The sequence below is a fragment of the Flavobacterium tructae genome (genome assembly GCF_001853485.1).
GTDB lineage: Bacteria > Bacteroidota > Bacteroidia > Flavobacteriales > Flavobacteriaceae > Flavobacterium > Flavobacterium tructae.
Genome location: NZ_MIKE01000024.1, coordinates 288,358 through 403,700, shown reverse-complemented (window position 1 = coordinate 403,700; position 115,343 = coordinate 288,358). Strand labels below are relative to the sequence as shown.

The 115,343-nt window shown below is 33.0% G+C and carries 111 protein-coding genes and 2 tRNA genes (2 of these 113 only partly in view); 96 read left to right on the top strand and 17 right to left on the bottom strand.

The genetic code is table 11. From position 1 onward, the window contains the following. From eno to ctlX, 4 genes are all read left to right on the top strand, one after another. Positions 1–477, top strand: partial view of a phosphopyruvate hydratase gene (eno, locus tag BHE19_RS15470; RefSeq protein WP_017495005.1) — the 3' end only. 816 nt of this gene lie to the left of the window's left edge; only the last 477 of its 1,293 coding nucleotides appear in the window; the start codon falls outside the window, past its left edge; the stop codon is at positions 475–477. Positions 478–635: 158 nt separating this feature from the next. Next, positions 636–1,913, top strand: coding sequence for a citrate synthase (locus tag BHE19_RS15465; RefSeq protein WP_017495004.1), 1,278 nt, complete (start codon positions 636–638; stop codon positions 1,911–1,913). Positions 1,914–1,979: 66 nt separating this feature from the next. Further along, positions 1,980–2,894, top strand: coding sequence for a dimethylarginine dimethylaminohydrolase family protein (locus tag BHE19_RS15460; protein ID WP_070907887.1), 915 nt, complete (start codon positions 1,980–1,982; stop codon positions 2,892–2,894). Positions 2,895–2,968: 74 nt separating this feature from the next. Beyond that, on the top strand, positions 2,969–3,904 hold the full coding sequence (gene ctlX, locus BHE19_RS15455) for a citrulline utilization hydrolase CtlX (protein ID WP_070907886.1): 936 nt from the start codon (positions 2,969–2,971) through the stop codon (positions 3,902–3,904). A 77-nt stretch (positions 3,905–3,981) separates the two neighbouring features. Here ctlX and BHE19_RS15450 read toward each other — a convergent pair whose 3' ends face one another. After that, a complete protein-coding gene (locus tag BHE19_RS15450; protein ID WP_017495001.1) occupies positions 3,982–4,611 on the bottom strand; it encodes a MarC family protein in 630 nt (209 codons plus the stop codon). A 154-nt stretch (positions 4,612–4,765) separates the two neighbouring features. Here BHE19_RS15450 and BHE19_RS15445 point away from each other — a divergent pair, with 154 nt between their 5' ends. The 70 genes from BHE19_RS15445 (at position 4,766) to BHE19_RS15100 (ending at position 80,237) form a co-directional block, all read left to right on the top strand. Further along, positions 4,766–5,131: a CoA-binding protein gene (locus BHE19_RS15445; protein ID WP_070907885.1), complete on the top strand. Its 366-nt coding sequence runs from the start codon at positions 4,766–4,768 to the stop codon at positions 5,129–5,131. Between the two features lie 85 nt (positions 5,132–5,216). Beyond that, positions 5,217–5,837 (top strand): recombination mediator RecR, encoded by a 621-nt coding sequence (recR, locus tag BHE19_RS15440; RefSeq protein WP_070907884.1) that lies wholly within the window; start codon positions 5,217–5,219, stop codon positions 5,835–5,837. A gap of 70 nt (positions 5,838–5,907) precedes the next feature. Continuing rightward, on the top strand, positions 5,908–6,702 hold the full coding sequence (locus BHE19_RS15435) for a polysaccharide biosynthesis/export family protein (RefSeq protein ID WP_070907883.1): 795 nt from the start codon (positions 5,908–5,910) through the stop codon (positions 6,700–6,702). Between the two features lie 15 nt (positions 6,703–6,717). After that, the gene (locus BHE19_RS15430; protein WP_070907882.1) at positions 6,718–9,159 is read left to right on the top strand and encodes a polysaccharide biosynthesis tyrosine autokinase; all 2,442 of its coding nucleotides are present in this window, start codon (positions 6,718–6,720) and stop codon (positions 9,157–9,159) included. A 10-nt stretch (positions 9,160–9,169) separates the two neighbouring features. Further along, on the top strand, positions 9,170–10,153 hold the full coding sequence (locus tag BHE19_RS15425) for an SDR family oxidoreductase (RefSeq protein WP_070907881.1): 984 nt from the start codon (positions 9,170–9,172) through the stop codon (positions 10,151–10,153). 31 nt (positions 10,154–10,184) lie between these two features. Then, a complete protein-coding gene (locus BHE19_RS15420) occupies positions 10,185–11,576 on the top strand; it encodes a UDP-glucose 6-dehydrogenase (RefSeq protein WP_070907880.1) in 1,392 nt (463 codons plus the stop codon). Between the two features lie 83 nt (positions 11,577–11,659). After that, the gene (locus BHE19_RS15415) at positions 11,660–12,124 is read left to right on the top strand and encodes a UpxY family transcription antiterminator (RefSeq protein ID WP_070907964.1); all 465 of its coding nucleotides are present in this window, start codon (positions 11,660–11,662) and stop codon (positions 12,122–12,124) included. 269 nt (positions 12,125–12,393) lie between these two features. Continuing rightward, positions 12,394–13,707 (top strand): nucleotide sugar dehydrogenase, encoded by a 1,314-nt coding sequence (locus tag BHE19_RS15410; RefSeq protein WP_070907879.1) that lies wholly within the window; start codon positions 12,394–12,396, stop codon positions 13,705–13,707. A 27-nt stretch (positions 13,708–13,734) separates the two neighbouring features. Then, a complete protein-coding gene (locus tag BHE19_RS15405) occupies positions 13,735–14,742 on the top strand; it encodes a mannose-1-phosphate guanylyltransferase (RefSeq protein ID WP_070907878.1) in 1,008 nt (335 codons plus the stop codon). 12 nt (positions 14,743–14,754) lie between these two features. Continuing rightward, the gene (rfbB, locus tag BHE19_RS15400; RefSeq protein WP_070907877.1) at positions 14,755–15,801 is read left to right on the top strand and encodes a dTDP-glucose 4,6-dehydratase; all 1,047 of its coding nucleotides are present in this window, start codon (positions 14,755–14,757) and stop codon (positions 15,799–15,801) included. Between the two features lie 48 nt (positions 15,802–15,849). After that, positions 15,850–18,354 carry an SLBB domain-containing protein gene (locus tag BHE19_RS15395; RefSeq protein WP_070907876.1) on the top strand — a complete coding sequence of 835 codons (2,505 nt, stop codon included), beginning with the start codon at positions 15,850–15,852 and terminating at the stop codon, positions 18,352–18,354. 7 nt (positions 18,355–18,361) lie between these two features. Beyond that, positions 18,362–19,432 carry a GumC domain-containing protein gene (locus BHE19_RS15390; RefSeq protein ID WP_070907875.1) on the top strand — a complete coding sequence of 357 codons (1,071 nt, stop codon included), beginning with the start codon at positions 18,362–18,364 and terminating at the stop codon, positions 19,430–19,432. A gap of 71 nt (positions 19,433–19,503) precedes the next feature. Next, positions 19,504–20,484, top strand: coding sequence for a UDP-glucuronic acid decarboxylase family protein (locus tag BHE19_RS15385; RefSeq protein ID WP_070907874.1), 981 nt, complete (start codon positions 19,504–19,506; stop codon positions 20,482–20,484). Between the two features lie 49 nt (positions 20,485–20,533). Further along, positions 20,534–21,784 carry a lipopolysaccharide biosynthesis protein gene (locus BHE19_RS15380; RefSeq protein WP_070907873.1) on the top strand — a complete coding sequence of 417 codons (1,251 nt, stop codon included), beginning with the start codon at positions 20,534–20,536 and terminating at the stop codon, positions 21,782–21,784. Continuing rightward, positions 21,781–22,953 carry a glycosyltransferase gene (locus BHE19_RS15375; RefSeq protein WP_070907872.1) on the top strand — a complete coding sequence of 391 codons (1,173 nt, stop codon included), beginning with the start codon at positions 21,781–21,783 and terminating at the stop codon, positions 22,951–22,953. The genes BHE19_RS15380 and BHE19_RS15375 overlap by 4 nt, the downstream gene beginning before the upstream one ends. Continuing rightward, positions 22,950–24,209 (top strand): glycosyltransferase family 4 protein, encoded by a 1,260-nt coding sequence (locus BHE19_RS15370; RefSeq protein WP_070907871.1) that lies wholly within the window; start codon positions 22,950–22,952, stop codon positions 24,207–24,209. The genes BHE19_RS15375 and BHE19_RS15370 overlap by 4 nt, the downstream gene beginning before the upstream one ends. Before the next feature lie 125 nt (positions 24,210–24,334). Continuing rightward, the gene (locus BHE19_RS15365) at positions 24,335–25,717 is read left to right on the top strand and encodes an O-antigen polymerase (RefSeq protein WP_070907870.1); all 1,383 of its coding nucleotides are present in this window, start codon (positions 24,335–24,337) and stop codon (positions 25,715–25,717) included. Positions 25,718–25,812: 95 nt separating this feature from the next. After that, on the top strand, positions 25,813–27,018 hold the full coding sequence (locus BHE19_RS15360) for a glycosyltransferase (RefSeq protein ID WP_070907869.1): 1,206 nt from the start codon (positions 25,813–25,815) through the stop codon (positions 27,016–27,018). 109 nt (positions 27,019–27,127) lie between these two features. Further along, entirely contained in the window at positions 27,128–28,075 is a 948-nt protein-coding gene (locus BHE19_RS15355; RefSeq protein ID WP_070907868.1) for an AAC(3) family N-acetyltransferase, read from the top strand. After that, entirely contained in the window at positions 28,072–29,172 is a 1,101-nt protein-coding gene (locus BHE19_RS15350) for a hypothetical protein (RefSeq protein ID WP_070907867.1), read from the top strand. Before BHE19_RS15355 ends, BHE19_RS15350 begins: the two co-directional genes overlap by 4 nt. Positions 29,173–29,183: 11 nt before the next feature. Beyond that, entirely contained in the window at positions 29,184–29,411 is a 228-nt protein-coding gene (locus BHE19_RS15345; RefSeq protein WP_070907866.1) for an acyl carrier protein, read from the top strand. 13 nt (positions 29,412–29,424) lie between these two features. Next, on the top strand, positions 29,425–30,429 hold the full coding sequence (locus BHE19_RS15340; protein ID WP_070907865.1) for a 3-oxoacyl-ACP synthase III family protein: 1,005 nt from the start codon (positions 29,425–29,427) through the stop codon (positions 30,427–30,429). 23 nt (positions 30,430–30,452) lie between these two features. Then, on the top strand, positions 30,453–31,484 hold the full coding sequence (locus BHE19_RS15335; protein WP_070907864.1) for a polysaccharide biosynthesis protein: 1,032 nt from the start codon (positions 30,453–30,455) through the stop codon (positions 31,482–31,484). Positions 31,485–31,493: 9 nt separating this feature from the next. Then, positions 31,494–31,910 carry a WxcM-like domain-containing protein gene (locus tag BHE19_RS15330; RefSeq protein WP_070907863.1) on the top strand — a complete coding sequence of 139 codons (417 nt, stop codon included), beginning with the start codon at positions 31,494–31,496 and terminating at the stop codon, positions 31,908–31,910. An 8-nt stretch (positions 31,911–31,918) separates the two neighbouring features. Further along, a complete protein-coding gene (locus tag BHE19_RS15325) occupies positions 31,919–33,040 on the top strand; it encodes a polysaccharide biosynthesis C-terminal domain-containing protein (RefSeq protein ID WP_070907862.1) in 1,122 nt (373 codons plus the stop codon). 33 nt (positions 33,041–33,073) lie between these two features. Next, complete coding sequence (gene wecB / locus BHE19_RS15320) at positions 33,074–34,213, top strand: non-hydrolyzing UDP-N-acetylglucosamine 2-epimerase (protein ID WP_070907861.1); 1,140 nt, start codon at positions 33,074–33,076, stop codon at positions 34,211–34,213. 33 nt (positions 34,214–34,246) lie between these two features. After that, positions 34,247–35,431 (top strand): glycosyltransferase family 4 protein, encoded by a 1,185-nt coding sequence (locus tag BHE19_RS15315; protein ID WP_233431384.1) that lies wholly within the window; start codon positions 34,247–34,249, stop codon positions 35,429–35,431. Beyond that, the gene (locus BHE19_RS15310; protein WP_070907859.1) at positions 35,424–36,029 is read left to right on the top strand and encodes a sugar transferase; all 606 of its coding nucleotides are present in this window, start codon (positions 35,424–35,426) and stop codon (positions 36,027–36,029) included. The genes BHE19_RS15315 and BHE19_RS15310 overlap by 8 nt, the downstream gene beginning before the upstream one ends. After that, positions 36,016–36,636, top strand: coding sequence for an acetyltransferase (locus BHE19_RS15305; RefSeq protein WP_070907858.1), 621 nt, complete (start codon positions 36,016–36,018; stop codon positions 36,634–36,636). The genes BHE19_RS15310 and BHE19_RS15305 overlap by 14 nt, the downstream gene beginning before the upstream one ends. Further along, positions 36,629–37,771: a DegT/DnrJ/EryC1/StrS family aminotransferase gene (locus tag BHE19_RS15300; protein ID WP_070907857.1), complete on the top strand. Its 1,143-nt coding sequence runs from the start codon at positions 36,629–36,631 to the stop codon at positions 37,769–37,771. The genes BHE19_RS15305 and BHE19_RS15300 overlap by 8 nt, the downstream gene beginning before the upstream one ends. A gap of 19 nt (positions 37,772–37,790) precedes the next feature. Then, a complete protein-coding gene (gene rfbC, locus BHE19_RS15295; protein WP_070907856.1) occupies positions 37,791–38,339 on the top strand; it encodes a dTDP-4-dehydrorhamnose 3,5-epimerase in 549 nt (182 codons plus the stop codon). After that, positions 38,339–39,184, top strand: a complete 846-nt coding sequence (rfbD, locus tag BHE19_RS15290; RefSeq protein ID WP_070907855.1) for a dTDP-4-dehydrorhamnose reductase — start codon at positions 38,339–38,341, stop codon at positions 39,182–39,184. The genes rfbC and rfbD overlap by 1 nt, the downstream gene beginning before the upstream one ends. A gap of 10 nt (positions 39,185–39,194) precedes the next feature. Then, positions 39,195–40,079, top strand: a complete 885-nt coding sequence (gene rfbA / locus BHE19_RS15285; protein ID WP_070907854.1) for a glucose-1-phosphate thymidylyltransferase RfbA — start codon at positions 39,195–39,197, stop codon at positions 40,077–40,079. 85 nt (positions 40,080–40,164) lie between these two features. Further along, entirely contained in the window at positions 40,165–42,135 is a 1,971-nt protein-coding gene (locus BHE19_RS15280) for a polysaccharide biosynthesis protein (protein ID WP_070907853.1), read from the top strand. Between the two features lie 203 nt (positions 42,136–42,338). After that, positions 42,339–43,202 (top strand): ABC transporter permease, encoded by an 864-nt coding sequence (locus BHE19_RS15275; protein WP_070907852.1) that lies wholly within the window; start codon positions 42,339–42,341, stop codon positions 43,200–43,202. A gap of 23 nt (positions 43,203–43,225) precedes the next feature. Beyond that, a complete protein-coding gene (locus BHE19_RS22970) occupies positions 43,226–44,509 on the top strand; it encodes an ABC transporter ATP-binding protein (RefSeq protein WP_070907851.1) in 1,284 nt (427 codons plus the stop codon). Between the two features lie 3 nt (positions 44,510–44,512). Continuing rightward, positions 44,513–45,469 carry a glycosyltransferase family 10 domain-containing protein gene (locus tag BHE19_RS15265; RefSeq protein ID WP_070907850.1) on the top strand — a complete coding sequence of 319 codons (957 nt, stop codon included), beginning with the start codon at positions 44,513–44,515 and terminating at the stop codon, positions 45,467–45,469. A 27-nt stretch (positions 45,470–45,496) separates the two neighbouring features. Then, positions 45,497–46,180, top strand: a complete 684-nt coding sequence (locus tag BHE19_RS15260) for an FkbM family methyltransferase (protein WP_070907849.1) — start codon at positions 45,497–45,499, stop codon at positions 46,178–46,180. Beyond that, a complete protein-coding gene (locus tag BHE19_RS15255) occupies positions 46,156–47,103 on the top strand; it encodes a GDP-L-fucose synthase family protein (protein ID WP_083342562.1) in 948 nt (315 codons plus the stop codon). Before BHE19_RS15260 ends, BHE19_RS15255 begins: the two co-directional genes overlap by 25 nt. Beyond that, positions 47,100–48,194: an acyltransferase family protein gene (locus BHE19_RS15250; RefSeq protein WP_070907848.1), complete on the top strand. Its 1,095-nt coding sequence runs from the start codon at positions 47,100–47,102 to the stop codon at positions 48,192–48,194. The genes BHE19_RS15255 and BHE19_RS15250 overlap by 4 nt, the downstream gene beginning before the upstream one ends. Further along, complete coding sequence (locus tag BHE19_RS15245) at positions 48,191–49,366, top strand: DegT/DnrJ/EryC1/StrS family aminotransferase (protein ID WP_233431383.1); 1,176 nt, start codon at positions 48,191–48,193, stop codon at positions 49,364–49,366. The genes BHE19_RS15250 and BHE19_RS15245 overlap by 4 nt, the downstream gene beginning before the upstream one ends. Further along, entirely contained in the window at positions 49,367–50,188 is an 822-nt protein-coding gene (locus BHE19_RS15240; protein WP_070907846.1) for an alpha-1,2-fucosyltransferase, read from the top strand. A 3-nt stretch (positions 50,189–50,191) separates the two neighbouring features. Beyond that, positions 50,192–51,265, top strand: a complete 1,074-nt coding sequence (gene gmd, locus BHE19_RS15235) for a GDP-mannose 4,6-dehydratase (RefSeq protein WP_070907845.1) — start codon at positions 50,192–50,194, stop codon at positions 51,263–51,265. Then, complete coding sequence (locus tag BHE19_RS15230) at positions 51,265–52,290, top strand: glycosyltransferase family 2 protein (protein ID WP_070907844.1); 1,026 nt, start codon at positions 51,265–51,267, stop codon at positions 52,288–52,290. The genes gmd and BHE19_RS15230 overlap by 1 nt, the downstream gene beginning before the upstream one ends. Further along, the gene (locus BHE19_RS15225; RefSeq protein WP_070907843.1) at positions 52,287–53,129 is read left to right on the top strand and encodes a glycosyltransferase family 2 protein; all 843 of its coding nucleotides are present in this window, start codon (positions 52,287–52,289) and stop codon (positions 53,127–53,129) included. The genes BHE19_RS15230 and BHE19_RS15225 overlap by 4 nt, the downstream gene beginning before the upstream one ends. Continuing rightward, positions 53,130–54,029 carry a glycosyltransferase family A protein gene (locus BHE19_RS15220; protein ID WP_070907842.1) on the top strand — a complete coding sequence of 300 codons (900 nt, stop codon included), beginning with the start codon at positions 53,130–53,132 and terminating at the stop codon, positions 54,027–54,029. 35 nt (positions 54,030–54,064) lie between these two features. Further along, the gene (locus BHE19_RS15215) at positions 54,065–55,210 is read left to right on the top strand and encodes a glycosyltransferase family 4 protein (RefSeq protein ID WP_070907841.1); all 1,146 of its coding nucleotides are present in this window, start codon (positions 54,065–54,067) and stop codon (positions 55,208–55,210) included. Further along, positions 55,203–56,147 (top strand): glycosyltransferase family 2 protein, encoded by a 945-nt coding sequence (locus BHE19_RS15210; protein ID WP_070907840.1) that lies wholly within the window; start codon positions 55,203–55,205, stop codon positions 56,145–56,147. Before BHE19_RS15215 ends, BHE19_RS15210 begins: the two co-directional genes overlap by 8 nt. A gap of 1 nt (position 56,148) precedes the next feature. Continuing rightward, entirely contained in the window at positions 56,149–57,153 is a 1,005-nt protein-coding gene (locus BHE19_RS15205; protein ID WP_070907839.1) for a glycosyltransferase family A protein, read from the top strand. Positions 57,154–57,157: 4 nt separating this feature from the next. Further along, positions 57,158–58,063, top strand: a complete 906-nt coding sequence (locus BHE19_RS15200; protein ID WP_070907838.1) for a glycosyltransferase family 2 protein — start codon at positions 57,158–57,160, stop codon at positions 58,061–58,063. A gap of 33 nt (positions 58,064–58,096) precedes the next feature. Then, positions 58,097–58,765: an acylneuraminate cytidylyltransferase family protein gene (locus tag BHE19_RS15195; RefSeq protein WP_017494944.1), complete on the top strand. Its 669-nt coding sequence runs from the start codon at positions 58,097–58,099 to the stop codon at positions 58,763–58,765. A 15-nt stretch (positions 58,766–58,780) separates the two neighbouring features. Beyond that, a complete protein-coding gene (neuB, locus tag BHE19_RS15190; protein WP_070907837.1) occupies positions 58,781–59,821 on the top strand; it encodes an N-acetylneuraminate synthase in 1,041 nt (346 codons plus the stop codon). Positions 59,822–59,865: 44 nt separating this feature from the next. Beyond that, positions 59,866–60,975: an acyltransferase family protein gene (locus tag BHE19_RS15185; protein WP_123923461.1), complete on the top strand. Its 1,110-nt coding sequence runs from the start codon at positions 59,866–59,868 to the stop codon at positions 60,973–60,975. A gap of 10 nt (positions 60,976–60,985) precedes the next feature. Further along, entirely contained in the window at positions 60,986–62,113 is a 1,128-nt protein-coding gene (gene neuC, locus BHE19_RS15180; protein ID WP_070907835.1) for a UDP-N-acetylglucosamine 2-epimerase, read from the top strand. Then, entirely contained in the window at positions 62,113–63,054 is a 942-nt protein-coding gene (locus tag BHE19_RS15175) for a polysaccharide deacetylase family protein (protein ID WP_070907834.1), read from the top strand. The genes neuC and BHE19_RS15175 overlap by 1 nt, the downstream gene beginning before the upstream one ends. Next, the gene (locus BHE19_RS15170) at positions 63,048–63,842 is read left to right on the top strand and encodes a hypothetical protein (protein WP_070907833.1); all 795 of its coding nucleotides are present in this window, start codon (positions 63,048–63,050) and stop codon (positions 63,840–63,842) included. The genes BHE19_RS15175 and BHE19_RS15170 overlap by 7 nt, the downstream gene beginning before the upstream one ends. 67 nt (positions 63,843–63,909) lie before the next feature. Then, positions 63,910–64,818, top strand: a complete 909-nt coding sequence (locus BHE19_RS15165) for a polysaccharide deacetylase family protein (RefSeq protein WP_083342560.1) — start codon at positions 63,910–63,912, stop codon at positions 64,816–64,818. Next, on the top strand, positions 64,815–65,651 hold the full coding sequence (locus BHE19_RS15160) for a GNAT family N-acetyltransferase (RefSeq protein WP_070907831.1): 837 nt from the start codon (positions 64,815–64,817) through the stop codon (positions 65,649–65,651). Before BHE19_RS15165 ends, BHE19_RS15160 begins: the two co-directional genes overlap by 4 nt. Before the next feature lie 6 nt (positions 65,652–65,657). Beyond that, positions 65,658–67,046 (top strand): hypothetical protein, encoded by a 1,389-nt coding sequence (locus BHE19_RS15155; protein WP_070907830.1) that lies wholly within the window; start codon positions 65,658–65,660, stop codon positions 67,044–67,046. Beyond that, a complete protein-coding gene (locus BHE19_RS23085) occupies positions 67,043–68,104 on the top strand; it encodes an acyltransferase family protein (RefSeq protein ID WP_070907829.1) in 1,062 nt (353 codons plus the stop codon). The genes BHE19_RS15155 and BHE19_RS23085 overlap by 4 nt, the downstream gene beginning before the upstream one ends. Next, a complete protein-coding gene (locus BHE19_RS15145; RefSeq protein WP_070907828.1) occupies positions 68,097–69,185 on the top strand; it encodes a glycosyltransferase family 4 protein in 1,089 nt (362 codons plus the stop codon). Before BHE19_RS23085 ends, BHE19_RS15145 begins: the two co-directional genes overlap by 8 nt. 18 nt (positions 69,186–69,203) lie before the next feature. Beyond that, positions 69,204–70,637: an MBOAT family O-acyltransferase gene (locus BHE19_RS15140; protein WP_017494933.1), complete on the top strand. Its 1,434-nt coding sequence runs from the start codon at positions 69,204–69,206 to the stop codon at positions 70,635–70,637. Beyond that, positions 70,637–71,518 carry a hypothetical protein gene (locus BHE19_RS15135; protein WP_070907827.1) on the top strand — a complete coding sequence of 294 codons (882 nt, stop codon included), beginning with the start codon at positions 70,637–70,639 and terminating at the stop codon, positions 71,516–71,518. The genes BHE19_RS15140 and BHE19_RS15135 overlap by 1 nt, the downstream gene beginning before the upstream one ends. Positions 71,519–71,521: 3 nt before the next feature. Further along, positions 71,522–72,673 (top strand): glycosyltransferase family 4 protein, encoded by a 1,152-nt coding sequence (locus BHE19_RS15130; protein WP_070907826.1) that lies wholly within the window; start codon positions 71,522–71,524, stop codon positions 72,671–72,673. Positions 72,674–72,677: 4 nt separating this feature from the next. Then, a complete protein-coding gene (locus BHE19_RS15125) occupies positions 72,678–74,216 on the top strand; it encodes a glycosyltransferase family 2 protein (protein WP_070907825.1) in 1,539 nt (512 codons plus the stop codon). Between the two features lie 4 nt (positions 74,217–74,220). Then, on the top strand, positions 74,221–75,219 hold the full coding sequence (locus tag BHE19_RS15120) for a glycosyltransferase family 2 protein (protein ID WP_070907824.1): 999 nt from the start codon (positions 74,221–74,223) through the stop codon (positions 75,217–75,219). Next, positions 75,219–76,337, top strand: a complete 1,119-nt coding sequence (locus tag BHE19_RS15115; RefSeq protein ID WP_070907823.1) for a glycosyltransferase family 4 protein — start codon at positions 75,219–75,221, stop codon at positions 76,335–76,337. Before BHE19_RS15120 ends, BHE19_RS15115 begins: the two co-directional genes overlap by 1 nt. Continuing rightward, positions 76,334–77,419: a glycosyltransferase gene (locus BHE19_RS15110; protein ID WP_070907822.1), complete on the top strand. Its 1,086-nt coding sequence runs from the start codon at positions 76,334–76,336 to the stop codon at positions 77,417–77,419. The genes BHE19_RS15115 and BHE19_RS15110 overlap by 4 nt, the downstream gene beginning before the upstream one ends. 17 nt (positions 77,420–77,436) lie before the next feature. Next, positions 77,437–78,786 (top strand): O-antigen ligase family protein, encoded by a 1,350-nt coding sequence (locus BHE19_RS15105; protein ID WP_070907821.1) that lies wholly within the window; start codon positions 77,437–77,439, stop codon positions 78,784–78,786. A 56-nt stretch (positions 78,787–78,842) separates the two neighbouring features. After that, positions 78,843–80,237: a sugar transferase gene (locus BHE19_RS15100; RefSeq protein ID WP_070907820.1), complete on the top strand. Its 1,395-nt coding sequence runs from the start codon at positions 78,843–78,845 to the stop codon at positions 80,235–80,237. 1 nt (position 80,238) lies between these two features. Here BHE19_RS15100 and BHE19_RS15095 read toward each other — a convergent pair whose 3' ends face one another. Together BHE19_RS15095 and BHE19_RS15090 are read right to left on the bottom strand one after the other, a co-directional pair. Further along, positions 80,239–81,375: a lipoprotein N-acyltransferase Lnb domain-containing protein gene (locus BHE19_RS15095; protein WP_070907819.1), complete on the bottom strand. Its 1,137-nt coding sequence runs from the start codon at positions 81,373–81,375 to the stop codon at positions 80,239–80,241. Positions 81,376–81,412: 37 nt separating this feature from the next. Continuing rightward, positions 81,413–82,480, bottom strand: a complete 1,068-nt coding sequence (locus BHE19_RS15090; RefSeq protein WP_449404123.1) for a putative type IX sorting system protein PorV2 — start codon at positions 82,478–82,480, stop codon at positions 81,413–81,415. A gap of 212 nt (positions 82,481–82,692) precedes the next feature. Between BHE19_RS15090 and BHE19_RS15085 the strand changes: the two genes are divergently transcribed. Beyond that, complete coding sequence (locus BHE19_RS15085; RefSeq protein ID WP_017494921.1) at positions 82,693–83,409, top strand: CDP-alcohol phosphatidyltransferase family protein; 717 nt, start codon at positions 82,693–82,695, stop codon at positions 83,407–83,409. A gap of 10 nt (positions 83,410–83,419) precedes the next feature. Next, positions 83,420–84,280: a glycoside hydrolase family 25 protein gene (locus BHE19_RS15080; RefSeq protein ID WP_017494920.1), complete on the top strand. Its 861-nt coding sequence runs from the start codon at positions 83,420–83,422 to the stop codon at positions 84,278–84,280. Positions 84,281–84,336: 56 nt separating this feature from the next. Here the strand turns inward: BHE19_RS15080 and lptB are convergent, their stop codons facing one another. The 4 genes from lptB to BHE19_RS15060 form a co-directional block, all read right to left on the bottom strand. Further along, positions 84,337–85,077 (bottom strand): LPS export ABC transporter ATP-binding protein, encoded by a 741-nt coding sequence (lptB, locus tag BHE19_RS15075; RefSeq protein ID WP_017494919.1) that lies wholly within the window; start codon positions 85,075–85,077, stop codon positions 84,337–84,339. Positions 85,078–85,164: 87 nt separating this feature from the next. Then, complete coding sequence (locus BHE19_RS15070; protein ID WP_017494918.1) at positions 85,165–85,518, bottom strand: carboxymuconolactone decarboxylase family protein; 354 nt, start codon at positions 85,516–85,518, stop codon at positions 85,165–85,167. Then, complete coding sequence (tatC, locus tag BHE19_RS15065; RefSeq protein ID WP_017494917.1) at positions 85,511–86,326, bottom strand: twin-arginine translocase subunit TatC; 816 nt, start codon at positions 86,324–86,326, stop codon at positions 85,511–85,513. The genes BHE19_RS15070 and tatC overlap by 8 nt, the downstream gene beginning before the upstream one ends. After that, entirely contained in the window at positions 86,326–87,291 is a 966-nt protein-coding gene (locus tag BHE19_RS15060) for a KpsF/GutQ family sugar-phosphate isomerase (RefSeq protein ID WP_070907817.1), read from the bottom strand. The genes tatC and BHE19_RS15060 overlap by 1 nt, the downstream gene beginning before the upstream one ends. An 87-nt stretch (positions 87,292–87,378) precedes the next feature. Between BHE19_RS15060 and recQ the strand changes: the two genes are divergently transcribed. The 3 genes from recQ to BHE19_RS15045 are packed head-to-tail and all read left to right on the top strand — an operon-like array spanning position 87,379 to position 90,766. Continuing rightward, positions 87,379–89,574: a DNA helicase RecQ gene (recQ, locus tag BHE19_RS15055; protein ID WP_070907816.1), complete on the top strand. Its 2,196-nt coding sequence runs from the start codon at positions 87,379–87,381 to the stop codon at positions 89,572–89,574. Positions 89,575–89,583: 9 nt separating this feature from the next. Continuing rightward, complete coding sequence (locus tag BHE19_RS15050; RefSeq protein WP_070907815.1) at positions 89,584–90,342, top strand: hypothetical protein; 759 nt, start codon at positions 89,584–89,586, stop codon at positions 90,340–90,342. A gap of 4 nt (positions 90,343–90,346) precedes the next feature. Next, positions 90,347–90,766: a hypothetical protein gene (locus BHE19_RS15045; RefSeq protein ID WP_089059944.1), complete on the top strand. Its 420-nt coding sequence runs from the start codon at positions 90,347–90,349 to the stop codon at positions 90,764–90,766. Between the two features lie 112 nt (positions 90,767–90,878). Here the strand turns inward: BHE19_RS15045 and BHE19_RS15040 are convergent, their stop codons facing one another. Next, positions 90,879–91,118: a hypothetical protein gene (locus BHE19_RS15040; protein ID WP_070907813.1), complete on the bottom strand. Its 240-nt coding sequence runs from the start codon at positions 91,116–91,118 to the stop codon at positions 90,879–90,881. Positions 91,119–91,423: 305 nt separating this feature from the next. Here BHE19_RS15040 and BHE19_RS15035 point away from each other — a divergent pair, with 305 nt between their 5' ends. Together BHE19_RS15035 and BHE19_RS15030 are read left to right on the top strand one after the other, a co-directional pair. After that, on the top strand, positions 91,424–92,983 hold the full coding sequence (locus tag BHE19_RS15035) for an NAD(P)/FAD-dependent oxidoreductase (RefSeq protein WP_070907812.1): 1,560 nt from the start codon (positions 91,424–91,426) through the stop codon (positions 92,981–92,983). Positions 92,984–93,051: 68 nt separating this feature from the next. Then, entirely contained in the window at positions 93,052–94,134 is a 1,083-nt protein-coding gene (locus tag BHE19_RS15030; RefSeq protein WP_070907811.1) for a DUF6630 family protein, read from the top strand. 89 nt (positions 94,135–94,223) lie between these two features. On the opposite strand, the gene BHE19_RS15025 is transcribed toward BHE19_RS15030, so the two are convergent. Continuing rightward, entirely contained in the window at positions 94,224–95,183 is a 960-nt protein-coding gene (locus BHE19_RS15025) for a quinone oxidoreductase family protein (protein WP_070907810.1), read from the bottom strand. Between the two features lie 144 nt (positions 95,184–95,327). Further along, positions 95,328–95,705, bottom strand: coding sequence for a cupin domain-containing protein (locus BHE19_RS15020; protein ID WP_070907809.1), 378 nt, complete (start codon positions 95,703–95,705; stop codon positions 95,328–95,330). Positions 95,706–96,303: 598 nt separating this feature from the next. Between BHE19_RS15020 and BHE19_RS15015 the strand changes: the two genes are divergently transcribed. Continuing rightward, positions 96,304–96,741 carry an META domain-containing protein gene (locus BHE19_RS15015; protein WP_070907808.1) on the top strand — a complete coding sequence of 146 codons (438 nt, stop codon included), beginning with the start codon at positions 96,304–96,306 and terminating at the stop codon, positions 96,739–96,741. Between the two features lie 57 nt (positions 96,742–96,798). On the opposite strand, the gene msrA is transcribed toward BHE19_RS15015, so the two are convergent. Together msrA and msrB are read right to left on the bottom strand one after the other, a co-directional pair. Continuing rightward, a complete protein-coding gene (gene msrA, locus BHE19_RS15010; protein ID WP_083342559.1) occupies positions 96,799–97,425 on the bottom strand; it encodes a peptide-methionine (S)-S-oxide reductase MsrA in 627 nt (208 codons plus the stop codon). Positions 97,426–97,433: 8 nt separating this feature from the next. Next, positions 97,434–97,988: a peptide-methionine (R)-S-oxide reductase MsrB gene (msrB, locus tag BHE19_RS15005; protein WP_070907807.1), complete on the bottom strand. Its 555-nt coding sequence runs from the start codon at positions 97,986–97,988 to the stop codon at positions 97,434–97,436. Positions 97,989–98,280: 292 nt separating this feature from the next. Between msrB and idi the strand changes: the two genes are divergently transcribed. The 7 genes from idi to BHE19_RS14970 all read left to right on the top strand — a co-directional run bounded on the left by idi (position 98,281) and on the right by BHE19_RS14970 (position 101,218). Continuing rightward, positions 98,281–98,808, top strand: coding sequence for an isopentenyl-diphosphate Delta-isomerase (gene idi / locus BHE19_RS15000; protein ID WP_070907806.1), 528 nt, complete (start codon positions 98,281–98,283; stop codon positions 98,806–98,808). A gap of 22 nt (positions 98,809–98,830) precedes the next feature. After that, on the top strand, positions 98,831–99,244 hold the full coding sequence (locus BHE19_RS14995; RefSeq protein ID WP_017494907.1) for a 6-pyruvoyl trahydropterin synthase family protein: 414 nt from the start codon (positions 98,831–98,833) through the stop codon (positions 99,242–99,244). Further along, positions 99,245–99,703, top strand: a complete 459-nt coding sequence (locus tag BHE19_RS14990) for a peroxiredoxin (RefSeq protein WP_017494906.1) — start codon at positions 99,245–99,247, stop codon at positions 99,701–99,703. A gap of 143 nt (positions 99,704–99,846) precedes the next feature. Beyond that, the gene (locus BHE19_RS14985; protein WP_017494905.1) at positions 99,847–100,113 is read left to right on the top strand and encodes a hypothetical protein; all 267 of its coding nucleotides are present in this window, start codon (positions 99,847–99,849) and stop codon (positions 100,111–100,113) included. Between the two features lie 76 nt (positions 100,114–100,189). After that, positions 100,190–100,263, top strand: a tRNA-Thr gene (locus BHE19_RS14980). Positions 100,264–100,367: 104 nt separating this feature from the next. Continuing rightward, positions 100,368–100,441, top strand: a tRNA-Thr gene (locus BHE19_RS14975). 318 nt (positions 100,442–100,759) lie between these two features. Beyond that, positions 100,760–101,218, top strand: a complete 459-nt coding sequence (locus BHE19_RS14970) for a hypothetical protein (RefSeq protein WP_070907805.1) — start codon at positions 100,760–100,762, stop codon at positions 101,216–101,218. A gap of 67 nt (positions 101,219–101,285) precedes the next feature. Here the strand turns inward: BHE19_RS14970 and BHE19_RS14965 are convergent, their stop codons facing one another. The 3 genes from BHE19_RS14965 to htpG form a co-directional block, all read right to left on the bottom strand. Further along, the gene (locus BHE19_RS14965) at positions 101,286–102,002 is read right to left on the bottom strand and encodes a DUF4369 domain-containing protein (protein ID WP_070907804.1); all 717 of its coding nucleotides are present in this window, start codon (positions 102,000–102,002) and stop codon (positions 101,286–101,288) included. Positions 102,003–102,133: 131 nt separating this feature from the next. Continuing rightward, on the bottom strand, positions 102,134–102,973 hold the full coding sequence (locus tag BHE19_RS14960) for a hypothetical protein (protein WP_070907961.1): 840 nt from the start codon (positions 102,971–102,973) through the stop codon (positions 102,134–102,136). A 188-nt stretch (positions 102,974–103,161) separates the two neighbouring features. Then, positions 103,162–105,045, bottom strand: a complete 1,884-nt coding sequence (htpG, locus tag BHE19_RS14955; RefSeq protein ID WP_017494901.1) for a molecular chaperone HtpG — start codon at positions 105,043–105,045, stop codon at positions 103,162–103,164. Between the two features lie 204 nt (positions 105,046–105,249). Between htpG and BHE19_RS14950 the strand changes: the two genes are divergently transcribed. The 3 genes from BHE19_RS14950 to BHE19_RS14940 all read left to right on the top strand — a co-directional run bounded on the left by BHE19_RS14950 (position 105,250) and on the right by BHE19_RS14940 (position 107,523). Next, positions 105,250–105,753 (top strand): lipocalin family protein, encoded by a 504-nt coding sequence (locus tag BHE19_RS14950; protein WP_026109809.1) that lies wholly within the window; start codon positions 105,250–105,252, stop codon positions 105,751–105,753. Between the two features lie 18 nt (positions 105,754–105,771). Further along, positions 105,772–106,467, top strand: a complete 696-nt coding sequence (locus BHE19_RS14945; protein ID WP_017494899.1) for an OmpA family protein — start codon at positions 105,772–105,774, stop codon at positions 106,465–106,467. Positions 106,468–106,572: 105 nt separating this feature from the next. After that, positions 106,573–107,523: an ABC transporter ATP-binding protein gene (locus BHE19_RS14940; protein WP_017494898.1), complete on the top strand. Its 951-nt coding sequence runs from the start codon at positions 106,573–106,575 to the stop codon at positions 107,521–107,523. Between the two features lie 99 nt (positions 107,524–107,622). On the opposite strand, the gene BHE19_RS14935 is transcribed toward BHE19_RS14940, so the two are convergent. Then, a complete protein-coding gene (locus tag BHE19_RS14935) occupies positions 107,623–110,034 on the bottom strand; it encodes an alpha/beta hydrolase family protein (protein ID WP_070907803.1) in 2,412 nt (803 codons plus the stop codon). A gap of 264 nt (positions 110,035–110,298) precedes the next feature. Between BHE19_RS14935 and BHE19_RS14930 the strand changes: the two genes are divergently transcribed. The 4 genes from BHE19_RS14930 (at position 110,299) to BHE19_RS14915 (ending at position 113,778) form a co-directional block, all read left to right on the top strand. Continuing rightward, positions 110,299–111,306 carry a 3-oxoacyl-ACP synthase III family protein gene (locus BHE19_RS14930; RefSeq protein ID WP_017494896.1) on the top strand — a complete coding sequence of 336 codons (1,008 nt, stop codon included), beginning with the start codon at positions 110,299–110,301 and terminating at the stop codon, positions 111,304–111,306. Between the two features lie 478 nt (positions 111,307–111,784). Then, positions 111,785–112,108, top strand: a complete 324-nt coding sequence (locus BHE19_RS14925; RefSeq protein ID WP_070907802.1) for a GIY-YIG nuclease family protein — start codon at positions 111,785–111,787, stop codon at positions 112,106–112,108. Between the two features lie 490 nt (positions 112,109–112,598). Further along, a complete protein-coding gene (locus tag BHE19_RS14920; RefSeq protein WP_070907801.1) occupies positions 112,599–113,270 on the top strand; it encodes a copper homeostasis protein CutC in 672 nt (223 codons plus the stop codon). Positions 113,271–113,565: 295 nt separating this feature from the next. Beyond that, positions 113,566–113,778, top strand: coding sequence for a SymE family type I addiction module toxin (locus BHE19_RS14915; RefSeq protein WP_017494894.1), 213 nt, complete (start codon positions 113,566–113,568; stop codon positions 113,776–113,778). Between the two features lie 120 nt (positions 113,779–113,898). Here BHE19_RS14915 and BHE19_RS14910 read toward each other — a convergent pair whose 3' ends face one another. Continuing rightward, positions 113,899–115,343, bottom strand: partial view of a TonB-dependent receptor domain-containing protein gene (locus BHE19_RS14910; RefSeq protein WP_070907960.1) — the 3' portion only. It continues 970 nt past the right edge of the window; the window shows 1,445 of its 2,415 coding nt (coding positions 971–2,415); its start codon lies beyond the right edge, outside the window; its stop codon occupies positions 113,899–113,901.

The window sequence follows — 115,343 nt, the reverse complement described above, 5'->3', positions numbered from 1 at the left end:
GCTGATTATTTAGCTGAATTGGCTGCTAAATATCCAATTATCTCTATCGAAGACGGTATGTATGAAGATGACTGGAATGGATGGAAATACTTAACGGATAAAATTGGAGATAAAGTTCAGTTAGTAGGTGACGATTTGTTCGTAACTAACGTAGCTCGTTTGTCTACAGGAATTGAAAAAGGGATCGCTAATTCAATTTTAGTAAAAGTAAACCAAATCGGTACTTTGACAGAAACTATTGCTGCTGTGAACATGGCTAAAAATGCAGGATATACTTCAGTAATGTCTCACCGTTCAGGAGAAACAGAAGATAATACAATTGCTGACCTAGCAGTTGCTTTAAACTGTGGACAGATTAAAACAGGTTCAGCTTCACGTTCTGATCGTATGGCAAAATACAATCAATTGTTAAGAATCGAGGAAGAATTAGGAAGTACAGCTTATTTTCCTGGCTTAAATGCTTTTAAAATTAAATAATTGTAAGAGTTATATATATTCAATTTAAACCATCTGCTGCGGCAGATGGTTTTTTTTTGGAGTTTTAACAAATTCATAGCAGGATTCTTTTTTTAATTAGTCTTAAATTCATTAGATTTGATAAATTATTATTTTATAAGATTTATTTCCGATATATTATGTCAAAAATAGCTACATTAGAAGTAGATGGTCAAAAAATTGAACTTCCGGTAATCACGGGGAGTGAAAATGAATCAGCTATCGATATTAACAAATTACGTGATTTAACAGGTATTATTACTTTAGACCCGGGATACAAAAACTCTGGTTCTTGTAAGAGTGAAATCACCTTCTTAGATGGAGAATTAGGGATTTTACGTTACAGAGGATATTCAATTGAAGATTTGGCTGAAAAAGCAAGTTTCTTAGAAGTATCTTACCTTTTAATTTTTGGAGAATTGCCGACTGCTAAGGAATTAGAGCAATTTGAAAATGGTATTAAAAAGCATACTTTGGTAAACGAAGAAATGAAAAATATCATTGACGGTTTTCCAAAAACGGCTCACCCAATGGGCGTTTTGTCTGCTTTGACTAGTGCTTTAACGGCATTCAACCCAAAAGCAGTAAATGTTGAAAATGAAAAAGAGATGTACGAGGCCATTTGTAAAACAATGGGTAAATTTCTTGTAATTGCAACATGGACTTATAGAAAATCTATGGGGTACCCGTTGAATTATTACGACAATACAACTGGTTATGTAGAGAATTTTATGCAGTTAATGTTTAAACTGCCTACAGGACCATACTCTGCAAATCCAATTGTGATTGATGCATTAGACAAATTATTTATTCTTCATGCTGATCACGAACAAAATTGTTCTACTTCAACAGTAAGAATGGTAGGTTCTTCTCATGCTGGTTTATTTGCTTCTATTTCTGCAGGTGTTTCTGCGCTTTGGGGACCTTTACATGGTGGTGCAAATCAGGCGGTACTTGAAATGTTGGAGGAAATCAACAAAGATGGTGGAGATACGGATAAATTCTTAGCAAAAGCTAAAGACAAAAATGATCCATTCCGTTTAATGGGATTTGGTCATAGAGTTTACAAAAGCTTCGATCCTAGAGCGAAAATCATCAAAAAAGCGGCTAAAGAAGTATTAGATACATTAGGTGTAGAAGATCCTATTTTAGAAATCGCTAAAAAATTAGAGTCAGCAGCTCTTGAAGACGAATACTTCAAATCAAGAAATTTATATCCTAATGTTGATTTCTACTCTGGAATTATCTACAGAGCATTAGGAATACCAACAGATATGTTTACTGTAATGTTTGCTATTGGAAGACTACCAGGCTGGATTGCGCAATGGAAAGAAATGCGTGAGAACAAAGAGCCAATTGGCCGTCCAAGACAAGTTTATACTGGACATCCATTGAGAGACTTTAAGTCAAACAAATAAAAAAAAATTAAAGCTTCACTTAACCTGTGAAGCTTTTTTTATCTTTGCCCAAAATACAATATAGTTATGTTGCAATTAAATATAAAGAACGAAACGTCAAGACTGCGGGCAGTAGTTTTGGGTTCTGCAGTTCATAATGGGCCAACTCCGTCTTTAGAGGAAGCTTATGATCCTAAATCATTGGAACATATTAAAGCCGGGACTTATCCAATCGAAAAAGATATGATTGTCGAAATGGATGCTTTTAATGCCGTTTTTCAAAAATATGATGTAAAAGTATATCGTCCGGAAATGATTGAGAGTTACAATCAGATTTTTGCCCGTGATATAGGATTTGTGATAGATGATACTTTCGTGAAATCTAATATTCTGCCAGACAGAGAGCGTGAGTTGGATGCAATTCAATACGTAATCGACCAGATGGATCCGTTAAAAGTAATTCGCCCACCGGAGGAAGTTCATATTGAAGGTGGAGATGTGATGTTGTGGAATGATCATGTGTTTATTGGAACTTATAAAGGAAGTGATTACAAAGATTACATTACGGCAAGAACTAATATGCATGGTGTTGAATATTTAAGGAAAATGTTTCCTAATAAAATTGTCAAAGAATTTGATTTGGTGAAATCTAAATTAGAAGCTCGCGATAATGCCTTACACCTTGATTGCTGTTTTCAGCCGGTTGGAAAAGATAAAGGAATTATTTACAAGAGAGGTTTCCGTGAAGAAGCAGATTATTTGTATTTAGTGAACCTTTTTGGAAAAGAAAATTTGTTTCATATCGAAAGAGATGAAATGTATAATATGTTTTCAAACGTATTTTCTATCGACGATAATGTAGTAGTTTCCGAAAAGAATTTTACCCGTCTGAACAATTGGCTGCGTGCTAATGGTTTTATTGTAGAAGAAATTCCATACGCAGAAATTGCAAAGCAGGAGGGATTGTTGAGATGTTCCACTTTACCATTAATAAGAGACTAAAAAAGTTTCAAGTTTCAGGTGTCACGTTCCGCTAACATGAAACCTGAAACTTGAAATGAAAAAAAACATATAAAATGAAACAAACTACAAATGCAATCGTAATGATTCGGCCAGTAGCTTTCAGAATGAATGAGCAAACGGCAGTAAATAATTATTACCAAAAAGTATTAGACGGACTTTTACCAAGTACGGTAAATGCAAAAGCACAACAGGAGTTCGATGCTTTTGTTGAAAAACTCAGAGCGGTTGGAGTTGATGTCACCGTTATTGAAGATACTTTAGAAACCGATACCCCGGATAGTATTTTTCCAAATAACTGGATTTCATTTCATGAAAATGGAGATGTGGCGCTATATCCGATGTTTGCGGAGAATCGTCGTCAGGAGCGCCGCGAAGATATTTTAGATGTGCTTGAAGAGAAAGGCTTTGAAATCTCAAATATAGTTGACTATACATCGGCAGAAGAAGATGGTTACTTTTTAGAAGGAACCGGAAGTTTGCTTTTGGATAGAGCAAATGCAAAAGCGTATTGTGCTTTGTCTCCTCGTGCAGATGAAGAGTTGTTTATTGAATTTTGTGAAGATTTTGATTATGCTCCGGTTATTTTTGAAGCTTTTCAAACAGTAGACGGAGAACGTAAATTGATTTATCATACGAATGTAATGATGTGTTTGGGAGAAACATTCGCTGTTATCTGTGCAGATAGTATCGATGATAAAAAAGAACGTAAAATGGTTCTTGAAAATCTAAAAGCGGATAAAAAGGAAGTTATTCTAATTACCGAAGCACAGGTGAATAATTTTGCCGGAAATATGCTGGAAGTTAGAGGTACAAATGATAAGAGATATATTGTAATGAGTGCATCGGCACATCAGAGTCTGACTCCGAAACAAATTGCACAATTAGAAAATCATGCGGAAATTTTAAGTTCCAGCTTGGATACTATTGAAGCTTGCGGGGGTGGAAGTGCCCGTTGTATGATGGCTGAAGTGTTTTTGCCAAGAAGTTAAATAGAACGTTTAAGTATAAAAAAGGGGATAAAATGTATGTTTTATCCCCTTTTTTATTAGATGTATGTTGATAGTGTTTACATCAAGTTTCCTTTAATAATATTTATGATGGAGCTAACGATATATTGAATTCCAATAGAAATTACAATAAAACCGACAATTCTGGAAATAGCTACAATTCCTGAAGCCCCAAGTATGCGCGCTAAATAATGAGCACTTTTAAGGATTGCAAAAATTGTAAATGCAATTGCCAGGATAGCTGAACATGAAATTATAATTTCGTTTATTCCGTGGTGTTCCTGATAAAAAGCAATTAATAAAGACATTGATCCTGGTCCTGCAAGCATTGGTATTGCAAGAGGTGTTAAAGCGATGTCGTTTCTTTGTTGTGCGTCTGTTTCGATTTTTTTATTGATTCCTCGTTTTTTATTGAATTTTCCCGAAAGTAAAGAAAAACCGGAATTTACAATTACGATTCCGCCCGCAATTCTTAAAGCATCAATGCTTATTCCGAAAAAAGTCAAAACATATTGACCGATAAAATAGGAGACCAATAAAATGATTCCGACATTAATAGCGGTCCAAAGTGAAATTCGGGAACGTTCTTTTTGAGAATCGTGTTGTGTGAGTCCAACAAAAATAGGTACGGTGCCGATAGGGTTTAATACTGAAAACAGTGCAGCAAATAAATAAATGAATAAATCCATAGAGTTTAGGTTAGTGCCGTAAAAATAGACATTTTTTAAAACTTCGGGCTAAGATCATGTAAGGATATTGTTTTTTTTATTGCTTTTAATTCTAAAAAGATAACCTAAAATAAGCTCATTCTTTTTGATTACTTTTGCAGTATATTTAAAAATAATGAGAAATAAGAAAACCCTTGTTCTTGGTGCTACTACAAAACCGGAACGTTACGCTTTTAAAGCTATAAATATGCTGGTTGAAAAAGGACATACTGTATTGGCAATCGGTCAGAACAGAGGCGAAGTTGCCGGCGTGAAGATTCATACAAAAACAATTCCGGTAAAAAATATTGATACTGTTACGTTGTATTTAAATCCTGCCCGTCAGCGCGAATATTACAATTATATTATAGAAGCGCAGCCTAAAAGAGTTGTTTTTAATCCAGGAGCGGAGAATCCGGAATTTTATCAATTGTTAGAATTAAACAATATTAAGGCAGAAGTGGCCTGTACTTTAGTTTTATTGGCTACAAATCAGTATTAAGTTTTTTGTTTTTGACCTCAGAACATTGAGGAATTCATTTTTAATCGGATCAGAAAAGAAACATTAATGTATTACTTTTGTCGTCATGGAATTTTCATCAAAATTAATAGAAAAAGCAGTAAGTGAAATGTCGCAGTTGCCCGGAATTGGTAAACGTACGGCGTTGCGATTAGTGCTGCATTTGTTAAAACAGCCGAAAGAACAAACCAGTTTTTTATCGCAGGCTCTATTGAATATGCGTGAGAATATTAAATTTTGTCAAAATTGTCACAACATCTCAGATACCAAAGTCTGCGAAATTTGTGCTAATTCATCAAGAAACCATCAAACGATTTGTGTTGTCGAGGATATTCGTGACGTTATGGCGATTGAAAATACAGGTCAGTATAAAGGAATTTATCATGTACTGGGAGGAAAAATTTCTCCAATTGAAGGAGTTGGCCCCAGTCAGTTGAATATTTCAACTCTGGTCGAAAAAGTAAAAGCAGGAAAGGTGGTAGAAATTATTTTTGCACTCAGTTCTACAATGGAAGGGGATACCACTAATTTTTACATCTATAAGCAAATTGCCGAATCGGGAATCATAATTTCTACCATTGCAAGAGGAATTTCGGTAGGAGATGAATTGGAATATGCAGATGAAATTACCCTCGGGAGAAGTATTTTGCACAGAGTTCCATTCGAAAAAACTTTCAAAAACAATTAAATAAACCCAAATAACACTTAGATTTTCTGAAGATTAAAGGAAAGTCTATATTTGCGATAAAATTTCACTAATGACAAAAAATGGCTTTTATATACTATTATTAATTAGCATACTATTTACTTCTTGTATTCCCGTAAAAGATCTGGTTTATTTACAAGATAAAAATAATTCGGGAGAACAGAATAATATTACTGCTGTGGAATCTAAGCCTTACAGATTGCAGGTAAATGATGTTTTAAGTATTGACATAAAAGCAATTGACTCAAAGTTGGTTTCCATTTTTAATACTACAGAAACTGCTTCTTCAGGAGCTGGAAAATCAGAGTCAGGATTGTATTTTAATGGATTTACAGTTGACGATCATGGTAATATCAGAATGCCAATCTTAGGAGAAATTAATGTTATCGGATATACTCTTGAAGAAGTGCGTGTTCGAATCGAAAAGAAGTTACTTGAAGAGTATTTTAAAAGTGAGGCTAATATTTTTGTTACTGTGAAATTAGCTGGTTTTAGATATACCATAAATGGAGAAGTGGGAAGTACAGGTACAAAAACGCTGTTTCAGGAACACGTAAATATTATGGAAGCTATCGCAAATGCCGGAGATATCACAGTTACGGGTAATAGGAAATCGGTAACCGTAATTCGTCAGACCCCGACTGGTGTACAAATACAGGATATCGATTTGACGGATATTAATGTGATGAAATCGCCTTATTACTATTTACAGCCTAACGATTATATTTATGTAAAACCAGTTAAACAAAAATCATGGGGAACTGGGAAGACAGGTATAGAATCTATTACAACAATTATTACTGTTTTGTCTTTGGCTACAACGGTATATTTGTTGCTTAAAAACTAAAATTAAATTCAAAAGATGTTAGATATAAAAGATTTTTCCATTTTTGAAAATCATTCAAATTTTGATTTTAAAGGATTTCTACTGAAAATTGCCAGTTACTGGAAACTATTTGCGGTTAGTTTGATAATTGCTTTTGCCATTGCTTATCAGGTAAATGTTCGTAAAGAAAAAATTTACGGAATGCAGACTATGGTTTCGATTAAGGAAGAACGAAACCCGTTTTTTACTTCTAATACAAGTCTGGTTTTTAATTGGGGAGGGGTTTCAGATCAGGTCAATGGAATTTCAACCGTTATACAATCAAGATCACACAACGAGTTAGTTGTGGATAAATTGGAGTTTTATATTGATTATCTTGTTCAGGGAAAATATAATTTGATTGATTCTTATGGAGCAGTTCCATTTTACGTAAAAATCAACAAAACAAAAGGACAGCTTGCCAATACATTAATAGGTATTAAGTTTTTAAGTCCAACTGAATATGAAATTCGAATTCCGTTTGAAGGTAATTCTGCTTCATTAATTACGTATTCCAATAACAGTTATAGCAATACAACCGTTCAGCCTAAAGAGTATGTGAGAAGGTGTAAGGCAGGAGAACAAGTCACGCTTCCTTTTTTAAATTGGAATTTACAGATAAATGATAATCCGGGATTTTACACAGGAAATGAGTATTTTGTTAGGTTTAATGATTTTGACGGAACCGTATCGCGTTATAGAGGTGTGAGTGTTAACGCTGATGAAAAAGGAGGATCAATATTGACTCTAGGGATGCAAGGTACCAATAAAGCCAGGATGGTTGATTATTTGAATGCAACGGTAAAAATGTTAATCAAAATTCAGCTGGACGGGAAAAATCAGTTTGCGACAAATACCATCCGATTTATCGATAGTACTCTTATTGCTATGGAAATGCAATTGAAGCAAACAGGTAATGAGTTGAAAACTTTTAGGAAGGATAAAAATATATATGAAATTGAAGCCGGTGGAGCTAAAGTTTCAGATAAAATAATGGATTTTGATGTTGAAAAAGATCAGGTCACAAGAAAAATTGCCTATTACAATTCTTTAAAATCGTATTTAAATAATAGTACGGATTATTCAAGATTACCGGCTCCTACAGTAGCAGGTATTGAAGATCCAAACGTTATTTTGCATGTTTCAAAACTTATTGCGCTTTCGGCACAAAGATCGGAAATGGCTTATGCAGTAAAAAGCGATAAGATGTTTAAAGATTTTGACAATCAAATGCAAGCTGTAAAAAGTGTTTTGTTAGAAAATATAACTTCTGCAAAAGCTTTATTGTTGACTGATTTGGCTATGGTAAATGCTAAAATTGGTCAGGCGGAAAGTACTGTCAAAAAACTTCCGGAAGAACAGCAGGAGTTGCTGAAAATTCAGAGAAAATATGATTTAAGTGATAATATTTACACTGAATTTTTGAAAAAAAGAAACGAAGCTGAAATTGTAAAAGCATCGAACTTATCAGACATTCATTTTATTGATCCTGCAAAAGATATCGGAGGCGGATTAATTGGTCCGAAAACTTCAGTGAATTATGTGTTGGCCTTATTTATGGGGATATTAATTCCGTTGTTGTTCGTTTTTGGAATTTTCTTTGTCAATAACTCGATTCAGAATACTGAAGATATTAGTAAATTGACACAAATACCGTTAATTGGTATCATTGGAGTAAATAAAGATTCGTTGAGTTTGGCGGTATTTGACAAGCCAAAATCGGCATTATCAGAAGCATTTAGAGCTATTCGTTCCTCTTTGCAGTTTTTATATAAGAAACAGCAGGTGAGCGGTTCGAAAACTCTAATGATTACGTCGTCAATAAGTGGTGAAGGAAAGACATTTTGTTCCATAAATATTGCTACGGTATTCGCTTTAAGCGAAAAGAAAACGGTAATTCTTGGTTTGGATTTAAGAAAACCAAGATTGGCAGATGAGTTCAATTTAAAAAATCAAACAGGTGTTGTTAATTACCTCATAAAGCAAAATAGTTTAGAAGAAATTACACACCGTACAGAAGTTCCAAATCTGGATGTTATACTTTCGGGGCCAATTCCACCAAATCCTTCAGAGCTAATTTTGAGTGATGCGATGAGAGAGATGATCTTAGAGTTGAAGCAAAAATATGATTATATTATTTTGGATACACCTCCGGTTGGGTTAGTTTCGGATGCGTTAGAACTTGCACAATTTGCAGATGTAACTCTTTATATAGTAAGGCAAAATTATACCAAAAAGGATATGATTACATTGCTAAACACCAGAGTTAAAAGAGGGGAGCTGAATAATGCCAGCATTGTATTAAATGGTTATGAGAATAAGGCAAAATATGGAGCCGCTTATGGATACGGTTACGGAGCTTATGCAAACGGTTATCATGATGAAGAGGAAAAACTTAGTGTTTGGAAGGCGATTTTGAGTAAATTCAGTAAAAAATAATTGGTAGCAAATGAGTACATCAACACAACATACAATTTTGATTACAGGTGGAGCTGGATTTATCGGATCAAATTTATCGGAGTATTTTTTAGGACTTGGGTATAAAGTGGTTTGTCTGGATAATTTTTCGACAGGTCATCGTCATAATTTAAAGGGTTTTATTTCAAATCCTAATTTTAGATTAATTGAAGGAGATATTCGAAATTTTGCCGACTGTATTTCAGCTGTTGAAGGTGCTGATTATGTTTTGCATCAGGCGGCTTTAGGTTCTGTTCCAAGATCAATTAATGATCCTATTACGACAAACGATGTGAATGTTTCCGGTTTTTTAAATATGCTGACCGCTTCTCGTGATGCGAAAGTTAAAAGGTTTATTTATGCAGCTAGTTCATCAACTTATGGGGATTCTCAGGGATTACCGAAAGTTGAGGATGTAATAGGAAAGCCTTTGTCTCCATATGCCATTACAAAATATGTAAACGAACTCTATGCTGAGATTTTTAGTAAAACTTATGGATTAGAGACTATTGGATTGCGATATTTTAATGTTTTTGGCAGAAAGCAGGATCCTAATGGAGCTTATGCTGCTGTAATTCCAAAATTTGTTATGCAGTTAATGAAATATGAAAGTCCTGTAATTAATGGGGATGGAAATTATTCTCGAGATTTTACTTACATAGACAATGTAATTCAGATGAATGAATTGGCAATGACGAGTCTGAATCCGGAAGCCATAAACACAGTTTATAATACCGCTTTTGGCGATAGAAATACTTTAAATGATTTAATAGGTTATTTAAAGGAATACTTAGTAGCATTTGATTCTAAAATTTCTGATGTGGAGATAGTTTATGGGGCAAATCGTGCAGGAGATATTCCACATTCATTAGCTAGTATTGATAAAGCAAGAAAAATGCTGGGGTATGATCCTAAATATTCTTTACAGGAAGGATTAAAGGAAGCAGTGAGCTGGTATTGGAAAAATTTGAAATAGAAATAAGATAACAATAAAATAATAGAAGTAAATGAAAATCACAAAAATTTGTTGCATTGGTGCGGGTTATGTTGGAGGTCCAACTATGGCAGTAATTGCTCAAAAATGCCCACATATTCAAGTGACTGTTGTCGATTTAAACGAACAAAGAATTGCAGACTGGAATGATCCAAATACGGATAATATTCCGATTTATGAGCCTGGACTTTCAGAAATAGTAGGGGAGGCCAGAGGAAGGAATTTATTTTTTTCGACAGAAGTTGAAAAAGCAATTGATGAGGCGCAGGTGATTTTTATTTCAGTAAATACACCAACCAAGACTTATGGTAAGGGAAAAGGGATGGCAGCTGATTTAAAATACATTGAACTATGTGCCCGACAAATTGCAAAAGTAGCCAAGGAAGACAAAATTGTTGTGGAGAAGTCAACTTTACCTGTACGTACAGCGGAAGCTATTAAAAGTATTTTGGATAATACAGGAAATGGAGTTCAGTTTCAAATTTTGTCAAATCCTGAATTCCTGGCCGAAGGGACTGCGGTTACTGATTTGTTGAATCCGGATCGAATTTTAATTGGTGGAGATACAACATCGGAAGGTGAGGAAGCAATTAGTGCATTGGTTGATGTTTACGCAAACTGGGTAGACAAAGAAAAGATTTTGACTACGAACGTTTGGTCGTCGGAATTGTCTAAGTTAACGGCAAATGCATTTTTGGCACAACGAATTTCTTCTATAAATGCAATGTCTGAATTGTGTGAAAAAACAGGTGCTGATGTTAATGAAGTTGCCCGTGCCATTGGAATGGATAGCAGAATTGGACCAAAGTTTTTAAAGGCATCAGTTGGTTTTGGAGGTTCTTGCTTTCAAAAGGACATTCTTAATTTAGTGTATATTGCAAAATCTTATGGATTAAATGAAGTAGCAGATTATTGGGAACAAGTAATAATAATGAACGATCATCAGAAGAAAAGATTCTCAAGTAAGATTGTTCAGACTTTATACAATACTGTCGCCGATAAGAAAATTACATTTTTAGGTTGGGCTTTCAAAAAAGATACCAATGATACAAGAGAATCTGCGGCAATATATGTAGCAGATGATTTGATTAATGAGCAGGCAAAAATTTCTGTTTATGACCCGAAAGTTTCAAAGACTAAGATATTAAATGATTTAAATTATTTAGAAACAAGGTCAGCGGAAGAGAACAATGTAGCAGTTTCAACGTTTGCTAATGCTTACGACGCATGTAAAGATGCTCATGCAATTGCTATTTTAACAGAATGGGACGAGTTTACAATGTACGATTGGCAAAAGATATACGATTCTATGCATAAGCCAGCTTTTCTTTTCGATGGCAGAAATATTTTGGATGCAAAAAACCTAGAATCAATTGGTTTTATTTATAATGGGATTGGTTCCTAATTGAAAAAGATATTGAAGTGAAATTCAATATAAAATAAGGAAGAAGAGGGTGTTGGAGATTTTATTCATTGTAAATGAAAATTATGAATTGGTATGTTGTTTATACAAAACCGAAATGGGAGAAGAAAGTTGCGGATAGACTGATTCAAATGGGTATTGAATGTTACTGTCCATTAATTACGCAAGTGAAAGAATGGTCAGATAGAAAGAAGAAAGTTGAAGTCCCTCTTTTTAATTCTTATGTATTCGTTCAATTGAAAGATATTGATCGAAATTCAGTTTTCCAGATAGCCGGGGTAGTTCGTTATTTGTTTTGGTTGGGGAAACCGGCCATAGTTCGCGATGAAGAAATTAATAGTATAAAAGCAAGTCTGAAAGCTCCAAATATAAGCGATATATCAGTAACTTCAATTCAGGCTGGAGATCGAATTAAAATAGAATTCGGCGCTTTTAGTAATCAGGAAGCGATAGTTCAGGAAGTGTCAAATACACATTATATATTGGTTTTGGAATCTTTGGGATGTGTGCTTAAAATAAAATACAAATAAAATAGTTATAGTTTAACTATTTCATTTAAAACAGAGGGTAAAATTCTTTAATTTGAGATTTTATTTCTCTGTTTTTTTTATAATATAATTTTTTGCATGCTGATTGATAGAGGATTGTTGGATTAAGTTTTTTTTAATAGTCCGTTTTTTTTGGTATTACGGGAAAGCGTATTGATTAACTTGAGTTAATATACTATATTTGCCGAAAATAAATGTAGGGTGTCTGGGGCAAAAAGATGTGACTCAGAAGGGCGGAGCCGTGAATTGAAATGACTGAAGTGGATAAAAAAGAATACAAATTGGATGAAAACATAAAGATAGCCGTTATTGGCTTAGGTTATGTTGGTTTGCCTTTGGCCAGATTATTTGCTACAAAATATGCCGTTGTAGGTTTTGATATCAATGAAGGGCGAGTTGCTTCTCTAAAATCTGGTACTGATACTACATTGGAAATAGATGACGAAACTTTACAGAAGGTTTTGGTCGATAATTCTGGTGACAAACAAGGATTGTACTGCACAACTTCTATAGAAGATATCGCAGATTGTAATTATTTTGTGATAACAGTTCCTACTCCGGTAGATAAAAATAATCGTCCTGATTTGACTCCGTTATATAAATCTAGCGAAACAGTTGGTAGAGTATTAAAGAGAGGTGATATTGTAATTTACGAATCGACTGTATATCCTGGTGTAACGGAGGAAGAGTGTGTACCGGTTTTAGAAAAGGTTTCCGGGTTAAAATTTAATATAGACTTTTTTGCAGGATACTCGCCTGAAAGAATAAACCCTGGTGATAAGGAACATACTGTTGAGAAAATTCTAAAGGTAACCTCTGGGTCTACTGCGGAGATAGGTCAAAAAGTAGATGCTCTTTATAAATCTGTAATTACTGCCGGAACCCATTTGGCACCTTCAATAAAAGTTGCGGAAGCAGCTAAAGTGATCGAAAATTCACAACGAGATATTAATATTGCCTTTGTAAATGAGTTAGCCAAGATATTCAATCTTATGGATATTGATACTCAGGAGGTATTGGCAGCAGCTTCTACAAAATGGAACTTTTTACCCTTCAAACCTGGATTGGTTGGAGGACATTGCATTGGTGTAGACCCTTACTATCTGGCACAGAGAGCTCAAGAATTTGGATATCATCCTGAAATAATTTTGGCAGGACGACGTTTAAATGACAGTATGGGGGAATATGTGGCCGCCCAGGTGGTAAAACTGATGATAAAAAAAGGAATTTCTGTTAATGGAGCTAATGTGTTAATGCTTGGAATTACTTTTAAAGAAAACTGTCCGGATGTTAGAAATACAAAGATTGTTGATGTAATCAAAGCGTTAAAAGAATACGGAATAACAGTTACATTATATGATCCTTTAGCCAGTATAGAGGAAGTTAAAAAAGAATACAAATTACAAACTATTAATTCTGTACCAAAAGAAAAATTCGATGCTGTTGTACTTGGAGTAGCGCATGCTGAATTTTTAAAACTGGATTTTTCAGAGCTACAGAAAGAAAATAGTTTATTATATGATGTAAAAGGAGTCTTAGGTACTTTAGCTGATAACAGGCTATAGTAAAAGGCTTTTTTTATTTTAAAGAAAATGGAAGTAAATAATTCAATCATACATGTTATTTTGACCGGAGGTATTGGCAGCAGACTTTGGCCATTATCCAGAAAAAGTCAGCCAAAGCAATATTTGGAAATGTTTGAAGGAAAGTCTTTATTTGAATTGACAGTCGATCGCAATAATCATTTAGCTGATAAAGTGATGGTTGTTGGCAATGTAGACAATCATTCTCTTAGTGCCAAAGTAATGGATAAGTCTAAAAGAGAGTATATTAATATTGTTGAAGCGACTCCTCGAAATACCGCTGCGGCAATTGCATTTGCTGCATTTGCTTGTGATCCTGATGATATTTTAATTGTAACCCCATCTGATCATATTATTGAAAAGATGGAAGATTACAATAAAGCTATAGATGAAGCTATTGTAAAGGCTAAAGAAGGTTTTATAGTAACTTTTGGGATTATTCCAACTAAACCAGAAACAGGATACGGTTACATTGAATCAAAAGGCGATAAAGTAGTTTCATTTCGTGAAAAACCAAACGAAACAACCGCTAAAAATTTCATCGCAAGAGGTAATTTTCTATGGAATAGTGGGATGTTTTGTTTTAAAGCTGGAGTTCTTTTAGAGGAATTGAAACAATTTCAACCGGACGTTTTTGAGAAATCTAAAGCTGTTTGGGAAGCTAATAAAGAGGGTTTTTTAGATTTAGATTTGTCTTTAGAAATCCCATCCATAAGTATCGATTATGCTGTTATGGAACGCAGTAAGAAAATAAAAGTAGTTCCTGCAGCATTCTCATGGTCTGATTTAGGTTCGTTTGAATCGGTTTACGATTATTTAGTTTCTAGAGGTCATTCTATAGATGATAACGGAAACATGGTTATTGGTACTGAAAAATATACTGCATTTTTAGGATTGAGAAACACCATTTTTGTTTATACAGGTACTGCAAATTTGATCCTTCAAAAGGAGAATTCGCAAGATGTAAAAGATTTATATTGTGAATTAGAAAGACAAAATTCAGAATTGTTAAATTAATTGAAACGTAAAATGAAGAAAATTCTTGTAACCGGTGGTGCTGGTTTTATTGGTTCGCACGTAGTAAGACGTTTTGTGAATAAATATCCAGAATATCAGATCTTTAATTTAGACGCTTTGACTTATGCCGGAAATCTGGAGAATATTAAAGATATTGAAGATAAACCTAATTATACATTTGTAAAAGGGGATATCGTAGATGAAACTTTTATAAATGAACTTTTCTCCCTTCATAATTTTGATGGTGTTTTGCATTTAGCTGCAGAGTCGCATGTCGATCGTTCTATTGAAGATCCTTTAGCTTTCGTTAAAACGAATGTGATAGGGACAATGAATTTATTAAATGCGGCAAAGAATCAATGGAAAGGTAATTTCGAAGGGAAGCGTTTTTATCATATCAGTACGGATGAAGTTTATGGTTCACTTGGTGTTGAGGGACTTTTTACAGAAACAACTTCTTACGATCCTAATTCTCCTTATTCTGCTTCTAAGGCAAGTTCAGATCACTTTGTAAGAGCTTATGGAGAGACTTATGGTTTGCCTTACGTTTTGACAAATTGTTCTAATAATTATGGATCGTACCATTTTCCTGAAAAATTAATTCCACTTTTTATAAATAATATTATAAATAACAAAGCTTTACCGGTTTATGGAGATGGTAATTATACACGTGATTGGTTATTTGTGGAAGACCATGCTATTGCTATCGATTTAGTTTTTCACGAAGGTAAAAATCATGAAACTTACAATATTGGAGGCTTTAATGAGTGGAAGAATATAGATCTGGTTAAACTATTATGCCAGATTATGGATCAGAAACTAAGTAGACCAGAAGGAACATCACAGGGATTAATTACTTATGTGAAAGACAGACCTGGACATGATTTGCGTTATGCGATAGATGCCTCCAAAATTAATAGGGAATTGGGATGGAAACCATCAGTAACTTTCGAAGAAGGTTTAGAAAAAACGATTAATTGGTATCTGAACAATGAAGAGTGGTTACAGAATGTGACTTCCGGGTCTTATAAGGATTACTATCAAAAACAATACTCTTAAACAATAAATAACTTCTTTTAAACGAAACGGTTAAATTATAATTTAAATATGAAAAAGATAATATACGTTCTTACTCTGTTTTTTACTTTACTTATATCTTTTAATGCAAGTGCTCAGGATATTCTTAAATCAAAAGATTTGAGTACTGTGAAAGTGGATTATTTGTCAGACGATGATTTGGCTAAAATTAGTGCTCAGTTAAAGAGCAACAATGCAACAATTGATCAGGTGGAATCAATGGCTTTGTCCAAAGGGATGAATCAGACTGAATTTAATAAGTTAAAAATGAAGCTTACTGAATTTGAGAAGAAAAATTCGAAAGATGCCTCGAAAGACAAAAATAAAGACAATAAAATAAAAACAGAAGATAAGGATTCTGAGTTTGGAAGAAAACAGGAAAAAATTAAAAATGATAAAGTGAAAGATTCGCTAAACGCTTTGATTTTTGGATCTGAATTATTTGATAATCCCACTTTAAATTTTGAACCGGATTTAAAAATGGCGACACCAGTAAATTATATTTTGGGGCCAGGGGATAAATTGGAAGTTAGTGTGTACGGAGTTCAGCAATTTGATGATACTGTACCGGTAAATTTTGAAGGTAAAATCACCATTCAGAATGTTGGTCAAATAGCAGTTGCTGGAATGTCAATAGAAGCTGCTTCTCAAAAAATAAGAGCTGCAATTGCGAGAGTTTACAGCACCGTTAGATCAGGGCAGTCTCAGGTTAGTGTTAGTTTAAGTGATATTAGAACAATTAAGGTAACGATTGTAGGAGGAAAACAACCGGGTAATTATTCTATTTCCTCTCTGGCATCTGTCTATAATGCTTTACACTTAGCAGGTGGCCCTGGTAAAAATGGGAGTTACAGAAATATAGAATTAATCCGTAATAACAGAGTTTACAAAAATGTAGATATTTATAAGTTTTTAGTAAAGGGGGATCAATCTGACAACGTAAGTTTGAAGGATAATGATGTTATTAGAATTCCCGCTTATACACAAAGAGTGGTAGTTGAAGGGGAAGTGAAAAGACCAGGGATTTTTGAAATGAAAAAAGGAGAAAAATTTTCTGATCTTTTGAATTTTGCATCTGGTTTTAATGAGTTCGCTTACACTGCCTCGGTGAATGTATTACAGAAAACAGGAAAAGAATTTAAAGTTCATGATATCAACGAAAGCGAGTATGGATCTTATACTCCACAGTCAGGGGACGTTTTTAAAGTTACAAAGATTCTAAACCGATTTGAAAATCGTATTAAAATTGAAGGAGCAGTTTTTAGACCTGATTACTATTCTTATAGTGAAGGAATGCGAATTTCAGATCTTATCACCAGAGCTGAAGGGCTAAAAGAAGATGCCTATACAAAAAGAGCAAGAATTATTCGTTTAAAGACTGATTTAACAACAGAGATTGTAAATGTGGATTTAAGCGCGGCTTTATCTGGGGATTTAAATTCTGATATTGAATTGAAAAGAGAAGACGTCGTTACTGTTTATTCTATTCTTGAATTCAGAGAAGAGTATAAGGTAACAATTGATGGAGAAGTTAAGAATCCAGGCGAATATGAGTACTTTGAAAATCTAACTTTGAATGATTTAGTGGTTCAGGTTGGTGGTTTAACCGGTTCGGCATCCAAAAGGGTTGAAATTGCCAGAATGGTAAAATCTGATGTAATTGATGATGCCGATCCGAAGAGAATTGAACTGGTTGAACTCGAAATTACAGCCAATAATAACGAGCAGATTAAGAATTTTGTATTAAAGCCTTTTGATGTCATTAATATACGAAAAATGGCGGTTTATGAAAAACCAGAAATGGTAAAGGTTAGCGGAGCTGTTACTTATCCAGGTAAGTATGTTTTGGCAAATAAAAAAGAAACTGTTTACAATGTTGTGATGAGAGCTGGGGGATTAACTTCAATTGCTAACTTGGATGGTATGAAAATTAAAAGACCAATTAAAGAAGAGCAAATTGAGCAGTTAGAAAGTGTAAATTTAAATCTTGATAAAAAACTTACTCCGGAAGAGGAAGCTTTAAAAGCGAAACAAGAGGTGGGTAATGTTAAGCAAAAAGATACTCTTAATTCTAAATTATCAAAAAAACTTAGAGACGAATTAAAATTTGCTACTATTCCAGTGAATTGGGAAAAAATAGTTAAAGATAAAAATCATTATTCAAATGTTACTTTGTTTCCAGGTGATGAAATTGAGGTATCAGTTTATAATGAAGGGGTGAAAGTAACTGGTAATGTATTGTTAACTTCGGAAATTCCATACAGAAGTGGGAAAGGATTCAAGTACTACTTAAATTCAGTTGGAGGGGTTGATAATAAAGGCTGGAAAAAGAAGGCCTACATAATCTATCCAAATGGTAAAGCTGCTGTGACAACTTCCTTTTTGTTTTTTAGATCTTACCCTAGAGTAGAACCTGATTCTCAAATTGTTGTTCCTGAAAAACCTCAATCTAAGAAAATGACTGCAGGAGAATGGGTTGGAATTGGAAGCGTTGTTTCTAGTTTAGCTTTATTAATTGTAACAGCCTTTAAATAATTTTTTGATGGAGAAAAATATTGACAACGATGAAGTTTCGTTAAAAGAATTTATACAGCAAATAAAAGAATGGTATTATTATTTACTTTCGAAATGGAAGATCATCTTATTAGTCGTGACATTTGGAGCCATTGTAGGGCTTAGCTATTCATTAATAAAAAAAACTATCTACACTGCTACTTTATCATTTGCATTAGAAGATGAAAAGTCAGGAAGTGGCGGTTTAGGAGGAGCTTTAGGCTTAGCAAGTTCACTTGGCTTAGATTTAGGTGGTGGCGGAGGAAGTATTTTTGCAGGAGCGAATTTAACAGAATTGTTTAAATCACGTTCAATGGTTGAAAAGACATTATTGTCGCCAGTTACAGTAAACGGAAAAGTGATTTCATTAGCAGAAATGTATATTCAAAACAATGAATGGAAAAAGGCTTGGAAAGATAAACCAAAATTGGCGTCCATAAAGTTTTTGCCTAATGCCAATCGTAAAATGTTTACTAGAATTCAAGACAGTATTTTAGGAGTAATGTATGAAAAACTCTCTCAATCAGGTTTGTCAGTTATTCAAAAAGATAAAAAGATATCCATTATTAATATTAATGTTTCTTCTACAAATGAATTCTTTGCTAAGTCTTTTTGTGAATCATTAGCAAGACAAGTGTCCAAGTTTTATGTGGATACAAAAAGTAAAAAAGCCAAGATGAATATGGAGGTTTTACAAAAACAAGTTGATTCAATTAGAGGACAATTAAATGGTTCTATTACAAGAGTAGCAGTGGCTAATGATAATACTTTTAATCTTAACCCGGCTCTTATTGTTCGTAAGACGCCTGTAGCTAGAAGCCAAGTAGACGTTCAGGCTAATACAGCTATTTTAACTGAATTAGTTAAGCAATCTGAATTAGCAAAAGTTACTTTAAGAAAAGAAACGCCATTGATTCAAGTTATCGATCGTCCTATATTGCCTCTTTCTCAGGAAAGATTTGGAAAGGCGAGAGGCATTTTGACTGGTGGTTTTTTAGCCGGTATCTTAATTGTTTTGATCTTGATTGTAAAAAGAATACTAAATAGGATAGGATTGTAAATTGCTATTTAAAAATAGGTTTTTCTGCTTTAAATCAATTTCATCTAAATTGAAAATATAATATAAAAAAAATGAGTAAAAGAGTTTTAATTACCGGTGCAGCTGGCTTCTTGGGATCACACTTATGTGATTTTTTTATTGCTAAGGGTTATGATGTAGTGGGTATGGATAATTTAATTACAGGGGATTTAAAGAATATTGAACATTTATTTCCATTAAAAAATTTTGAATTTTATAATCATGATGTATCTAATTATGTTCATGTTAGTGGCAAACTAGATTATATTTTGCATTTCGCATCCCCAGCAAGTCCAATTGATTATCTTAAAATTCCAATTCAAACTTTAAAAGTTGGCGCATTAGGGACTCATAATTTGTTAGGTCTTGCAAAAGAAAAAAAGTCGAAATTTTTAATTGCCTCAACTTCGGAAGTATATGGTGATCCAACGGTTCATCCACAGCCTGAAGAATATTGGGGAAATGTAAATCCAATTGGCCCAAGAAGTGTATACGATGAAGCTAAAAGATTTCAGGAAGCGATTACAATGGCATATCATACATTCCATGGTATTGAAACAAGGATTGTTAGAATCTTTAATACTTATGGCCCAAGAATGAGATTAAATGATGGTAGAGTTTTACCTGCATTTATAGGTCAAGCTTTGAGAGGAGAAGATCTGACAATATTTGGAGACGGCTCACAGACGAGAGCCTTTTGTTATGTTGATGATTTAATAGAGGGCATTTATAGATTATTAATGTCTGATTACGTATACCCTGTAAATATCGGAAATCCTAATGAGATTACTATTAGGGAGTTTGCAGAAGAAATTATCAAATTGACAGGAACAAGTCAGAAAATCGTTTATCATCCGCTGCCTCAGGATGATCCTAAACAGAGACAGCCAGACATTACAAAAGCAAAAGCTATTTTAGATTGGGAACCTCAAATTAGTAGAGAAGAAGGCCTTAAAATAACATATAATTATTTTAAGCAATTTTCAGAAGAAGAATTACAAAATAACAAGAATAACAAGTGTTTTGCAAAATAAAATTGAGTAAAGGTATCGTTTATATTTTTTTACAAATGTTAAAAGAAATATGAAGATATCATTTGTAAAAAATATTAGTTTTAAGAATCTTTCTTATTATTTAATTTCTTCAGGATTTACAGCATTAATAGGACTGGTTATAAATCCTTTTTTATCTATCGGATTAAGTCATGATGATTTTGCAATTATTGGGTATTTTGCTTCATTTGCATCAGTTTTAGCTCCTATAATGAGTTTTTCATTGAGTAGTTATTATGCAAGAAATTACTTTTTAATAGAAGAGAAAGAGCGCATTAAATTATTAAATACAATTTTGTCTCTTTTTGTTGTTTTTGGCTTATTGGTGTTGTTTTTTTTCTATTGGGGATATTATTATTATCATATTAATTTTGTTCCATCAATACCATTTAAACCTTATGCCTTTCTGAGTTTTTTTCCTATTTACTTCAGCTCATTTTACAATATTTATTTATTGGATTTGAGAATGCAAAACAAGGCTCAAAAATATGCCGTTGTAACCATTTTGAATGCCTTGGGAGGAGCTCTGTTGTCTTTATTATTAGTTTATGTTCTTAGATATGGAGCTGAGGGTCGTTTGATCGCAATGCTTATTGTTGCAATCTTATTTGGAATATATTCTTTAAAAGCTCAAAATTTTTCTTTTCAGATCGACTGGCCCATAGTTCAAAAAACTTTTGTTTTTTGCACGCCTTTGGCTATATCTGCTATTCTTACATTTTTTTTTATGGGAATAGACAGAACATTTTTAGCACATCTAAACGATAATCATAGCTTAGGATTGTATAATATAGGATTGCAAATTTCTGGTTATTTAGGGATTTTTGGAACAGTTGTACTCCAAACATTTGAACCTGATTTATATAAATATGCATCTTTAAAACAAACAAAGAAGGTCATTCGACTTATAATTTTAATTACAGTTGTTACGTTATTACCAAATTTGTTGTTCATGTTGCTATCAAAACCTTTAATAAATGTTTTGACTTATGGAAAATACATGGAGGCAAGAGAATTTGCTAACATCTTGTGTCTTAGAAATGTTACTACCTCACTCTCTTTTGCTTTATCTAGTGTATTAGTTGGATATGGTTTTTCTAAATATGAATTATTTAACAAAATAATAGGTTCTTTCTTTGCTATCCTATTATACAAATATTTAATTAATAATTATGGATTTTATGGCGCTGCATGGGGACAATCACTTTCATGGTTAGTCATGGGAGTAATAAGTATGATGTTTTTATTTCTGAGAAAAAATAAAATTAAAACCCAATTATGAAAGTTACTTTTTTTACAAATTTTATTAATCATTATCAATCTAATTTAGCTGATTGCTTTTATGATAAATTAGGAGATGATTTTACATTTGTTGCGACTGAGCCCATTGATAAATCTTTTAAAGATTATTTGAGTACCGATTTTGCAGATAAAAAATATTTACTTCAATCATATTTAAATGACTCAAATTATCAAAAAGCATTATTATTAGGGCAAGAATCTGATATTGTCATAATAGGTTCAGCACCTGATGTATTTATTAAAAACCGTTTAGAGCTTGATAAAATCGTTTTTAGATATAGTGAACGTTGGTTAAAAAAAAGTGATTATCAAATTTTATCTCCCAGATCTTGGTGGAATATTTATAACAGCCATATAAAATACAGAAATCATAAGTATTATATGCTGGCTTCGAGTGCTTACACTGCTACGGATGTAAGTCGTTTTTTTTCATATCCTGATAAATGTTATAAATGGGGATATTTTCCAAATGTTAAAGAAGTAGACATAAATGCAATTTTAGAATCAAAACAAGGAAAAAAAATCAAATTATTTTGGGTTGCCAGATGGATTGATTGGAAGCATCCTGAATTAGCGGTACAACTTGTCGTTAAATTAAAGAAAAAGGGATATGATTTTGTTTTAGAAATGGCTGGTGATGGACAAATGAAGAATGAGATTGTAAAATTAATTGAGGAAAACAATGTTTCCGATTGCATAAAAGTGCTAGGGAATATTAAAAACGATGATATTTTGCAAAAAATGAAAGAATCAAATGTTTTTATATTTACAAGCGATAGGGGCGAAGGCTGGGGAGTTGTTGCAAATGAAGCTATGAGTAATGGCTGTACTGTTGTAGCATCTCATGAAATTGGATCGATTCCTTTTTTGATTAAAAACGGTATAAACGGATTAGTTTTTGAATCTAAAAAAATTGATTCTTTAGTTGGTCAAGTTGAAAAATTAATTAATGATAGAGCACTTTGTGATGATTTGGCAAGGAATGCCTATCATAGTATGATTAATACATGGAATCCCAAAAATGCAGTTAATAACTTTATTCAACTTGCAAAATCCTTGATTTCAGAAAAGGAAGTTTCGATAGAAAATGGACCTTGCTCAGTAGCTAAACCAATTAGTGAAAACGCATTTTTAAAGCAGGGACTATGAAGATTTTGTGGATTGTAAACACAATTTTTCCTGCTCCTAGTATTGCAATGAAAAAGGAAACTCCTGTTATTGGAGGCTGGATGTATGGTTTAGCAGAACAAATAAGTAAACAAGAGAATGTTCAGTTGGCTGTTGCAACCACATATGGAGGTAACGAGTTTATGAAAATGACAATTGATACAATTGTCTACTATTTATTGCCTTGTAAGAACAATATTAAATACGATAAAAGCCTCGAAAATTTATGGCATGAGGTTTATAATGAATTTACTCCTGATGTACTACATATACATGGTACAGAATTTGCTCACGGACTGGCTTGTATGAGAATTTTACCCAATTTAAAATATGTAATTTCCATTCAAGGTTTGGTTGGTATTTATTCCCGATATTATTATGGTGGTCTTTCTTTTTGGGATATCGCAAAAAATATCTCTTTTAGAGATATTGCCCGATTTGACACCATTTTTCAACAAAAAAATAAGTTTGTCGTAAGAAGTAAAAATGAACTTGAATACTTACAGAGAACAAATCATGTAATTGGCCGCACAAGTTGGGATTATGTACACACGAAAGGAAGACAAAGTAGTATAAATTACCATTTTGGTAATGAATCATTGCGGGATGCTTTTTATTCAGCAAAAAAATGGTCTTTAGATAATTGTCAACAACATAGCTTGTTTTTGAGTCAGGCTGGTTATCCAATTAAAGGTTTACACCAAGTAATAAAAGCTTTAGCTATTTTGAAAGTAGATTTTCCAAATTTGAAAATCAAAGTAGGAGGAGGTAATATTACAAAAAATGAGACTTTTAATGATAAAATTAAATTATCAGGTTATGGTAAGTACGTTCGTAAATTGTTGAAAAAACATAATTTAGATCAGGATGTTGTTTTTTTAGGCTCCTTATCTGAAGAGCAAATGGTAATTGAATATCAAAGAGCTCATCTCTTTATATGTCCTTCCAGTATTGAAAATAGCCCAAATTCTCTGGGAGAGGCTCAGCTTTTAGGTACTCCCGTAATTGCTTCCTATGTAGGCGGAATCATCGATATGGTAGAAGACGGTAAGACGGGATTACTATATCGTTTTGAGGAAGTAGAAATGTTAGCCCAGAATATCCGCCGTATTTTTGAAAATGATGAATTTGCTATACTTTTATCAAAAAATGCCCAAATAGCATCAAGTTTAAGGCATGATCGAATAATAAATGTAAATAATACTCTGGCAATCTATAATCAAATTGTAAATGCCTAATAATAATTTTTATTTAGTGTTTGTTTGTAATTGCAATTATTACTGCTAATTAATGTTGAGTGAAATCTTATAATTACATTTAATTTTGAATATCAAAAGAATCTGTTTTTTAAAATAATTAATAAATGATATTTTTTATTATCGGAGTGGTTTTTATCTCTCTCTTTGCCTTATCAGGTTATGTTTTGAGAGATAAAATGTCTTCTATTTTTTTGAACGTTTATTTAATTTGGTGGCTTTGCTTACTTGGAATCTCTTTATCTAATCCGTTTGGATTATATGAGGTTTCTCTGTGGACTTATTGTTTAATTTTACTTAGCATTTCCTTTTTTAGCTTCGGATTTATTTTCAATCGACTAATTACTAAAATAGAAATTAAAAAAGAGGATACTAATATTGAAGCAGTTTTGCTTGAAAGTTATGATAAAACCAAAGGGAGTAAGCTTTTTGTATCGTTGCTAGTTTTGTTTTCTATAATAATTTTTAATTATTTGATGCAGTATCAAAAGGCCATTTTGCTTTTTGGTACAGAGGAGGCAAGAGTCATGAGATATTTTGTCGGTAATGTTTTTAAGTATCAAATAGAAATATATTTTTACAACTATGTTATTGAAAGTTTTTCGATTTTTGTTTCTGCTTATTTAGCTTTTTCCTTTGTCTGGTTAAGATTTAATAAAGTATTTTTTTTAAGTTTAATTTATGTATACTTATATTCTTCTTTTGGTTCTGGCCGTTTTTACATAATAGAGTTAGGCTTTTTCATTTGTTTTTTATTTTTATTAAAAAACAAAGTATTTTCTAATAAAAATAAAACATTATCGCTAAAAGAAAAGAAGAAAATTAAGACAAGAAAAAGAGTTACTTTACTGGTGATAATTCCTACTCTTTTTTGCTTTTATCTATTTTCGATTTATTTATCAAATTTTAGAAAAGGGCTTTTTGAATTAAATTATGAAAATTTCATTACAGGAAACAGTGATTTTTTTGAACAAATAATTGTTTATTGTGTAGGTTCTTTTAGAGCACTGGAATATGGATTAAATAGCTTATCAAAAGAATTTCCTATAACATTTGGTAGCATGAATTTTGGAGGATTAGATGAATTTTTGGGTTTCCTCCTAAGAATTTTTGGGATAAATTATCAATACAGTAATGTATTATATGGGGAGTTGACTAGCAAAACTATTACAATAGGTTTTGATCAGGAATATAATGCATTGTATACTAATGTGTTTGGGCAATATCTGGATTTTGGAATTTTAGGTATTGTTTTTCTTTCTTTTTTTTGGGGATTTATATTTAATTTATTTGTAGTCGCTTTCCAGAAATTAAAGACATTTTATTTGTTGCTGATGGTTTCTTTTCTATTTGTAACTTCTATATTAACTCCATTATTGTGGAAATTTCAATCTCCAAGCGCCTGGATTTTTATGCTCTTTTTAGTCTATCTAGATAATAAGAAAAACATTAATAGTAAGATGATAAAAGTTTTGGCTTTTAAAAATTAATAATTAATTCACCATCTCGGTTCTAAAATTTCAATATTTAGATTTATATACTGAGATAATTAAAAATTTCGGTGTAAAAAAATAAAAAAGATTTAATGAAAATTATTTTTGTAGGAGGACTTTTCCCTAAAGAATTGCGAAACGAAATAGAAAGTAAAAGTGTCGGAGTAATTCAGTATGCAGCTGATGCACTGCAATGGGCAATAGTTGATGGGCTTGATAATTATGTTGATAATTTAAATATAGTTAACTTAGCTTCTGTGGGTTCGTATCCTTCCCGATATAAGGATTTAAAAATGAAATCACTTTCATTTTCACATAAGTCAGGATCAAAAGATCTTAATGTAGGATATATAAATTTAACTGTTTATAAATTTTATTCAATATATCGTAATACCAAAAAAGCATTCAAAAATATAGAATTTAATGAAAATGAAATATTTGTAATTTACGGAATTCGTACGCTGGTTATTAAAGCAGCGGTCGATTTGAAAAAAGCAAATCCTACACTAAAAATTTGTTTAGTAGTTCCTGATTTACCAGAGTTTATGAGCGATAATGATAGTTTCGCGTACAAGACTTTAAAAAAACTGGAAAAGAAATTATTAGATAGAATTTTGAAAAAAGTAGATTATTTTGTGTTGCTGTCAGATTACATGCATGAACCTTTGAATGTTGGACAAAGACCCTGGATAAGAGTTGAAGGAATTTTTAATTCTAAAGATGATAATATTATTGTTGAAAAAGAACATTTTAAGACAATTCTATACACAGGCACTTTAGCAAAAAGATATGGTATTTTAAATTTATTAAATGCATTTGCTTTAATAAAAGATGAAAATTATCGTCTGTGGATTTGTGGTGATGGTGATGCTAAGGATGAATTAGATGAAATGGCCAGAAATGATAAAAGAATCACTAGTTTTGGCCAAATACCTCGAGAGCAGGTTCTAAATTTACAAAAAAAAGCTACTGTTTTGGTTAATCCTAGACTGTCTGAAGGAGATTTTACAAAGTACTCTTTCCCATCTAAAACAATGGAGTACTTGGCTTCTGGGACACCTTGTATTATGCATAATTTAGCAGGTATTCCAAAAGAGTACTTCGATTATTGTTTTGTTTCTAAAGAAGAGACAGCTAATGGTTTATATCAGACTATAATTTCTGTATGTGAAATGGATCAATTAGAATTGAATAAATTCGGAGAAAGAGCAAAAGACTTTATTTTTGAAAATAAATTACCTGCAAAACAATGCGAAAAAATATTTAATATGTTAGCAACTAAGCATACATCTAATTAAGCATTGTAAAAGGTTTAAAAACATTCGAATTCAGCAAATCAAAAAGCAGTTTTTATAATAGAAAAAATAATATCGATCTGAGATTTGTTTTTTTGTAAATATTTAAATTATGGGAAATCAATCTGTTGTTAATAAAATTCTCTCACTTTCTCCTTATGTAGAGCTTTTTGTTAGAAAGATTTATTGGAACAATATAAAATTAAGTTCAAATTTAAAGAAGCGATCAATCCAGCAATCGGTTGAATTAAAGGATTTTAATAAAGTTAAGAGACAACTAACCGATTTCGGTTTAAATAAGGGAGATATATTAATTCTTCATGGTTCTTATGAAGCAATCGAGAAAACAGGAAAGACACCAAATAATATAATTGATGAACTACTTGAATTAGTTGGTGATGAAGGGACATTAGCCATGAATGCAGCAAGAGTTTTTCCTGAAGAAAAATCAAAAGATAACTATATAGATGCTGATTATGCAAATCAAATAGTGACATATAATGTTCGTAAGTCAAGAGTTTGGACCGGAGTATTGCCATTTTGTATGTTAAGATATAAGGAATCTAAAGTTAGTAGATTTCCTATAAATCCAATGGTTGCAATTGGAAAGTATGCTAGTCAAATGATGGAAGAAAATATTAGCGGTGAACTAAATTCTAGCTGCGGTGTAAATTCTTCATGGAAGTTTTGTGCAGATAGAAATGCAGTTATTGTAGGTTTAGGTACTGACTTAACACACAGCTTAACTATTATGCATGTTGCAGAGGAAATTATGGGAGAAAACTGGCCTGTTGATGATTGGTATAGAGAAAGAACTTTTAACGTTATCGATAATGACTTCGAAGAAATTGTTAAAGTTAAAGAGCGTAAGCCAAAATGGGGTACTTTACATTTTGCTGAAAGAACTTTGTGTAAAGATCTTCTAAAAATAGGTATATTAAAAACTACAATTATCGATGGTGTTTTAGTTGAGTTCTTAAAATCAAAAGAGCTAATCGAATTTTTAAATTCAAAAAACAGAAATGGGTATCCATATTTTAATGTTAAAAAGAAATCATGAAATTAGAATTTAATTCTAAATTAAGAAATTACATTGTTTTATCTGTCCTAAATCAGGAGGAAATTCTTATTTCAAAGAGGAATAGTATATTTATATATAATATTTTAACTGAAGATATAAAGTTTATACTGTCATTACCTTGTTCTTATACCTTGAATTTTTTATCTAAATCAGGCTTAATAACTCGAGTTTTAAGACTAGGTGTTAGATATGCTTTGACTATTTCCGAGAATAAACTACTAGTAGTATTTGATAAAAAATTTTTTGAAGTAAATATATTAGAAGGGACTTATAAGATAACTTTCAATATAACACGCGGTAATAGACCACTAAATATAGCAAATGTTGAAAATATAAATAATTTTGACGACTCATTATATTTTGGAGAGTATTTTGCCAATTTTGAACGAGTACCAGTAAATATCTATCAAAGATTAAAGGACAGTAGTTGGAAAATTGTTTATACTTTTCCTGAAGGTACAATTGAACATATACATGCAATAGTACCTGACAAATTTAGAGATTGCTTATGGATATTAACAGGTGATTTCAACAAAGCATCTGGTATTTGGATGGCGAAGAATAATTTTGAGGAAGTTACTCCAATACTATTAGGGCAACAAATTTTTAGATCATGCGTTGCTTTTCCAGAAGAAAAAGGAATTATATACGCAACAGATAGTCAGTTTGAAAATAATTCAATAAGAATACTGCACGAAAAAAATAATGAATGGGTTTCAGATTTTATTTGTGAAATAAATGGGCCTGCCATTTATGGATGTAAAGTTAAGAATGACTTGTTTTTTTCTACCTCTGTAGAAGGAGATAGTATAGCAAAAGGGAAATTTTTGAAATATTTGGATCGTGAGGCTGGCCCTGGAATCAAAGAAAATTTTTCTCATATAGTTGGAGGTAATTTTGAGAAAGGATTCAATATTTTGACAAAAAATAAAAAAGATTTTTTCCCTTTTATTTTGTTTCAGTTTGGTGCAATTACTTTTCCAACGGGTATCAATGAAACAGATTTTTTGTTTAGTTATAATATTAGCTTAAAAAAGAATAATTTGAATACAGAAATTTTTAAAATTAATAATTAAAAAATAATCACATGAAAGAAGATATTTTTTTATCAGGTCTTAAAGTTCAATTTGAAGAAATTGACTCTGCAAAATTAACTATGGAAACTAGATTTGAAGATTTAGACACGTGGGATTCATTGACTAAATTTTCAATAATTGCTTTTGTTGAAGATGATTATGGCATAAAGTTAAAAATTGAAGATTTAAATAAATTAGAATCTCCAATTGCCTTGTTTGAATTTATTAGCGAGAAATAATAAAAAATAAAAAGTGAAATCATATATTAATTCTATTTCCGTATATCTTCCAGAAAACACTTTGACAAATGAAGATTTGAATAATGAGTTTCCTGAGTGGAGTGTTGAAAAGATTTCTTCTAAAACGGGTATTTTTAAAAGAACAATTGCTTCTGATGGCGAATTTGTAAGCGATTTAGCTATTAAAGCTTGTTTAAAATTATTTGAAGAACATTCAATAGACAAGAACAAAATTGATTTTGTATTGCTATGTACCCAAAGTCCTGACTACTTTTTACCAACGACAGCATGTATAATTCAAGATAAATTAGGACTTTCAAAGAATTGTGGCGCACTAGATTTTAATCTAGGTTGCTCAGGTTTTGTATATGGCTTAGCACTAGCAAATGGATTAATAGCGGGAGAAACGGCAAAAAATGTTTTGTTAATTACTTCTGAAACTTATAGTAAGTACATCAATAAAAAAGATAAATCGAATAGAACAATTTTTGGAGATGCTGCTGCGGCATGCTTGGTTTCTTCAGACCCTTCTTCAGGCGGGATTCGCAAATTCGTTTTTGGAACTGACGGAGAGGGCGCTGAAAATCTAATTGTGAAAAATGGTGGATCAAAATTTGCCTTAGAAATAGGTGAAGACATTTTTTCTGAAGAGGAATTTGTTAGGAATGATAGTAATCTCTATATGAATGGACAAGAGATATTTAAATTTACTACTGCCTCTGTTCCGGTATTGGTTGAAGATTGTTTAGAAAAAAATAATCTTACATTAGAGGATATTGATTTATTTGTTTTTCATCAGGCGAATAAATTCATGCTGGATTATATTCGCAGAAAAATTAATATTCCTCAAGATAAATTTTTCATGTATTTTGAAGATATTGGCAACACAGTCTCTTCAACTATACCTATCGCTATGGCTGAAGCAATAGCAGCACAAAAAATAAAAAAAGGAATGAAAGTACTTATAGCTGGATTTGGTGTAGGTTATTCTTTTGGAGCAACAGTAATTGAGTTTTAATACGTAATATATATATATTTAAAATGTTTAAAAATAAAACACTCCTTATAACAGGCGGTACCGGTTCTTTCGGAAATGCAGTGCTAAACCGCTTTTTGCATACTGATCATTTTAGTGAAATTCGTATTTTTTCTCGTGATGAGAAGAAACAGGATGATATGCGTAATCAATTAAAAAGTGATAAACTAAAATTCTACATAGGTGACGTAAGAGATTACAACAGCATTGAGCGTGCCATGAGAGGAGTAGATTATGTGTTTCATGCAGCAGCTTTAAAACAAGTTCCATCTTGTGAGTTTTTTCCTTTAGAGGCAACGAAAACTAATGTTTTTGGAACTCAGAATGTAATTGATGCAGCTGGAATTAATAAGATTAAAAAAGTGATTTGCTTAAGTACAGATAAAGCTGCTTATCCGATTAACGCTATGGGAATATCAAAAGCTTTAATGGAAAAAGTAGCTGTAGCGGCATCTAGAAATTTAAATGAAACTACAGTTTGTTTGACTAGATACGGTAACGTAATGGCTTCCAGAGGGTCAGTAATTCCATTGTTTTTGAAGCAAATTAAGGAAGGTAAAACAATTACAATCACTGATCCTAATATGACTAGGTTTTTAATGTCACTGGATGAAGCAGTAGAACTTGTTCTGTTTGCATTTGAACATGGCAACCCTGGTGATTTGTTTGTAAACAAAGCTCCAGCTGGAACTATAGGTGATTTAGCTCAGGCTTTGAAGGAACTTTGTAATGCTGATAATGAAGTCAAAATAATAGGTACTCGTCACGGAGAAAAATTATACGAAACTTTGTGTACGCGTGAAGAAATGGTTAAGGCAGAAGATATGGGAGAATTTTATCGTATTCCTGCTGATAATCGTGACCTGAATTATGCACAATATTTCTCTGAAGGAGAGGAAGATGTGTCTTTAATCGAAGACTATCATTCACATAATACAGAGCAGCAAGGTGTAGAAGGCATGAAGAAATTACTGTCTACTTTACCTTTAATTCGTAAAGAGGTTTTTGGAGAGGATGTAGCTCAAATGCCTGGCTAAAATTAATATATGGAACCTAAATTAATTTCAGGTAATTGCCACTCTGATCAAAGAGGATTTTTATTCTACAATAACGATTTTGATTCATCTTTGGTCAAAAGAATTTATATAATTCAAAACAATAGTCTCGACTTTATCAGAGGCTGGCAAGGTCATAAAATAGAGCAAAGATGGTTTTCTGCCTTGAGTGGAAAATTCAAAATTCAATTAATTGAAATAGATAATTGGGAGAATCCATCTAAGGATTTAAAAGTGTATATTTTTCAAATTGATTCGGAAAAATTAGATGTAATTCATGTTCCTAAAGGATATATAAGTAGTATCCAGTCATTGGAATCTGATTCCAGATTACTCGTTATGGCTGATTATATGCTGGGTGAAATTAAAGATGAGTATCGTTTCGATATTGATTATTTTAAAAAATAAAATCAAAAATGTTAAAAATAGGAATTACTGGTCAGGCTGGTTTTGTTGGAACACATTTGTATAATACACTTGGTTTGTTTCCAGAGGAGTTTACAAGAATTGATTTTCAAAAAGAATATTTTGAAGATCAGGATCAATTAACTGATTTTGTGGCGCAATGTGATGTAATCGTACATTTAGCAGCAATGAATCGCCATAATGATCCACAAGTTATTTATGATACAAATCTTGGTTTAGTTCAAAAATTAGTTCAATCTCTCGAACACACAAAAAGTAAAGCTCATGTTCTTTTTTCTTCATCAACTCAGGAAGAGAGAGATAATCTTTATGGAAAATCTAAAAAGGAAGGTAGAGAATTAATGATTAACTGGGCAAATAATTCAGAAGGAGAATTTACCGGAATGATTATCCCAAATGTTTTTGGGCCTTTTGGACATCCGAACTACAATTCAGTAATTGCTACTTTTTGTCATAAATTATCACATAATGAAATACCAACTATTGAAATTGACGGCGATTTAAAACTAATTTATGTTGGAGAACTAGTTGATGCTATTCTTTCTGAAATTAGAAGTAAAAAAGGAAAAGCAGAATTATTAGTAAAGCATACTTCAGAATTTAAGGTTTCTCAAATTTTAAGTTTGCTGGAAAAGTATAAATCAGAATATCAGGAAAAAAGCATTATTCCAGGTATTGACAGCACATTTGAATTGAATTTATTCAATACATTTCGTTGTTATATGGACATTAAAAATCACTTTCCTGTAAAATTTGTTGAACATACAGATCCTAGAGGCTCATTTGTTGAGATTATCCGTTTGGGCGTTGGTGGTCAGGTTTCCTTTTCAACAACCGTTCCAGGAATCACTCGCGGAAATCATTATCATACCAGAAAAGTTGAACGTTTTGCAGTAATTAAAGGAAAAGCCTTAATTCAATTGCGCCGTATTGGAACTAACGAAGTTTTAGATTTTTATCTTGACGGAAGTGAACCATCATATGTTGATATGCCAATTTGGTATACACATAATATCAAGAACATTGGAGATGAAGTGTTATATACCAATTTTTGGATAAATGAGTTTTATGATCCAAATGATCCAGACACTTATTTTGAAAATGTTGAATAAATAAAAAATAATAATTTCATAGATAAACAGATAATGAAAGATAGATTAAAAGTAATGACCGTAGTGGGTACCAGGCCAGAGATTATTCGTCTGTCAAGAGTAATGGCAGCTTTAGATAATTCTGATGCAATAGAACATGTAATTGTTCATACTGGGCAAAATTATGATTATGAACTAAACCAAATATTTTTTGATGATTTAGGGATTCGTAAACCTGATTTTTTCTTAAATGCAGCTGGAGCAACGGCTACCGAAACGGTAGGCCAGATTTTGATTAAAATTGATCCACTATTAGAAACAGAAAAACCAGATGCTTTTTTGGTATTAGGTGATACTAATAGCTGTTTGTGTGCGATTCCGGCAAAGAAAAGGCATATTCCAATTTTTCACATGGAAGCTGGTAATCGTTGTTTTGATCAACGTGTTCCGGAAGAAACAAATAGAAAAATTGTTGATCATGTTTCTGATGTTAACTTAACTTATAGCGATATCGCTAGAGAATATTTATTAAGAGAAGGTTTGCCTGCTGATCGCATTATCAAAACAGGTTCTCCAATGTTTGAAGTTTTAAATCATTATTTGCCATCAATAGAATCTTCTGATGTTCTTGAAAGATTAGGACTGAAAAATGGAGAGTTTTTTGTTGTATCGTCTCATAGGGAAGAAAATATTAATAGTGAGAAAAATTTTCAAGGCTTAATGGATGGCTTGAATCTTATCGCTGAAAAATACAATTTTCCAATCATTGTAAGTACGCATCCTCGTACTAGAAATATGATTGAGAAAAAAAATATTCAAATGCATCAAAACGTGCAATTTTTAAAGCCATTAGGGTTTAATGATTATAATGCTTTGCAAATGAAATCTTTTGCTGTTTTGTCAGATTCAGGAACTATTTCAGAAGAGTCTTCAGTGTTAAATTTTAGAGCTCTTAATATTAGAGACGCTCACGAAAGACCAGAAGCAATGGAAGAAACTTCTGTTATGATGGTTGGGTTAAGTCCGGAAAGAATTATGCAAGGTTTAGTACAATTACAGTATCAGAAAACTGGAAAAGAAAGAAATTTTAGACCAGTTGATGATTATTCAATGCCAAACGTTTCTGAAAAAATGGTTCGTATAATTTTAAGTTATACAGATTATGTGAAGCGAGTTGTTTGGAGTGAAATGTAGCAAACAATTCATATGAGAGTGCTTTTTTTAACGATGGTGAAAATTAATTCCTTTTCTGATAGAGGAATCTATAGCGACCTTCTTCGTAAGTTTTATGAGGAAAATCATGATGTTTTTGCTGTATGTCCTATTGAACGAAGAGAAAGAAGAAAAACATTTGTAAAAAAAGAAGTCGAAGGGACAATTTTAAATGTGCAAACATTTAATCTTCAAAAAACAAATATTGTAGAAAAAGGGATGGGTGTTCTAGCAATTGAATACCAATTTCTTAAAGCAATAAAAAAATATTTTTTCGATATAAAGTTTGATTTAATAATCTATTCGACTCCTCCTATTACTTTTTCAAAAGTTATTAATTTTATAAAGCAACGCGATAAAGCATATTCTTATTTATTGCTGAAGGATATTTTTCCTCAGAATGCAGTTGACATGAAAATGCTTAAGGAGAATGGAGTTTTGCATAATATTTTTCTGAAAAAAGAAAAAAAACTATATAAGCTTTCAGACATGATTGGGTGCATGTCTGAAGCTAATAGAAAATATATTTTGAGTCATAATCCAAGTGTTGGATCAGAAAAAGTAGAAGTTAACCCAAACTCTATAAAGCCTTTTGTCTTACTCCAAAATGAAGATGAAAAAGGAAAAATTAAGGTTAAATATAATTTACCTATTGATAAAAAAATATTCGTTTATGGTGGTAATCTCGGAAAGCCACAGGGAATAGATTTTTTATTGGAGACGATTCAATCAAACAAAAATCAAGATGCTTTTTTTTTAATTGTTGGCACGGGCACGGAATATAACAGAATTAAAGATTGGTTTTTGAAATTAAATCCAGATAATGCAATGTTATTAAGTGGTTTGCCTAAAGCGGATTATGATTTGTTATTGAATGCATGTGATGTTGGAATGATTTTTTTACATAAGGATTTCACTATTCCTAATTTTCCTTCAAGGTTACTTTCGTATTTAGAGATGAAAATGCCTATTATTTCAGCTACTGATGAAAGTACAGACATTGGTACAGTTATAGAAAAAAACAACTGTGGTTTTTCAGTTGTTTCAGGAGATATTTTAGCTATGAACCAAGTTATTGAAAAGATGCTGATAGATGAAAATCATTTCAATAATATGAAAGAAAATGCATGGAATCTGCTAAATAATGAATATACAGTCGACAAATCATATCATTTAATAAAACAAAAAATAGATGTATAGTTTTTTTTTAAAACGTATTATTGATATCGTAATATCATTTTTTGCGCTACTTGTTTTTTTTCCCTTGATTTTGATTATTACCTTATTTCTGACCATTGCAAATGATGGAAAGCCTTTTTTTGTTCAAAAGAGACCAGGTAAAAATGGAAAAATATTTAAAATAATTAAATTCAAAACCATGAATGACAAAAAGGATATTCATGGGGGCCTATTGCCAGATGCTGAAAGATTAACTAACGTAGGTACGTTTGTACGAACAACTTCTTTAGATGAAATTCCGCAATTATTAAATGTTTTAAAAGGTGATATGAGTTTAATAGGGCCACGTCCTTTGCTACCTGAATATTTACCACTATATAATGAATTTCAAAAACAACGGCATAATGCTAGACCAGGAATTACAGGATTGGCACAGGTGAATGGGAGAAATGCAATTTCATGGCCTCAAAAATTTGAATATGATGTATGGTATGTCAACAATATTTCATTGAATTTAGACTTTAAAATACTGGTAAAAACAGTTCAAAAAGTAATTAAAAGCGAAGGGATTAATGCAGCAAATGTTGCCACAATAGAAAAATTTAATGGAGAATGCTAAATATTTATATGGAGCAAGTGGTCATTGTAAGGTGATTATTGAAGCATTAAGGAGTAATAATATAACTGTTAATGCTGTTTTTGATGATCAACCAAAAACTGAAATAATACATAATATTCCAGTCCTTGATTCATTACAATTATTGAAAGCGAAAGCTGGTAAAATAGTTGTGTCAATAGGTAATAATCAGATTCGTAAAGTGATAGTTTCAAAAGTAGAAAAATCTTTTTTTACAGTGCTACATGCAAAAGCTATTATCTCAGAAAGTTCAAAAATTGGAGAGGGAACAGTTATTATGGCAGGTGTGATAGTCAATTCAGATGCGGAAATAGGTAAGCATTGCATAATTAACACAGGAGCTATAATAGAACATGATTGCAAAATTGATGATTTTGTTCATATTTCTCCTAATTCAGCATTAGCAGGTAATGTTTTTGTTGGAGAAGGAGCACATATTGGCATTGGGGCATGTGTAATTCAAGGTGTTAAAATTGGTAAATGGGCAACTGTTGGAGCCGGAGCAGTTATTATAAAAGATATTCCTGATTACGCAGTAGTTGTCGGAAACCCTGGAAAAATTACTAAATACAACAAAATAAATGAATAAATCAAAAATATGGCTGTCATCTCCGCATATGGGAGGTATGGAACAAAACTACGTGCAAGAAGCTTTTGATACAAATTGGGTAGCTCCTTTAGGGCCTAATGTAAATGGTTTTGAAAAAGATTTAGAACAATATTTAAATGAAGAAATATATGTTGGCGCTTTAAGTTCAGGTACAGCAGCTATTCATTTAGGATTAATTTTGTTAGGAGTTAAATCTGGAGATGAGGTACTTTGTCAAAGTATGACCTTTTCCGCATCAGCAAATCCGATTATGTACGTAGGAGCAGCTCCTATATTTATTGATAGTGAGTCTGATACTTGGAATCTTTGTCCGAAAGCACTAGAAAAAGCCATCGTTGAAAGGATTTCTAAAGGAAAAAAACCTAAAGCTATAATAGGGGTTCATCTTTATGGTATGCCGTATAAAGTTGACGAAATTCATAGTATAGCTGAAAGATATAATATCCCTATTCTTGAAGATAGCGCTGAAGCTTTAGGAAGTTATTATAAAAAACAAAAGTGTGGGACATTTGGTCATATTGGTGTACTTTCATTTAATGGAAATAAAATTATCACAACTTCAGGTGGAGGTGCAATTGTGACCAAAAGTAAAGAAACCAAAGACAAAGCTATTTTTCTTTCCACACAAGCACGCGATAATGCACCGCATTATCAACATAGTCATGTTGGATATAATTATAGGATGAGTAACATTTGTGCGGGTATTGGAAGAGGGCAAATGGAAGTTCTTGATGCTCATGTTCAGTTAAGAAGAAAAATGCATAAATTTTATGTTACTTACTTCGCGAAGATTGATGGTATAACTATATTGAAAGAACCAAGCAATGATTATTTTTCAAATCATTGGTTGACAGCAATCGTTATAGATCCTCAAAAAACAAATGGTAAAACAAGAGAGGATTTGCGTTTAGCTTTGGAAAGTGATAATATAGAAAGTAGACCACTCTGGAAACCGATGCATTTACAGCCTATTTTTGAAAAGTTTCCTTACTATGGAAACAATGTAGCTGAAACATTATTTGAAAATGGACTATGTCTGCCTTCAGGTTCTAATACGACAACTGAAGAATTAAATAGAATTAAAAACGTGTTTGATACATTTTTTAATAAGTAAAGTAATTTCGACTATTTATATGAAGATTGAAAAAACGACTATATTAGATTTACTGATTATTGAGCCAATTATTTTTGGTGACGAAAGAGGTTTTTTTTTTGAATCTTATAGCAAAACTAAATTTGAAGAATTAGGGGTTAATATAGATTTTGTGCAGGATAATCAGTCCTTCTCAAAAAAAGGAACATTACGAGGTCTGCATTACCAAAATCCTCCTTTTGCGCAAACTAAATTAGTTCGTGTTTTAGAAGGTAAAATTATTGATGTTGCGGTAGATTTAAGAAAAGACTCTCCTACTTATGGAAAATCATTTAGTGTTTTGTTGTCAGCTGAAAATAAGAAACAATTATTAGTACCGCAAGGTTTTGCGCATGGTTTTTCGGTTATTAGCAAAACAGCTTCGGTGATGTATAAATGTGATCAGTTTTATAATAAAGCTTCTGAAGGAGGAATTAAATATGATGATCCATCCTTAAACATTGACTGGGGAATGGATTTAGATAAAGCAATTGTTTCTGAAAAAGATCAAATTCTTCCTTGTATTGAAAATTGTAATAGCTTATTTTAATGAAGAAGATTCTTGTAACAGGAGCAACCGGACAGTTAGGATCTGAACTTTCAGCTTTATCTACGTCTTATTATCAATATGAATGGATATTTGCTGATCGAACAAAAGCGACTTTAGATAATCTAGATTTATTGCAGTCTCAACTAAATGAAATTAGTCCGGATGTCATATTTAATTGTGGTGCCTATACAGCTGTAGATAAAGCCGAAAATGAAAAAGAGTTGGCATTTATAGTAAATTGTGAAGCAGTAAAGTTAATTGCAAAATATGCTAAGGAGAATAATGTACAGTTAATTCATATCTCTACAGATTATGTTTTTGATGGTACATCTTCTATTGCCTTGACTGAAAATTCAAAAACGTATCCTATTAATGTTTATGGTGAAAGTAAGTTGGCTGGAGAAATTGCCTGCTTAACCAAAAATCCAGAATCAATTATCATTAGGACTTCCTGGGTGTACAGTAAGTTTGGGAATAATTTTGTTAAAACCATGCAGCGTCTAATGCAGGAAAAAGAAGAGATTAATGTTGTTAATGACCAGATTGGATCGCCAACCTATGCAGGCGATTTGGCAAAGGCAATGATTACTATTCTTGAATCTTCAGAATGGGTTCCAGGAATTTATAACTATTCGAATGAAGGAGAAATCAGTTGGTACGAATTTGCTCTAGTTATAAAAGAATTTGGTAATTACAATTGTAAAATTGGCGGAATACCTTCTTCTTCCTATCCGACTCCAGCAAAGCGTCCTAATTTTTCATTATTGGATAAGAAAAAAATTAAAACTTTTTATCATATAGATATACCAAATTACAAAGAGAGTCTAAAAAAAATGTTCATATAAATAATAACTTATGAAAGGAATTATATTAGCTGGAGGTTCTGGTACACGTTTGCATCCGTTGACCCTTGCGATGAGCAAACAAATGATGCCGGTTTATGATAAGCCAATGATTTACTATCCGTTATCAACTTTGATTATGTCGGGAATAAACGAAATCTTAATTATATCTACACCGCATGACTTGCCAAATTTTAAAAAATTACTGGGTGACGGTTCTAATTTAGGTTGCGAATTCAGCTATGCTGAGCAAGCAATTCCAAATGGATTGGCACAAGCTTTTGTCATTGGCGAAGAGTTTATAGGTAATGACGATGTTGCCTTAATATTGGGAGATAATATTTTCTTTGGCTCGAATATGCAAAAACTATTGAAGTCAAATACAAAGCCTGAAGGTGGAGTTGTATTTGCTTACCACGTTTCTGATCCTGAAAGATATGGAGTCGTGGAGTTTGATGAAAATAAAAATGCTGTTTCTATTGAAGAAAAACCTCTTGAACCTAAATCAAATTATGCAGTTCCTGGACTATATTTTTATGATAATTCGGTTGTAGAAATTGCTAAGAATATCAAACCCAGTGCACGTGGAGAATACGAAATTACGGATGTGAACAAAGTTTATCTTGAAAAAGGAAAACTAAAAGTGGGCATACTAAGCAGAGGTACAGCATGGTTGGACACGGGGACTTTCAATAGTTTGATGCAAGCTGGTCAGTTTGTTCAGGTTTTAGAAGAGAGACAAGGTTTAAAAGTTGGCTGTATTGAAGAAACTGCGTGGCGACAAGGATTTATTAGTGATGCCCAATTAGAGGAACTTGCACTCCCCTTAATGAAATCAGGATATGGAACATATTTATTAGAATTCTTAAGACAAAAGAAAAAAGGTGTTAAAATCTAATTTATATAGAGGAATAATTTTTTAAAACCTTTAATTTGTACTTTTGTAATTTATACAAACTTTACAAAATCAAACGGAACCAGAATTGGATACTGATAAATCAACCAAAATAGCTTCTATATTGCATAATTCTTTCTCACCAAGAAACTTGCGAGCTAGTATTAATAACCTAAGTTATTTGCCTAGGTGGATCATTATTGCCATTGATATAATGGTGTTGATCTTCTCGTTTACTTTTACCTATATGCTGTTTGAAGGAACGGCATTAGGCTATATTATTACCACTCATCAGTCTTTTTTCGTCTCGAGTTTAATAGGTATTAATATATTTTTCTTTTGGTTGTTTAGGACATACTCTGGTATTATACGACACTCTTCATATATCGACGCTATAAAATTGTTGTTTTCTCAAATGTCAGTTTTGGTGTTTTTCTTGTTTTTTAATTTAGTTTTTGAACTATATACAGGACATAAAGCATTTTTAAACACTGCTCTTTTTATTAATTTGGTATTGTCATTCTGTGGATTGTTTTTATATCGTGTGATCGTAAAGCAGACATTTGAACTTTACTTTTCTGAAAAAACGACTACAAAGTTAATTCGAACTGTAATTTACGGAACAGATGCCAATGCAATTTCTGTTGCCAATGCATTGAAGTTTGAAACTCCTTCGAGATTTAAAATTGTTGGATTTGTCGACAAAAACAATCAGAATGCATCTAAGCGAATGTTGGATCTGCCTATTCTGATTTTAAGAAAAAAATTACCGGCCTTAATGCGTTCTGTAGCTGCAGAAGGTGTTATTATTGCTGATAAAAGTTTGTCTAAAGATGAACAATTGATTATTGTAGATCAGTGTTTAGAGTTTAATTACAGAGTATATACCGTTCCGTTGATTTCGGATTGGGAAAATCAAAAAGAAATTTCTCAAAAAGTAAAAAATATACAGATTGAAGATTTATTGGAAAGAAAACCGATTGTTCTGGACAGTAAATCAATCTCAAAACAATTAAAAGACAAAACTGTTCTTATTACTGGGGCTGCGGGATCTATTGGGAGTGAAATTGTTAGACAGGTTCTTGGTTTTAATCCTAAAATGGTTGTTATTTTGGATCATGCCGAAACGCCGCTTCATAATTTGTGTTTGGAGACCGCAACATTTGGTTCCGAATCAAAAATTATAGCTGTAGTTGCTGATGTTAGAAGCAAAAAAGCGTTGGAAAAAGTTTTCAAAAATTATAATCCACATGTTGTTTTTCATGCCGCAGCATACAAACATGTTCCTTTAATGGAAGAAAATCCGGCACAGGCTATTCATACCAATATTAAAGGAACTAAGAACCTGGCCGATTTATCCTGTAAGTATCATGTCAAAAAGTTTGTCATGGTTTCAACAGATAAGGCCGTGAATCCTAGTAATGTAATGGGAGCGAGTAAAAGGATTGCCGAAAAGTATGTTCAATCTTTATTCCTGAAAAATCAGAGAGAGAATGGTGGTGAGAGTGTAACCAAATTTATCACAACACGTTTTGGAAATGTACTAGGCTCAAATGGATCAGTTGTTCCTTTGTTTACGAAACAGATTGCAGAAGGTGGTCCGGTAACTATAACTCATCAGGATATTATTCGTTATTTTATGACTATTCCCGAAGCTTGTCAGTTAGTTTTAGAAGCCGGAGCAATGGGGAATGGAGGAGAGATTTATATTTTCGATATGGGTAAACCAGTGAAGATTATTGATTTGGCTAAAAAGATGATTAAGCTTGCTGGTTTTATTCCGGAAAAAGAAATAAAGATTAAAGTTGTTGGATTGAGACCCGGAGAGAAGCTTTATGAAGAGTTGTTAAACGATACTTCTAAAACTTTGCCAACGTATCACAATAAAATTATGATCGCTCAGGAAATTCAGGACGAGTACGAGAATTTGCATATCGAGATTGATGAACTTATTGGAATAGCTGATTTTTATGATAATGAAGATATTGTAGCCAAAATGAAGAAAATTGTTCCTGAATTTAAAAGCATGAATTCGACTTTTGAAGTTCTGGACAAATAAATTGACTTCATTTGAATTAGGATTTAATTTTAAGATATTAAAAGGTGTTTTTTTAAAAACGCCTTTTTTGCTTTTTTGAACGTTTTTAACCGAATAATAATCCTGTTAATTATCTATGATTGACCTCCATTAAAGGAAAAATTGAGTTTTAGAAAATAGTTTTATCAAAAATTTAGCTACAATGTGTTTGTAGCAATTATTAAATGAACAACAATAGCCCCAATGATTGGTTGTTTGAAATAACACCTAAAAATAAGTTCTTCTCGTTAAACTTAAAAGAAGTTTGGCAGTATCGTGACTTATTATTTCTTTTCGTAAAACGTGACGTAATCACAGTTTATAAGCAAACTGTTTTAGGCCCGCTTTGGTATCTGATTCAGCCATTGTTTACATCAGTAACTTTTACAATAATATTCAATAATGTTGCCGGAATTGAGACAGGAACTGTTCCTCCATTTTTATTTAATCTGGCGGGAATAACAGTTTGGAATTATTTTACTGCCTGCCTGACTGGGACATCAGACACTTTTAAGGCTAATGCCGCGATTTTTGGAAAAGTATATTTTCCGAGGATCATTACTCCTCTGTCCGTTGTAATTTCAAATCTTGTAAAGTTTGGAATACAATTTTTAATTTTTATTGGATTCTATATTTTCTACTATTTTCAAGGAGCAGATTTAAGTCTAAATGGTCTTGTTTTATTTTTTCCTGTTTTAATAATCATAATGGGAATTTTAGGATTGGGCCTCGGTATGCTTATCTCAGCGATGGTAACAAAATATCGTGACTTTAGTCATTTAATTGGTTTTGGCATACAATTATTGATGTATTTATCAGCAGTAATGTATCCTATGGAACTTATTAAAGATAAATTACCGTCTTACGGCTGGCTTGTTGTATATAATCCATTAGCTTATATTATTGAGACTGCCCGTTTTATGTTATTGAATGTAGGTGATATTTCGGTTTTGGGATTGACTTATACTTTAATTGTAACTATAACAGTATTTTTTATCGGATTACTGGTTTTTAATAAAACGGAGAAAAGTTTTATAGATACTGTTTAATTACTGATTTACCATTTACAATTTTGGAAAAAGATATAATATTAAAGGCCGAAAACATTTCTAAACAATATCGTTTAGGACAAGTAGGTACCGGAACCTTAAGTCATGACATTAATCGTTGGTGGCATAAGATTAGAGGTAAAGAGAACCCTTATTTAAAAATTGGGGATACAAATGATCGTTCCACAAAAGGAAATTCAGATTATGTCTGGGCACTGCAAGACATTAATTTTGAGGTTGAACGAGGAGAAGTTCTCGGAATTATTGGTAAAAACGGAGCGGGAAAATCAACACTTTTAAAGATACTTTCAAAAGTAACAGCTCCAACTACCGGAAGTATCAAATCCCGTGGACGTATTGCTTCACTTCTTGAAGTGGGAACTGGTTTCAATGGAGAAATGACCGGAAGAGAAAATATTTTTCTAAATGGTGCCATTCTTGGAATGACCAAAAAAGAAATTTCTTCTAAGCTTGATGAAATTATAGAATTTTCAGGTTGTGAACGTTATATAGATACACCCGTAAAAAGATACAGCTCTGGAATGACAGTCCGTTTAGCTTTTGCGGTAGCGGCATTTTTGGAACCCGAAATTTTGGTAGTTGATGAGGTTTTGGCGGTTGGAGATGCCGAATTTCAAAAGAAGGCAATTGGTAAAATGCAGGATATTTCAAAAGGTGAAGGTCGTACCGTTTTATTTGTAAGCCATAATATGGCAGCTGTAAAGAGTTTATGTACAAGAGGAATCGTACTCGAAAATGGCAAAATTAAATTTAATGGAGATATTGATGAGGCATTAGATGTTTATTCAAATAATGGTAATTCTACTGATCATACTGTTGTTTTTGATTCAGATACAAAACGAACTGGCAGCAGAAATATAGAGTTTATCTCTGTAGAGATAAGAGATCAAAACCAAAAGCCAAGTCATGAATTCTCTATTGGAGATGATTTAATTATTAAATTCAGACTACAAAACAATACAAACGAAGCAAAATCTGAGGTCGGAATCCAGATAAGATCTTCAGACGAAATGCCTATTTTTCATATTATGGGTAGAGATTCAAATTTTGAATTAACCCATGTAGAAAAACAAGAAGAGTATGTTGTAAGTATAAAAGACATAAGACTTTTTCCCGGGATGTATACCATTAGCTTTACAAGTAATACTACAACGGGACACCAGATATTTGACTGTATTGAAAATGCATTGTCTTTTCAAATTATAGATGGAGGAAAATATACCATTAGAAGTTTGCCAAGAGCAGCCGGTCTTTTCTTTTTAAATCCGGAATGGAAAAAATTGTAAATAATGAAAATAGTTAAGTTAACATTTAATTACGATTGGCCTCTTTTTAGACAAACTCCAAATTTCTCTCAGATCTGGGGAGACTATAAGTTTGTTATTGATGATAATCTGAAAGAGTGTGATTTTTGGATTGTATATACCGATTATAAAATAAAAACAGAGATTGTAAAGTGTGATCCCGAAAATGTAATTTTTATTCCGGGAGAATGTTACAATACGAGTCCTAAGTTTACTCAAAAATTCTTAGACCAATTTGGTACAATTATTACGGTACAGAAAGAGCTAAAACATAGGAATATTATTTATTCACATAATGCAAATCCATGGTTTATAGGGAAATCATACGATGAATTAAATTTATTAGAGACACCGGATAAAACAAAATTAATTTCAGTTGTCTCTTCTAATAAAGCTTTTACTGAAGGGCATAGAAAAAGAGTTGATTTTGTTAAAAAGCTCAAAGAGTATTTTGGAGATCAGTTAGACGTTTATGGACGTGGGATAGCAGATTTTGAAGATAAATGGGATGTTCTGGCTAATTACAAATATTCAATAGCTATAGAAAATGATTATTGTGACGATTGGGTCACTGAAAAATTCTTTGATTGTTTATACGCTCATACATTACCATTTTATTACGGCTGCCCTAATTTAGGAAGTATAGTTAATAAAGAATCTTTTATCCGGATTAACATAGATGATTTTGAATCCAGTGTAAAAATAATTGAGTCCGCAATTAAAGAAAATGAATTTGAAAAAAGATTAGAAATACTTAAGAAAGAATCAATAGAAAGTCTTCATAGAGACAATTTCTTTCCTTTTTTAGCTGATGTATTAGACAAAATGAATATGGTTAGTAAGAGAGGAATTAATTTTAAATTAAAAAAAAATGAGGAAGATTTACTCAAAATAAATTTTAAGAAAGTAATTAAGAGACTTAAAAATAGATTTATTAAGTAGAAAATTTAAAACAGTAATAAAAACTAGATGGTTTCAAGAGTTAAAAAAGCAATTAAAATACTCATTAATTATAGTGATAAGAAAACGACACCAAGTCCTAATGAATTATTGCAACATAATAGAGTGCAGCCATGGTTCGCTGTAAATGGGGATCAATCTCTTAGATTAGATTATGATTTGAATTCGGATTCTTTAGTTTTTGATGTTGGAGGATACAAAGGAGAATTTGCGGCAGATATATTATGTAAGTATGGTTCAAATATTTATGTTTTTGAACCAATTAAAGATTTTTTCGGAATTATAGAAAGCAAATTTCTTAAAAATAAAAAAGTTAAATCGTTTAATTTTGGTTTGGCTGGTGAAAATGCTAATTTGAAGATAAGTCTCTCCGATAATTCTTCATCTATTTATTTAAATGGTGAAAGAACAGAGACAATCGAATTAAAATCGATTGTTGAATTTTTAAAGGCTCAAGATATTAAGGAAGTTGATTTAATTAAAATTAATGTTGAAGGTGGTGAATATGAACTTCTAGAATCTTTACTATCGAATGATTTTATTAAAGTTTTTAAGAATATTCAGGTTCAGTTTCATGATTTTTTAATTGAAAATGCAAAAGAGCGAATGAATGAAATTCAAATGAATCTTTCTATAACTCATAAATTAACGTATCAATATGAATTTGTATGGGAGAATTGGGAGAGGATATAAATAAAAATGCCAAAATATATATTACCGGACATACAGGAATGCTGGGAAGTATAACTTTAGATCTTTTTAAAGAAAAAGGGTATTCTAATATAATAACGACAACACACAAAACTTTAGATTTAATCAATCAACAAGATGTTGATACTTTCTTTGAAAAAGAAAAACCGGAGTATGTCATTCATATCGCGGCTAAAGTTGGAGGTATTAAAGCTAATATTGATAACCCGGCAGTTTTCTTGTATGACAATTTAATGATACAGTCAAATGTAATTAATTCGGCATATAAGCATCAGGTTAAAAAGTTTGTTTTTATTGCAAGTTCTTGTATCTATCCAGCAGCTTCTCCACAACCTATGAGAGAAGAATATCTTTTAGATGGTAAACCTGAACCCACAAACGAAGGTTATGCAATTGCAAAAATTGCCGGCATTAAGTTATTAGAAAGCTATAATAAACAATATGGTTTTAACGGGATTAGTTTAATTCCGAGTAATTTATATGGACCAAACGATTCTTTTGATTTAAATCATGCACATGTTTTATCATCATTAGTAAAAAGATTTACAGATGCTAAAACCAAAAATGATCCTTCTATTAATTTATGGGGCACCGGAATTGCACGAAGAGAGTTTTTGCATGTAGAAGACTTTTCTAAGGCAATTTTATACTTTTTCGAGAATTATAATTCTCCCAATTTTATTAATATAGGTCCCGGAACTGATATCAGTATAAAAGAATTAGCAGTCTTGATTTCTTCAAAAGTAGAATACTCAGGAGAAATTTTGTGGGATGATACTAAACCAAACGGAATGCTTAAAAAATGCATGGATGTTTCTAATATGGTAAAAGAAGGATTTAAACCTGCTAAATCATTAGAAAAAGGAATAGAAGAGGTAATAGAAAGTTATAAAAAATTAAAATGATTAATAATGCCCTAAAGTTAAACCCTAAAACGAATAAATATTCTTTCATTGAAGGATTACGGGGTTTTGCTATTTTGTTAGTGTTTGGGGTTCATTTTTTCGGAAAATTTCAAAAGGAAGATTACTTTTTAGGCGAAGATTCTGTTTTTGAGCCAATTATTAAATTTTTACATTCTGGTCATATTGGTGTAGATTGCTTTTTTTTAATTAGCTCATTTTTAATCTACAAATCTTTAACGAATCCTAATAATAAGATATCTTTTATCCAATTTATGTACAAAAGATACTCTCGATTATTACCCGTAATTGTTTTTATTTTAATTATCCCTTTTATAATTTATAATGGATTCCATCTAAAGGTTATTTTTGATAATATTTTCTTTTTAAATATTTTTAATTCAAGTTCAAGTATTGTCGTAGTCACGTGGTCGTTGGTTTACGAAATATACTTTTACATTTTAGCAGGAATATTATATATTACCCTACCAAATAAAATTACTACAAGTATTATATTTCTACTATTGATATTTACATCAATTTTATTAATTCATTTTTTTATTGAACAACATATAATAGGAGAGCCAGTTAGATTTTTAGGGTTCTTTTTTGGTGTTTTTTTAGCAAAATATCATCAGAAGATTAATCGATCTAAAGTTTTATTTAAATACAAAGAATTAATTGTTATTGCAGGTTTTTTTATCATATTTTTTCAAATGTATGGTTGGTTAAACTTTAACTGGGTAACATCTGTTATGACAGATAAACTGTATAACGCATTATTTTATATAACAGTTCAAATGGGTTTCTTCTTAATAATTCTTGGTAATCTAATAAAAGGAAACAAACTGGAGTTTTTACTGGTCAATGGTTTTATGCAATTATTAGGAATGGTTAGTTATTCTTTTTATATTATTCATTGTTTTGTAATTACAAAGTTAAATCTCACTTCCAAATTGATGATGTACTTAAATATATCAAGTTTTATATCAATGATAATAGAATATATGGTATCATTTTCTTTCGCTGTTTTATTGTCAATTTATATTTATGAATACTTAGAAAAACCATATTTTAATAAAATTAAAAAATGAGAATACCCTTAATGCGAAAAGCATTTCTTAAAGAAGAACAAACTAAAAAAGCTTTGGCTGATTTCATTCTTAATGCAGACAGATTAAGTATGGATATTGAGTGCAAAAAATTCGAAGATAAATTTGCTCAATATCAAAAATGTAAACACGCAGTATTATTTAATAGTGGCGGTAGTGCAAACTTGGCGATGTTACAGGCCTTAAAAAATTTAGGAAAGCTGAAAGATGGGGACAAAGTAGCTTTTTCGGCATTAACCTGGTCGACCAATACAATGCCAATTATTCAGTTAGGAATGGTTCCGGTTGCACTCGATTGCGAACCTGATACATTGAATACCATGTCTTGTCATCTTTTGGAAAGATTGAAAACAACAGATCTAAAGGCTTTGTTTATCACAAATATCCTTGGTTTTACAGGAGATATAGATACCATAAAAGAAATTTGTGATCAAAGAAATATTATTTTAATAGAAGATAATTGCGAATCATTAGGAACTGAACTGCCACAGGGAACTACTGGTAATTTTGGAATTGGAGGGAGCTTCTCTTTTTTTGTTGCCCATCATATGTCAACTATAGAGGGAGGAATGGTTTGTACAAGTGATGATGATTTTGCTGAAATGCTTAGAATTGTAAGAGCCAATGGCTGGGATAGAAATCTTACTGTTGAACAACAGGAAAAATGGAGGGGGAGATTTGATATTCAGTCAGAATTTCAGGCCAAGTATACTTTTTATGATTTAGGATATAACTTCAGACCTACTGAAATTACCGGCTTTTTGGGGCAATATCAAATGCAGTTTTTAGAAGAAAATATAAGTAAAAGAGAACAAAACTATTTACGAATAGAAAATATTATAAAAGACAATTCCGACTTTGTTTATCTAAAACACGATCATATCAACAGATTGTCTACCTTCGCCTTTCCGTTTGTTTGTAAAACGCCGCAACTAAGAGAATATTATCTGGATAAATTTACAAAAGCTGGAGTCGAAATTAGACCAATGATAGCTGGAAATATGCAGGAGCAACCTTTTTACAAAAAGTATGTAAGTGAATTATATGAAATGCCAGGTGCAGATATGATGCATGCAAATGGATTTTATTGTGGAAATTATCCGGAACTTCTGGAGGAAGATTTGTTAATTATCGAAAATTTATTAAAAAAATAAATGATCGTCATTCAGTTAATTGGAGGTTTAGGAAATCAGTTGTTTCAATATGCAGCTGCTAAAGCTCTGGCGCTACAAACAAAACAAAAGGTCTCTCTTGATATATCGCAATTTGAGAGCTATAAACTGCATAACTATGCATTAAACCATTTTAATATCATTTCTAAAAACTATAAAAAACCCAATCGATATTTAAGAAAAATAAAGAGTTTTTATCAAAAAAATGTATTTTATAAAGAAGTCGATTTTGGATATAATCCTGATCTGATTCATTTAAAAGGAGATATTATATTTCTGGAAGGTTATTTTCAATCAGAGAAATATTTTATAAAGTATGAAAAAGAAATTCGGGAAGATTTTGAATTGCGGACACTCTTAAAAAAAGAGACTAAAGCTGCAATTGCAAAAATTGAGTCTGTAAATTCTGTTTCGATACATATTCGAAGAGGAGATTATATAAATAATCCATTGCATAATACAAGTAAAGAAGAATATTATAACAAAGCTTTGGAAATAGTTGAAAATAAGATAAATAATCCTGTTTATTTTGTCTTTTCGGATGATATGGACTGGGTAAAAGCAAATTTTTCGACAAAACACGAAACAGTATTTATTGATTTTAATGATGCTTTAACAAATTTTGAAGATTTAAAATTAATGGCATCTTGCAAGCACAATATTATAGCAAATAGTAGTTTTAGCTGGTGGGGTGCATGGCTGAATAAAAATCCTGATAAAATTGTAATTGCTCCAAAACGATGGTTCAATGACGATTCCATAAATACTAATGACATAATCCCGACAAATTGGGTTAAAATATAGAAAATGAAAAAAGCATTAATAACCGGAGTTACTGGTCAGGATGGAGCTTATTTAGCCGAATTTTTATTAGAGAAAGGTTACGAAGTTCATGGTGTAAAAAGAAGAGCTTCATCATTTAATACGCAACGAATTGATCATTTGTTCAGGGACCTTCATGAAGAAAATGTTCGATTTATCCTTCATTATGGTGATTTATCTGATGCTACCAATCTAATAAGAATAATTCAGGAAGTTCAACCTGACGAGATCTATAATTTAGGGGCTATGTCTCATGTAAAAGTTAGTTTTGATACTCCTGAATATGTTGCAAATGTTGATGGTTTGGGAGCCATGAGATTATTAGAAGCGGTGAGAATTTTGGGTCTGGCAGAAAAAACCAAGGTCTATCAGGCTTCAACTTCAGAGCTGTATGGTTTAGTGCAAGAAGTACCACAAACCGAAAAAACACCTTTTTATCCTCGTTCACCTTATGGTGTGGCAAAAATTTATGCCTATTGGATAACTGTAAATTATCGTGAGGCGTATAATATGTTTGCCTGCAATGGAATTTTATTTAATCATGAATCGCCTCTGCGAGGAGAAACATTTGTTACCCGAAAAATTACCATGGCTACAGCTAAAATAGTTTTAGGGTTGCAGGATGCATTATATATTGGAAACTTAAATTCGCAACGAGACTGGGGCCACGCGAAAGATTACATAGAAGCAATGTGGTTAATTTTACAACAAGATAAACCAGATGATTTTGTTATTTCAACGGGTAAAACTACTCCGGTAAGAGAATTTGTTCGAATGGCATTTTTGGAATGCGGTATTGAACTGGAATTTGTGGGAGAAAATGAAAATGAAGTTGGAAAAGTCAAATCTTGTACGAATCCTAAATATCAAATTGAGATTGGTAAAGAAGTAGTAAAAGTTGATCCTACTTATTATAGACCAACAGAGGTTGATTTGTTGATCGGAGATTCAACAAAAGCAAGAACAGTTTTAGGATGGAAACCAAAATTTAATTTAGATGATATCGTAAAACAAATGGTTGCTGCCGACATAGAATTATTTGAAAAAGAAGTAAAATAATGTCTTCAACCCCCAAGATATCAGTTCTAATGCCTGTCTATAATTGCGAACTTTATATAGAGGAAGCAATAGATAGTATTTTGAATCAGACTTTTTCAGATTTTGAATTTATAATAATTGATGATGCCTCTACCGATTCAACAGTGTCAATTATAAAAAACTATAATGATCCCAGAATACAATTAATCATAAAACCTCAAAATTCAGGCCTTACGAATAGTCTGAATTACGGATTGAGCATTGCTAAAGGAGAATATATTGCTCGTATGGACGGTGATGATATAAGTCTGCCGGAACGTTTTGTTAAACAAGTTGCTTTTTTAGATAAAAACCCTGATACAGTACTTATTGGCACATACTTTAAGATAATTGGTAAAGATAAAATCGTTGCTGTTCCTGAAGATCATGATGATATAAAATTGGCAATGCTTAAGGATTGTTGTATAGGACATCCAACTGTAATGATGAGGAAAAGTTATCTGGATAGATTTACTTTAATTTACGATACCCAAAAAGAGCCAGCCGAAGATTATGATCTCTGGACAAGATTGTTAGTCGTGGGAAAACTGTACAATTTGCAGGAAGTTTTGCTTAATTATCGTGTTCACAATTCGCAAGTTTCTCATAAAAGAAATGAACAACAAATAAATACTGCACTGGAGATTAAAGTTAATTTACTGACGAATCTTAATTTTGAAAGAGATGATGAGACACAAGATTTTCTAAAGAAGATAATATCACGAAGAGAATTTGTTTCTTTTAGAGAAATAAATCGATTCGAAGATTTAAAAAACAAATTACTTTTGGCAAATCAAACTTCTTTTTTTGAAAAGGCAGGTTTTGAAAGATATTTGTTAGAGATTCAGAACAATTTGTTGAAAGACTATTTTTTAAAAAAAGAAAAGTACACTCCAAAAGTCTATCTGCAATATTTAAAAATTAGAAAAAAATCACCATTTAAATTAAAATCATTGCACGAAATTAAACTGTTTATAAAATCAATAATTTTTTACAGTAAAAAATGAAAGATCCAATAGTTTCCATAGTGGTTCCATGTTATAATCAGGCTCAGTATCTAGATGAAGCTTTACAATCTGTTTCAGACCAGATATTTGAAAACTGGGAATGTATTGTTGTAAATGACGGAGGCTCTGATAATGCAGAACAAATAGCAAGAAAATGGATTGAACAAGATGTAAGATTTAAATACTATTATCAGGAAAATGGAGGGGTTAGCAGCGCTAGAAATCTTGGTATCGCAAACAGTGTTGGTGAATTTATCCTGCCACTTGACGGAGATGATAAAATTGCTAAAGACTACATCAAACTAGCTATAAGAGCATTTGAAAATGATGAGTCATTAAAACTTGTTTATTGTAAAGCAGAAAAATTTGGTGATGAAACAGGAAACTGGAATCTGAGACCATTTTCACTAAAAGAGTTGGCACTAGATAATATGATTTTTTGCTCGGCAATATACCGAAAGAAAGATTGGGAATTGATTGGAGGATATGATAATAACATGCTCGATGGTCTTGAGGATTGGGAGTTTTGGATATCACTTCTAAAGAATGGAGGAAATGTATCATGTTTAAATACTATAGGCTTTTATTACAGAATAAAATTAGTGTCCAGGCAAAAAAAACTGGATGGTACTATAAAAGAGAAACTATTCAATTATTTAAGTATAAAACATGCTGATTTTTTTGTAGAACATCTGGGATCTTTTGGGGCATTAAACTACAACTTACAAAAAGAAAGGGAAGGGTTTTCTGCAAAACTTAAAAGCGAAAAATTTGTACTTGATTTGTTCTGTAAAACTTTTTTCGGGTTTGCAATTTTCGGAAAAATAAATAAGGGATAAATGCTGGCTATAGTTATACCATATTACAAATTGATTTTTTTTGAAGAAACCTTAAAATCACTATCGGAGCAAACAAATAAAAGATTCAGAGTATTTATAGGAAACGATGCCAGTCCGGAAGATCCCTCTTTACTTTTGGAGGAGTATAAAGACAAAATTGATTTCGTTTACCAGATATTTGAGGAAAATTTAGGAGGAATATCACTGGTGAAGCATTGGGAACGCTGTATTGCCCTTGTTGAGGAGGAAGACTGGATAATGATTTTGGGTGATGACGATATTTTGGAGAAAAATGTTGTATCGTCCTGGTATGAGCATTACAATGTTTTTCATACAAAATCAAATCTGGTAAGATTCGCTTCAAAATCATTAAACATGAATTTGAACGGAAGAATAAGTCATTCATTTACAAATCCGGTATGGGAAAAAGCATCCGATTCTTATTTTAGAAGATTTAAAGGGTTGACAAGGAGTTCTTTGTCTGAATATGCATTTTCAAAAACGGCTTTTAAGAAATTTGGTTTTTTTGATTTTCCTTTAGCCTGGCATAGTGATGATGCGGCTTGGTTATTTTTTTCTGATGATAAGCCTATTTACTCTATAAATGAGAGTAATTTATTGATCAGATATTCCAGTTCGTCCATATCAGGAAAACAGAATAATCAAAAATTAAAAGATCTTGCGAGCGAAAATTTTTACAAACAATGTATTGTTGAAAAAATGGAATTTTTTAGTAAGCCGCAACAGTTGGATTTGATATTAGAATATGAAATTTCAATCAAAAAGAACAGGAAACTGAGATGGGCCGAATGGCGTTATTTACTTCTTTTTTATCTTTCAGCAATGCAGATCAATGCCTTTATGAAGTGCTTAAGAAGATGCTGTTTAAGTTTTAGATAAATGGATTTAATGAGTAAGTTAAAACTACAGATCAAGTGAAAATACTTTTTGTATCGATGCCCTCTATTCACGTTCTCCGTTGGATTGAAAACTTAAAAGATAAAGGTCATGAACTTTATTGGTTTGATGTTTTAGATCGGGGACCGCTAGAGAATTTAGATTATGTTCGTCAATTCGTAGATTGGAAAAAAAGAAAATATCCCTACATAAAAGGAGAATATTTTTTGAGAAAAAAGATGCCTTCGGCGTATGATAAAATAATTCCTTATTTAGAAGTTTCTGCCAATGAAGGGTTCGAGAAAGTTATACAGGAAATTAAGCCCGATATAGTTCATAGTTTTGAATTGCATTACTGCTCTTATCCCATACTGAAAGCAATGAATAAAAATCCGGGTATTAAATGGATTTATTCTTGTTGGGGAAGCGATATTTTTAGACATCAGGTTCTTAAAAATGACATTCAGAAAATTGAATCTGTTTTAAACAGAGTTGATTTTTTAATAACAGATTGTGAAAGAGATTATGATTTAGCAAAAAAATACAATTTTAATGGAGTTTTTCTGGGAGCTCTTCCCGGAGGTGGTGGATACAATATAACAGATATTCAAAGAAGTTTTCAGGATATAGAATCCAGAAAATTAATCTTGATAAAAGGGAATCATAATGAAACAGGAAGGGCTCTCTATACTTTGAAAGCTATAAAAAAAATAATTGATAGGTTAGATGATTTTCATATCGCTGTTTTTTCAGCAGGAGAAAGAGTCAAAGAATTTATTAAATCAGATTCGAAACTGGAGGGAAAAATTAAAATAGTAGAAAAGATAGAACAGCCGGAGCTTCATAATTATTTTGGAAAAGCATTTCTTTATATTGGAAATAATTTTTCAGACGGCATGCCAAATTCATTATTAGAAGCTTTATTACTTGGGACAATTCCTTTGCAATCCAATCCGGGTAATGCCACAAAGGAACTTATAGGAAAAAAATATTTTGGAGAAATAATCAATGATCCTGAGAACTCAGATGAAATAGCTGAAAAAATATTAAGTCTTATCCATAATAAAGATAATAATGTTCAATTTGCCAAAAGTAACCATCTCAAAGCTATTGAAGATTATAACTACGAAAGAATAAGAGATTCAATAAATAATTTATACAGTACAGTAGCCATAGATGAATAAGCCTTTAGTTTCTATTATTATCCCCGCTTACAATCGGGCACATTTGATTGGTGAAACACTCGATAGCTTAATTGGACAAACTTATTCTAATTGGGAGTGTATTATAGTTGACGATAATTCGTCCGATAAAACAGAAGAAACGATAAAGCTTTATAAGGAAAAGGATAATAGATTCAAACTGATACTAAAATCAAAAGAAGATAAAAAAGGAGCAAGTGTTTCCAGAAATATTGGATTAAAAATAGCAAAAGGCGATTATATCCAGTTTTTGGATTCAGATGATATACTGGCCGCAAATAAACTCGAAGAACAAATTCAGTTAGTGTCGAATGAAGATGAATTTGTTATTTCAACATGCAAATGGAGAAGATTTGATCATATTAGCGAAGCCCTTAAATTGAATGAAAATAATCCTGATTATAGAAATTTTGATTCAGCAAAAGAATATTTTGATTTGATAGGTCTACATGGAGGCTTTTTTCCTTCACACAGTTTTTTAATGAATAAAAAACTAATAACATTTTCAGGTTACTGGAATGAAAGTTTAACAATGAACGATGATGGGGAGTTTTTTTTTAGAGTATTATCGAATTGCAGTAAAATAATCTTTGCCGGTAATACCTATGTTTTATATCGAAATAATGTGTCCGGTGAGAATTTAAGTTTGTTGCAAACCACCGAAAAAGCGTATAGTCTTGTTAACAGTTGGAAAATAATAGAATCACTGTATCATACAAAGTATGGCGATTCAGATTCTACTTTCTTAAATAAAAAAAAGCAAGGTATATATTTTGGGATCAAAAGAGAATTTCCTAAAGTCATTAGGGAGAATAAGGTGTTTTTTAAGCAACAGATTAAAAATGATACCGTTTCTCTAAAATTAGTAAAATTAAAAAAAAGGATTTTTCATAAACTGAAAATTATATTTAAGAAATAAGATGCGGGTAGGATTTAATCCATTTAAAGATGAACCACAAAAAGATTCTGAATTTATTCATCAGATCATAATTCCTGTTTACATACCTAATCAGGAAGGTTATTTTAAAGATAGTTTTGCAATTTTAAAACTTTGCCTGGAATCTTTATTTGTTACCGTTCACAAAAAAACATTTATCACTATTGTTAATAATGGAAGTGATATAATTATAAAAGAATATTTAGATTTTCTTTTAAAGCAAAACAAAATACACGAATTAATTCATACTGATAACATAGGAAAACTTAATGCTATATTGAAAGGTTTAGCGGGGAATAATATAGAATTGGTTACAATTTCAGATTCAGATGTATTGTTTTTTCCGAACTGGCAATCTGAAACAGTAAAAGTTTTTACACATATTCCTAATGCTGGAGTAGTAGGCATTGTACCACAGTTTAAAATGTATGAACAAAATTGCGGAAATGTTATTTGGGATAATTTATTCAGTAAAAAATTAAAATTTATTCCCGTAAAAAACAAAAAAGCTTTGATTAGGTTTTATGACAGTATTGGTTGGGATAGAAATTATAATCAGGATTATTTAGAATATAATTTAGGTTTAGAGATTAGTTCAAACTTAAAAGTGTTGATTGGTTCGGGACATTTTGTCGCAAGTTATAAAAAGGATATTTTTGATGAAATCGTAAGTTATATAGGCTTTAAGATGGGAGGAACCAGTGAGGGGTATTTAGATAAATCGCCTCTTAAGAAAAATTACTGGAGAGTAACAACTCAGGATAATTACGCCTGTCATCTAGGGAATACTTTAGAGGACTGGATGTCAGTTCCGAAAGCTTCTAATACTGACATAATTCAAGGTGGATTTAATAAAAATATAAAATTAAATCCAGTTTTATATTTTATAAAAAACAGATTATTTGTAAAATTTATTTCAGTCAAATGGATGAAAAAGATATTCTTGCGATATAAAAAGTTACCACAACCAATGATTAGAAATTATTAAGTAAATGCACATTCAGAAGAAGTTTTCTATTCTCATTACAACAAAAAACCGAAAACAGGATCTGAATTTTACATTGCGTAAAGTTCAGCATTTACTGGATAGAGAAGATGTATCTTGTATTATTTGTGACGATGGTTCAACAGATGGAACGTATTCATTTGTTGAAAAGAATTATCCGGAAATTCAATTAATTAGGAATAATAAAAGCGAAGGACTGATCTATAGTCGGAACAGAATGATGGATTTGGTTACGACTGATTTTGCAATCTCTATTGATGATGATTTGCATTTTATTACCACAAATCCTTTAGAAATTATAGAGGAAGCTTTTGACAAAAATCCTGATGCAGCACTGTTTAGTTTTAGAATTTATTGGAGTTTACAAGAACCTGAAATAGCGACCAGTGACGACGTTTTACATCAAATGAAAAGTTTCGCCGGTGGAGCTAATGTCTGGAGAATGTCTGCCTGGCGAGATATCCCTAATTATCCTGAATGGTTTGTTTTTTATGGTGAAGAAGATTTTGCTTCTTTTCAATTGTTTAAAAAACAATGGAAGATTTATTATTTACCGGAAGTGTTGGTAAATCATAGAGTAGATTTAAAATCCAGAAAAAATAATGCCGATTATAGTTTACGCCTGCGACGGTCATTACGTTCCGGCTGGTATTTGTATTTTTTGTTTTACCCTCTTAAGGTCGTCCCAAAAAAAATAACGTACTCTGTTTGGATGCAGCTTAAATTAAGGGTTTTTAAAGGAGATTTTAAAGCTTTGAAAGCATTGTTTTTGGCAACAATAGATTTAATTTTGGCATTTCCTAAAATAATCAAGAATAGTAATAGACTATCCGTGCGAGAATATAAAACTTATCAGGAACTGGAAGATACAAAGTTGTATTGGAAACCATAAAATATATTGCTACAATTCTTTTAAACATTAAAAATGAAAACGATCGCTATTATTCCGGCGCGTGGAGGATCGAAAAGATTGCCTCAGAAAAATATAAAACTGCTTGGGGGAATCCCTTTATTAGCACACAGTATTATGTATGCTAAAGCCAATAGTGCTATCATTGAAGAAATTTATGTTTCGACTGATGATGAAAGTATAAAAGAAATAGCTTTGAAATATGGAGCAAAGGTAATAGACAGACCCGCAGATATTTCTGGAGATCATGAGGCGACAGCTTCGGCATTAAAACATGTTTTGCAAAATATTGATCATGAAGTAGAAAATGTGGTGTTGCTTCAGCCTACAAACCCTGTTCGTCCGGAAAGTTTACTAAAAGAAACATTTGAAATTTATCAAAAGGAAGACAGCGATAGTTTATTTACTGTTTCAAGAAACTATAAAAAGTTTGGAAAAATAACAGATCAAAAGTTTGTTCCGTACAATTACAAAATTGGTCAGAGAAGTCAGGATATGGAACCGCTTTATTTTGAAAACGGGTTGTTATATATCACAAAAGCATCATTAATTTTTGAAGATATAATTATTTCAGAAGATGCTTTTCCTTTCAAAATAGATCATATTTTTGCCAATGTGGATATTGATACGCAGGAAGATTTTGATTTCGCCGAATTTTTATACCACAAATATATAAAGCCCTAATTAACAAACTAATTTATGAAACCCTATCTTGAAATTGCAGGACGAAGAATTGGACAAGATTTTCCACCTTTAGTTATTGCCGAAATTGGAATTAATCACGAAGGTTCTTTGCAAGTTGCAAAAGAAATGGTCGATGCGGCAAAACGAGCAGGTGCGGAGGTAGTAAAACATCAAACCCATATTGTTGAGGATGAAATGAGCGGAGCCGCTAAAAAAGTAATTCCGGGTAATGCAGATGTTTCTATTTATGAAATCATGGAACGTTGTTCTTTGAATGAAGCTGATGAATTAGAGCTCAAAAACTATGTTGAAAGTAAAGGCATGATTTTTATTTCAACACCATTTTCACGTGCAGCAGCAGAGAGATTAAAAAAGTTTGATATACCTGCATATAAAATTGGTTCTGGCGAATGCAACAATTATCCGTTATTAGAGCATATAGCTTCTTTTGGAAAACCGGTAATTTTGAGTACAGGAATGAATACAATTGAAAGTATTACAAAAGCAGTGGCTATTTTTGATAAACATAATATTCCTGTTGCACTTTTGCATACCACAAATCTATATCCAACGCCCATTCATTTAGTACGTTTTGGCGCCATGACAGAATTACATGAAGCTTTTCCCGATAAAGTATTTGGTTTAAGTGACCATACCTTAAATAATAATGCCTGTCTGGGAGCTGTAGCTTTGGGTGCTAGTATTCTGGAAAGACATTTTACGGATCATATGCAAAGAACAGGTCCGGATATTATTTGTAGTATGGATGAAAAAGCGTGTCAGGAATTAATTATTTCAAGTGCCGAAATTGCATTGATGCGTGGGGGTACAAAAAAACCTGCAGAAGAAGAACAAGTGACTATAGATTTTGCTTTTGCTACAGTTTGCGCAATTGCTCCAATAAAAAAAGGAGACAAATTATCTAAAGAAAATATTTGGGTAAAAAGACCGGGAACCGGTAAAATACTGGCAGAACATTTTAATGATCTGATAGGAAAAACGGCCTCAAGAGATATTGAAAATGATGAACAATTAAATTGGGAAGATATAAACTAGTTTTTAATTACAATACACTTACTTTTTAACCCCAATTTTTAACTTTGAAACAAAATATCAGATTAAGAGAACTTGATTTTTTAAGAGGGATCGCAATTATTTTGGTCTTAATGCGCCATCAGTATGTAACAGATTGGACAACAAAAATGGGCTGGATAGGCGTTGATTTATTTTTTGTTTTAAGCGGATTTCTTGTTTCAGGACTATTATTCAAAGAGTATCTAAAATTTGGAAATATAAAGCCAGGTTTGTTTTTAGTACGAAGAGGATTTAAAATTTATCCCATATACTACTTAACTTATTTTTTATACTTAACACCTAAGATTATTAAACATCAATTTGAATGGAAAGGGTTCTTATCAGATATGTTTTTCATTCAGAACTATGTTTATGCGTGGGGTTATGCTTATACACCTAGTTGGTCATTAGCAGTCGAAGAACATTTTTATTTTGGTTTTGCCTTACTATTATGGTTCGTTACTAAATATGCTTGGATTAGTTTAAAACCAAATCAAGCAAGTAAAGTAGATAAGTTTGAGGTTTTGATCTTTCTAATGATACTCTTATCATTGTGTTTAAGAATTGTCAGTAATGTTTATTTTCCTGAAAATGGAGATAAAAATTTTACAATGTCTCATTTAAGAATGGATTCGCTATTTGCCGGAGTTTTTGTTTCATATTTATATTATTTTAAAAATGAGAAGCTAAGACTTTTTTTTGAGTCAAATAGAATACTATTAATTATAATCTCATTTTTAGCTCTTACTTTTACGCCGTTTATAGACTTTGAGGAATCATTTTTCGTAAGAACATTTGGGTATTCACTTCTTTACATTGCATTTAGTATTATACTTGTGTTTTTTCTTGTAAGTACAGAAATAAATAAAAAACTGGATAGCCTATTCTCAAACAGAATAGTAAATATCATTAGCAAGATTGGATTTTCCTCCTATAGTATTTATATTATACATGGTTTCATAAATTTTTTCTTTGCCTTAGTAAATAATTTTATTTTAAATAAATTCTTTAATCAGATTTCTATATTTTTTCTTACCTGTATCATAAGTGTTTTATGCGGAATTTTTATGACGCTTAATATAGAAAAGTATTTTTTAAATTATAGGGATAAATATTTTCCCAGTCGAATAAACTGATCACCATTAAATGAAAAAAATCCTATTTCTTACAGGTACCCGCGCTGATTTTGGGAAGATAAAATCATTAATTTCAATTTTAGAACAACAATCTGAATTTGAGGTTTTTGTGTTCGTTACTGGAATGCATTTGCAGGAACAATATGGTTATACGCTGATCGAAATAGAACGCTGCAATTTTAAGAATGTTTTTACTTTCGAAAATCATACCCATGAAACAACAATGGACTTAACTCTTGCAAAAACTATTGAAGGATTATCAGGTTATTGTAAAACCATTAATCCGGATATGATAGTTGTTCACGGAGACAGAGTCGAAACCTTAGCAGGCGGAATTGTAGGTTCATTAAACAACATTCTGGTAGCACACATTGAAGGAGGTGAGGTTTCAGGAACTGTAGATGAATTAATCCGTCATAGTGTTAGTAAACTAAGCCATATTCATTTCGTTTCAAACAAACAGGCGGCAAAAAGGTTGATACAAATGGGAGAGATTAAAGAATCTGTTTTTACAATTGGTTCTCCTGATCTTGATATTATGTTTTCTGATCAGTTGCCGGATCTAGTAACGGTAAAAGAATATTATAAGATTGATTTTGAAAATTATGCAATCGTAATGTTTCATCCCGTAACCACAGAAATCAAAGAAATGCAAAAATATGCCGAAAACTTTGTATCATCTTTATTGCAGGACAACCATAATTATATTGTCATTTTTCCGAACAACGATCTGGGAAGTCAATTTATTATTGAGGCTTATAAGAGATTAAAAGAAAATAAGAGATTCAGAATTTTTCCATCTTTGCGTTTCGAGTATTTTTTAACCCTACTAAAAAATAGCCAATTCATTATTGGTAATAGCAGCGCGGGGATTAGAGAAGCTCCATATTATGGAATTCCAATTATTAATATCGGGACCCGTCAGCAAAACAGAGCGGTTCATGCCGATATAATCAATACAAATTATTCTGAAGAAGGTATAATAGAATCACTTGCTGTTATTGATTCACATAAAGTTCAAAATGTAGAAGATGATTTTGGGAAAGGAAATAGTAATGTATTGTTTCTTGAATGTCTTCAAAAAGAAGATATTTGGCTATTGAACCACCAAAAACAATTTAGAGATTTATCTAATTAATGAAAGCTAAACTTAAAAGTATATATTATAAGTTGAATAAACTCAAAAACCGATTGCTCTATGGTAAGCCGGTTTTAGTTGCCATGTATCACAGAACCAGTAATGAAGTTAGAAGTGAGTTACAGTATTTAACGGTTGATTTGGTTAGTTTTGAAAAGCAACTTCATTATTTTAAGGAAAATTATCAGATTCTTAGATTATCAGACGATTGGAGCTCATTAAAAAAAACAGGAATAGTCATTACATTCGATGATGGATACGCAGATAATTTAGCGAATGCTTTACCCCTATTGGAGAAGTATGAAATACCGGCTACAATTTTTGTAACGACATTAAATATAAATACTAAAAAAGAGTTTTGGTGGGATCGTTTTGTATTTGACTATAACTTCTGTGATCAGTTTTTCTATCTTCCTGATGTAAAAGAAAAAGCATCAAAAGGAACACATTCGTTTAGCGATTTAAACAAACTTATTGGCAAACTATCAAATGAAGAAAAGGAAATTTGGTTTTTAGATTTTGAAAGTTTAAATAAAATTCCTTTTCACGATAATGAAGATTTCAGATCATTAAGCTATGAAGAGCTTAAACGTTTGTCTGAGCATCCATTAATAGATATTGGTATACATACTCATAATCATTATCCCTTTGGGAATCTAAGTTATGAGGAACAGAAAAAAGAGTTAAGTTTTTCAATTGAAAAACTAGATAAATTGGTTACAAAATCAGTAAAGTATTTAGCATTACCTCATGGATCGTTTAATGACTGTACCCATAGAGTGATCGAAGAATCAGACTGTTTAGGAATGTTGATAGCAAATAATGATTACTCCAATCATAAAAATAAATCAGGTAAAAAAATAAATCGAATTTTGATTCCTAATATTAGGGATAAAGAATTGGTGAAATTTATGAATAGATTTGACTTTAAAATATGGTAGATAATAAGTTTAATATTGCCATACTTTCTACAGTTATAAATTTTGATTTATATGATAAAAGCTCTCCGTTTTTTCCGCAAGATGTTCAGAAATATGTGATAGATGGGAGAAATGGAATGCATGGTTTAAAAAGCATTTTTTATATGATGAAAATGCTAAAAAACAAAAACATTGAATGGCTTATCATGGCAGATGAAGATGTTTTGTTTCAGGATTCAGAGATAGTCTTTGATATTATCAATAAAATGAAGTCTGAAGATTATACAGTATGTGGCGTGCGGGACGGAGGAATGATTGCACACAGAACATATAATCCGTATTTGATTAATACTTTTTTTTCTATTTTAAATTTTAAAGAACTTGAGAAAATTTGGAATAAAGACGAAATTCTAAAAAATGATTACAGTTTAGAAAATGAGTTTGATGATGATTTGACAAATCTAAAATGGAATTTTGATACTAAGAGTCTTTACGAACCTTATTACTGCTTTTATCTTTGGTTAAGAAGAAAAAATAAAAAGTTTCTCTTTCTGGATACAGAAATGAACGAAGATCAAATTGCAAATTCAATTACTTACAATAATAGAGTATTTTTGCACCATACCTGGTTTGCCAGGGCATATGGCAAAAATGATGAGCAAACTAAAAGAATAAATGTGTTATTTGATTTGTTGAACTCGAAAGATAGTAAAACCTCTGATCCTGTAATATTTAAGGATCAAACATTTTTACTTATTCAAAAAATAAAAAAGACATATAGAAAAATTCTCATGAGACTTAAGCGTTAGAAAATGAAAAATAAAGAAAGAATAACTGAAAGCAGTCTCATTTTTAAGAATTTTATTTTAGGGGAATATGCTTACAGTTAGTAATTACCATTATATCAGATCAGATTTTAAGACTAAATATCCCAGTATATTCGGTATGAATCCAAATGAGTTTAGGCGACAGCTACTATTACTGAAAAACCAGGGTAACTTTGTTCATCCCAATGATCTGGTTTCTGATTTAAATACAATATTAGAATCAGAGGATAACAATTTACTCATTACTTTTGATGACGGTTTAAAAGAGCAGTTTGATCTCGCTTTGCCCATTTTAGATGAACTAAACATTTCTGCCGTTTTCTTTGTAAATTCAATTAATTCTGAAGAAAAAAAGGTAACAACCGTACATAAAATTCATCTGTTAAGATCGATTATTTCTTCTTCGGAGTTTTTAGATAAATTTAATGATGTACCTTTTTCTCAGTCAGAAAAGCAAAATGCTCAAAGCATTTACAGGTATGATGATGAAAAAAGTGCGGTTTTAAAATACATTTTAAATTTTAAATTAGATTTTAGAGAACAAGAACAAATTGTCAATAGTCTATTTGATCTTTATTTTGAAGAAGCTACGATTTTTGAATCGCTTTATATGACAGATCAAAATTTAAAAGAATTGGCCCATAAGGGGTATTTGGGTAGTCATACACATAGTCATTATCCGTTAGGATTATTAGACCGTGAAACTATAAAAAAGGAACTTGAAAAAACAAAAACATATTTAGATACCTTAACCCATTCGAATATAAAGATAGTTTCCTATCCGTATGGGACTCCTGAAGTTTGTACAAATCTGGTAGCAGATCTGGCTAAGGAAACGGGATACAGAATAGGTTTTACAACCAAAAGAGGTATTAATACTGCAGAAGAGAATCCTTTGTTACTAAACAGATTTGATTGTAACGATTTGGCAGGAGGGAAAAATTATAATAAAATATGATCACCAGAGAAGCAACAATAGAAGATTGGGAAATCCTATACTCATTTTTCAAAATAATTTACCGGGAAAATCATCCGCTACATAACAAAGAATTTTGGGAATGGCAGTTTGGAAATAAAGAGTATGGACGCTCTTTTATTTGTTTAAACGAAAAAGATGAAGTAGTAGGGCATGTTGGAGCCAATTTTGGAGGTGGACTGGCGTGGATCATTAATGTATATCTTAATGAAGAATGCAGAGGTAAAGGAGTGTTAGGAAAACTATATGAATTAGCCCGAAATTATTATCCTCTTGCGGCAACAGCAGCAAATGAAGCAGGCTTAGGATTGTATAAAAACATGCGCTGGATCAGATACTATGATTTAGTTCGCTATGTGAAAATAAACCCTGATCTCGTTGAAACCGATTTTGAGACAGTCTGCAGGAAAGTTGAGGTGAATGTAGATCGCTTAATAAAAAAAGACACACATTATTTTCAGCAACCTTCGATAAAAGGAATTGTTTTAGAAGATGGCTCCAGAGCGGTAAGTCAGGAGAATGTTGGAGGACTAAGAATTACGGATATTGAAAATCTGGGGAAATTAGAAGCACAAGCCTGGCAATTAGGATATTTATGGATAGACTATATAACATCCTGGAATGATCTGAAAACAAAAGATCTGGAGAAAAACGGCTGGACTTTAGATTACAAAAATACCGTGCCGTGGAGGTTAAATCCTATTGAAGAAAAATATTTTTGCGATATAACATTTCTTTCAGAAAAGCCTTTGGATAATGAATTTATAGTACATAGATCTTACTCGGATCATGGCAGAATAGGAAGCTTAAAATAATAACTGATGAAGAATTTAGGAGTTGTCATAACTGATGGGGTTGGGTTTCGTAATTTTATATTGAGCGATTTTATTCAGGAAGCCAAAACCAATTTTAATGAGGTAATCATTTTTTCATGTTTACCCAAAACGGTTTATAAAGATTTTGATTTAAATTGTAAGATTATAGAACTAGAAGTTTTTGAAGAATCATTTTACACTTGGTTTTTTAGAAAAGCCAAAGAAGTTACCCATTTGCAGCTGCATGCAAAAGGGAATTTTGGTATTGCAGATAATTTAAACATTACCCAATCAAAAGCCAGAAATCCCAGAGGTTATGCCACGAGATTTATTCATCAGTACTCTAGGTTATTTCATTCTGAAAACTGGATACTTCGATACAACAAATGGCAACAGCAAACCTTTCAATCCAATGCCATTACTAAACAATATACAGAACTGTTAAAAGAGAATAACATTTCGTTATTGTTTTTTACACATCAGCGTCCACCGTTTATAGCACCGCTTATATTTGCTGCCGAAAAATTAAAAATTAAAACATCGGCTTTTATTTTTAGTTGGGATAACCTTGCATCAAAAGGAAGAATGGCCGGTAATTTTGATTTTTATCTTGTTTGGAGTAATTTAATGAAACAGGAATTACTAACTTTTTATCAATCAATCAAAGAAGATCAGATTGCTATTGTCGGAACCCCACAATTTGAACCTTATGTTTTAAATAAATATGGTTACGACAAAGAAACGTTTGATAAAAGATTTAAAATAGACCATAACAAGCCAACTATATTTTTTACATGTAATGATGCAAGCAGTGAGAACGACCCTGTTTATTTAGAAATATTGGCAGAATTTATGGTGCAACGAAAACTCGTGAAAGAGGTTAATCTTATTGTGAGAACATCTCCGGCAGAAGAACCTGTAAGATTTAAAAAATACATTGAAAAATATCCTTTTATAATATGGAATTTTCCAGATTGGAGCATTAGCAGAGAAAGGCATCAGGAAGCATGGACACAAAGAGTACCATCTGTTGTGGATCTCAATGATTTAAAATCTTTATTACAACATTGCGACTTGTCTGTAAATGTTTTGTCAACCATAACATTGGATGCTTTTATTTTTGATAAACCTGTGATAAATCCCGTTTTCGGGAGTGAAACAAATGGATGGTTTGATGACCAAAAGTTTTTGAAATACGAGCATTTGTCCAAATTAGTAGATTCAGATTCGACCGATATTGTGAAAAATGATAAAGAATATCTTGAAGCAATAAATAGAATTTTAAGTCATATTGATCTTAAAAAAGAAGAACGTGCTAAATTTCTAGAACTACAGATAGGTGGATCATTGGAAGGTACAAGTCAAAGAATCTCTCAAATTTTGGAAAAAATATGATTAATAATGCGAAAGAAAGAATTTCTGTTCTCGACGGTTTTAGAACTATAGCAATTCTATCTGTTATTTTGTATCATTACTTTTATCGCTGGAATGACTCAGAATATCCTTATTTTGGTGGAAATTACTTTCATTATGGATTTAAAGGAGTTCCCTTTTTCTTCATGATAAGTGGATTCGTAATTTGTTATTCGTTAGAAGGCACAAAGGATTTTATATCTTTTTGGAAAAAAAGGTTCATTCGCTTATTTCCTTCTATATTAGTTGCTTCTGTATTAACATATTGTGTTTTATTAATATTTGATCACTATAATACATTTCCAGATAATCATTTTAGAAATTTAATCATAAGTATTACTTTTCTTCCACCTCATATTTATAATTTATTTTCTGAAACTCCGGAGCACTTTAGTTATATCAACTTCGATTATTGGAGTTTATGGCCGGAAATTCAGTTCTATTTCTTTACCAGTATCATTTATTTTTTTAGTAAAAAGAATTTTAAGAGAAATTTTATCATAGCATGTTTTGCATTCTTACTTTTATATAATGTATTACTTTTTTATGGCTTTGATCAAATCAAAATCGTAAGTAAATTTTTTAATCTATTTAATCTTATAAAGTATCTCATCTTTTTTCTATCCGGAGCATTGTTTTATATGTTGTATAATAATAAAACATTTAAACTATACATATTTTTACTAATAGTAAGTTTTTTAATTATTAATCATACTTTTGATTTGTTAGAATTTATTTCAGCAATAATCATGTTTTTATTGTTTTTTTGCTTTATCTACTATCCTAGATCCTTACAATTTTTAGAAAATAGATTCATTATTAAAATTGGAGTGTCATCTTACTTTCTTTATCTTATTCACGACTATATTGGAGTAGTGTGGATTAAGAACATAGTTAGCTTTTTCTATCCAAACAGTTTTATCGCGCCAATCTTAATTATGATTGTAATGATTACTTTAAGTATTTTTTACACGCAAAAAGTAGAAACTAAGATTAGTAAATATTTACATAAATGTTTAGTAAATAAGAATAATGACTAAGGTAGCTGTAATTTGCAATTATAAATTACTTCCGGAAAGAGTAGGAGGTATGGATTATTTTTTCTGGGATTTTGATAAGAAATGTAAAGAAAATAACATTGATATCGATTGGTTTTTTCCTAATAATTCCAATCATGGTAATTATCCCAATCTAACTATTTACAGCAGTCAAGAACAAACTCCTGAAAATAATTTTCTTTTTTTTTGCAAAGAATATAAACCGGAGTACACGCATATCATTACTCATTTCGTAGAATTATGCACCTCCTTTTTTTATAAGGTAAAGAAAGTTTCAAATGCTGAGGTCATTGCTGTAGATCATAATCCAAGACCTTTAAACGGATATTCATTAAAAAAGAAAATAAATAAAAAACTCAAAGGGATTTTATTCTCAGGATATATTGATGTTTTTGTTGGGGTATCCAACTATACTGTAAAAGAAATTTTAAATGACTTTGGAACTCATATAAAAGCAAAAACGATCACGATTTATAACGGAGTAATCATAGATTCAATTTTAACAAGAGCCAATAGAGCTAATAATCACCCCGTTTTTTTGGTTGCTTCTCACCTTAGAGAATCTAAAGGAATTCAGGATTTAATTGAAGCAGTATATCTTCTGTCTGCTGAAATAAAAAATGAGATTAAAATTGGGGTATATGGCGAAGGGCCTTATGAACAGCATTTATTAGAAAAAGTTAAAGAATATAAAGTACAGGATTGTTTCATTTTTATGGGTAGTAAACCTAATTTGAATGAAATTTTTTCGCAGTACGATTATATGTTACAGCCTACCCATATGGAATGTTTTAGCCTGTCAATTCTGGAAAGTCTTGCGGCAAACGTTCCTGTAATTACGACTAATGTAGGAGGAAATACTGAAGCAATAACCTCAGGAGAAAATGGATATATTTTTGAGCCCAAAGATGTAAAAGCACTGGCAGGAATTCTCGAAGATGTTTATTCAGGGCGTAAAAAGATATCCGTTAATACAAGAGAATTAATTGCTAATTCCTTTTCTTTGCCGAAAATGGTCGAAAATCATTTTGCACTACTCAAACAAAAAGGAGTAAAATTTTAAATTACTGTAAACAAAAATATGTTTTTTAATTCCTTAGCATTCGCTATTTTTTTGCCAATCGTTTTCTTTCTGTACTGGTTTGTATGTAATAAAACAAAAAAAGCTCAAAATGCTTTATTAATTATAGCAAGTTACTATTTCTATTCCTGTTGGGATTGGAGATTTTTATTTCTCCTCATTTTCTCAACTTTTTTAGATTATTATACCGGGATTCAAATCGAGAAAGGGAAATCAGAGCAAAGCCGAAAATTTTGGTTTTGGCTCAGTATTTCAGTTAATTTAGGGTTTCTAGGAATTTTTAAATACTATAACTTTTTTGCAGCATCTTTTTCAGAATTATTAAATTCGGGAGGATTCAAAGCAAGTCCTATATTGTTAAATGTTATTCTTCCTGTCGGAATTTCATTCTATACTTTTCACGGACTATCTTATGTTATTGATATCTATTATAAACGTATAAAGGCCGAATACAACTTTGTTGATTATTCATTGTTTGTGAGTTATTTTCCGTTACTTGTTGCCGGACCAATAGAAAGAGCGACGCATTTACTACCTCAGGTAAAAGTTAAGAGAGAGTTTAATTTTCAAATCGCAAAAGAAGGTGTATATCAAATCATTTGGGGATTGATAAAAAAAGTAGTTATTGCAGATACATGTGCTACTTATGCCAATGCTGTTTTTGACAATTATTCTTCCATGAATTCATTGTCGCTTATTTTAGGGGCAATATATTTTGCATTTCAAATTTATGGTGATTTTTCAGGATACTCTGATATTGCATTGGGAGTTTCAAAATTGTTTGGATTAGATTTACTTAGAAATTTCAATTATCCCTATTTTTCAAGAGATATCGCAGAATTTTGGCGCCGTTGGCACATCTCTCTTTCCTCATGGTTTCGCGATTACCTGTATATTCCGTTGGGAGGAAGTAAAGGAGGTATTTGGATGAAAATCAGAAATACGTTTATCATTTTTATAGTAAGCGGATTTTGGCATGGAGCGAACTGGACTTACATTACATGGGGATTTATAAATGCCATATACTTTTTACCATTGCTGTTATCCAACAGTAACCGCAATAATATAGACGAGATTAAACTTAGTTTTAATACTGATTCTGTAAAAGTGATATTCAATATTCTTTTTACATTTTTTATCACTTGTATAGCCTGGGTATTTTTTAGAGCTAAAACAATTACGGATGCTGTTTCCTATCTAAAGCGAATAATTTTTAATGGGGATTTTTATTCTCAATATCTTGATAACGAGCGTTACAATTATGAGGTATTGCCTATGATAGCAATATTTGTTTTGGTCGAATGGAATAACAGAACTAAAGAAGAACCTCTGTCAGGAAAAAGAAGCATGCTAAGGGTGATTTTGGCCCTAGTCGCTATACTGGCATTTGGAACTTATTCAGATTACAAAGAATTTATATATTTTCAATTTTAATGAAACGATTTTTAATTTATGCAGCCAAAATCTTAATAGAGGTAATTTTGATTGCCGTAATATTGGATGGTTTGTATACCGCTATTTTTTTTCAATCTAAGAACAGAGGGAAGGTAGAGTCTGTTTTTAATTCTGAAGCCCGTAAATATGATGTTGTAATTTTAGGTTCTTCGAGAGCCAACAATCATTTTGTTTCTCAGATGTTTGAAGAGAAAGGATTGAAAACATTTAATTATGGTATGAGCGGAGGGCATTTGTTTGAAGCTTCATTGATGTTAAAATTAATGATCGAACGAAAATATGAAATCAAAAACGTAATTCTTGAAGCCGATTTGAATCTTTCTAATGATCAGGAATCAGATGGAGTTTCTGCAAAGTTTTTACCTTATATTCATAACTCAAAGCTTATAAAAGATCATTTCTCCGGTCAAAAGAATTTTAACGAACTGTACTACATTCCTTTTTACAGATACATAAAGTTTGATTCAAAAATTGGCTTTAGAGAAATTTACAATATAGCAGGGGGCAAAGCAACAAATGCATTAGATAACTTAGGATATTATCCATTGGTAAAACACAAAAATGGAAATATGAAAAATAATATTGTTAATCTAAATCCTTTACTCAAAAATAAGTACTACGAAGAAATCAAAAATATTTGTAAAGCCAATAATATAAATTTTATTGCGGTAATGACTCCAATGTGTGAGAATGTGGTAGGGATGAGTTATTTTGATAAAGTTAAAAAAGCATATCCGGAAATTCATAATTATGAGAATGTTGTGGTAGAAAATAAATATTTTTCATCTTGCGGACATATGACAGATGCGGGAGCAAGAATGTTTACAACCCGAATCTTAAAAGACTTTTTCAATCGATAAATTATGAAAATAGCTTTTTTAACACCGGAATATCCCCACGCTGACACTGGAAAATCAGGCGGTTTGGGAACAAGTATTAAAAGCTTAGCAATTGGACTTTTAGAAAAAGGAGTTTCAGTTCGTATTTTGGTATATGGTCAGCATAAAGATGGTATTTTTATGGATGACGGGATCATTATCCAACAAATAAAAAATAAGAAATTAAAAGGATTATCGTGGTTTTTGACCAGAAAAAAAATAGAGAACATAATCAATCAGTTATTTTCCGCTAAAGAAATTGACTTAGTAGAAACGGCAGACTGGACAGGAATTACTTCTTTTGTTCAGCCTGAAAAATGTCCGGTTGTAATACGACTACACGGATCTGATACCTATTTTTGTCATCTGGATAATCGTCCTGTAAAATGGATTAATAAGTTTCATGAAAAAAGAGCTTTAAAAAAAGCAACAGCGCTTTTATCAGTAAGCCAGTTTACAGCAGATATAACAAATCAGGTTTTTGATCTGAATAAAAAATTTAAAGTGATTCCCAATCTCGTTGATATAAATTTGTTTCAGCCTTCAAACAATTCGGTCCCTGATGATAAAAGCATATTTTATTTTGGAAGTCTGATTAGAAAAAAAGGACTTTTAGAATTGCCTTTAATTTTTAATGAGGTAATAGAGAACGATCCCGAGGCAAAACTCATTTTAGTAGGGAAAGATGTTCCGGATATTATTTCCGGTAATTTGTCGACCTGGCAAATGATGCAGAATCTTTTTTCAGAAAGAGCCAAAGCAAATGTTTCTTATTTAGGAAGTGTTTCTTATTCTGAAATTAAGAAGAAGATTGAGCAGGCTACGGTTTGTGTATTTCCTTCGTTTGCAGAAGCTCTTCCGGTTTCCTGGCTTGAAGCTATGGCGATGCAAAAAGCAATTGTGGCGTCTGATATTGGTTGGGCGAGAGAAGTGGTTATTGATGGGGAAAGTGGTTTTTTAGTTGACCCAAAGAACCATAGTTTGTTTGCAACCAAAATTCTTCAGCTTCTTGATAATTCAATGTTGGCAAAAGTGACAGGAGAAAAAGCAAGAAGCAGAGTGGAACAATTTTTTAGCACCGATAAAATAGCAAGTGACAATATTAATTTTTATAAAAAAATAATAAATCCGGAATAAAGAAATGGAATTGAATGAGTTTAGAACAAGTAGTGGAGAGATTATTCTTTACAATGGGCAACCTGACTTAGAGAAACTGGAAGTTTTGTGTTCTGGCGCCGGAGATATTTGGCATAGTTCATTTGAACAAGGTTATAAAAATGCTTTCCCGGAATTGGTTTATCAAACTGCTACTTTTTTTTGGTATATCAATGATTTTGATAATCTGGACGAGTGTGTGAGTTGGCGGATTAATTCAAATTCATTTGCTATTCGAAAATCTGTCTGGGAAACTTTAGGCGGGTTTGATCCTGAATATCAAAATCATCAAATTCAGGCATTAGATTTTGGGTATAACGCATTACGAAATTCTGCTGCAATTCCACTTTATATAAAAGGTTTATTTACGGATAATATCAAAGAGGAAATTAATATAACAGCAAAAGACAGATACATTTTTTTTAGAAAAAACTTTAAAAAGGAGCATTCATTATTCATGCTTTATCGGGAAGGTTTTTGGAAGACGAAAGAATGGAATGCTTTTTTTTATGCTGCGAAAAATTTCAAGAGAAGCTCAGAAAAACCAGTTATTAAACCTCGTGAGTTAAATCGTATCGAAGGTAAACCATCTGTTAGTTATATCATTCCAACAATGATGCGTCAGGATTTTACGTTGCAATTGTTAGAAGATTTGAGCGTGCAAAGTTATCCCGTTGCACAAGTAGTTGTACTCGATGCAACTCCCGAAGCGCTCAGAAATGAAAAATTGTATTCTGAAAAAGAATTTCCTTTTGAGTTAATTGTTAAATGGCAGCAAACAAAAGGAAGTTGCCGAGCCCGTAATGAAGCTATAGAGTTGTGTACGGGTGAATATATCGTTTTTGGAGATGATGATGTTCGTGTACAGTCAAATTTCATTGAAAATCATATCCGGTTAATGCAAACATACAACGTGAGTGTCTGCAATGGCTTAGATGTCAGAGCAGATAATGAGCAGCAGGAATTAAAAGATTTAGAAGTTAAACTTGAAAAATTAGGAGAGAAAAGGTGGAAATCTGGCGCATCCTCAACTTTTAGTAATGCCAATTCCTGTGTGAAAACTGAGTATGTCAGAAAGCTAACAGGCAACGATATTAACTTTGATGGAGGTTATGGTGAAGATACTGATTTTGGAATATCGTTAGCTAAATTAGGACAAGTGGTTATTTTAAACCCTTTTTCTCCAAATTTACATTTAAAGCCACCTGTTGGTGGATACCGTTTTTGGGGGAATCAGGCTAAAATCATAGGGAAAAAGAGAAAAACGCAGCCATGGGAATTAGATACTCCCGTAAAGATAATTCGTCCCGTACCAAGTCCGACAATTATGTACGGTATTGTAAAGCATTTTACTCCTCAGCAAGTAATCGAGTACAAGTACAAGTATTTTTTTCTATATCTCTTTAAAGGTTCCAAAAAAGGTCTCTTGTACCGATTTTTTAGAATTCCGTACAAAAATCTTCAGTTTAAAAAATCACTATTTTATGCTAAGAAATTAAACGATCTGGGAATCAGATATAAATAAAAATATGAAATTTTCTTTAATCATTTGTACTTACATGCGCCCTCAGCCTTTGCTGGAGTTATTGCAATCCGTAAAGACACAAACTTTATATCCGGATGAAATTTTAATTATTGATGGTTCTGTAAATAAGGAATCGGAAATTATTTTAAGTCAGAATTCATTCCAAAATTTAAAGTACTTTTTAGTCGATGATCAAAATCGCGGACTCACCAGACAAAGGAATTTTGGTATTAATAAAGTTGGTCAGGATATTGAAATTGTTTGTTTTTTGGATGATGACACAATTCTGGAATCAGATTATTTTGAAAAATTATTACAAACCTATAGCGTGTTTTCGGATGCTATGGGCGTAGGAGGATATATTACGAATGAAGTAAAATGGGAAAAAGCAGCAGAAAATTACATTCCTCAGATTAATGAATTTTATTTTGATGGGTGGAAACGTAAAGATGGGAGTAGATTTGTTTTGCGAAAAAAACTTCATTTAGACAGCAATTGTCTTCCCGGTTTTTCCCCTTTATTTTCACACGGCAGAAGTATTGGTTTTTTACCACCTAGTGGTAAAATATATGAAGCTGAGCAATTAATGGGAGGTGTTTCCTCATTTAAAAAATCAGTTTTTGAGAAGCTGTCATTTTCGACCTATTTTGAAGGTTATGGTTTATATGAAGATGCCGATTTTACTTTAAGAGTCGCAAAGATTGGTAAACTTTATATAAATACAGCCGCAAGATTAGGTCATTTTCATGCCGAAACAGGAAGACCCAATCAGTATTATTATGGAAAAATGGTGGTTAGAAACGGATGGTATGTCTGGCGTGTTAAAAACCCTAATCCGAATTTTAAGGATAGGTATAAATGGAATGCGATTACATGTTTATTGACTTTAATGCGATCAACAAATATTTTAACTACACAAAGTAAAAAAGCAGCTTTTACCGAAACTTTAGGCAGAAGTGTTGGTCTTTTAAGCCTGATAATTAATAAACCAAAAATTAAATAATGAAGTTTGCGATAATAACTCATGTACAGCATATAGAATCTGTTAATCAATATTTTGGTTATGCGCCTTATGTTCGTGAAATGAATATTTGGTTTAAATATGTCGATGAAGTAATTATTGTAGCGCCATTAAAAATTGATAACTTAACAAAAATAGATGCCGCATATAAACATGATAATATTGATTTTATAGAAGTTCCTGATTTTAGCTTTAATAGTTTTAATGCCAGATTAAAGGCAGTTTTTAAATTTCCAATAATTTTTAGGAGCGTATTTTATGCTATGAAAAAAGCAGATCATATTCATTTACGTTGTCCTGGAAACATGGGGCTTATAGCTTGTCTTGTTCAGATTTTATTTCCCAATAAGTCTAAAACGGCTAAGTATGCCGGAAACTGGGATTCCAACAGTAAACAACCCATTACATATAAAGCCCAGAAATGGATTTTAAAAAATACTTTTTTGACCCGTAACATGAAAGTTTTGGTGTATGGTGGTTGGGAAAACCAATCTGAAAACATCAAACCATTTTTTACGGCGACTTATTCGGATTCTGAAAAAGAGATTATCGAAAAAACAAGCTTAGATACCACAATAGAATTTATTTTTGTAGGAAGTCTTGCTCCGGGGAAAAATCCTTTATATGCAATACAATTAGTACATGAATTAGTAGAAAGAGGAAATAGCGTAGTGTTAAGTTTATATGGTGAAGGATCTGAAAGAAATTCTTTAGAAAAGTATATTGAAAGCAATAATTTAGAAAACGAGATTGTTTTACATGGAAATCAGGATTTGGAAATAGTAAAAAAAGCTTATCAAAAAAGTCATTTTGTCATCTTGCCATCAAAAAGCGAAGGCTGGCCAAAAGCCATAGCCGAGGGGATGTTTTGGGGATGTGTTCCTGTTGCAAGTAAGGTTTCCTGTATTCCCTTTATGCTCGATTATGGTAACAGAGGTGTTTTGTTAGAAATGGATTTCGAGAAAGATGTTAATCAAATAAGCGAAATATTGAAAAATCAGACGCTCTTTTTAAACAAAAGTAATTCAGCAGGCAAGTGGTCGCAAAATTATACGACCGATGTTTTTGAAGCCGAAATTAAAAAACTCTTCTCAAAATGAGAATCGTACAAATAATAGACTCCCTGGAAGCTGGCGGAGCAGAACGTATGGCTATTAATTATGCCAATTCGTTATCAAAAAATATATCGTTTTCTGGTTTAGTTGTTTCCCGCAAAGAAGGATTGTTGGTCAGTCAAATAGATCAAAAAGTTTCTTATTTGTTCTTGAAGAAAAGAAAAACAATAGATCTTCAGGCTATTTTTAGGTTACGAAAGTATTTAAAGAAGAATAAAGCAGATCTGATTCATGCTCACAGTTCCTCTTTTTTTATTGCCGTTTTAGTGAAATTGACGTTGCCCGAAATCAAAATTATCTGGCACGATCATTATGGTATTTCACAAGATCTGTCTTCCCGGAAAAATTTAAGCTTAAAAGCAGGCTCTTTTTTCTTTACAGGTATTATTGCAGTAAATTCAGCGTTGAAAGACTGGGCTAAATCTTATTTATGGTGTTCAAACATTGTTTGTTTTCCTAACTTTATAATTGATGCTGTTTCTAATGAAAAACAAATTTTAAGGGGTGTAGCTGGCAAGCGAATTATTTGTGTAGCGAATTTACGTCCGCAAAAAAATCACGAATTATTAATTGATGCTGCCAATTTGATGAAAGACCAATACTCCGATTGGACATTTCATTTATTCGGAAAAGATTTTGATGACGCCTATTCTGCAAAACTGAAAAAAAAGGTCAGTGATCTAAGACTTCAGGAAACGGTTTTCTTTTACGGAACAAGCGGTAGTGTTAGCTCAGCATTACAACAATGCGAGATAGCTGTTTTGCCGTCACTTTCAGAAGGGCTTCCTTTAGCTGTTTTAGAATATGGTTTACATAGATTGCCTGTTGTGGCAACTAACGTAGGCGAAATTTCAAAAATAATTGCCTCTGAAAAAGAAGGGCTAATAGTAGAACCTGACAACTTAAAAGAATTTGCCGGGGCAATCGAAAAATTAATAGTATCTGGTAAATACAGAGATGAAATGGCTTTAGGATTGTACAATAAAGTGCAGTTAAATTTCAGTGAAAGTGCGATTGTAAAAGAATATCTTTTATGGTTAAAATCTTTACCTACTTTTACATCTTGAAAATAATAGACCTATAAATGAAAAATAAAAAAGAACATTACATTCTTCTGCTTCTAATTCATGCAGTAATTGCTGTGGTTGTTTTTGCCATTCCTTTTTTATCGAAAATATATGCGCTTTTAATCCCTATTGTCGGTCTTTTTATTGTTTACCGGACTAAAAATGCAAACAATGAAGTACTGATAGTTGCGGCATATTTAGTTGGTGTTGAGGTTTTTTTGCGGATGACCGGAGGAAATTTTAACAATGAATATGTTAAAGCTAATGTCATTTTTTTCATGCTGTTGGGTATGATTTACCGTAATTTCTCGACAAATGCCTTTATATATTGGGTTTTTCTGATTTTTCTGATTCCGGGTATCTTAATAACATCCACCGCTTTTAATCCTTCGATAGATATTAAAAAATCATTGGTGTTTAATTTATCAGGACCATTATGTTTAGCAATATCTTCAATCTACATGTTTAAAAGAAGAATTTTGTTTTCGGATTTGCAGAATGTCTTAGTTGCAATGGGATTACCTATATTGAGCACAACAGTATATTTGTTTTTATTTAATCCTAGTGTTAGAGATGTAGTTACAGGAACACAATCTAATTTTGAAACTTCCGGAGGATTTGGCCCTAATCAGGTTTCTACCGCTTTGGGTTTAGGGATGTTTGTGTTTTTTACACAATTGATATTGTTTTCAAAATCGAAAATAAAAATTATTTTAAACGGAGTTTTACTAATATTTGTGACCTATAGAGGTATTGTTACTTTTTCAAGAGGAGGAGTTCTAACAGCAGTAGTTATGATTGTTTGTTTATTATTCTTGTTATATAAGTACTCAAATCTTCGAGGAAAAAACAAATTTGTACTGGTTTTTATTCTTACAGGATTGATAGGTATGGGAGTTTGGGCGTACTCTTCTTTTCAGACCAAAGGACTGATTGAAAAACGTTATGCCAATCAGGATGCCAGAGGGCGGAATAAAAAAGACCGTTTGGGAGGAAGGGAGCAAATTATGAATGAAGAGCTTGCTCTTTTTATCGATAACCCCATTTTAGGAGTTGGAGCAGGAATGGGTAAATATGCTAGGGCAGAAAGATTTAGAGATGACGCTGCTTCGCACAACGAAATTACCCGTATGTTGAGTGAACATGGTTTGTTTGGGGTTTTTGGACTGATTATATTATTTCTGACTCCTTTTGTTGTCTATATAAGTAACAAGCAGCATCTCTACTTTTTATCTTTTTTTGTCTTTTGGCTGTTAACGATTAATCATGCTGCCATGCGTACTGCAGCACCAGCTTTCGTATATGCACTGTCATTACTTTTTGTTCAGGTTAAAATTCCTGAAAAAGCAGAAAATTCCGTCGATTAAGTTCTTTTTTTTATAATACATTTGCCTCAAGTTTAAGCCCCTAACAAACTTATTAAATGTTTTCAAACACTAAAATGCATTTCGAAATTTCGGAAAGAAAAGTATTACTTCTTCTTTTTGATGTCGTTTTTATTTTGTCCGCATTGTATCTGTTAAGTTTAGTATTTCATTATAACTATTTTGTTTTTGATAAGAAAAATTTCCCAAGTATACTTTTACTCCTGACTTATGTATACGCTTTTGGAATAATATTCGAAATGTACAATTTACAGGTAGCCAGTAATCAGTTACAGATTCTTCAAAGTGTAATTTTTACGGCCACAACTTCAAGCCTGGCTTATTTGTTTACTCCTATTTTAGCGCCTGTATTGCCTAAGCAGCGATTGATTATCGTGATTTTTTATTTTACAATACTTGTTACATTGTTATTGTGGCGTTTGTTTTATGTTTACTTTTTGGCATCGCATCGTTTTTCTCAGAATGTAGTTTTAATATGTGACCAGAATCAGGTTGAAGAATTGGTTTTGGGACTTGAGAATGTTGACCCGCACTATAAAATTATTGGTTTTGTAAATTCAGATGCAATTTCAGAAGAAGATTCAAATTTTCACTATGTAAAAGAAGTTAAAAAGAAAGATTTAGAGGAGTTTGTGGTGCGTAATCAGGTTTCGGAGATTGTGATTGCTTCCCAAAAAACAGATGGAATCACTGCCGATTTATACCAGCAATTACTTCACTTATTAGAATCAGGAAATATCATCAGAGAGTATACTCAGGTTTACGAAAGCAAAACACAGCGTATTCCGGTGCACTATATAGCCCGCGATTTTTATAGATTCTTTCCCTTCAGCAGAAATAATAGTAATAAATTATACTTGTTTTTTGTTCGTTTCATAGAGTTGTTGTTCTCCATTACCGGGCTGTTGATTTGTTTTCTGTTTATTCCCGTTATTCTTGTTACGAATTTGTTAGCGAATAAAGGGACTTTGTTTTACACGCAGGAACGCGTAGGCAAAAACGGAGTTGTTTTTAAAATCTATAAGTTTCGAACTATGGTAGAAAACTCGGAGTCTAATGGGATTGTTTTCGCTACTTCAAATGATAAACGGATTACGCCTTTCGGTAAAATGATGCGCAAATCAAGAATTGACGAATTACCGCAGTTTTTTAATATTTTAAAGGGCGATATGGCCGTAATAGGACCAAGACCTGAGCGACCATTTTTTGTGGATGAAATAGCCCGTATAATGCCTTTTTATGAGACAAGACACGTTATAAAACCGGGACTTACCGGTTGGGCGCAAGTAAACTATTCTTACGGAGAATCTATAGAGGAGAGTTTGATCAAACTGCAGTACGACTTATACTATATCAAGCACAGAAGTATCTTTCTGGATTTGAGTATTACTTTTAAAACCATTACCACCGTTCTGTTTTACCGCGGACAGTAAATTAGATAATAATTGGAATACGTTTTTTATTTCGAATAGCCACTCTCACCAAAACAAATCCACTAGTTATGATCATTGGCAGAACAATAAAGAAGTGCGCTTTGTTGATCATAAAAATGGTGTAAACGATCAGGAAAAGTAAATGTAGAACTGCGAATCGATACGTCCATCTTTTGTTTTTTAAGAGCGAAAAGAGGATTAATATCAATAAAAGCGGACTTAATAAAAGTACATTATAGTTCATTGCCAGTTCCTGATGAAGCGAGTAGAACCCAACCGTAATAAAAAAGATTCCTATTAACGATAAGATTAAAAGATAAATTTTATCTACCACTTTATGGTGTGCCAAAACTACAAAGCCCAATAGCAGGAGGTAAGTGTAAATATTATTCCACCATGAACTTGGAATCTCTTTTTCAAAACTTAGCAGCGTTTTACTTTTATTTACTAAAGGCTGATTCTGAAAAGTAGTTTTTTCTAAACTGTTTTTTAATTCGAAGGGTAAAAAGATCTTCGTGCCTGCCTGGTCTACTTTTGTTCCGAAAATAATACTGGTTCCCAGCTGCTCATAAAAATGATCTTTGAAGTAAGGAAACAAAATAGATCGATAGGTTTCAGTTGTATCTCCTTTTTTAGTTACAATATTTGCCTTTAAAGATTTATTGATGACATCTACAACCATCGAAGTACAGTTTTTGTCGATAAATTTATAGGTGTAATATCGTTCCTCAGAGAATGCGGCCGCATTTAAATTGTCAAAAAGTTTTTGTTTTAAATCTGGAGAGATCAAAAGTTCCTGCTCGAAAACACTTCTTTTTTCGTTAGTATAATCGTTTATAAACTCAGGAAATGATCGTACACTGACAAAATACTGTAAATCCCCCTTCGCGAACTTAGCGACAAAATTAGGCGTTCTAAAATCAAAATTACCGTAATTGTAGACAACATCGATATTGTTCGCCAGATCAGTAACACGAATGGCAGTGTGGCCAAAATAACTATAACTTTCGTTACCCAATCCGCAGGTAATAACGCTTATTTTAGCCTCTTTTGATAAGGGTACATTTTGGCTATAACCTAAAAAACCTAGTAATAATAGTAAACTAAAAAGTGTTTTTTTGAAAAGGACATTTTTCATAATTTAAAATTTTAAGAAGTTTAACGGTTAACAAATATTATCTAAAGATACCTAAATCTACTTTTAATGAAAAAATATTAGAGTATAAAGCGGTGCTTTGATTTCCTAAATCAGTCAGAGCATAATCCACCTGAATGCCTTTGTATTTAAAACCAAGGCCAATGTTGGGTTGAAAATTTAACTTTTCAGTATTATCCAGTTGAGTTACGTTTTGAAAATTTCCTGCTCCTGCTCTTAGAAACACAAGATTAGTATAGCCAAATTCAAATCCCAAAGCAGGATCTATACTAACCACTTTTGAGGAAATAATATCATTGGTTTGCTCGAAACGCATGTTTAAATTGGTAGCGACCAAAAGACTATAATCGCCGTGAAACTCAATTTTTTTAGAAACTCCCAGTTGAGCTTTTGGTAAAGTAATCTCAGTACTTTCTGGTAATTCGCTGTTTTCTCCCGGAATGGCATTGGCAATTTTTTTGTATTCCTCTTCATTAATATTCCATACATTATAGGTAGTGGTAATATCTCGAAGCATCAAACCAAAGTTCCATCCATTTCTTTCAAATTGAAGGCCAAAGTCAAAGCCAAAGCCCCAGGAATTGGCAAATTTTCCAATAACCCTTCTGATTACTTTTGCATTTACACCATACTGAAAACCATCTACAGGTAATTTCCTGGCGTAAGAAAAAGTAAAACCATAATCGGCAGTAGAGAACAATCTAATTCGGTTGTAGTCTATATTTCCCTGATTGTCGATCAATTGAGTGGTGTCCATGATATCATCAACTCCAAAACGAATCATCGAAATTCCCCAGGCACTTCTGTCATCAATCGGGCTGGCATATCCAATGTAGTCGTATTGTGCAATATTGGCAAAGTAATTGGCGTGCATCAATGAAATTTGATGATCCTCAAGATGAGTAAGACCAGCCGGATTCCAATAAACAGAATTGACATCATTGGTAGAAGCGACAACAGCCCCCGACATTCCTAAGGCGGCTGCATCAACACCAATATTCATAAACTCATTCGAATATTTTCGAACGGTTTGTGCATACTGTAAGGTGCAACTCCACAATAATAAAAATACAAAGATTTTCTTCAACGGATATATTTTAGCAAACCGGAGTCTGTTTTAATTTTTATCAAAAATATAATATTTTACTCATCTAATTGAAATTATTGTAAAACTTAAATTTTTCAGGAGAAAATGTTTATAAAGCTTTTGAAAGGAGAGAATTTTAATAGAAATTTTTGCTATTAATGTCGCTTATTTATACGAAATTTGCCCTTCACCATTTGTTAAAAATATAAATCATGAACATTAAAAAACACATTCCTAATTTAATCACATTAATCAACTTGTTCTGCGGCTGTATTGCTGTTGTTTTTGTTTCTCAAGAGAACTTTTTAATGGCTTTTTGCATGGTTTCCTTAGGGATCTTTTTTGATTTTTTTGATGGTTTTTTTGCCCGATTGTTCAAAGTTTCAAGTCCGCTTGGATTACAGTTAGATTCGTTAGCAGATATGGTAACCAGTGGTGTTGTTCCGGGTTATGTAATGTACAGTTTGTTCTTAAAAAGTGCTGACCCGAACAATGAAGTTGCCTTAACAATCGTTCCTTTTCTTGGATTTATTGTAACATTAGGTTCTTGTTACCGATTGGCTAATTTCAATATTGATACACGTCAGACGGATTCGTTTATAGGTTTGCCAACTCCGGCGAATGCTCTTTTTATTTTAAGCCTTCCATTAGTTATCGATTTCTCTGATTCATTATTTATATTTGAAATGTTAACCAATCATTGGGTTCTTTTGGGAATTACTTTATGCAGTGCTTATATTTTAAATGCCGAAATTCCATTGTTCGCCTTAAAGATTAAAAAGTTTACTGTAAAAGATAATGTCCTGCAAATTGTGTTTTTATTGATTTGTTTGGTGTTGGTGGTGTTATTACAGTACATGGCAATTCCGTTAATTATTATCATTTATGTGTTGCTTTCCGTAGTGAATAATATCTTTTTGAAAAAGTAGTTTTATTGGAATGGCAAGAAAAACGACCACCCGAAGAGCTTCTTACTCCCGAAAATCGAAACCTCAGAGGTCAATTTTAGCGAGCGGACTTCGTTTTATTATTTACTCTTTTTTAGTATTGCTTTTTTTTGCGACAGTTTATCATTATCGTGATGGACTGGCTTATTATCTTGGCTTTAAATCAAATAAAGTTTTGGAAGAGGATGCTGTAGAGAAACATCTTTCTGATGTTAGAAATGTCCAGGTTCTGGAAAATCACAAAGGAAAAGTAATCGGTATTGACGTTTCTGAATTTCAGGGAACCGTACATTGGAGTGATGTTGAGGTTTTGGAAGAAAAATATCCGGTCCAGTTTGTTTTTATCCGGGCTACGGCAGGAAATAACAAAGTCGACAGGCAGTTTATGCACAATTGGTTAGGCGCGAAAAAGCATAAAATTATTCGTGGGGCTTATCACTATTATCGTCCCAACGAAAATTCGATAGAACAGGCAGATTTGTTTATTAAAACAGTAAAATTACAAAAAGGGGATCTGCCTCCGGTTTTAGATATCGAAAGATTACCTAAGAATCAGTCATTAGACAGTTTGAAGAAAGGATTAAAACGCTGGTTGAATAAGGTCGAGGCGCATTATCAGGTACGTCCGATTATTTATACCGGAGAGCGTTATTATGGTGATTTTCTTAAAGAAGAATTTGGAGAATATTTATTCTGGATCGCTAATTATAATTTCTACAGAGAGAAGATTGAAGAAGATTGGTTATTCTGGCAATTTACTGAAAAAGCAACTTTACCGGGAATCAAGCGTACTGTAGATGTGAATATTTACAACGGAGATTTAGAACAATTGCAGTTTATTACTGTGGAATAGTTTTCAGTCGCAGTTTTCAGTTTTCCTGAGACTGAAAACTGCGACTGTATACTTTCTTAAAATTCAAGTTTCTTTTTACGAAGTTCAAAATTTTGCCCCAGGTAAACACGACGAACCATTTCATCTTCCACTAATTCTTCAGGTACACCCGCTTTTAAAATTCCACCCTCAAACATTAAGTATGTTTTATCAGTGATGGCTAAAGTTTCCTGAACGTTGTGGTCGGTAATTAAAATTCCGATGTTTTTATTTTTCAACTGTGCTACAATTCTCTGAATGTCTTCAACCGCAACCGGGTCAACTCCTGCAAAAGGTTCATCTAGTAAAATGAATTTTGGATCTGTTGCCAGAGCACGTGCAATCTCAGTACGACGACGTTCTCCACCCGAAAGCAAATCTCCACGGTTGGTACGAATGTGTTCTAAGCTGAATTCTTCAATTAAACTTTCCATTTTGGCGATCTGCGCTTCTTTTGATAGTTTAGTTAATTGCAAAACACTCAGAATATTGTCTTCAATGCTTAATTTTCTAAAAACAGAAGCTTCCTGTGCTAAATAGCCAATTCCTTGTTGAGCACGTTTGTACATAGGATAATCGGTAATATTCAGATCGTCCAGATAAATGTTTCCTGAGTTAGGTTTAACCAATCCTACAATCATGTAAAACGAAGTCGTTTTTCCGGCACCGTTAGGTCCCAAAAGACCTACAATTTCTCCTTGATTAACTTCAACGGAAATTCCTTTTACAACACTGCGTCCTTTATAGGTTTTTATTAAATTATCGGCTCTTAATTTCATTTTATAAGTTTAATCGTTTAAACGTGTGAATCGTTTATTCGCTACAAATTAACAAATAAACGATTCAACAAATAAACGTATTAACAATTATTTAGTTTCAGCTTCTTCTAAAGCTTCCCAAAATTCGTATGCTCTTCTCAAATGTGGAATTACGATGGTTCCGCCAACTAAAGTTGCGATCCCCATAGCTTCCATCATTTCTTCTTTCGTAACACCTTCTTTATGGCTGGTTTCAAGATGGTATTTTACACAATCATCGCAACGCAAAACAGCTGAGGCTACTAATCCTAAAAGCTCTTTTGTTTTAACATCAAGAGCTCCGGGAGCATAAGCATTGGTGTCAAGATTGAAAATTCTTTTTACAATTTTATTATTGTCAGCCAACAATTTCTCGTTCATTTTAGAACGGTAATCATTAAATTCTTTTATGATATCAGACATTTTCTTTCATTTTATTTCGATAAACAATCTTAGAAATCAGGATACTTACTTCGTAGATAAGCAACATTGGTATCGCCACAATAGTTTGGCTCACCACGTCAGGAGGTGTTACAATCGCTGCGATAATCAAGATGATAATAACGGCATATTTCCAATATTTTCTTAAGAATTCAGGAGTTACTAATCCTAATTTGGTTAAGAAGTAAATGGCAATTGGCAGTTCAAAAAAGATAGCACTTCCCAGTATACTTGTTTTCACCATTCCCATATAAGAGTCTAATGTGAATTGATTTTTTACAACATCACTCACAGAAAAAGTGGCAACGAAATTTACCGACATTGGGATCACGACGAAATACCCGAACAGTACTCCTAAAAAGAAAAGTAAAGAAGAGGTGAAAATAAATACTCTGGCATTTTTTCGCTCTTTTTCATATAAAGCAGGACTGATAAATTTCCAGATTTCCCATAAAATATAAGGGAAGCTCAAAATAAAACCGGCTAAAAGACACATCCATACAAAGATATTTACCTGTCCTTCCATTTCTGTATTTTGGATAATGAAATTCAGCTGTGTGATACAGATGCTGTCAGCAAAACCTAGTTGGTGTGATAAATCGCAGAACCAAACATAAGTAAAAAAAGTAGGTCGGGTTGGACCAAGAATAATTTCGTCAAATAAATAGTCACTTATAAAATAGGTTACAAATGCCATTATCATAGTTGCAATTGTACTTCTAACCAGCAACCATCTTAGTTCTTCAAGATGATCCAGAAATGACATCTCGCCAAGGTTTTTTTTTGCCATTATACGATTCCTTCTTTTAAAATGTCATGTAAATGTAATACTCCTTTGTACTCTCCATTATCTGCAACAATAAGCTGCGTTATCGAAAAATCTTCTAAGATATTCAAAGCGTCAACCACCATTGTTTCTGAAGATACGAATTTAGGATTTTTAGACATAATATCTTTTGCAGTTAAATCAGCAATAGTATCTACGTCATTTAGCATTCTTCGGATGTCTCCGTCAGTAATGATTCCGATAATTTTATCGTTTTCGATTACCGCAGTTACTCCCAGTCTTTTTTCAGAGATCTCAAAAATTGCTTTTTTGATGGAGGTATCAGGAGTAACCATTGGTTTTAAAGAGTGCTCAATCATGTCTTTAACACGAAGTAATAGTTTTTTTCCTAAAGCTCCGCCAGGATGATAAACCGCAAAATCTTCGGGTTTAAAATCGCGCATTTCCATCAGACAAACCGCTAAGGCATCTCCCATAACAAGTTGAGCAGTGGTACTGTTGGTTGGTGCCAGATTGATCGGGCAGGCTTCTGTTTCGACAGTGGTGTCTAATACATAGTCAGAGCCTTTAGCTAAAAATGAAGTTACATTCCCGGTCATTCCAATCAGGATGTTTCCGAAACGTTTTAACAAAGGAACCAATACTTTTATTTCAGGACTGTTTCCGCTTTTTGAAATGCAGATTATGATGTCTTCGTTTTGTATCATACCCAAATCACCGTGTATGGCTTCTGAGGCATGTAGGAACATAGAAGGCGTTCCAGTTGAGTTAAAAGTAGCGACCATTTTTTGAGCAATAATGGCGCTTTTTCCGATGCCTGTAACGATCAATCGGCCTTTAGTTTCGTAAATACGTTGGACAGCTTCGTAGAAATTTTCGTCCAGAAAATCAATTAGCTTTGTAATTGCTTCGCTCTCAGATAGTATGGTTTTTTTGGCGATTGCCAATATATTTTCTTTTGTGATCAAAACAGAATATTTAAAATTTGTATGTATAAAAGAAAGTTGTATCTTTATGTGTTGCAAATTTATACAAAATATCCATTAATATAAAGAATGAATTCAAACGAAATTGAAATACACAAGGAATTAAAGAAGTATTTCGGCTTTAGCCAATTTAAGGGCTTGCAGGAGCAAGTCATTACGAGTATTTTAGAGAAGAAGAATACTTTTGTAATTATGCCAACTGGCGGTGGAAAGTCTCTTTGTTATCAATTACCCGCTTTAATTCAGGACGGAACGGCCATAGTTGTTTCTCCTTTGATAGCTTTGATGAAAAATCAGGTTGATGCTATTCGAAGCCTTTCCTCAGAAAACGGAATTGCCCATGTGTTAAATTCCTCTCTCACCAAAACAGAAATTGCCCAGGTTAAAAAAGACATCACTTCAGGTTTGACTAAGCTTTTGTATGTAGCGCCTGAATCGTTAACAAAAGAAGAGTATGTGGCTTTTTTACAAAGTGTATCCATTTCTTTTGTAGCGATTGACGAAGCGCATTGTATTTCAGAGTGGGGCCATGATTTCAGACCGGAATACCGTAATCTGAAAAATATAATCAAACAATTAGGGAAAGTACCTATTATTGGACTTACCGCCACTGCAACCCCAAAAGTTCAGGAGGATATATTGAAAAATCTTGAAATGGCCGATGCGAATACTTTCAAAGCATCGTTCAACAGACCGAACTTGTACTACGAAGTTCGAACAAAAACAAAAAATATAGAGTCGGATATTATTCGATTTATCAAACAGCATAAAGGCAAATCCGGAATTATTTACTGCCTAAGCCGTAAAAAAGTAGAGTCTATTGCCGAAGTTTTACAAGTTAACGGGATCAGTGCTGTGCCGTATCATGCAGGTTTAGATGCTAAAACCCGTGCCAAACATCAGGATATGTTCCTGATGGAAGATGTTGATGTGGTAGTGGCAACTATTGCATTCGGAATGGGGATTGACAAACCGGACGTTCGTTTTGTAATTCATCATGATATTCCAAAATCACTGGAGAGTTATTATCAGGAAACGGGTCGTGCCGGTCGTGATGGAGGAGAAGGACATTGTCTGGCTTACTACTCCTATAAAGATGTAGAGAAGTTGGAGAAATTCATGTCCGGGAAGCCAGTAGCTGAACAAGAGATTGGATTTGCTCTTTTGCAGGAAGTAGTAGCGTATGCCGAAACTTCAATGTCACGCAGAAAGTTCCTATTGCATTATTTTGGTGAAGAATTCGACAGCGAGACTGGTGAAGGTGCAGATATGGACGACAACGTTCGTAATCCTAAAACAAGAATTGAAGCCAAAGATCAGGTAGTTAAATTGTTGGAAATTGTTCGGGATACCAAGCATATTTATAAGTCAAAAGAAATTGTGTTTACCTTAATTGGCCGCGTAAATGCTGTAATTAAGGCACACAAAACAGATACCCAGTCGTTTTTTGGATCGGGCTCTGACCACGATGAGAAATATTGGATGGCCTTGCTCCGACAAGTTTTGGTAGCAGGTTATCTGTCAAAAGATATTGAAACTTACGGTGTGGTGAAAATCACGAAAGAAGGTTTGAACTTCATTAAAAAACCGGTTTCATTTATGATGTCTGAAGATCATGAGTACAGTGAATCTGAAGATGAAGCAATTGTAACCGCAGGAAAATCGTCAGGAACAGCCGATGAGGTTTTAATGGGCATGCTCCGCGAATTGCGTAAAAAAGTAGCTAAAAAATTAGGAGTTCCTCCGTTTGTTGTTTTTCAGGATCCTTCACTTGAGGATATGGCTCTGAAATACCCAATTACTTTAACGGAACTATTTAATATTCATGGTGTAGGTGAGGGGAAAGCTAAAAAATATGGTGGTGATTTCGTTTCTTTAATCAGCAGATATGTTGAGGATAATGATATCATTCGCCCGGATGATTTAGTAGTTAAATCTACAGGAGTCAACTCAGCTAATAAATTATATATCATTCAAAACATCGACAGAAAATTGCCGCTAAGTGATATCGCTTCTGCAAAAGGACTTTCGATGGACGCTTTGATCAAAGAAATGGAACAAATCGTTTATTCGGGTACCAAGCTAAATATCAAATACTGGGTTGATGACATGCTGGATGATGATCAGCAGGAAGAAATTCATGATTATTTCATGGAATCGGAATCTGATAAAATCGAGGATGCTCTTAAAGAATTTGATGGTGACTATGATATTGATGAGTTGCGTTTGATGAGAATTAAGTTTATCAGCGAAGTCGCAAACTAGGTTGTTTTTATGAAGTTTTTAAAAGCTATTTTTATTTTTGTCGTATTGATATCTACCAAATCGTTTGCAACTGCTCAGGTTTCAGATTATTTGATTATTGATAAAGATACATTGCGAATTCAGTCAAATCCATTAGAAGAATATTTCAAGATACATCCTATTCCTGAAAATTTAATAACTACCATCTCTAGTGCAAATTGGAGAGGTTATATCGCCTATTTTAAGTTTTTGGAAGGAAAACTGGTTGTTGAAAATATATATAAGGAGGATTACAAGAAGAATAGTAAAGGCGAAAGCGATTTTTTCTTGACTTCTATTTATAAAGCTATTTTTGGTGAAAACAAAAATTTTGAATGTAACTTTTATTCGGGTCTTCTAATTTGTCCTTCAGGAAAAATGTTGCAGTATGTTCATATGGGATATAGTTCTGTATTTGAAAATTATACTTTGATAGAACTAAAAGATGGAGTAAACGTAAAATCTAAAAAATTAACCGCCGAAGAATTTATGGGTTTTAAAAAGAAATATTTCAAATATTATAAAAAGACTGACGAATACAAACAAAAAGCAAAAGAATTTAAAGAAATGACGGCTGAAAGTGATAAGGTTTTAAATAAATTGACACTTGAAAACTCAAATAGTAATAGTAAAGAAAATAAATATTTAAAGCAAAAAGAAGCTGATTACAAAGCCGATAAGGAAGTGGAATCTTTCATGTTTATTTTTTTAAACGATTATATGAAAACAATAGAAATTCCTTTAAACTAATTATATGAAAAAAACATCATTTTTATTTACATCACTTGGTCTTTTATTATTGGCGATGTTAATTTTTAGTTTTTCGACAGAAAGTAAAGAACAAGATTCTAGATTAATTGGAGTCTGGAAAGGTTTTGAAGTTGAAAAACAGATTGAAGGAGTAGAAAAGCACTGGATACAACAAAGATTTGAAAACGGCACCTATGTAATTATGTTTACCACAAAAGAGGATTGCCAAATAGAAACTTTTACTGAAAAAGGGAAATGGTGGACAGAAAAAGGAAAATTTTATGAATTGTCTTCGAATGCAAAAAATCCAGAAGTGTATAGTTATGAAATAAAGAATGATGAAGTAGTAGAATTTAAAAGCATAAAACTTTCAGGAGAGAAAAAGGATACCTATATATTTAGCGATTATAAAATTAATTTCTAATTGCTGCAAAATAAAAAAAAAACTCAAGATATAAATTCCAAATTCCAAGCTGGTTAAGCAATTGGAATTTGGAATTTATTTTTATTGGAATTTCATCCCAAAAATTAGAATTTTATCCTTCAAATACTTCCCCCCGATGCGGCTTCAAAGCATCTCTTACGGGAATCATATTTTCATCGGTAACGACCATAAAAGCAATGGCATGCATGTCGTTTATGATTTTAAATCCTGTAATGTTTAACGGAAGTTTTTCGATTATGATATATTCTTTTAAGTGAATTTCATGATGCTCAGCTGTTTTAGCAGAAGCTGGCCCACGGAAATCCCAAATTAGTTTTATTTTTCTGGACATTATTTATAGGTGCAAAGTTTCAAAGAGGCAAAGGTACAAAGGTTAGTTTGAAATTTCACTTTGAAATTGTCTTATTGTCCGTTCGGGCGAAGTCGGGAACCCTTGTCCGTTCGAGCGGAGACGAGACCCTATGTCAGTTCGAGCGGAGACGAGAACCTTTGCTATATTTTGACCTCACTCAATGCGACTGGACGTTGTCATTCTAATTCAGATAAAATTTTCAATTGATGTATTTTCATTTCAAAATAGTATTTTTGCATGTTCTTTTCATAGAAAGAAAAGCTAATTTGAATAAATAAAATACAATGCCAAGAGAACTTTTACTTCAGGTAACACCGGAAATAGCAGCAAATGAGTTGTTGCTGAAAGACCATTTGTCTAAACAAATAAAAGTTTCTCCCAAAGAAATTCAACACGTTTCGATCTTGAAACGATCTATTGATGCGCGTCAAAAAGCGATCAAAATCAATTTAAAAGTTATTATCTATCTGCAAGGTGAGCCTTTTCAGGAAACTAAAATAGAATTGCCTGTATATAAGGATGTTTCGTCGGCACAAGAAGTAATTGTAGTTGGAGCAGGTCCGGCAGGGCTTTTTGCAGCGCTTCAATTAATAGAGTTAGGTTTAAAACCAATTGTACTGGAGCGCGGAAAGGATGTGCGCGGACGTCGTCGTGATTTAAAAGCAATAAATCGTGAACATATCGTTAACGAAGATTCTAATTATTGTTTTGGTGAAGGTGGAGCAGGAACCTATTCAGATGGAAAATTATACACACGTTCTAAAAAACGTGGAGATGTAACCCGAATCTTAGAATTGCTTGTTGCTTTTGGAGCTTCTGAAGACATTCTCATAGAAGCACATCCTCACATTGGGACCAATAAGTTGCCAAAAATTATTGAAGATATTCGAAATAAAATCATAGAGTTTGGTGGTCAGGTTTTGTTTGATACACGGGTTACTGATATTCTGGTAAAGAATAATGAAGTTGAAGGTGTCGTTATTCAGAACGGTGATAAGATTCTGGCAAATAAATTAATCCTGGCAACAGGACATTCAGCACGAGATATTTTTGAGTTATTGGACAAAAAGAAAATTTTTATAGAAGCAAAACCTTTTGCTTTAGGAGTTCGTGCAGAACATTCTCAGCAATTAATTGACAGTATTCAGTACAGTTGTGATTATCGCGGGGAGCATCTGCCTCCTGCGCCATACTCTATTGTAAAACAGGTCAACGGTCGCGGAATGTATTCGTTTTGTATGTGTCCGGGTGGTGTAATTGCGCCTTGTGCAACGAGCCCAGGTGAGGTGGTTACGAATGGTTGGTCGCCTTCAAAACGAGATCAGGTTACGGCAAATTCAGGAATTGTAATCGAATTAAAGTTGGAAGATTTTAAGCCTTTTGCAAAGTTTGGAGCTTTAGCCGGAATGGAATTTCAAAAAAGTATCGAACAAAAAGCATGGCATTTGGCTGGAGAAACTCAAAAGGTTCCTGCTCAACGAATGATCGACTTTACACAGAATAAAGTTTCAGCTGATATTCCGAAAACGTCTTATGTTCCCGGAACAACTTCGGTTGAAATGGGGCAGGTTTTTCCGGGATTTCTATCACAAATTCTACGCGAAGGGTTTAAAGAATTTGGAAAATCAATGCGCGGTTATTTAACCAATGAAGCAATTTTGCATGCTCCGGAAAGCCGCACGTCATCACCAGTTAGAATCCCTAGAGATCCTGCGACTTATGAGCATTTGCAAATTAAAGGATTGTATCCGTGTGGAGAAGGTGCCGGATATGCCGGAGGTATTATTTCTGCAGCCATTGATGGAGAAAAATGTGCTTTAATGATTGCTGAGACCTTGAAATAGAGTGTTTTTTATAGTAAAAGTAGTATGTTTGTAAAGCGTATTCTTAACTTTATATTCTAGCATTTTTTATGAAAAACTTCTTTGCTAATTTCTTTGGAAGAAATAATAATCCGGAATCAATCGTTTCTTTTGATGTTCTGGATTCTATCAATACTTATCTGCAAAATGAGTCCAGTCGAGTGGATTTTAAGATGAAAGGAATTCACGACACAGTTTCTGCTACTTTGTATTCTTTTCCGGATTCATTTGATCATGAAGAAGGGAGGGCTGAAATAAAAAAGAGCGGATTTAAAAATTCGTATGAAGTTTTAAATGAATTATACAAAAAGGTGAATATTGCACCGCTTTCTGATGATGAAATGCTGGAGGAACCTGTTTGTAATTATCTTCATATTGAGTTTTATTCGGAGCCTTCATTAGAGATGAAAAAACATTTGAAGCACGTTTTGCAAAACTTTATTATCTTCTTTTGTTGTACAAATAGTATGGAGACGAATGATTTTAAGCTCCTGTATTCAAACAGTTATTTTTATGACTATACCAAAGGATTTTTGGAAGCCGAACCAATTGATATCGAAGCACCAAAGAATAAACTTCAGGAAATAGGTTTTAATGATTTCAAAACAGTACTTCAGGGAATTTGCGAGTACATGGGCATTGAGTTGACGCCAACAGTTATTCGTCCTTCTGCCGAAAGTTTAATGCCGGATGAGGTTTCAGTCGGGCATTTTAGAGAGTTTTTGCAATTGCTTTCCCGAGGAGATATTGAAGAGGATCTACTGGAAGATCAATCTCAAGTGCTTTTTGATAATTTTGGATTAGAGGAAGGGGATGAAGAATATGATTATGAATTCGACTTTTTTGAAGGAATAAATTCCTGGCACAGCGACTGGAAATTTGATCCCGAAGATGCTGAATATTTCATCTCAGAAATGATTGGTGAAACCTTTACTTTTGAATATCCTGAAGAAACATACAGTCATGATTTGTTTCCGTATATTCAAAAAGAATTGGCGAAGCAGGATTTAGAATTAATGAGTTACGATACGCAAGGTGATAGTTATTTGTTTTTTGTGGCCAATAAAAATGATGTAACCCGAATATTAGAATTGTCTGAAATAACCGAAATGGGAATTGACAGGTTGGTTTAAGCTGAATCACTTGGATTTTTACATAAAAAATATCGCCACGAATTCACGAGTTTTATTTTAAATAATTCGTGAATTCGTGGCAAAAAAAATCAAGGAATCAGAATAATTTTTCCAGTGCTTTTTCGGCTTTCCAGATAGTCATGAGCCAATTTTCCTTCTGATAATTTAAAAGAAGTTGGTTCTGAAAGTTTGATTTTTCCGTCAGAAATCCATTGGAACAATTGCGTTGCTCGTTTGATTCTCTCTTCTTTAGAATTCAGGTAGCTCCATAAATCCCCTCCGGTTAGGGTTTTAGAACCGTCCATTAACATTCTCGGATCTACAAATGCAGGATCACCGCCCGCCATTCCGAAGAAGACAACTTGTCCGCATTCTTTTGTGACTTCAAAACTCTCAGTTAAGGTGCTTCCAATACTATCGTAAACAACATCGACGCCTTTTGGAGTCATTTCGAAGACTTGTGATTTCCAGTCTTCGTTATAAAGAAAAACATGATCGGCACCTTGCTCAAAGGCTACTTTTGCTTTTTCTGAAGATGAGGTTAAGCCAATTACTTTTGCGCCTAAAAGCTTGCTGATTTGTGTTAGAATCTGTCCAACTCCACCAGCTACTGCGTGAATCAATACCGTTTCATCTTTTTCAGTTTTATGGCTGTCGGTTGCTAAATAATGAGCCGTTAAACCTTGGAGTAAAACAGCTGCTGCGGTTTCAAATGAAATCGTATCGGGTAAAGGTAAAACGTGGTTGATGCTTACCGCGACTAATTCGGCATTTGCAAAAGGAACATCGGCGAAAGCCACGCGATCGCCAACTTTATATTCAGGATGATTGTTAGGGTCTATTACAATTCCGGCACCTTCGTAACCGGCAATAAAAGGAGGAGTTCCTTTTAAATGGTAGTTTCCTTTTCGTCTGTAAACATCGGCAAAATTTAATCCGATGGCTCTCATTTCAACAAGAATTTCATCATCTTTTAAGGATGGATTGGGAGTTTCAATGTATTCCAAAACATCAGAATTTCCAAAAGAAGAAAAGGTAAGTGCTTTCATTTTTAGTTTTTTTTTAAGGATACAAAGTACGGAAAATATATTGGCTCCCTTTTAAAGATAATCTTAAAAATAAAAAAAGTAACAACTTGAATTCAGGTTGTTACTTTGAGTTAAATTAAAAAAGGTCGAGATACCTGTAATGGTCTATTTTTTAGTTTTTATTTCTGTTACAATCAAATTCACAGTTGTATCTCCTAAATTTTTTGCCATATGAGTAACTGCAGGTATGTACATGGCATCTCCAGCTTTAATATCCATAATGATGGGAGCTTTGCCTTTATCTGTTATTTCAATTTTTCCATCAGTCAATGCATAGATGGTGTGGTCAGGATGATGGTGCCATGGAATTGTTTCTCCTGGAGTAATCTCAACTTGCATTATTCTTACTCTCTCATTTTCAAGAAGTACTTTTTTATATGCGTTAGGTGCTGCTTTTAAAGGGTCTTGCGCATAGATATTCACACTTAATGTTAAAAGTAATAGTATGAATAGAGACACTAAATTCTTTTTAATTGTTTTCATTTCATTTCTTTTTTATTGGTTAAATTTTCCCAGAATCGTTTATTGCATATTTTTTTAGAACTTTATCGTGGTTTCGTTTGATGAAAAAGACAAAGTTCTCTTGCAATGCATTTTTTTAGTTAATGCGAAGAGGCAGATTTTTCCTAATTCAAAAAAATTAAGGTTAGGATATTTAGCTAGAAAATTGGATTTCATTTGCAGATGTGAGATCCTTAGATTTAGGTGATGTAGATCCCCGTGTCGCCTGTTTGAATCCGCCGTTTTTTTCGGCTTACCTTCACTGATTTGGGAAATTGAAGAGCGATAAATAGTGTCTGTTTTGGGACTACTAATTTACGAAAAAAAATCATTTTTTGATTGATGATTTTTGGTTTTTTGATTCATTCAAAGTACAAAAAAATGCTGCCTTTGTTTTGTTTTAAACATTTGAACGATAAAACTTTAAACAAATTGTAGTAACTTAGTTACAGAATGTAGAGACTTATGCTGAAAACAAAACTTCGATAAGCATGTAACTGGGCATGAATATTGAGAAAAGAATTTTATAGAATTATTTTAAACTTCAAAAAGCAATTATAAATTTTTAAAATCCATTTTTATGAAAAAATACACATTTGCAGTCCTTTCAGTTTTAACTTTGTTGTTTTCTTCATGTTCGGTATCAAAATCTGTTTCAAGCGGAGATGATTTGTTTGGTACAAGTTGGGAATTAGAATATATCTCGGGACCAAGAATTGCGTTTAATGGATTGTATCCAAACAAAAAACCTCAAATTACTTTTGATAAAAAAGAAACGAAGGTTTATGGAAATAACGGATGCAATGGTTACAGTGCGACATATACTCTAAACGGAAAATCTTTGACTTTTGGAGAGGCCGGACCGACTACAATGATGTATTGTGATGGAGGAGGAGAACAAGTATTTCTAAAACAAATAAAAGAAATTACAAGCTATAGCATTGATAAAGATGGAAAGCTAAATTTAATTCAGGGAGATATTCCAGTAATGAGATTTGAGAAAGTGGCTAAACAATAGTTTAAATGCAATATAGAAAAAGGGGAAATGAATTTTCATTTCCCCTTTTTTGTGCAATTATGCCTTTTGTTTATTTTTCAATTTATCCTTAAAAACCTTTTCAAATTTTTCTATTTTGGGCTGAATGACCATTTTGCAATACGGTTGGTTTTTGTTGTTGGCATAATAATTTTGGTGATAATCTTCGGCTTTATAAAAAACTTTAAAAGGGTCCACCTTTGTTACAATCGGATTATTGTAAACCTTAGCTTTATTGAGCTCAGTAATAATGCTTTGTGCAGCTTTTTTTTGTTCCTCATTTTTGTAAAAAATAACAGAACGATACTGAGTGCCAACATCAGCTCCTTGTCTGTTTAAAGTTGTTGGATCGTGAACGGTAAAGAAAACTTTGAAGATTTCATTAAGGTCTGTTATATTTTTATCATAAGTAATCTGGACTACTTCGGCGTGACCTGTTGTTCCTGTGCAAACCTCTTCATAGGTTGGATTAGCGACTTTTCCGCCTGAAAAACCGGAGACTACAGATTTTACCCCCGCCAGATTTTCATAAACGGCTTCAACGCACCAATAACAGCCTCCGCCAAGTGTAATTGTTTCCAGATTTGTGGAGCTTTTTGTTTTATTGCTTTGAGCAAATCCGTTTAAGGACAATGCAAATAGGCTAATTAAGAATAAGTTCTTCATTTTTAGTTTTATTTAGTATCGGGAATAAAGTCAAGTGCAATCGAATTCATGCAGTAGCGTTTTCCGGTTGGTGGAGGTCCGTCATCAAATAAATGACCTAAGTGCCCGCCGCAACGTCCGCATAGGGCTTCAATTCTTTCCATACCAAGAGAATTGTCATTTTTGTAAACAACACTTTTCTTGTTGTCTTGTTTGAAGAAACTGGGCCATCCGCAGCTGCTGGCAAATTTCGCTCCTGAGCGAAAAAGTTTATTGCCGCAGGAAGCACAATAATAAGTTCCTTTTTCGTCTGTTTTCCAGTATTTTCCGGTGAAAGGTCTTTCTGTATCCGCCTCACGCATTACGGCATATACATCTTCAGGGAGTACTTTTTTCCATTCGGCATTGCTGACGTTGAGTTTTGTTGTGTCGGTATTGGAATAATAAGGATTTCCGGGCTTGCTGATTTTGTTTTCCATGGCCGTCGTTGTTGTATTTTGTTTTTTTGTATTTTGCCCGCATGCTTGTAGAATAAAGAGCGGAATTAAAAAGCAAAGGCTGAGAAATTGAGTTTTTGTTTTCATTGTTAGGAGTGCTTTAATTCTGTATTTCAAAGATACGGCTAGATTTCGCCTGGAAATGTCGCGTAGTTTACAATTCAGATTTTTTTAAGTATGTTTTAACTTTTATTATTTACGTAAAACAAAGGAATTCAGTTTTAAGGCTTGTATTTAAAGAGTTTTGAAGATTAATTGGTTTGTATTTTATTGATAACTAGTTTCTTGTGTTATTGTAAGCTCGTTAAACTTTTCACAATCTCTTTCAGGATTTTCAAGCCATTTCTTTTTTCGTATTTTTGTTTGATCAATAAGCCCTATGACAGAAGAAAACGTAATACTAGTAAACCAACAGGATGAACAAATTGGCTTAATGCCAAAATTGGAAGCACATGAAAAAGCGATGTTGCATCGTGCTTTTTCGGTTTTTGTCTTAAATGATAAGAATGAAATAATGTTACAGCAACGTGCTCATCAAAAATATCACTCACCTTTACTCTGGACAAATACATGCTGTAGTCATCAGCGTGAAGGAGAGACAAATGTCCAGGCCGGAAGCAGGAGACTTTTTGAGGAAATGGGGTTTAAGACAGACTTAAAGGAACTCTTTCATTTTATTTATAAAGCTCCTTTTGATAATGGCTTGACCGAACACGAGCTCGATCACGTTATGATTGGGTATTTTAATGATGATCCCGCTATCAATACAGACGAAGTGGAGGATTGGAAATGGATGAAAATAGAAGATATAAAAGAAGATATTCAACAACAGTCCGAAATTTATACCGTATGGTTTAAAATAATATTTGATGAATTTTATCATTATTTAGAAGACCATAAACTTTAAACTAAACCAACCACCAACCAAAATGAAAGTAACCATATCAAGAAAAGCACATTTTAATGCTGCACATCGATTGTACAGGAAAGATTGGACATTTGAAAAAAACGATGCCGTTTTTGGAAAATGCAATAACCCCAATTTTCATGGTCATAATTATGGTTTAACAGTAAGTGTTACAGGAAAAATTGACCCCGAAACCGGTTTTGTTCTGGATGTGAAAGTATTAGCGGATATCATACGTGAAGAAGTAGAGATTCCGTTCGATCACAAAAACCTGAATCTGGATGTTCCGGAATTTCAGGATTTGAATCCAACAGCAGAGCATATTGCTGTTGTGATATGGAATAAAATTAAAAAGAGAATTCAACCCGATTTTGATTTAGAAATTGTTTTGAATGAAACCGACCGCAATTTTGTAACTTATAAAGGAGAAGAATAAATGTCATTAAAAATAGGAGATATAGTTCCGAATTTTACTGCTAAAGATAATCATGGAGAAGTTTTCGAAAGCCAAAGTGTTTTGGGACGAAAGCCGCTCGTGATTTATTTTTACCCAAAAGACAATACACCGGGATGTACGACAGAAGCTTGTAGTTTTAGAGATCAATACGAAGATTTCAAGGACTTGGGTGCCGAAGTTATTGGTATAAGCAGCGATACTGTAAAATCGCATCATAAATTTGCCAATAAACATCAATTGCCTTTTATATTATTGTCTGATCAGGATAAAAAATTGCGACATCTTTTTGGGGTGCGTAATACACTATTTGGTCTTTTGCCGGGAAGAGTTACTTATATTATCGATAAGAATGGAGTAGTTATTCTGATTTTTGATAGTATGAATGCAGAAAAACACATTCAGAAAGCAATGGAAACGATTAAAGAGCTGGTGTTGTAGAGTAGAAAAGGTATTAGTTTCGAACTGAGACAAATGCATTTCTTTTAAATGGAAATGCTTCAATTTTAGAAATTTACATTTCATAGCGCGTAATAAAAAGATTATATGTACTTTTGCAGTCGCAAATTTAAATTAAAATAAAAATGGCAAACGTTAAAAACTTAAAGAAAGATATCAATTTCGTATTAGGAGATATTATTGAGGCAATTTACTTATTTGAAATGTCAACAACAGGAAATCCTACCCCTGAAACGAATGCTTTGGTTGATCAGGCTATCGCTGCATTTGATACTTTGATCACAAAAGTAAACGCTAAGAATGTTGAAAACAAAAAAGCGCACTTCAAACAAATCAATGTTGAGTTGGAAGAAACTGCTAATCAATTGATTGCTAAAATCAACGAATTGTAAGCAAAAAAAGTATAAAAAAAGTGCAAATTTATTTTGGGAAAACGAAAAACCGCTCTATATTTGCACCCGTATTGAGGCCGATGTAGCTCAGCTGGCTAGAGCAGCTGATTTGTAATCAGCAGGTCGTGGGTTCGAGTCCCTCTATCGGCTCAACATAAAACCACCTACTTTGTGGGTGGTTTTTTTACCAAAAAAAGTGGTAAAATTATTTTGGAAAATATAAAAAACTATTGTAGTTTTGCACGCGTTAAAAGGCCGATGTAGCTCAGCTGGCTAGAGCAGCTGATTTGTAATCAGCAGGTCGTGGGTTCGAGTCCCTCTATCGGCTCAAAAACCATTCACATTTTGTGAGTGGTTTTTTTTTGCTCCAAAGCGAAATCTGTCTAGATTGGTGTTTTCGTGAAACGAATCTGCATATGGTTTTTTAACCGCAAAGAGCGCAAGGTTTTACACAAAGTACGCGGGTGTATTAATGGAGGTATCTGTAGAAAATCTGCGCGATCTGCGAAATCTGCGTGAAACAAACTTGGGGCCAAATGAAATGTAATTGAAGTTGTCTTTTTTTTGTATCTGACTTATTTTTCATGGATGTATTTGTAATGCTATTTTTCTTATGTTTGTTGCTTAACCAAAAAACATATTAATAATGGAAGAAACATCAGTTTTTGAAAAATTTGAATTGCAGCTTGACCAAACTGCTAAAGACTTTTTAAAGGAAACCGCCAAATGGGCTTATTTCCTGTCTATTTTAGGATTCGTAGGAATTGGATTGATGGTTTTAATTGCCGTTTTTGCAGGAACTATCTTTTCGGCTATGGGAAATAGCATGGCGGGAATGGGGGGTCTTGGAGGCTCTTTTGGAGCGTTAATGGGGTTCTTTTATGTTTTTATTGCGGCGGTCTATTTCTTTCCGGTTTATTATCTGTACAAGTTTGCTGTAAATACAAAGAGAGCTTTTAGAGAGAACGATTCAGAGTTGTTGACCAGTTCTCTGGGCTATCTGAAATCACACTATAAATTCATAGGCATTTTCATGCTGGCTATTCTTGCTTTATACGGACTTATATTTGTATTTGGAATTTTGGGTGCTCTGCTTGGAAGATAAGAAGTAAAAAGATGAAATTTGATATAAAAAAAATGTCCTGATTATTCAGGACATTTTTTGTTGGATTTTATTTTTGCTGCTCTTTCTTGATATCGGCAACGTATTTTGTTAGTTTCTTACCGTATAATGAATTGGCTACTTTTGGCGTCATTGATTTCTGAATCGTATCCAAAAATTTAATATTGATGTCGTAAATCTCAGCTAAAGCAATATAAGGAGCGATTTCATGATCTTTGTTGTTTAGAGCAAAGTTAGTAGCGTATAAATACTTTCTTTTGATGTTAGATTCCTGTTTGACGTTAATACTGTCAATAGCTTTCTGATCTTTTCTTTTTACAGCCTTAAATCTCGATTCTACCATAGCAAGGCTTTCTTCATTGAAACGAGAATTTATCTTTTTGTATTCATCGTATAATTCCTGATTTTTAGATCCTGTAATTTTTGCACCATAAATAAAGTTATCCAGGTTCGTGTCGATGTTGATGTTTCCGGGTTCTGCGAAAAACATAACATTGTTGTCCAGTGAGTTGGTTACTCCACGATCCAGGAATAAATATAACATTTCAGGAGATTCCAGTTTTATATTTGTTTCAAATGCAGAATTTCCGTCTATTTTAATGCTGTCAATAGCAACAAGTGATGTGTCAACGATTTTCTGAATATATAAAGTTCCGTTTTTTAATCCTTTTATATTTCCTGTAAGGTGCAAACCGTCAGTTGATTCTTTTTTGCTGCATGATGCCAATAGGGCAAGAGTAACAAAAGCAATAATTGATTTTTTCATTGGTTTTTTAGATTTTGCTGCAAAATAAAGAAAATAGTTTGAATGTACGTAGTGGCATTTAAATTTTGCGAAAAAATAAATCCCAATCTATTTCTAAATTGGGATTTGATATTTTTGGGAATTAAAGAGTATTACATGGAGAGATTAAATGTAGTTCCGTTTTGGTTTGTGAACGTAAATTTTTTGTCGCAATCATTGTTGCCATAATCAACTACTCCGTTTAGTAAATTACTCTGAACTTTCAGTTTTCCTTTGGAAATAAAATCACATGAATATTTTTTAATCAATGATTCCTGAACGGTTAAGGTCAATACAGCTCCGTTTGAACTGGTAATGGTGTGGTTTCCTTCAGTCATTTCATATGTATTGTCTTCCAGAACATAAGGAGTGTCGACACCTGCAGTTTGTTTTACAGTCCAGCTTCCGGAGTTAAGATAAACTCTGCCTTCTAAATCAGTGAACTTTCCGTTGGTCACTTTTCGGCTCCATTGTGGCACAGTTGCTACAGTTGCTACAGTTGTTGTGTTGGTGTATTCTATTGTTCCTTCCAATTTTATGCCATTAAAAGAATAGTCGATTCTTTCGATGGTTATTTTGCTTCCGGTAGTAATTATTGGTCCGGAAAGTGTGATTTTTAATTTTCCTTTTCTGTTGATCAGATTGTCGGTACATCCGGTTCCGTAATCAACTGTGAAAACTTTAGGATAAGAGGTTGGGCTTTGTTGTGTAATTGTAATTGCACCACAGATTCCCGGTGTTGTCTCGTTTGATTTTGCTGAGGAGGTGTTTTTTGTTGTAACAATTAACCCGGTTTTGATGTCCATATCATTTATGGCATCGATGGTAAGTGAAGCTCCAACTGACGTGACATCAGATTCAGATTGGTTTTTTGTGTCGTCATTGCTCGAACAGGAAACTTGTGTTAGTGTTGTTGCGCAAATGGTTAGAAGTAAAAATGCTGTCTTTTTCATAGTAGTTTTTGTTTTTTTGATTAGATTAAAAGGCAATCAAATGTAACGAAAAAAATGAAATGCAGTAAAAAAATCAATTGGATTCAAAGAAGCTTGATTGAGGGCTGTTTTTTCTAAAAGTAAAAAGCCCTGCAAGTTTATTTGCAGGGCCTAAATTCTAATTTTGAAAACTTGTATTGCTAAAAGTTTTATTTAATCATTTCAAAACTTCTTTTTACGAAAGCGGTTAAAGCTTCTCCTTTTAATAAGTTTTGTGACAATTTAGCTAAGTCTAAAGCTTGTTTTACCAAGTGTTCCTGATGTGTCTTGTCTTCTGTGTTCAGGATGCTTGACGCTAAGTCTGAATTGGTGTTTACAATCAAATTGTACATTTCCGGCATATTACCCATTCCGAACATTCCGCCACCACCTGACTGACTCATTTCTTTCATTCTTCGCATGAATTCAGGTTGCGTGATGATAAACGGAGCCGCCTGACTGTCCATTGCTTCCAATTGTACAGAATATGCTTTAGGGATGTAAGTTTCTAAAGAAGTTTTTAATGTTTCTTTTTCTTCATCCGATAATTTCGAAATAGTATTTTCTTCTTTCTTGATTAAATTATCAATGTGATCAGAGTCTACACGCACAAAAGTTAAACCGCTATTGTCGCCTTCAATTTTTTGAATTAAATGTGAGATAATAGGTGAGTCCAAAAGTAATACTTCATATCCTTTTTCTTTTGCTGTTTCAATATAAGAATGCTGTGCATCTTTGTTTCCGGCATAAAGAACGATTAGTTTTCCGTCTTTGTCGGTTTGATTTTCTTTTAATTTTTCTTTTAATTCTTCCAGAGTAAAGTAGGTATCGTCAACTGTTGGGTACAACACAAACGCACCGGCTTTTTCGTAGAATTTATCTTCAGAAAGCATTCCGTATTCTAAGACGATTTTAATATCGTTCCATTTTTGTTCAAAATCAGCACGATTTTCATTGAACAAAGCTTTTAGTTTATCGGCTACTTTACGAGTGATATAGTTTGAGATCTTTTTAACCGCACCATCAGCTTGTAATCCTGAACGGGAAACGTTCAATGGAATATCCGGTGAATCAATAACACCTTTTAACATCGTTAAAAATTCAGGTACAATTCCTTCTACGTTATCTGTAACGTAAACCTGGTTTTGGTACAATTGAATTTTGTCTTTTTGAATCTGCATGTCCGAACCTAATTTGGGGAAATACAAGATTCCGGTTAAGTTAAAAGGATAGTCTACATTTAAGTGAATGTTGAACAACGGCTCCTCAAACTGCATTGGGTATAATTCTCTGTAGAAGTTTTTGTAGTCTTCGTCAGATAATTCAGTTGGTTGTTTCGTCCATGCCGGATTTGGATTGTTGATGATGTTGTCGATTTCAACTGTTTCATTTACATAATCTTCAGGAGCATCTTCCGGTTTTGGAAGTGTTTCTGTTCTGGTTCCAAATTTAATTGGCACAGGCATAAACTTGTTGTACTTATTCAATAATCCACTGATTTTTGAATCTTCTAAAAATTCAAGAGAATCTTCAGCAATGTGCAGGATGATTTCAGTACCACGTGAAGTTTTATCAGCTGGTTCTAAAGTAAATTCAGGGCTTCCGTCACATGTCCAGTGTGCTGCAGGTTCATCTTTGTATGATTTTGTAATGATTTCTACTTTTTCTGCAACCATAAAGGCAGAATAAAAACCAAGACCAAAGTGACCAATAATTCCTGAATCTTTAGCAGAATCTTTGTATTTGTCAAGGAATTCTTCAGCCCCTGAAAAAGCAACCTGATTGATGTATTTTTCCACTTCGTCAGCAGTCATTCCAAGACCCTGATCGATAATATGGATTTTTTTTCCTTCTTTGTCTACTTTGATTTCGATAACCGGATTTCCGTATTCTACTTTAGCTTCGCCAATACTAATAAGATGTTTTAGTTTTAAAGTAGCGTCAGTTCCGTTGGAAACAAGCTCACGTAAGAAAATTTCGTGATCGCTGTATAAGAATTTTTTGATTAAGGGAAAGATGTTTTCTACTGAAACATTAATTTTACCTGTTGTCATATTTTTTTATTTTTTAGTTTAATGTGATGATTTTCATTTCTTCAAATAGAATACCAATTGTTTTTTGGGTGACAAAATGGCGTAAGTGTTAATTTTGAAAGAAAATAATTAGATTCTGAAACCCGAGATATCCCTTTGAATTGTATCTTTGTGGTATAATAATTGTTAAACGTGTCAGTATTAACTCTAAAAAAAATGTACAAAATGAAGAAAATTATTTTCATTTGCATGATGGCCGCGATGTTTTTTGCGTGTAAATCAGCTTCGTCTACAACAGCTTCAAATGGAGCACCCACACTATCGACTAAACTTGACAGACCTACTCAGGTAGCTATTAAAGGAAATTGGGTTTTAACCAATGTTTCTTATCCCGGTTCTGAATATATCAAGGTAAATTCTTTTGATCTTGCAGATTCTAAATGCTTCATCGGAAGTACGTGGAATTTCATTTCAAACAACAACAAAGGGTCAATGGCTTTGACAGCAGCAAGCTGCACCGGATTTAATTCACCAATTGTTTGGAGTGTTAATAATCAGGGAATGTTTGTTCTTAAAATTTTGGATGCTGGAATAAAAGCTAAAAAGGTAAGAGATGGATACCTATTAAAAGTTGCAGGTTTGACTGATAATTCATTTCAGTTGATCGATAACATTAACGTAGGTGGACAAACAAAAGATGTAGTGTACCAATTTCAAAGAGCCAATTAAAAATAAAAATATAGAAAGATGAGAAAGATAACCGTTTTAAGTTTGAGTTGTTTGCTAGTATTAGCAAGTTTTTTTACAAGCTGTGATTCAGTAAAAAATGCAAATAACACACAAAAAGGTGCCGGAATTGGAGTAGTTGCGGGTGGTATCATAGGTGCTGTTTTAGGAAATAACCTTGGAAAAGGCGGAAATGCTGCTTTGGGAGCTGCAATTGGAGCTGCTGTAGGTGGAGGAACCGGTGCTCTTATTGGAAACAAAATGGACAAACAAGCCCGTGAAATTGATCAGGCTTTACCAGGTGCAAACGTAGAAAGAGTAGGAGAAGGAATTCACTTAACTTTAAATGAAAATGCAGTGCGTTTTGATACTAATAAATCTACTTTGACACCTCAGGCTAAAGCAAATTTAGATAAACTGGTACCAGTATTTAACGAGTATGGAGATACTGATATTCAAATTTTTGGATATACTGATAATACAGGAAGACCGGAATACAATTTGACACTTTCAGGACAAAGAGCTGCTTCGGTACAGGCTTATTTAGTTTCAAAAGGATTAAAATCAAGTCGTTTCAAAACTTCAGGTTTAGGTATTGTTGATCCAATTGCGACAAACGACACACCGGAAGGAAGAGCACAAAACCGTCGTGTAGAGTTTTCTATCACTGCAAACGACAAAATGGTAAATGATGCTAAAGCTCAGGCTGGAAAATAGTTTCAAACTACAATAAAATTTCTTAAAAGCTGTTTCATAATTGAAGCAGCTTTTTTTTGACTTTAGAAATTAAACATTGTAAATTTGGACTTTCAAATATAACCCATGCTCGACATTCAAAATATCTCTTTTTCGTACACCGAAAACCCTGTTATAAAAAACGTTTCTTTTACCATAAATAAAGGTGAGAATATTGCCATTATTGGCGAAAGCGGCTGCGGGAAAAGTACACTTTTAAAACTTATGTACGGCTTGTACAACCTGGATGAAGGCAAGATTTTTTATAATGAGAAACCTATTTTAGGACCAAAGTACAATTTGATTCCCGGAATGCCATTTATGAAATATCTGGCTCAGGATTTTGATTTGTCTCCTTATGAAACAGTTGCGGAGAATGTTGGGAAGTTTCTTTCGAATGGTTTTGCAAATATGAAAAAACTGCGTGTCCAGGAATTATTGGAGATGGTTGAAATGGAGCAGTTTTCGAACGTGAAAGCTAAATTTTTGAGTGGTGGTCAGCAGCAGAGAGTGGCGCTGGTGAGAGTTTTAGCTTTAGAGCCTGAGGTGATTTTACTGGATGAACCCTTCAGTCAAATTGATGCTTTTAGAAAAAATGCATTACGCCGAAACTTATTTCGCTATTTGAAACAAAAAGGGATTACCTGTATTATTGCTACACACGATAGTACAGATGCTTTGTCATTTGCAGATGAAGCCATTGTGATGCGTAACGGAGAAGTTATTATTAAAGACAATCCAACAAAAATTTATGAAGATCCGGAAACGAAATATGTAGCCTCACTTTTTGGAGAGGTCAACGAAGTTCCTACACATTTATTGGTTCCGTATGAAGATCAAATGCATAAAACTTTGGTGTATCCGCATCAATTTAAAATGGTTACCGAGTCTAATTTGCCGGTAAAAATCAGAAGAACTTATTTTAGAGGGAATCACTATCTTATCGAAACGGTTTATAAAAGACAATTAATCTTTTTTGAAAGTGAAATTGACCTTCCGCTTGAACAGGAAATATTTTTAGGTTTGAACTATCTATAAAATAAAAGCCATAAACTTAATCGATTAAGTTTATGGCTTTTTTTTATTATTAAACCGGACAGGTTTTAAAAAAACTGTCCGGTTTGTTTTTATAGTGAGTTAGTTTTTCAGATATTTTTCTAAAAACTGATCTTGTTCCCAAAGCAAGTGTAAAATGTTTTCTTTGGCAACATAGCTATGCGCTTCTTTAGGAAGTATAACCATTCTTGCAGTCGCTCCTAAACCTTTTAAAGCCTGATAATAACGTTCAGTCTGTAAAGTAAAAGTTCCCGGATTATTGTCGGCCTCACCATGAACTAACAAAAGAGGTGTTTTCATTTTGTCGGCATTCATAAAAGGAGACATTTTAGTATACACTTCCGGAACCTCCCAATAATTACGTTGTTCTGTCTGGAATCCAAAAGGAGTCAGCGTTCTGTTGTAAGCACCGCTTCGGGCGATTCCACAAGCAAAAAGGTTGGAGTGAGTCAGTAAGTTGGCAGTCATAAATGCACCATACGAGTGACCTCCAATCGCTACTTTTTTACGGTTAATATATCCCAAAGCATCAACAGCATCAATTGCAGCTTCTGCATTGGCTACCAATTGTGGCATAAAATTATCATTAGGCTCAGTCGTTCCTTCACCAATGATAGGGAAGGCGGCATCATCAAGAACAACATATCCTTTAGTTACCCAATACACAAACGATCCGTAATAAGGAGTTGTGAATTCATTTGAATTTTGAGTCGATTGTCCGGCACTGTTTCTGTCTTTGTATTCAGCTGGATAAGCCCAGATTAATAAAGGTAACTTTTCTTTTTTTGCTTTGTCGTAACCGGCTGGTAAATATAAAGTTCCTGAAAGTTCAAGACCATCTTTACGCTTGTATTTGATCACTTCCTTACTCACATTTTTAATGCTTTCAAACGGATTTTTGAAAGAAGTAATTGGTGTTAAGCTGTTTTGTTTTTTGATATTTCTAAAGTAATAATTCGGATATTCACTCTTAGACTGAATTTGTACCAAAACTTTCCCCGATTTAAAATCTTCAATTTCAAGTAAATCTTCTTTTTTGTCTTTGTATGGAGAAGTGTAAATACGTTTAGATTGTAATGTTTTTAGATTGAATTCATCAATAAAAGGAAATTGTCCTTCTTTCGTATATCCATCTCCGATACGATAAGCGTTGTCTTTTTCAATCGCCAGAACATACTTGTTGTATTCGTTCTTTCTGGTTTCGAAAACTCCCGGATCCGAGTAAACATCCTGTTGATTTCTGTCTGTAATTACTTTTGGCTGTTGAGCCGGGTTTGCAGGATTGATCAGGTAGGTTTTGGTATTACGAGTGTCGTACCATTGGTCCGTTAGAAAAGCCACATTGTCATTACCCCAGGTAATATCGGCGTAACGCTGCGGTACTTTTACTAAAGAAGTCGCGTCACTTGTAAAAGGAGCGTTCCAAAGAAAAACTTCATCTCTAAAATCAACCTTATTGGCAGGATCACCTTCATCTAAAGCTACAACATAGGATAAGGTTGCAGGTTTATCATTTCTCCATGCCATTTCTCTTTTTCCTTTTCGAACAGCCATAAAACCTTTTGGCATTATTTCGCTTAACGGAACTTCATTAACTATTTTGATCTCTTTTCCTCTCGCATCATAAACAATAGTTCTGGATGGGAATCGGTACAAAGGAACTACGTAAGAAAATGGTTTTTGAATCGTGGTCAGCATGATAAAATTACCGTCTGGCGAAATTCTTTCTCCGTAATACATTGCAGCTTCTTTAAACAATGTAGCATTTCCGTTAAGATTAACTTTGTACAGTTCTGAAGTGGTGATGTTTTCAAAATTAATTTCGTCACTTTGATTTTTCAACATATCAGGAAACGTTCTGTTTTGAGATTTTGTTCCTGCTGTATTAGAGATAATTGGACCAGTTGGTAAATCATTTTTAGGATCCAATAATGGTTTTCTGTTTTTTGGAAGCATTTTTACCAAAATAGTCTCATTGTCTAAGAACCAGCTAAACGGATTTCCTAAATTGGCATTAACAGTTGCCTCGGTAAGTTTTGTTGCTTTTGCAGTTTCAACATCCAGAAACCAAAGTTCGACACCAGAACTTGTGGTGTGAGAGAATAATATTTTTTTATCATTTGGAGACCAAAGGATGTTGCTTATTTTTGGATTTTGAGGTAATCCTGAAACCTGAACTTCTTCTTTACTGCTAATTTTTCTTAGCTTTAAATTCGTTGTATAAGTTACAGAGCTGGAAATATTTGTTACCGGATTAATTCTTAAACCTCCTAAGCGAAGTTCATCCTGGTTTAAATCATCGAGTGTTTTATATGTACTCCTGTACATTAATAGCATATTCTCCTTTTTTGTATCCATTGATACTGTAGGGGCTTTTTCGTAATCGGCTAAATCTAAGATAGATTTTGATGGTTTTTGGTAAGTGAGATTTTCTTGTGCAAAGGCAAAAAAGCCAATGTTAAGAAATAACAGTAATGTAACCTTTAATTTCATAATTTGAATTTTAGGAGTTTAGAGTTTGGTATTCCTATATGTTTGACTAAAATACTTCAAACTTGTTACATTTTAGGTGTTATTTTTGATACTTTTCACATTTTTCAGGCAAAAAATGTTTTTTCAGAATATAAACTGTCAGAATCCTATTTATAATTAAAGTATATTGAATTGCCAATTACGAAAAAAACACTAATTTGGACGTTAATGTTTTAAAGTATACTTAAATTTGCATTACAATTTTTTAACAAATAATAAAACAATATGTATCATTCAAAAATAGCGGGCTTAGGATATTATGTCCCTTCAAATGTTGTGACCAACGATGATTTGTCTAAGATAATTGATACCAATGACGAATGGATTCAGGAGAGAACTGGAATTCAGGAGCGTAGACATATTATTCGTGGGGAAGATACCACAACTACAATGGGTGTAAAAGCAGCTAAAATTGCTATAGAACGTTCTGGCGTCGCCAAAGAAGATATTGATTTTGTAGTTTTTGCTACCTTAAGTCCGGATTATTATTTTCCAGGACCTGGAGTTTTGGTACAGCGTGATTTAGGATTACGTACTGTAGGAGCACTGGATGTTAGAAATCAATGTTCTGGTTTTGTTTATGCATTGTCGGTTGCCGATCAGTACATTAAAACCGGAATGTATAAAAATATCCTGGTAATTGGTTCAGAAGTACATTCAACAGGACTGGATATGACTACTCGTGGCCGTGGAGTTTCGGTAATTTTTGGAGATGGAGCAGGAGCGGCAGTTGTAAGCCGTGAAGAAGATTTGACAAAAGGAATCTTATCAACACATTTGCATTCGGAAGGACAGCATGCCGAAGAACTGGCTCTGCAGGCACCTGGAATGGGAGCGCGCTGGGTAACCGATATTATAGCTGATAATGATCCTAACGATGAGAGTTATTATCCTTATATGAATGGACAGTTTGTGTTTAAAAATGCAGTGGTTCGTTTTGCTGAAGTAATCAATGAAGGATTAGAAGCAAATGGTTTACAGGTTTCAGATATTGATATGTTAATTCCTCACCAGGCGAATTTAAGAATTTCACAATTCATTCAAAATAAATTCAAATTGAGTGACGATCAGGTACACAATAATATTCAGAAGTACGGAAATACTACTGCAGCCTCTATTCCGATTGCTTTGACTGAAGCTTGGGAACAAGGAAAAATCAAATCAGGAGATACAGTTGTTTTGGCTGCTTTTGGTAGTGGTTTTACTTGGGCAAGTGCGATCATTAAGTGGTAAATTAATTCATCTTGCATTATATTTCATAGCCTGCTCCTTTTTAGAGCAGGTTTTTTTATGTCCGGCTGAGCGAAGTCGAAGCCTTTACGGTTTGTGAGCCTTTGACTTCGCTCAGGATGACACTCGGATTCTATTTATAGTCTTTTTTTCTCATGCCATTACTGTCCGGCTGAGCGGAGTCGAAGCCTTTGCGGTTTATAAGCCTTCGACTTCGCTCAGGGTGACACTCGGATCTATTTATAGCCTTTTACCTTCTACAACTACTGTCCGGCTGAGCGGAGTCGAAGCCTTTACGGTTTGTGAGCCTTTGACTTCGCTCAGGGTGACACTCGGATTCTATTTATAGTCTTTTTTTCTCATGCCATTACTGTCCGGCTGAGCGGAGTCGAAGCCCCCTCGCTCCAATAGACAAATCAGTTATATTATAAATATATGTTTTTAAAAGATTTTTCTTACTTTTAATAAAAAGTAATATATTATGAAATTGTATTATGTCTATATTTTGAAATGTTCTGATAATAGTTATTACACCGGAGTCACAAATAATATTGAAAGAAGATTCAATGAGCATAAGTCGGGTTTACATAAGGGGTGTTATACTTTTAGTAGAAGACCTTTGGAGCTAGTTTTTTATACTGATTTTAAGTATGTGCTTCAGGCCATTTCATTCGAAAAACAAGTAAAGGGTTGGAGTAGAAAAAAGAAAGAAGCTATTATAAATGATAGATGGGATGATTTAAAACAACTGGCTGAATGTTTAAATGAAACGAGTCATAAGAACCACGTTAATAAGAAACTTTAGTGGTAAATGAGCCTTCGACTCCGCTCAGGGTGACATTTGGGATTCAAGAGGATAACGACAACGTTTGTCTGGCTGAGTGGAGTCGAAGCCTTTACGGTTTGTGAGCCTTCGACTTCGCTCAGGATGACACTCGGGTTTTGTTTACAGTCTTTTTTCTCATGCCATTACTGTCCGGCTGAGCGGAGTCGAAGCCTTTGCGGTTTATGAGCCTTCGACTCCGCTCAGGGTGACATTTGGGATTCAAGAGGATAACGACAACGTTTGTCTGGCTGAGCGAAGTCGAAGCCTTTACGGTTTGTGAGCCTTCAACTTCGCTCAGGATGACACTCAGGTTTTGTTTGTAGCTTTTTGTCTTCTACAATTACTGTCCGGCTGAGCGAAGCCGAAGCCTTTATGGTTGCTCTAACCTTTGATTTGCTTTGATCGTTCAGTTTTTAATTTATATTTTTGTTTGGCGTCATCAAGCTGGTGCCACTTTTAAATCAATCAAATGAAAAAAAATCAACTGGAGATAGCCTGTTTCAATTACGAATCGGCGATAATTGCGCAAGACAATGGAGCAGACAGAATCGAATTATGCGATGATATGCGACTTGGCGGGACAACGCCAAATTTGATAACAGCAGAAAGAGTTCGGGAAAAACTAACCATCAAAATGCACGTTATTATCCGGCCTCGTGGTGGTGATTTTGTTTATACGGAAGAAGAGTTTCTGGAGATGAAACAAGATATTAAACAACTTAAAGCACTGGGAGTTGATGGTTTTGTTTTCGGAATTCTAAATCAGGACGGCAGTGTAAATAAAGAACAGAATTTGGAATTGGTACAATTGGCTAGTCCGCTTTCCTGTACTTTTCATCGTGCTTTTGATGTTGTAAATTCCATCGAACAAGGATTGGAAGAGGTAATTGCATGTGGTTTTCAAACGATATTAACTTCGGGACGTGGAAAGAATGTTGAAGAAGGAATTTTTGATTTAGAATTGATTCAGAAATTAGCGAATGACCGAATTGAAATCATGCCCGGAGGAGGTTTGCGCTCTTCAAACATTAAATTACTTCAGGAAAAATTGCAGCCTACTTTTTATCACTCGTCTGCGATTACAGATCAGACAGAAACGGCAAATCCTGAAGAAATAAAAGAATTGAAAAACTTCCTGTAAACGGAATCTATAAAATAAAGGTCGGGTTTTAAAGGTAGGATTACGTTCGGACAAATGTTATGTTTTTTAAAGCCACAGATTAGATAGATTAAAATGATTTTTTTAATAGTGTATTTTTGAAAGAAATATCTTATATTTGAAACGCGAATCAATATAAGAGAAATTTCATGATTAATTTATCAATTTTAAAAATCAAAGATAAAGCCTGGTGGAGAGCGGGTGCAAGTCCCGTGCTATACAAGTTCTCTTGTTGGTTCGCAGCATCGTCAGGCCTCTTTTTAAAAAACTCAATGTTATGCGAACCAACAAGAGACAAACAATCAGACGCCCGGATGTGCGTAGTCTGAAAATTCAACCCAAAATGAGATTTAATGAATACAGTCAGAAAAAAGTTCCTGAGATCAAACTCTGCGGAAACTGGATGCAGAAACTTGGCTTCGAATTTGGAGAAAGAGTAATTGTGACTTGTATGCCTAATCTGCTGATTATTCGACCGATCGAACAGTAAAATCAAAAGGGATCAATTAAGCTAACAGAAAATAGAATTCAACAAAAAAAGTCCGGAGTTTACAAATCCCGGACTTTTTATTTTTAAATAAATAATTAAACTTTAGTGATGAATGCGGTATTAAAGGACTCCACCACTACTGCCAATATTGTTCTCTTCTCTATTTTTACGGTTCATACCGTTAATTTTTGCTCCTCCAAAATTGTAGGTCAGACCTAAATAAACCGTTTGACTTTCCCAAGTGCTCAGACCTGAGTGAGGGTAAGGGTATTGTGTGTCGAAAGAATATTTCATCGTATCGAAAACATCATTAAAACGAAGACTGATATTCATTTTATCGTTCAATAAAGTATAACGCGTGCCTATGTCCATTTTGTACATTTGGTGGCTGTTGCCCTGAAGACCGTCACTTGGTCCGTTATAAAGTCCAAATAGTAAAAAGCTCATGCGTTTGTTTACTTTAAAATTAGAGCTTATTCTACTGGTAAAAGCTGAAACTGTAATTTTTCGATCGATTGGCGTTCCTGTGTTTGTGATCGGGTTTAATGAAAAAACAATTCCTCGCTGATTGATACTTGAAAAGTCAATCGACGGTGCGATATCCCACCATTTTGTGATCTTGTAATTAAAAGAAGCTTCGAATCCATAAGCCGTATTATGATCAAAATTGGTATAAGATACGATTAGTTTATTGCCCACTGCCTCATTATAATCCGTATCTATGACTCTGCTGATCTGATCGTTGATACCTCTGGCATAAATCCCCAAATTTAAACTCCCTTTTTCTAAGGTCTTCGTGTAATTTATCTCTACAGAATTAGTGAACTGAGGTCTTAATTCAGGATTCCCCAATGTCGTTACCATTGGTGTCGAAAACTCACGAATAGGTCTTGTTTGTTCTAAACTCGGACGGTCTACACGACGGCTATAGCTCAATTGTATGGTATTCTTTTCATTTAGATTATAAGTAAAATGAGCAGATGGATATAACGTGATATAATCGTCATTAAACTTATCCTGACCATGATTAAAACTAGCAGCTGCTTTGTAACTTTCAAAACGTGCGCCTAATTGATAACTGAATTTTTTGAATTTCTGACCGAATGTTACATAAGCTGAGTAGATATCTGTATCATAAGTATAGTAGAGCAGTTGATCCTCGGTTGGGTTAGCAGGGTTTATTCTGGCATAATCATTTTCTGATTTTGTGATTCTGGCCTCGGCACCTAATTCCAAAGTTGTTTTTTCGTCCAACGGATTAACATAGTCCAGGTTGACTGTATTTAGTTTACGATGACTTTTGTTTAAATCTGTATAATTTACATTTTTGACAGTGTTGTCAGGAGCGCTGTTTTGAGTGTCAAAATGGGCTTGTTGCGAGGCATTGTATTTACTGAAGTTTCCTTCAATATCTAAGGTGTGACCTTCTTTTTTAAAGAGATGTTTGTAAGCCAGATTGTAAGTTTCCATTTTTTGAGGGCCGAAGTATCTGGAATTTTGCAAGATGTTGCTGATTTCAGGATTATTGTTGTAGTTGATATTAGCGTCAACAAATACATCCTGAT

Excerpts from the sequence above, each read along its gene's own strand:
- BHE19_RS15465 (WP_017495004.1), top strand. The coding sequence starts at position 636 with ATGTCAAAAATAGCTACATTAGAAGTAGATGGTCAAAAAATTGAACTT.
- BHE19_RS15460 (WP_070907887.1), top strand. The coding sequence starts at position 1,980 with ATGTTGCAATTAAATATAAAGAACGAAACGTCAAGACTGCGGGCAGTA.
- ctlX (WP_070907886.1), top strand. The coding sequence starts at position 2,969 with ATGAAACAAACTACAAATGCAATCGTAATGATTCGGCCAGTAGCTTTC.
- BHE19_RS15450 (WP_017495001.1), bottom strand. The coding sequence starts at position 4,611 with ATGGATTTATTCATTTATTTATTTGCTGCACTGTTTTCAGTATTAAAC.
- BHE19_RS15445 (WP_070907885.1), top strand. The coding sequence starts at position 4,766 with ATGAGAAATAAGAAAACCCTTGTTCTTGGTGCTACTACAAAACCGGAA.
- recR (WP_070907884.1), top strand. The coding sequence starts at position 5,217 with ATGGAATTTTCATCAAAATTAATAGAAAAAGCAGTAAGTGAAATGTCG.
- BHE19_RS15435 (WP_070907883.1), top strand. The coding sequence starts at position 5,908 with ATGACAAAAAATGGCTTTTATATACTATTATTAATTAGCATACTATTT.
- BHE19_RS15430 (WP_070907882.1), top strand. The coding sequence starts at position 6,718 with ATGTTAGATATAAAAGATTTTTCCATTTTTGAAAATCATTCAAATTTT.
- BHE19_RS15425 (WP_070907881.1), top strand. The coding sequence starts at position 9,170 with ATGAGTACATCAACACAACATACAATTTTGATTACAGGTGGAGCTGGA.
- BHE19_RS15420 (WP_070907880.1), top strand. The coding sequence starts at position 10,185 with ATGAAAATCACAAAAATTTGTTGCATTGGTGCGGGTTATGTTGGAGGT.
- BHE19_RS15415 (WP_070907964.1), top strand. The coding sequence starts at position 11,660 with ATGAATTGGTATGTTGTTTATACAAAACCGAAATGGGAGAAGAAAGTT.
- BHE19_RS15410 (WP_070907879.1), top strand. The coding sequence starts at position 12,394 with ATGACTGAAGTGGATAAAAAAGAATACAAATTGGATGAAAACATAAAG.
- BHE19_RS15405 (WP_070907878.1), top strand. The coding sequence starts at position 13,735 with ATGGAAGTAAATAATTCAATCATACATGTTATTTTGACCGGAGGTATT.
- rfbB (WP_070907877.1), top strand. The coding sequence starts at position 14,755 with ATGAAGAAAATTCTTGTAACCGGTGGTGCTGGTTTTATTGGTTCGCAC.
- BHE19_RS15395 (WP_070907876.1), top strand. The coding sequence starts at position 15,850 with ATGAAAAAGATAATATACGTTCTTACTCTGTTTTTTACTTTACTTATA.
- BHE19_RS15390 (WP_070907875.1), top strand. The coding sequence starts at position 18,362 with ATGGAGAAAAATATTGACAACGATGAAGTTTCGTTAAAAGAATTTATA.
- BHE19_RS15385 (WP_070907874.1), top strand. The coding sequence starts at position 19,504 with ATGAGTAAAAGAGTTTTAATTACCGGTGCAGCTGGCTTCTTGGGATCA.
- BHE19_RS15380 (WP_070907873.1), top strand. The coding sequence starts at position 20,534 with ATGAAGATATCATTTGTAAAAAATATTAGTTTTAAGAATCTTTCTTAT.
- BHE19_RS15375 (WP_070907872.1), top strand. The coding sequence starts at position 21,781 with ATGAAAGTTACTTTTTTTACAAATTTTATTAATCATTATCAATCTAAT.
- BHE19_RS15370 (WP_070907871.1), top strand. The coding sequence starts at position 22,950 with ATGAAGATTTTGTGGATTGTAAACACAATTTTTCCTGCTCCTAGTATT.
- BHE19_RS15365 (WP_070907870.1), top strand. The coding sequence starts at position 24,335 with ATGATATTTTTTATTATCGGAGTGGTTTTTATCTCTCTCTTTGCCTTA.
- BHE19_RS15360 (WP_070907869.1), top strand. The coding sequence starts at position 25,813 with ATGAAAATTATTTTTGTAGGAGGACTTTTCCCTAAAGAATTGCGAAAC.
- BHE19_RS15355 (WP_070907868.1), top strand. The coding sequence starts at position 27,128 with ATGGGAAATCAATCTGTTGTTAATAAAATTCTCTCACTTTCTCCTTAT.
- BHE19_RS15350 (WP_070907867.1), top strand. The coding sequence starts at position 28,072 with ATGAAATTAGAATTTAATTCTAAATTAAGAAATTACATTGTTTTATCT.
- BHE19_RS15345 (WP_070907866.1), top strand. The coding sequence starts at position 29,184 with ATGAAAGAAGATATTTTTTTATCAGGTCTTAAAGTTCAATTTGAAGAA.
- BHE19_RS15335 (WP_070907864.1), top strand. The coding sequence starts at position 30,453 with ATGTTTAAAAATAAAACACTCCTTATAACAGGCGGTACCGGTTCTTTC.
- BHE19_RS15330 (WP_070907863.1), top strand. The coding sequence starts at position 31,494 with ATGGAACCTAAATTAATTTCAGGTAATTGCCACTCTGATCAAAGAGGA.
- BHE19_RS15325 (WP_070907862.1), top strand. The coding sequence starts at position 31,919 with ATGTTAAAAATAGGAATTACTGGTCAGGCTGGTTTTGTTGGAACACAT.
- wecB (WP_070907861.1), top strand. The coding sequence starts at position 33,074 with ATGAAAGATAGATTAAAAGTAATGACCGTAGTGGGTACCAGGCCAGAG.
- BHE19_RS15315 (WP_233431384.1), top strand. The coding sequence starts at position 34,247 with ATGGTGAAAATTAATTCCTTTTCTGATAGAGGAATCTATAGCGACCTT.
- BHE19_RS15310 (WP_070907859.1), top strand. The coding sequence starts at position 35,424 with ATGTATAGTTTTTTTTTAAAACGTATTATTGATATCGTAATATCATTT.
- BHE19_RS15305 (WP_070907858.1), top strand. The coding sequence starts at position 36,016 with ATGGAGAATGCTAAATATTTATATGGAGCAAGTGGTCATTGTAAGGTG.
- BHE19_RS15300 (WP_070907857.1), top strand. The coding sequence starts at position 36,629 with ATGAATAAATCAAAAATATGGCTGTCATCTCCGCATATGGGAGGTATG.
- rfbC (WP_070907856.1), top strand. The coding sequence starts at position 37,791 with ATGAAGATTGAAAAAACGACTATATTAGATTTACTGATTATTGAGCCA.
- rfbD (WP_070907855.1), top strand. The coding sequence starts at position 38,339 with ATGAAGAAGATTCTTGTAACAGGAGCAACCGGACAGTTAGGATCTGAA.
- rfbA (WP_070907854.1), top strand. The coding sequence starts at position 39,195 with ATGAAAGGAATTATATTAGCTGGAGGTTCTGGTACACGTTTGCATCCG.
- BHE19_RS15275 (WP_070907852.1), top strand. The coding sequence starts at position 42,339 with ATGAACAACAATAGCCCCAATGATTGGTTGTTTGAAATAACACCTAAA.
- BHE19_RS15265 (WP_070907850.1), top strand. The coding sequence starts at position 44,513 with ATGAAAATAGTTAAGTTAACATTTAATTACGATTGGCCTCTTTTTAGA.
- BHE19_RS15260 (WP_070907849.1), top strand. The coding sequence starts at position 45,497 with ATGGTTTCAAGAGTTAAAAAAGCAATTAAAATACTCATTAATTATAGT.
- BHE19_RS15255 (WP_083342562.1), top strand. The coding sequence starts at position 46,156 with ATGGGAGAATTGGGAGAGGATATAAATAAAAATGCCAAAATATATATT.
- BHE19_RS15250 (WP_070907848.1), top strand. The coding sequence starts at position 47,100 with ATGATTAATAATGCCCTAAAGTTAAACCCTAAAACGAATAAATATTCT.
- BHE19_RS15245 (WP_233431383.1), top strand. The coding sequence starts at position 48,191 with ATGAGAATACCCTTAATGCGAAAAGCATTTCTTAAAGAAGAACAAACT.
- BHE19_RS15240 (WP_070907846.1), top strand. The coding sequence starts at position 49,367 with ATGATCGTCATTCAGTTAATTGGAGGTTTAGGAAATCAGTTGTTTCAA.
- gmd (WP_070907845.1), top strand. The coding sequence starts at position 50,192 with ATGAAAAAAGCATTAATAACCGGAGTTACTGGTCAGGATGGAGCTTAT.
- BHE19_RS15230 (WP_070907844.1), top strand. The coding sequence starts at position 51,265 with ATGTCTTCAACCCCCAAGATATCAGTTCTAATGCCTGTCTATAATTGC.
- BHE19_RS15225 (WP_070907843.1), top strand. The coding sequence starts at position 52,287 with ATGAAAGATCCAATAGTTTCCATAGTGGTTCCATGTTATAATCAGGCT.
- BHE19_RS15220 (WP_070907842.1), top strand. The coding sequence starts at position 53,130 with ATGCTGGCTATAGTTATACCATATTACAAATTGATTTTTTTTGAAGAA.
- BHE19_RS15210 (WP_070907840.1), top strand. The coding sequence starts at position 55,203 with ATGAATAAGCCTTTAGTTTCTATTATTATCCCCGCTTACAATCGGGCA.
- BHE19_RS15205 (WP_070907839.1), top strand. The coding sequence starts at position 56,149 with ATGCGGGTAGGATTTAATCCATTTAAAGATGAACCACAAAAAGATTCT.
- BHE19_RS15200 (WP_070907838.1), top strand. The coding sequence starts at position 57,158 with ATGCACATTCAGAAGAAGTTTTCTATTCTCATTACAACAAAAAACCGA.
- BHE19_RS15195 (WP_017494944.1), top strand. The coding sequence starts at position 58,097 with ATGAAAACGATCGCTATTATTCCGGCGCGTGGAGGATCGAAAAGATTG.
- neuB (WP_070907837.1), top strand. The coding sequence starts at position 58,781 with ATGAAACCCTATCTTGAAATTGCAGGACGAAGAATTGGACAAGATTTT.
- neuC (WP_070907835.1), top strand. The coding sequence starts at position 60,986 with ATGAAAAAAATCCTATTTCTTACAGGTACCCGCGCTGATTTTGGGAAG.
- BHE19_RS15175 (WP_070907834.1), top strand. The coding sequence starts at position 62,113 with ATGAAAGCTAAACTTAAAAGTATATATTATAAGTTGAATAAACTCAAA.
- BHE19_RS15170 (WP_070907833.1), top strand. The coding sequence starts at position 63,048 with ATGGTAGATAATAAGTTTAATATTGCCATACTTTCTACAGTTATAAAT.
- BHE19_RS15165 (WP_083342560.1), top strand. The coding sequence starts at position 63,910 with ATGCTTACAGTTAGTAATTACCATTATATCAGATCAGATTTTAAGACT.
- BHE19_RS15160 (WP_070907831.1), top strand. The coding sequence starts at position 64,815 with ATGATCACCAGAGAAGCAACAATAGAAGATTGGGAAATCCTATACTCA.
- BHE19_RS15155 (WP_070907830.1), top strand. The coding sequence starts at position 65,658 with ATGAAGAATTTAGGAGTTGTCATAACTGATGGGGTTGGGTTTCGTAAT.
- BHE19_RS23085 (WP_070907829.1), top strand. The coding sequence starts at position 67,043 with ATGATTAATAATGCGAAAGAAAGAATTTCTGTTCTCGACGGTTTTAGA.
- BHE19_RS15145 (WP_070907828.1), top strand. The coding sequence starts at position 68,097 with ATGACTAAGGTAGCTGTAATTTGCAATTATAAATTACTTCCGGAAAGA.
- BHE19_RS15140 (WP_017494933.1), top strand. The coding sequence starts at position 69,204 with ATGTTTTTTAATTCCTTAGCATTCGCTATTTTTTTGCCAATCGTTTTC.
- BHE19_RS15135 (WP_070907827.1), top strand. The coding sequence starts at position 70,637 with ATGAAACGATTTTTAATTTATGCAGCCAAAATCTTAATAGAGGTAATT.
- BHE19_RS15130 (WP_070907826.1), top strand. The coding sequence starts at position 71,522 with ATGAAAATAGCTTTTTTAACACCGGAATATCCCCACGCTGACACTGGA.
- BHE19_RS15125 (WP_070907825.1), top strand. The coding sequence starts at position 72,678 with ATGGAATTGAATGAGTTTAGAACAAGTAGTGGAGAGATTATTCTTTAC.
- BHE19_RS15120 (WP_070907824.1), top strand. The coding sequence starts at position 74,221 with ATGAAATTTTCTTTAATCATTTGTACTTACATGCGCCCTCAGCCTTTG.
- BHE19_RS15115 (WP_070907823.1), top strand. The coding sequence starts at position 75,219 with ATGAAGTTTGCGATAATAACTCATGTACAGCATATAGAATCTGTTAAT.
- BHE19_RS15110 (WP_070907822.1), top strand. The coding sequence starts at position 76,334 with ATGAGAATCGTACAAATAATAGACTCCCTGGAAGCTGGCGGAGCAGAA.
- BHE19_RS15105 (WP_070907821.1), top strand. The coding sequence starts at position 77,437 with ATGAAAAATAAAAAAGAACATTACATTCTTCTGCTTCTAATTCATGCA.
- BHE19_RS15100 (WP_070907820.1), top strand. The coding sequence starts at position 78,843 with ATGTTTTCAAACACTAAAATGCATTTCGAAATTTCGGAAAGAAAAGTA.
- BHE19_RS15095 (WP_070907819.1), bottom strand. The coding sequence starts at position 81,375 with ATGAAAAATGTCCTTTTCAAAAAAACACTTTTTAGTTTACTATTATTA.
- BHE19_RS15085 (WP_017494921.1), top strand. The coding sequence starts at position 82,693 with ATGAACATTAAAAAACACATTCCTAATTTAATCACATTAATCAACTTG.
- BHE19_RS15080 (WP_017494920.1), top strand. The coding sequence starts at position 83,420 with ATGGCAAGAAAAACGACCACCCGAAGAGCTTCTTACTCCCGAAAATCG.
- lptB (WP_017494919.1), bottom strand. The coding sequence starts at position 85,077 with ATGAAATTAAGAGCCGATAATTTAATAAAAACCTATAAAGGACGCAGT.
- BHE19_RS15070 (WP_017494918.1), bottom strand. The coding sequence starts at position 85,518 with ATGTCTGATATCATAAAAGAATTTAATGATTACCGTTCTAAAATGAAC.
- tatC (WP_017494917.1), bottom strand. The coding sequence starts at position 86,326 with ATGGCAAAAAAAAACCTTGGCGAGATGTCATTTCTGGATCATCTTGAA.
- recQ (WP_070907816.1), top strand. The coding sequence starts at position 87,379 with ATGAATTCAAACGAAATTGAAATACACAAGGAATTAAAGAAGTATTTC.
- BHE19_RS15050 (WP_070907815.1), top strand. The coding sequence starts at position 89,584 with ATGAAGTTTTTAAAAGCTATTTTTATTTTTGTCGTATTGATATCTACC.
- BHE19_RS15045 (WP_089059944.1), top strand. The coding sequence starts at position 90,347 with ATGAAAAAAACATCATTTTTATTTACATCACTTGGTCTTTTATTATTG.
- BHE19_RS15040 (WP_070907813.1), bottom strand. The coding sequence starts at position 91,118 with ATGTCCAGAAAAATAAAACTAATTTGGGATTTCCGTGGGCCAGCTTCT.
- BHE19_RS15035 (WP_070907812.1), top strand. The coding sequence starts at position 91,424 with ATGCCAAGAGAACTTTTACTTCAGGTAACACCGGAAATAGCAGCAAAT.
- BHE19_RS15030 (WP_070907811.1), top strand. The coding sequence starts at position 93,052 with ATGAAAAACTTCTTTGCTAATTTCTTTGGAAGAAATAATAATCCGGAA.
- BHE19_RS15025 (WP_070907810.1), bottom strand. The coding sequence starts at position 95,183 with ATGAAAGCACTTACCTTTTCTTCTTTTGGAAATTCTGATGTTTTGGAA.
- BHE19_RS15020 (WP_070907809.1), bottom strand. The coding sequence starts at position 95,705 with ATGAAAACAATTAAAAAGAATTTAGTGTCTCTATTCATACTATTACTT.
- BHE19_RS15015 (WP_070907808.1), top strand. The coding sequence starts at position 96,304 with ATGAAAAAATACACATTTGCAGTCCTTTCAGTTTTAACTTTGTTGTTT.
- msrA (WP_083342559.1), bottom strand. The coding sequence starts at position 97,425 with ATGAAGAACTTATTCTTAATTAGCCTATTTGCATTGTCCTTAAACGGA.
- msrB (WP_070907807.1), bottom strand. The coding sequence starts at position 97,988 with ATGAAAACAAAAACTCAATTTCTCAGCCTTTGCTTTTTAATTCCGCTC.
- idi (WP_070907806.1), top strand. The coding sequence starts at position 98,281 with ATGACAGAAGAAAACGTAATACTAGTAAACCAACAGGATGAACAAATT.
- BHE19_RS14995 (WP_017494907.1), top strand. The coding sequence starts at position 98,831 with ATGAAAGTAACCATATCAAGAAAAGCACATTTTAATGCTGCACATCGA.
- BHE19_RS14990 (WP_017494906.1), top strand. The coding sequence starts at position 99,245 with ATGTCATTAAAAATAGGAGATATAGTTCCGAATTTTACTGCTAAAGAT.
- BHE19_RS14985 (WP_017494905.1), top strand. The coding sequence starts at position 99,847 with ATGGCAAACGTTAAAAACTTAAAGAAAGATATCAATTTCGTATTAGGA.
- BHE19_RS14970 (WP_070907805.1), top strand. The coding sequence starts at position 100,760 with ATGGAAGAAACATCAGTTTTTGAAAAATTTGAATTGCAGCTTGACCAA.
- BHE19_RS14965 (WP_070907804.1), bottom strand. The coding sequence starts at position 102,002 with ATGAAAAAATCAATTATTGCTTTTGTTACTCTTGCCCTATTGGCATCA.
- BHE19_RS14960 (WP_070907961.1), bottom strand. The coding sequence starts at position 102,973 with ATGAAAAAGACAGCATTTTTACTTCTAACCATTTGCGCAACAACACTA.
- htpG (WP_017494901.1), bottom strand. The coding sequence starts at position 105,045 with ATGACAACAGGTAAAATTAATGTTTCAGTAGAAAACATCTTTCCCTTA.
- BHE19_RS14950 (WP_026109809.1), top strand. The coding sequence starts at position 105,250 with ATGAAGAAAATTATTTTCATTTGCATGATGGCCGCGATGTTTTTTGCG.
- BHE19_RS14945 (WP_017494899.1), top strand. The coding sequence starts at position 105,772 with ATGAGAAAGATAACCGTTTTAAGTTTGAGTTGTTTGCTAGTATTAGCA.
- BHE19_RS14940 (WP_017494898.1), top strand. The coding sequence starts at position 106,573 with ATGCTCGACATTCAAAATATCTCTTTTTCGTACACCGAAAACCCTGTT.
- BHE19_RS14935 (WP_070907803.1), bottom strand. The coding sequence starts at position 110,034 with ATGAAATTAAAGGTTACATTACTGTTATTTCTTAACATTGGCTTTTTT.
- BHE19_RS14930 (WP_017494896.1), top strand. The coding sequence starts at position 110,299 with ATGTATCATTCAAAAATAGCGGGCTTAGGATATTATGTCCCTTCAAAT.
- BHE19_RS14925 (WP_070907802.1), top strand. The coding sequence starts at position 111,785 with ATGAAATTGTATTATGTCTATATTTTGAAATGTTCTGATAATAGTTAT.
- BHE19_RS14920 (WP_070907801.1), top strand. The coding sequence starts at position 112,599 with ATGAAAAAAAATCAACTGGAGATAGCCTGTTTCAATTACGAATCGGCG.
- BHE19_RS14915 (WP_017494894.1), top strand. The coding sequence starts at position 113,566 with ATGCGAACCAACAAGAGACAAACAATCAGACGCCCGGATGTGCGTAGT.